The organism is Streptomyces sp. NPDC015131 (assembly GCF_043079975.1).
Taxonomy (GTDB): Bacteria; Actinomycetota; Actinomycetes; order Streptomycetales; family Streptomycetaceae; genus Streptomyces.
In genome coordinates this window covers 109416-223678 of the sequence record NZ_JBIBVB010000008.1, presented here as the reverse complement: position 1 = coordinate 223678, position 114263 = coordinate 109416, and the positions used below count along the sequence as shown (strand labels likewise).

Below are 114263 nucleotides of genomic sequence, written 5' to 3'. Positions count from 1 at the left end.
CCGCACCCCCGCCGACCCCGGCCACGACCGCGTCTGGTCCTGCTCCTACGCGCCGCTGCTCGACGGGGCCGGCCGCCGCCTCGGCGTCGTCGCTTCCCTCATCGACATCACCGAGGGCCAGCGGGCCCAGCTGGAGGCCGAACGGGCCCGCCACCGCTTCGCCCTCCTCGCCGAGGCCGGCACCCGCATCGGCACCACCCTCGACCTGCGGCGCACCGCCGAGGAGGTGGTGCACCTGCTGGTGCCCCGGCTGGCCGACTCCGCCGACGTACAGCTGCGCGAGGAGGTGCTCGACCCCGACGACGCCGCCGCGTCCACCCACGGCGTGGTGCGCAGGATCGCGGTCTCCTTCACCGACCCCGAGGCGCCCGCCGACGCACTCGCCGTCGGCCTCACCTACCAGATCCCGCTCGGCTCGGTGTACGAACAGGTCATCGCCGAGGGACGGCCCATGAACCTCTACCGGCCCGACGTCCCGGTCCTGATCAACGACCCGCTCGCCGGCCGGCTGCGTGCCTACCTCACCCGGCTCGGCTCCGCCCGTCTGGTCCCGCTCGTCGCCCGCGGCAAGGTGCTCGGCGCCGTCGTGGTCACCCGCACCCGCGACCGCGAACCCCTCGACGAGCACGACTGCGTCATCATCGACGAACTCGTCGCCCGCGCCGCGCTCAACATCGACAACGCCCTCATGTACACCGGCCAGCGCGACGCCGCCCTCACCCTCCAGCGCAGCCTCACCAACAACGCCCTGCCGGAAGTCCCCGGACTCGAACTCACCGGCCGCTACCTCCCCACCAGCGACCACCAGGTCGGCGGCGACTGGTTCGACGCCATCGCCCTCCCGCGCGGCAGGACCGGACTCGTCATCGGCGACGTGATGGGCCACGGCATCCACGCCGCCGCCGTGATGGGCCAGCTGCGCACCGCCGTCCGCACCCTCGCCCGCCTCGACGTCCCGCCCGCCCGGCTGCTCCTCGCCCTCGACGCCGCCGTCGCCGACCTGGGCGAGAACGAGATGGCCACCTGCGTGTACGCCATCCACGACCCCGCCACCGGAACGTGCGAGATCGCCCGCGCGGGCCACCCCCCGCCCGCCGTCGCCGACCCCCGCGGCACGATCACCTTCCTCGACGGTCCCCCCGGCACGCCGCTGGGCACCGGCGTACGGGACTTCCGCACCGAGCACGTCGGCCTCGGCCCCGGCAGCCTGCTCGCCCTCTACACCGACGGGCTCATCGAGGCCCGCGACCGCGACCTCGACCAGGGCATGGCCCAGCTCGCCCGGGCCCTGGACCGGCTCCACCGCCCCCTGGACGAGATCTGCGACCGGATCCTCGGAGCGCTGCTCCCCGCCGCCGCGCAGGACGACGTGGCCGTCCTCCTCGCCAGGGCCCGGCGGCCCGCGGACCCGCCCCCGGGCCGCGCCGCGGACCACTCGCGCAATCCCGGACGTAAGGTGCCAGAGTGGTAGCCAACGACACCCCGGTGACGACCTTCAGCGAAGGCCCCGAGGACCCGTTCGCGGTACGGCGCTCCGCGTCGGCCGTGCTCGACGCGCACGGCACGGTCGTCGGCTGGAGCCCGCCCGCCGAGACGCTGCTCGGCCACCCGGCCGCCGAGGTGCTCGGCCGGCCCGCCGCCCTCCTGGTCGACCCCGCCGACGAGCACCTCGTCATGGACGCCGTCACCGCCTGCGTGCACGGCCCCGGCTGGTTCGGCGTGATCCCCCTGCGCCACCGCGACGGCCGGCGGGTCGACGTGGGGTGCCGGGTCCGCTCCGTCGACCGCGGGGGCGGCGGGCGCGAGTGGTTCGTCGTCGCGGCGCCCGCCGAGGAGGTGGTCCGCTGGGAGACCGACCGCTCCGTCCTCGACGGCCTCTTCGGCAGCTCGCCCATCGGCCTGTCCGTCCACGCCCCCGACCTGACGATCCTGAGGGTGAACCGGGCCATCGCCAAGTTCAGCCACCTGCCCGTCGACCACCACCGCGGGCTGCGCACCAGCGACTTCATCATCCAGCGCGACACCGACACGGTCGAGCGCCAGCTCCGCGAGGTGCTGGAGACCGGCCGGTCCTCCGTCTTCGCCGAGCAGCCCTGCGTCCTGCGCCGCGACCCCGGCCGCGAACTCGTCGTGTCCGTCTCGGCCTTCCGGATGCACGACCCCGCCGGACGCGTCCTCGGAGTGACCCAGACCGTCGAGGACGTCACCGAGCGGTACCGGGCCCGCCGCCGGCTCGCCCTGCTCAACGAGGCCAGCACCCGTATCGGCACCACCCTGGACGTCGGCGAGACCGCCCGGGAGCTGGCCGGGGTCGCCGTCCCCGGGCTCGCCGACCGGGCCGCCGTCGACCTGCTGGACCCCGTCATCCGGGGCGAGGAGCCCCGCCAGGACATGACCGGCCCGCTGCGCCGCGCGGCCGTCCGTACGGCGCACCCGGACGGGCCCGGACTGCTGCACCCGGTCGGGCACCTCACCGACGTCACCCCCGGCACCCCCCAGGCGCGGTGCCTCGCCGAACGCCGCCCCGTGCTCGGCGACAGCGGCGGCACTCCCGCCTCCGGCGCTGAGGGGGACGTGCCGCTGGTGGTGCCCCTGGTCGCCCGGGGCCTCGTCCTCGGGCTGCTCAGCCTCTGGCGGTCCGGCCGGCCCGACCCCTTCGAGCCGGACGACATCACCCTGGCCGAGGAGTACGCCGCCCGCGCCGCCGTCTGCATCGACAACGCCCGCCGCTACACCCAGCAGCACGACACCGCCCTCGCCCTCCAGCACAGCCTGCTCCCGCACCTGGTGCCCCGGCACCCGGCGGTCGACGTCGCCCACCTCTACCTGCCCGCCGACGCCGAGGCCGGGGTCGGCGGCGACTGGTTCGACGTCGTCCCGCTGTCCGGACTACGGGTCGCCCTCGTCGTCGGCGACGTCGTCGGCCACGGCATCCACGCCGCCGCCACCATGGGCCGGCTGCGCGCCGCCGTGCAGACCCTGGCCAACCTCGACCTCACCCCCGACGAGGTCCTCTCCCACCTCGACGACCTGGTCGACCGGCTGGCTGCCGAGCAGGAGCCCACCGACGACCTCTCCCGCCAAGTCGTCGGCGCCACCTGCCTGTACGCCGTCTACGACCCGGTCACCCGGCACTGCGCCCTCGCCCGGGCCGGCCACCCGCCGCCCGCGCTGGTCACCCCCGACGGCCGGGCGCACCTGGTCGACCTGCCCGCCGGACCGCCGCTGGGCCTCGGCGGGCTGCCGTACGAGTCCGCCGAACTCACCCTCGACGAGGGCAGCCTCCTCGCCCTCTACACCGACGGCCTCGTCCAGGCCGGCGACCGGGGCACCGACGAGCGGGACGTCGACGAGCGCGTGGCCGACCTCTGCACCGCGCTGACCGCGCGCACCCGCACCCTCGACGAGACCTGCGCCGCCGTCCGCGAGGCGCTGCTGTTCGACCACCCCAGCGACGACGTCGCCCTCCTCGTCGCCCGCACCCGCGTCCTCGCCGAGGAGAAGGTGGCCACCTGGGAGCTGCCCGTGGAGGCGACCGCCGCCGGACAGGCCCGCGCGCTGGTGCAGGCCCGGCTGACCGACTGGGGCCTGGCGGACATGCTGTTCACCACCGAACTCATCGTCAGCGAGCTGGTCACCAACGCCTTCCGGTACGGCGGCGGCCCCATCACCCTGCGGCTGATCCGGGACCGCCACCTCATCTGCGAGGTCTCCGACACCAGCAGCACCTCGCCGCACCTGCGCCGCGCCCGCAGCACCGACGAGGGCGGTCGCGGCCTCTTCCTGGTGGCCCAGCTCACCGAGCGGTGGGGCACCCGCTACACCCGCGAGGGCAAGACCATCTGGACCGAGCAGGCCCTGCCCACCGGCGGTGCGGGGGCGTCATAGGGAGGCGGTGGGCGGCGGCCCCTGGAAGCGGGCGGCCACGGCCCGGACCTCGATGTCGTACCCCCGGGTGCCGCCGCCCGGCTGGAGGTGGGGAATGCGGTACGTCCGCCGGGGCGCCTCGGGCGTCTCCGGGCCGGCCGCGTCCCGCGGGCCGCCCCGCACGTCCTGGTGCGGGGGCTTGGCCGGCCGGCCGGTCGACGGGGGCTCGCCGCCCTGGAAGGGGCCGTTGGCGAGCAGTGAGGACACCACCAGCAGGCCGCCCACCGCGCCCACCCCGCACGTCCCCACCAGGCGGGCCCGCCGGAGCGGCGTGGCGGACCTGGCGCGTTCCGGGCGCGTGGTGTCACGCGTCCACAACGGTGCGACGTGCGGGGCCGGGGCGGACCGCGACGGTGGTACGTGCGGGGCCGGGGCGGACCGCGACGGTGGTACGTGTGGGTCCGGTACCGACCACAACGGCTGGACCTGCGGGTCCGGTGCCGGCCACGACGGCTCGGCGGGCTCGGGTGCCGGGACCGACGCGGGATCCGCCGGCCACAGCGGTTCCGCCGGTGCCGTGCCGCCCGAGGGGGCCGTGAGCGAACCGGTGGTGTGCAGCTCGGTGCGTGCCGCGTCCAGGGCGTCCAGCACCCGCTGGAACGACTCCATGATCGCCTGGGCGGAGCCGGGCTCCGTGCCGGGGGTTCGCGGGGCTTCGTGGTCGTCAACGTACACGGCGGTGCTCCTCGCGGGGGTACATGCCTTCCGTCGCGATCCGGTGACGGGACCGCGGTGGTGCTTCGTCGTCGGGCAATACGCAACGCGAGCGAGCTTGTCTCATCCGGTCCTAAGGCCGGGCCCGCTCGGCCGTGGCGGTCAACTCGGCGGGCAGGTGCGGGAGATGGTGTCCCATGCGCTCCCGCTTGGTCCACTGGTAGTGCAGGTTCTCCTCGCACGGCGGGATCAGCAGCGGGACCTGCTCGCTGACCCCGATCCCGTACCGGCGCAACGCGTCGCGCTTCAGCGGGTTGTTGGACAGCAGCCGCACCGAGCGCACCCCCAGGTGGTGCAGGACGCCGGCCGCGGCCCGGTAGTCCCGTGCGTCGTCCGGCAGTCCCAGCGCGAGGTTCGCCTCGACGGTGTCGAGCCCCTCCGCCTGGAGGCGCATCGCGCGCAGCTTGGCCAGCAGGCCGATCCCGCGGCCCTCGTGGCCGCGGAGGTAGACCAGCACGCCCCGCCCCTCGCGCGCGATGGCCGCCAGCGCGGCGTCCAGCTGCTCGCCGCACTCGCAGTGCCGGGACCCGAAGGCGTCCCCGGTCAGGCACTCGGAGTGGAGGCGGGTCATCACCTCGTCCCCCCGCACGTCGCCGTACACCAGGGCCATGTGTTCATCGCCCCGCTCGTGGTCGGCATAACCGGCGGCGAGGAAATCGCCGAACCGGGTGGACAACCGCACATTCACCACGTGCTCGACGTCCGTACGAGGCGTGGTGTCCCGGAGCACATCATCGGTGTCTATCATGGCCCGATCGTATCCGGTAATCTCCGGGAACGGACAGAGAATTGACGAGGGAAAAGGGGCGGGGAACCATGAGGATTCCGCAGCCGAGGACGCCTGCGCTGGGTATGCTGCCGCTGGACACGACGACGGACGACGTGCGCGACGGACCTGCCCGGGTCGCGGTTCTCCCCATTGGCAGTTTTGAGCAGCACGGGCCCTTTCTTCCCCTGATGACGGACACGGTCGTCGCCTGCGCCATCGCGCGCGAAGTGGCCGCCTCGTACCCCGTGCACCTGCTCCCACCAGTGACGATCTCCTGCTCGCAGGAGCACGCCGACTGGCCGGGAACCGTCAGCGTCTCCGCCACGACCCTCTGCGCGATCGTGCGCGACATCGCCGGGTCCCTGCGGAGATCCGGCCTGGAAAGCCTGGTCCTGATCAATGGTCACGGCGGGAACTATGTGCTGCGCAATGTGGTGCAGGAATCCCAGGAAAACGGCATGAGAATGGCCCTGTTTCCCGGTTCTTCCGACTGGGACCTGGCGCGGGAGAAGGCCGGGATATCCACCTCGTCGTCGAGCGACATGCACGCCGGGGAAGTCGAGACGTCCATTCTTCTGCACGACCATCCGGAACTGGTCCGTCCCGGATACGAGACGTCCGACTGGGTGGCCGACGAGCGGAAACACCTGCTGACCCTGGGAATGCGGGCCTATACCGAATCCGGGGTGATCGGCCGCCCCTCCCGCGCCACGGCCGACAAGGGAAGGGCGCTGCTCTCCTCGCTCGCCGGCTCCTTCGCCGAATACCTGGACCTGGTGGCCCCGGCGACCCGGGGCGGTGCGCGATGACCGGCGGCACGGCCCGTACGCAGACGGACACCGGCACCGGCCCGGTCGTCGACACGGACGGGGCGTGGGAGCGGCTGCGCGGCATCCGGTCCCCGGCGGACGCCGCGTCCGCCGGGCTCACCACCGGCGCGGACGGCCGCCCCCGCTGGGCGGACGGCACGCCCGGGGCCGACGACCTCGCCGGCCGCTACCTCCCGCTGTGCCTGGCCGGACCGGACGTCACCTTCGCCCAACTGGGCCAGAGCATCGACGGGTTCATCGCCAGCCGCACCGGGGACGCCGACTACGTCACCGGCGAGGAGGACCGCGCGCACCTGCACCGGCTGCGCGCCCTCGCCGACGCGGTGCTCGTCGGCGCCGGGACCGCCGTCGCCGACGACCCCCGGCTGACCGTGCGCGCCTGCCCCGGCGACGACCCGGTGCGCGTCGTCCTCGACCCGGGCGCCCGAGTCCCGCTGGGGCACCGGGTGTTCACCGACGGGGCGGCGCCCACCCTGTGGGTCGTGGGCCCCGGCGGCGCACCCCGGGCGGTCGCCGGCCGCGAGGGCGTCGACGTCCTGGTGCTGCCCGACCGCGCGGCCTTCGAGCCCCGCAGCGTGGTGCGCCGACTCGCCCGCAGGGGACTGCGCCGGGTCCTCGTCGAGGGCGGCGGGGTGACCGTCTCCCGCTTCCTCCACGCGGGCGCCCTGGACCGGCTCTACGTCACCGTCGCCCCCGTCCTGCTGGGCGACGGGGTCCCCGGGCTGGCCTTCCCCGGACCCGACCGGATGCGCGACGCGCTCCGCCCGCCCGTCCGGCGCACCGCCCTCGGCGAGGACACCCTCTTCGAGCTGGACCTGCGCACCGCGGCCCCGGCCCCGCGCGAACCGGTCGGCGACCAGCACGGCGGCACCGGGCAGACAGGCCGCCAGGCTCAGTAGCCCGTACACCACGGAGACGGCCAGCCCCTGCCCGGCGCCCAGCCCGGCCGCGCCGAACGCCCAGGCGGTCGCCCCCTCGCGGGGCCCCCAGCCGGCCACGTTCAGCGGCAGGGCCATGGCCAGCAGCGCCAGCAGCATCAGCGGCAGCAGCGTGCCCGCCGGAGCGGTCGCCCCGGCGGCGCGCGCCGCCAGCAGGAACATCCCCACCAGGCCGGCCAGGACGGCCACCGACGACACCAGCACCCCGGCCCAGACACCCGGCGCGCCCCGGAACCCGCGCCCGGCGGCGGCCGGACGCCGCCGGCGCCGTACCACCACCGCCACCCCGGCGAGCACCGCCAGGGCGCCGCACACCGCGACCGCCACCGTCCCGTACCGGCCCGCCACCGCCCCCACCGGGACGGGCGGCCGGACGCAGAGCACCACCGCGCCGGCCGCCACCAGGACCGCCTGGCCCGCCGCCCGCTCCGCCACCACCGCCCGCACACCCCGCCCCACGTCCCCGGCGCCCCGCCCCTGCCGCACCGCGCGGTGCGCGTCCCCGAGGACGCCCCCGGGCAGCGCCGCGTTGAGGAACAGGGCGCGGTAGTAGTCGGCCACCGCCCGCCCGAGCCCCAGCCGGACCCCCAGCGCACGGGACACCAGGCACCAGCGCCACGCGCTCAGCACGGTCGTGCACGCCCCGATGCCGACGGCGGCCACCAGCGTCGGCCCGTCGACGCCCCGCAGCCCGTCGAGGAGGGCGCCGCCGCCCTGCCACCACACCACCGCCGCCAGGACCCCCGCCCCCGCCACCGTGCCCAGGCGCCCGCGCGCCACCCGCCCGGCCCGCGCCGCCGTCACGCGCCACCGCCCCCGGTCCGCACCGCGGCCGGCAGCGCCAGCAGGTCGGCGTGGTGCACCACCACGCTCAACGCCCCCGCCTCGCACGCCTCCAGACGCCGCCGCAGGTACGCGGTGGCGCGCGGCGCCAGGTCCGGGCGCTGCTCACGGGCCGCGCCCACCCAGCCGCGCAGCCACTCGGCGGTCAGCGCGGACTGCGCGGGGCCCAGCCGCCACGGGCTGGAGCGCACCCGTACGGTCATGCCGCGGGCGGTGAAGACCTCCCGCGCCGCCGCGACGGCGTCGGGCCCCAGCAGCCGGCGGCCGTGCTCCATCCGGCGCTGATGGTCGTTGAACGCGCCGCCGAGCGCACCGTCCAGCGGATCGGCCGGGGTCAGCTCGACCCGGCCCGCCACCGACAGCGCCAGCAGCACCGCGCACCCCGCGTCCGCGCACGCGGCGGCCAGCCGGTCCACCTCCTCGCGGGTCAGCAGGTCCAGCAGCGCCGAGGCCGTGACCAGACCGGTGTCGGCCAGTTCCGCCCCCGTCAGCCGGCCCACGTCGCCCTGACGGGTCGTCACCGTGATCCGGCCGCCGTCGGACCCCGTGCGCGGCAGCCGCGACGCCGCCAGCGCCAGCAGGCCGGGGTCGTGGTCGTGCAGCACCCAGTGCTGCGGCCCGGACAGCCGGGGCGCCAGCCACCGGCCCATGGAACCGGTCCCGCAGCCCAGGTCCCGTACCACCAGCACCGGCTGCCCGCCCCCGGGCCGCCCGGCCGCCAGATGGTCGCGCAGCGGGGCGAGCAGCTCCGGGGCGCGCGCCGCCGCGTCGGCGGCCTCCCGCAGCGCCAGCCACTCGGGGGCGTAGCGCGGTGCGCCGGTCACCGTCACGCCGCCTCCCCGGAGTCGAGCCGGAGCCGTTCCAGCGCCTTCGCCAGGCTCCGGGCGGTCGACTCCCAGCCGTCCAGGGCGGTACGCCGCCGCCGCGCCGCGACCTTCGCGCGGTGCCGCTCGCCCGGCTCGGCCAGCCACCGCCGCAGCGCCGCGGCCAGCGCGGCCGGGTCGTCCGGCGGGACGAGCGCCCCCGGCACACCGCCGTCCGGCGCCCGGCCCACCGCCTCCGGCAGGCCGCCCACCGCGGTCGCCAGCACCGGCACGCCCCGGGCCAGCGCCTCGGTCGCCGCCATGCCGTACGTCTCCGCGCGCGAGGCCAGCACCAGCAGATCGGCGCCCGCGTAGGCGGCGTTCAGCCCCGGTCCGCTGCGGGGACCGGCGAGGTGGACGCGCTCCTCCAGCCCGTACCGGGTGATCAGCACCCGCAGCCGGTCGACGTACGCCGGGTCCTGCTCCAGACCGCCCACCAGGGAGCAGCTCCACGGCAGGTCCGCCACGCTCGCGAGCGCCCCCACCAGCTCGTGCTGCCCCTTGCGCGGGGTCACCGACGCCACGCACAGCAGCCTCGGGTCGCCGCCGGTGCCGCGCGGCACGTCCCGCGGGGTGCCGGCCACGGGCGCGCTGCCGGGCGCCAGCGGCCCGATGTCCGCCCCGGGCACCGCCACATGGACCCGGTCCGGGTCGAGCCCGTGGTGGGCCGCCAGCCGGCCCGCCGCCCAGTGGCTGGTGGTGACGACCGCCGCCGCCGCGCGCAGCGTCCTGCGCTCGCCCGCGTCCAGCACCGCCGCGCGCTCGCTCCCGAGCCCGGTCTCGTCGGCCAGCGGCAGGTGCACCAGCACCGCCAGCCGCAGCCGCTCCGCCTCCGGGACGACCACGTCCGGGGCCGCGCAGGCGACGAGCCCGTCGAGCAGGAACAGGCTGCCGTCCGCCGCCCCGGCCAGCACCCGCGCCAGCTCCTCCCGCCCGGCGGCCCCCGGCCGGGGCCAGTCGCCGGCGACCACGTGCTCGTGCACCCGCCAGCCCAGTCCCGGCAGGTCGCGGCAGACCCTCCGGTCGTAGACGTTCCCGCCGCTCGGCGCGGCCGGGTCGTCGACCCCGCCGGGCATCACCACACCCACCGCGCGCTCCGGCGCCGCCACCCGCGCGTCCGTACGCCCGGCTCTGCCGGCGCCGCCCGGCCCGCTCCGGCCGCCCATCACAGGGCCCGCTCGTAGCTCGCCCAGGCGATGTGCGACTCGTGCAGCGTCACCGAGATGCCGCTCAGCCCGCGCGCCCCCTCGCCCAGCGCGCCGGCCGCCACCCGGCCGGCGAGGCGGTCGGCGACGACCTTCGCCAGGTACTCGGTCGAGGTGTTGACGCCCGCGAAGTCCGGTTCCTCGTCGAGATTGCGGTAGTTGAGCGCCGCCACCACCGCGCCCAGTTCCTTCGTGGCGAGACCGATGTCGACGACGATGTTGTCCCCGTCCAGTTCGGCGCGGCGGAAGGTGGCGTCGACGAGGTACGTCGCGCCGTGCAGCCGCTGGGCGGGTCCGAACACCTCCCCCCGGAAGCTGTGGGCGATCATGAGGTGCTCGCGGACTGTGACACTGAACAACGGCTGTGACCTCCCGGTCCGTCCTCGGCGGCCGGCACCGGCCGCCGGTGTTCCATACGTCCGCCGCCCGCCCGGCGTTCACGGCCGGACCGGTCCGGCGCGGCCGGCCCGTCACTCCTGCGCGTACCGCACCCGGTGGCACAGCCCCGGCAGCTCGCCGGCCGCGATCCCGCGCAGCACCGACGGCAGCTCCTCGAAGGCGCACTCGCCCGTCACCAGGGCGTCGAACACCGGGTCGGCGAGCAGGTCCAGCGCCAGCGCCATCCGGTCGGCGAAGGTCCGGCTGGAGCGCCGCGCCGCCGACACCCGCCCCACCTGGCTGCCGCGCACCACCAGCCGCCCCGAGTGGAACGCCTCGCCCAGCGGCAGGCTCACCCGGCGGTCCCCGTACCAGCTCAGCTCCAGCACCGTGCCCTCCGGGGCGAGCAGTTCCAGGGCGCGGACCAGCCCCTCCCCGGTCGCGCTCGCGTGGACGGCGAGGTCGCAGCCGCCGAGCGCGTCGTCCGGGAGCGCGAAGCCGGCGCCCAGCGCCCGCGCCACGGTGGCGCGCCCGGGGTCGGCGTCGACGAGCTGCACCCGCACCCCGGGGAAGCGGGCCAGCAGGGCGGCGACCGAGCAGCCGACCATCCCCGCGCCGACGACCGCGATCCGGTCCCCGACCAGCGGCGCCGCGTCCCACAGGGCGTTCACCGCCGTCTCCACCGTCCCGGCCAGCACCGCCCGCGCGGCCGGCACGCCGTCCGGCACCGGGGTGACGGCGGTGGCGGGGACCACGTACCGCGTCTGGTGCGGGTGCAGGCAGAAGACCGTACGGCCGGCCAGCTCGTCCGGCCCCTCCTCGACCACGCCCACCCCGAGATAGCCGTACTTCACCGGCCCGGGGAAGTCGCCCTCCTGGAACGGCGCCCGCATCAGGGCGTACTGGCTCTCCGGGACACCGCCCCGGAAGACGAGGCTCTCCGTGCCCCGGCTGACACCGGAGTACAGCGCCCGCACCACGACGTCTCCGCCGGCCGGTTCGGGCAGGGCCACTTCACGGATCTCCCCGTGGCCGGGGGTGCGCAGCCAGAAGGCGCGGGCGGTGCGAGGCATCGGATTCTCCTGTTGAACGCTGGGGTCGCGGTGCACGTTCTGAGGGTGACCAGGCCGCGCGCACCGCTGGAGGCGGCCATCGAATCAGTCACAGGTCCGGAGGAAGACCCTTGTCCGTGGGCGACATGACCGACGTACGGCCCGGTGCACGCGCGCGTGAGGGCGGCGGGAACCCCGTCACCCCCGTGCCCGCGCGGACGCGGGACGAGGCGCGCCCGCCGCGGCTCGCGCCGGCCCTCGGGGCGGCCGGGCAGCTCACTCTGCTGCTCCTGCTCGCCACGGCGACGGGGCTCGGCCCGGCGGGGTGGGCGGCCGGGCTGGCGGTCACCGCCGGGACCTGGGCCGTGCTCACCCGCGCCCTTGACCGCACCTGGCCCGGGGCCGCGCCCTTCGGCCCGGCCAACGCGGTCACCCTGACCAGGGCCGCGCTCGCCGGCGGCGTGACGGCCCTGGTGGCGGACGCCTGCGCCGGCCGGGCGCCGGGCGGGGTGCTGGTGGCGCTTACGGCGGTCGCGCTGGTCCTGGACGCGGTCGACGGGAGGGTCGCGCGCCGCACCGGCACGGCGACCGCCTTCGGGGCGCGCTTCGACATGGAGGCCGACGCCTTCCTCATCCTGGTGCTCAGCGTCTGCGTGGCCCTCTCGCTGGGCGGGTGGGTGCTGGCGATCGGTGCCATGCGGTACGCCTTCGTCGCCGCCGCCCGCGTCCTGCCGTGGCTCAACGGGGCGCTCCCGCCGAGCACGGCCCGCAAGGCGGTGGCCGCCGCGCAGGGCACCGCCCTCCTGGTGGCCGCCTCCGGGCTGCTGCCGCGCCCTGCCGCGTACGCGGTCGTGGCCACGGCCCTGGCGCTGCTCGTCTGGTCCTTCGGCCGGGACGTGCGGTGGCTGTGGCGGACCGGGGCCGGCCGGAGCGCCTGACCGCCCTGACCGCCCCTCATCGCGGCCCGTACGCCGTCAGGAAGCGGTCCCGGAAGGCGTCCATGGGCCACACCGGCGCACCGGGACCCGGCCGCAGCCCCGGCTGCCAGCCCCAGCCCGATATCCGCTGCAGCACCTCGGGGTCGCGGGCGACGACCGTCACCGGCACGTCGCGGCCCAGCCGGCCCCCGGTGACGGTCGGGACGGGCTGGTGGTCGCCGAGGAAGACCACCACCGTGTCGTCGTCGCCGTACCTCTCCACGTACTGGAAGAGGCTGGTCAGCGAGTACCCGATCGCCCGCCGGTACTCGGTGCGCACCTGCTCGGGATCGCGCCACACCTCCGCGGGGTCCTTGCCCTCCCGCTTCACCCGCTCGTAGACCGAACCGTCCCCGAGCCGGTCCCAGTCGAGCACGGTGGGCAGCGGGGCCCAGGGGTTGTGGCTGGAGGTGAGGATGATCTCCGCCATCAGCGGGCCGCGCCCCGCCCGGCCGTGCTCCAGCCGCTCGAACGCGGCCAGGCTGAACTGGTCGGGCACCGGCGTCCAGCTGAACTTGGGCCCCCGGTAGCCGAGGTGGCGGGAGTCGTGCACGTGGTCCAGGCCGTAGAACCGCCCCTCGGGCCACGCGCGCGTGACGCCCGGCATGATGCCGACCGTCCGCCAGGCGCCGGTACGCCGGAACGCCCCGGTGAGGGTGAGCCGGTCGCCGGAGGTGAGGTCCCGGTAGCGCCGCTGGTTGTCGATCCACAGGCCGGACGCGAAGGTCGAGTGGGCCAGCCAGCTCCCGCCGCCCGTGGTGGGGGAGGTGAGGAAGGCGCTCCGGGAGGAGTACCCCGCCGCGCCGAGCCGCCGGGCGCCGTCGGCGAGCACCGCGCCGGTCCCGGCCGCCATCCCCGGGTCCTCCAGGGCGCTGCGGCCGTAGCTCTCGATGAACACGAACAGGACGTCCTTGCCCCGCAGCCCGGTCAGCAGCCGGTCGGCCGGAGTGTCCCGGAACGCGTCCACGGCGGCCTCCTCGGCGAACGCCTCCCGGTCCGCGATCCCGGCCCGCACCTGCTGCACCCGGCCGCCGATCACACCGGCCGCGCCGCTCGACGCGACCGCCCCGGCGGGCACCTGGACGCCGAGCGCCGCGCACAGCACCCACACCGTCCCGGTGACCAGGACCGCCGGGGCCACCGCCGCGCCGTGCCGGACCACCACCCCGCTCAGCCGTACGGCCGCCAGCCCTGTCAGGGCCACCACGGCGACGGCCAGGACCCCGGCCGCGACGACCACGGCGGTCGCGCCGGCCCGGCCCAGGGAGTCGGCGAGGAACGATTCCGCGTCGTCCAGCAGGACCCAGTCGAGCACCGGGTCGAAGGGCCTGACCAGCACTGAACGGAAGCCCATGTCCAGCACGTTCAGCAGGGTCACCAGCCCCAGGACCACGCCGGCCAGGGCCGCCGCCGCCCGCCGGACCGCCGCCGGCCGCACCACCAGGAGCAGCGCGGCGCCCACGATCGCCTCCAGCGGCACGCGCGCGAAGGTCGCCGGCCGCAGGTGCTCCACCCGGTCGGGGAGCAGCAGCGCGCCCAGCACCAGCGCGGCGGCCAGCCCCGTGACGACCCGGGACAACACGACCCGGGAAAGCACGGTCCGGGAAAACACCGCCCGGGAGAGCACCACCCGGGCGCGGCCCGGCGCGCGCGGCGGCCCGGGGGGAGGCGCGGTGTCCGCGCGTGGCGGCCTGCGTGGGGTCACAAGGGGCACCCGGAGTCCTTCCGTCCGACAAACCCGGTGGTGGGCGGGGCGGCCGGTGCACCGGGCCGCCGTGGAAGGTACGGTCCGCGCGCCCGTGCCGTTCAGGCCACGCGGCACGGAAGGCGCACGGCGCGCGGCGTGTGCCGTACGGGCGGGGTGCGCGCCCCGGTGACGTACCCGGGCGCGGACGGGGAAGGGCGTACCGGGGGGAACCACCGAGACCACCACGGAAGGCGTCACATGTCGAAACCACCGCTTCCCGACGAGGCCGTCGCGATGCTCAGCAAGCCCAACCCGGCGACCATCACGACCCTCCGCTCGGACGGCCAGCCGGTCTCCACGGCCACCTGGTACCTGTGGGACGACGGCCGGATCCTGGTCAACATGGACGAGGGCCGCAAGCGGCTCCAGCACGTGCGCCGGGACCCCCGGGTGACGCTCACCGTGCTGGACGAGGGCAACTGGTACACCCACCTCAGCATCGTCGGCCGGGTCGCCGAGCTGACCGAGGACAAGGAGCTGGCCGACATCGACCGGCTGGCCCGCCACTACCTCGGCAAGCCGTACGGGGACCGTGAGCGGCGCCGGTTCAGCGCGTGGGTCGAGATCGACCGCTGGCACGGGTGGGGGACGCTCAAGGACAACGCCCAGCCGGGCTGACGGCCGGGCCGCGCCGTTCGCGCCGGCGCCCGGGTGAGCCGCGTCTCACCCGGGCGCCGGCGCTTGTCTATGCAACGAGTTGCATAAGAGGATCGGGGCATGGCGCTCGACCACGCGATCCTCGTGTCCCTGCTGGAGCGACCGGGCTCCGGCTACGAGCTGGCCCGGCGGTTCGAACGGTCCATCGGCTACTTCTGGACCGCCACCCACCAGCAGATCTACCGCGTGCTCAAGCGCATGGAGGGCGACGGCTGGATCGACGCCCGCGAGGTCCCGCAGCAGGGCCGCCCGGACAAGAAGGAGTACTCCGTCGCCGCCCCCGGGCGCGCGGTGCTCTCCGCGTGGCTCCACGAGCCGATCGAACCCGAGAGCGTCCGGCACGACCTCGCCGTGAAGATCCGGGGCGCCGCCTTCGACGACCCGGCCGCGCTGATCCGCGAGGTGGAGCGCTACCGCCGGGAGCACGCCGACCGGCTCGACCGCTACCTCGCGGGGGAGCGGCGCGACTTCACCGGCCCCGGGGCCGCGCCCGGTCCCGGGGCGCCGCCCGACGCGGGCCGGGAGCTCCAGCACGTGGTGCTGCGCGGCGGCATCGCGTACGAGCGGATGACCCTCGCCTGGCTCGACGACGTGCTGGACACCCTCCGGCGGCTCTCCGCCGCGCGCTGAGCCGCCCGGGCACGACGGGGCTCCCGGCCGCACCACGACCCCGCAGACCCGCCGACCCTCAGGCCCTCAGACCTTCCGACCACGACCTCCCGACCTCCCGAAAGGCGGACCCCATGGCCGACCCGCTGCTGTTCAACCCGCGCACCTACGACCCGGCGCACTTCGACCCGGAGACCCGCCGGCTGCTGCGCGCCACCGTCGACTGGTTCGAGGAGCGCGGCAAGCGCCGGCTGATCGAGGACTACCGCACCCGCGCCTGGCTGGCCGACTTCCTCGACTTCTCCGCCAAGGAGGGGCTGTTCGCCACCTTCCTCACCCCCGGCGCCGCCGCGGACGGCCACCCGGACAAGCGGTGGGACACCGCCCGTATCGCCGCCCTCAACGAGATCTTCGGCTTCTACGGCCTCGACTACTGGTACGCCTGGCAGGTCACCATCCTGGGCCTCGGCCCCGTGTGGCAGAGCGACAACCCCGCCGCCCGCGCCCGCGCCGCCGAACTCCTCGACCAGGGAGGGGTGTTCGCCTTCGGTCTGTCGGAGAAGACCCACGGCGCCGACATCTACTCCACCGACATGCTGCTGGAGCCCGACGGCGAGGGCGGCTTCCGGGCGACCGGCTCGAAGTACTACATCGGCAACGGCAACGCCGCCGGCCTCGTCTCCGTCTTCGGCCGCCGCACCGACGTCGAGGGCCCCGACGGCTATGTCTTCTTCGCCGCCGACAGCCGCCACCCGGCCTACCACCTGGTCAAGAACGTCGTGGACTCCTCCAAGTACGTCAGCGAGTTCCGCCTGGAGGACTACCCGGTGGCCGCCGAGGACGTGCTGCACACCGGCCGCGCCGCCTTCGACGCCGCGCTGAACACCGTCAACGTCGGCAAGTTCAACCTCTGCACCGCCTCCATCGGCATCTGCGAGCACGCGATGTACGAGGCCGTCACCCACGCCCACAACCGCATCCTGTACGGCCGGCCCGTGACCGCGTTCCCGCACGTGCGCCGCGAGCTGACCGACGCCTACGTCCGCCTCGTCGGGATGAAGCTGTTCAGCGACCGGGCCGTCGACTACTTCCGTTCCGCCGGGCCCGACGACCGCCGCTACCTGCTCTTCAACCCGATGACGAAGATGAAGGTGACCACGGAGGGCGAGAAAGTCATCGACCTCATGTGGGACGTCATCGCCGCCAAGGGCTTCGAGAAGGACACCTACTTCGCCCAGGCCGCGACCGAGATCCGCGGCCTGCCGAAGCTGGAGGGCACGGTCCACGTCAACCTGGCGCTGATCCTCAAGTTCATGCGCAACCACCTGCTGGACCCGGCCGGGTACGCGCCCGTCCCCAGCCGCCTCGACGCGGCCGACGACACCTTCCTCTTCCGCCAGGGTCCGGCCCGCGGCCTGGGCTCGGTCCGCTTCCACGACTGGCGCCCCGCCTTCGACGCCCGCGCCCACCTGCCGAACGTCGCCCGGTTCCGGGAGCAGGCGGACGCGCTGTGCGCGTTCGTCACCACCGCGGCGCCCGGCGAGGAGCAGAGCCGCGACCTCGACCTGCTGCTCGCGGTCGGCCAGCTGTTCGCGCTGGTCGTGCACGGCCAGCTGATCCTGGAGCAGGCCGCTCTGACGGACCTCGACGAGGACGTGCTCGACGAGCTGTTCGCGGTGCTCGTCCGTGACTTCTCCGCGCACGCCGTGGAGCTGCACGGCAAGGACTCCGCCACCGGGGCGCAGCAGTCCTGGGCCCTGGGCGCGGTCCGCCGGCCGGTGGTCGACGAGGCGCGTTCGGCCCGGGTGTGGGAGCGCGTGGAGGCGCTGTCCGGCGCGTACGAGATGGCGCCGTAACCCGCCGCCATCAAGCGGAGGATGCCGGTCCGGTCAGGTGCCCACCTGCCGGACCGGCGGCGCGTATCCGGACAAAAACAACGGGCAATTTGCGCATACCGGTCACCAGGTCTGTCTGATCGATCACATCCCGGGCCGCTTGAACCACGGCGGCGACGGGGGGTTAGCATATGAGCGCCGCCTAGCTCGAAAGATAAACCTGTGACTGTCAACGACGACTCGTTCACCAACTGGAAGAACCGCGAGGAGATCGCGGAGTCGATGATCCCGATCATCGGGAAGCTGCACCGGGAGAGGGACGTCACCGTCCTCCTCCACAGCCGCTCCCTGGTGAACAAGTCGGTGGTCAGCATCCTCAAGACCCACCGGTTCGCTCGCCAGATAGCCGGCGAGGAGCTCTCGGTCACCGAGACCCTGCCGTTCCTCCAGGCCCTCACCGCGCTCGACCTCGGTCCCTCCCAGATCGACATCGGCATGCTCGCCGCCACCTACAAGACCGACGACCGCGGTCTGTCCGTGGACGCCTTCACCGCCGAGGCCGTCGCCGGCGCCACCGGCGCCAACAAGATCGAGCGCCGCGAGGGACGCGACGTCGTCCTCTACGGCTTCGGCCGCATCGGCCGCCTCGTCGCCCGCCTCCTCATCGAGAAGGCCGGCTCCGGCAACGGCCTGCGCCTGCGCGCCATCGTCGTGCGCGGCGGCGGGGAGCGCGCCGCCGAGGACATCGTGAAGCGCGCCTCGCTGCTGCGCCGCGACTCCATCCACGGCCAGTTCCAGGGCACCATCACCGTGGACGAGGCGAACAGCACGATCGTCGCCAACGGCAACGCGATCAAGGTGATCTACGCCAACGACCCCTCCGAGGTCGACTACACGGCGTACGGCATCAAGGACGCCATCCTCATCGACAACACGGGCAAGTGGCGGGACCGCGAGGGGCTCTCCAAGCACCTGCGCCCCGGCATCGACAAGGTCGTCCTGACCGCCCCGGGCAAGGGCGACGTCCCCAACATCGTCCACGGCGTCAACCACGACACGATCAAGCCCGACGAGCAGATCCTGTCCTGCGCCTCGTGCACCACCAACGCGATCGTCCCGCCGCTGAAGGCCATGGACGACGAGTACGGCGTGCTGCGCGGCCACGTGGAGACCGTCCACTCGTTCACCAACGACCAGAACCTGCTGGACAACTACCACAAGGCCGACCGCCGCGGCCGGTCCGCGCCGCTCAACATGGTGATCACCGAGACCGGTGCCGCCTCCGCCGTCGCCAAGGCGCTGCCCGACCTCAAGGCGCCGATCACCGGCAGCTCGATCCGCGTCCCCGTGCCGGACGTCTCGATCGCCATCCTGAGCCTGCGCCTGGGCCGCGAGACCACCCGCGACGAGGTCCTGGAGCACCTCCGTGACGTCTCGCTGCACTCGCCGCTGAAGCGCCAGATCGACTTCACCACCGCGCCCGACGCCGTCTCCATGGACTTCGTCGGCTCGCGCCACGCCTCGATCGTCGACGCCGGCGCCACCAAGGTCGACGGCGACAACGCGATCCTCTACCTCTGGTACGACAACGAGTTCGGCTACTCGTGCCAGGTCATCCGGGTCGTCCAGCACGTCTCCGGTGTGGAGTACCCGACGTACCCGGCCCCCGCGGCCTGACGCACGGCACACCGGAGGGGGGCGGCGGGGCGGTGATCGCCCCGCCGCCTCCCTCTGTTGTGGCTCAGGCCGTCACCGGGGTGTAGTGGGCGGCGTCGTCGCCCTCCACGGTGCGGCTGAACGAGCCGTCGGTGCCGGCCGGCACATCGCCCGCGACGGTCACCCGGTGCAGCAGCCGCGGCAGGTCGCCGTAGTCGTCCGGGGCGTAGTGCTGGGTGATGCGGTTGTCGAACAGCACCAGGTCACCGGGGCGCCAGGCGATCCGCACCACGTTCTCCGGCCGGACCACGTACGACTGGAGCAGCCGCAGCAGATCGTGTGACGCCTCCGGGCCGAAGCCCACCAGGCTCTGCGCGAACCCTCCGATGAACAGGCCCCGCTCCCCGCTCTCCGGATGCACCCGGACCACGGGATGCGCGGTGCGGTAGCGGCGCGACACGAACCGCCTGCGGTGCTCCGCCGCCTTCTCGTCCCTCGGCTCGGCATAGTCGTACGCGTTGGTGTGCACGGCCCACAGCCGGTCGGCGAACTCCCGCAGCGGCTCGGGCAGATCGCGGTACGCGGCGGCCGTGTTGGCGATCAGGGTGTGGCCGCCGTACGGCGGGACGACCAGGGCGCGCAGCGTGGACGCCTTCGGCGGCGTACGGACGAAGGTGACGTCGGTGTGCCAGCGGTTGGCGCGGATGCCCTCGTCGCCGTCCACCGGAAGGATGTGCGGCTGCCCGTCCACCGACGGCACCGTCGGATGGGCGGTGGTCAGCTCCCCGAACAGCGACGCGAAACGGAGCTGCCCGGCGTCGTCCAGGTGCTGGTCGCGGAAGACCAGGGCCTTGTGCTCCAGCAGCGCCCGGCCGACCGCCGCGACGGTACCGGGATCGAGGTCGCCCGACAGGTCGAGGCCGTGGACCTCGGCACCGATCCGGCCGCCGATCCTGCGGAGGTCGAGGCCGCCGGGAGTGTCCGGTGCGGGGGAGGCGAGCGGGGTGGTGGTCGTCGTCATGGCGAGGTGTCCTTTCCTGGGGCGGTGGATGTCCGGAGGCGGTCAGACCGGCAGGGCGGCGCGGGCGGCCGGCCGGGGGAGCCCGTAGTGCTCACGCAGGGTGCGGCCGGTGTACTCGGTGCGGAACAGGCCGCGCTCCTGGAGGAGGGGCACGACCTGGTCGACGAAGTGGTCCAGCCCGCCGGGCAGATAGGGCGGCATGATGTTGAACCCGTCGGCGGCGCCCTGGGTGAACCACTCCTGGAGCCGGTCGGCGATCTGCTCGGCGGTGCCCGCCACCACCTGGTGCCCGCGGCCCCCGCCGAGCCGGGCGATCAGCTGCCGCAGGGTGAGCCCCTCGCGCCGCCCCAGCTCGGCGACCAGCGCGAAACGGCTCCGGTTGCCGTTGATCTCCCGCTCCTCGGGCAGCTCGGGGAGCGGGCCGTCCAGCGGCAGGCCGGTCAGGTCGGTGCCGAGCATCCCGGACAGCTGGGCCAGGCCGTACGCGGGCACCTGAAGGTCCGTCAGCTCCTGGTCCAGCGCCAGGGCCTCCGCCTCCGTCGACCCGATGACCGGGCAGATGCCGGGCAGGATCCTGACGGCGTCCTCGGCACGCCCGTGGCGGGCGAGCCGGGACCGGAGGTCCTTGGCGAACGCCTGGGCGTCGGACAGGGTCTGCTGCGCGGTGAACACCGCCTCCGCGTACCGGGCGGCGAACTCCTTGCCGTCCTCCGACGACCCGGCCTGGACCAGCAGCGGGTGGCCCTGCGGGGAGCGGGGGACGTTCAGCGGGCCCCGTACCCGGAAGTGCGTGCCCCGGTGGTCCACGGGCCGGACCCGGTCCGGACGGGCGTACACACCGGCCGCCCGGTCGAGCACGATCGCGTCGTCGTGCCAGCTGTCCCACAGCTTCACGGCGACGTCGACGAACTCCCGGGCCCGCTCGTAGCGCAGAGCGTGCTCCAGGTGCTCGTCGCGGCCGTAGTTGCGGGCCTCGTCGACGGTCCCCGAGGTGACGATGTTCCACCCCGCCCGGCCGCCGCTGAGGTGGTCCAGCGAGGCGAACGCCCGTGCCGTGGCGAACGGTTCGGTGAACGTGGTGGAGACGGTGGCGATGAGCCCGATGCGCTCGGTGGCCGTGGCGAGCGCCGACAGCAGGGTCAGCGGCTCGAAGCCGCCCGACGCGTTGTGATGGGCGTTGCCCCACAGGGCCAGGCCGTCGGCGAGGAACACCGAGTCCAGCAGCCCGCGTTCGGCGGTTCTCGCCAGCTTGGTGAAGTACGCGACGTCGGTGACCCGTTCGGGCGTGGACAGGGGGTGGCGCCAGGCGGCGTCATGGTGGCCGGCGTTCATCAGGAACGCGTTGAGATGCAGATGGCGCGGGGGTGTGGCGGGCACGGGACGTCCTTCGGTGGTGGGCGGTGGTGCGGGAGAGAAGAGAAGCGGGCCGCGGGAGGGCTCAGGCGGCGACCGGGGCCCGCCAGGAGCTGAGCCGCCGCTCCAGGGAGACGAGGACCTGGTTGAAGGCCACGCCGATCGCCGAGACGGTGACGATCCCGGCGTACATCTGCGGAATGGCGAAGTTGTACTGCGAGGCGTTGATCAGATACCCGAGGCCCGCCTTGGCGCCGATCATCTCCGCGGCGACCAGCACCAGGATCGACACCGCCCCGGCGAGCCGGACGCCCGTGAACACCGCCGGCACCGACGCCGGGAGGATCACCTTCTGGAAGAGCCGCACCGGAGGCAGGTCCATCGACCGGGCCAGCCGGAGCAGCACCGGGTCCACGGACCGTACGGCGCTGATGGTGTTGAGCAGCACCGGCCAGGTGCACGCGTACACCACGATCGAGACCTTCGACGTCTCGCCGATGCCCAGCAGGAGCACGAACACCGGGAGCAGCGCGAGGGCCGCCGTGTTGCGGAACAGCTCCAGCAGCGGCCCCAGAAGATCCGCCGCCCGCCGGTAGCGGCCGATCAGCAGCCCCAGCGGCACGGCGACCAGCACCGCGATCACGAAGCCGCCGAGGGAGCGGCCGAGGCTCGCCAGGGTGTGGTCGGCCAGCTGCCCGGACGCGGCCAGCCCCCACCACGCCACGGCGACCTCGCTGAACGGCGGCAGGAAGGTGCGGTCGGCCAGCCCGAGGCGCGGGGCCGTCTCCCACAGCGCCAGGAGCGCCAGGACGGCCACCGACCGGGTGCCCGCCCGGACGAGCCCGTGCAGCGCCCGGCGGACGCGGTACCGGAGCCGGTTCCGGCGCGGTACGGGGGCGGGGGCCGCCGGGGGCGGGCCGCCGGCCGCTGCCGTGCCGGGTGCCTCCTCGACGGGCGTGCGCTTGGCGGGCAGTGCGTCCGCGGGAGCGGTGACGCCGGGGGTGTCGGTACGGGTCGGGGGACTCATGCGGTCACTTCCTGCCTCTCCTGCCGCTGGGCCCTGGACACCTCGTCGTGCAGCAGGGTCCAGACACGGTGCCGGTGCTGGGCGAACTCGGGGCTGGAGCGCGGATCGCCGCCCTCCGGCCCGGCCGGCAGCGCGATGGGGACGACCTCCTTGATCCGGCCGGGGCGGGAGGTCATCACCGCCACCCGCTGCCCCAGGCGTACGGCCTCGTCGATGCCGTGGGTGATGAACACGATCGTCTTGCCGGTACGGCGCCAGATGCCGAGCAGCTCGTCCTGGAGCGACTCCCGCGTCTGCGCGTCCAGCGCCGCGAAGGGCTCGTCCATCAGCAGCACCTCCGGGTCGTACGCCAGGCTGCGCGCGATCGCGACCCGCTGCCGCATGCCGCCGGACAGCTCGTGCGGGTGCCGCCCCTCGAACCCGCTCAGCCCCACCAGGGCCAGGTACTCCCGCGCCAGGGCCGCCCGCCGGCGGCGCGGCACCCCGACGGCCTCCAGCCCGAATTCGACGTTGCCCTGGGCGGTGCGCCAGGGGAGCAGCGCGTACTGCTGGAAGACGATGCCCCGGTCGAGGCCGGGGCCGGTCACGGGCGAGCCGTCCAGCAGGATGCGGCCGGACGTCGGCGCGGTCAGCCCGGCCAGCAGGTCCAGCAGGGTGGACTTGCCGCACCCGCTGGGCCCCACGACGACGAGGAACTCACCCGCGCCGACGGTCAGGTCCACCCCGTCCAGGGCGGTGACCGGCCGCCGGCCGCCGTCCCGCCCCCTCGTCGGGAACTCCTTGCGCACCCCGGCGACGACGAGCTTCGCCGTACGCCCGGCCTCCACCAGCCCGGCCTCGGCACGACCGGTCTCCACACGACCCGGCACCGGGCTCACCTCCCGCTCGCCGCGGGCGACGCCGTCGCCGGCGCGTTGAACTCATTGGTGTACAGCGCGTCCAGGCGCACCCGGCCGCGGTCGATGTCACCGCGCTCGGCGAGCCAGTCGATCCAGAGCCGCAGCTCCCCCTCGGCGACCCGCCCGCCGGGCGCGGCCACGCCGTACGACTTCCAGTAGCGCAGCGGGTCGAGGTCCTCGGCCCTCCCGCGCCGCTTCACGATGTCCGTCATCCGGGCGACCACCTGGGCGCGGGGCGTGGTGCGCGCCCAGTCCAGCGCCCGGCCGACCCCGGTCACAAAGGTCCGCACCGCCTCCGGGTCCTCGCGGATGAAGCGTTCTGTCATCACATATGTCCCGGCGCTGAAGGGCCCCAGGAGCTGGTGGTCGGTGAACAGCGGCCGCAGCCCGCCGGCCGCCACCGCCTTCTCCCGCAGGACTCCGCTCAGCACGGCGACGTCGATCTGCCGCTGCCGCAGGGACTGTTCGGTGCTCACCGGCGGCACGACGAGCGCCTGGACCTTCTCCGCGTCGGCGTCCGGCAGCCCGGCGCGCCGCAGGTAGATGTCGAGCAGGGCCTCGGAGTGCGCCCCGAGGGTGTTCATGCCGACCTTTTTGCCGACCAGGTCGCGGGCGGAGCGGATCGGGCTGTCGGCGCGCACGTAGTAGCCGCTGTACGCGTGCTCGTCGGAGCCGTAGTAGCTGATCACGGCCTTCACCGGGGCGCCGTTGGCCGCCAGCTTCACCACCGCGCCGTTGAAGGCGCCCCCGAAGTCGACCTGGCCGGTGGCGGCCGCCTGGATGTCCTGGGGGCCGCTGATCGTGTTGCCCACCCACTCCAGCCGCAGGCCCGGCAAGTAGCCGAGGCCCTCGGCCAGTTCGGCGGGGATGACCTGGCCGGTCCAGCCCTGGTACCGGAGGGTCCTGGTCCCGCCCGCGCCGGACGCCCCGCCGCCGAGCGCGGTGCCGCAGCCGGCCGCGACCGTCGACAGGCCGGCCAGGGCGAGGAAGCGGCGTCGGTTCACTGGGGGAGACGTACGCATGGAGGATCCTGTTCGCAGAAAGGGGCGGGGAAGGGGCGGGGACGAGGCGGGCGGGTCAGCGCGCGGAGGCGCCGAGCGCGGCCGGTTCCCGCGCGGTGAGGGCCCGGGAGAAGCCGTCCAGGGCGTGCAGCAGCCGCAGTTCGGACTCGGGCTCGATCCGGCACGCGGCCGCCCCCAGGCGCTCGATCGCCGAGTCGAGCAGAAAGGCGCCGGGGACGACATGGCGGGCGCCGAGGGCGGACAGCACCGGGCGCAGGGCGTAGTCCATGGCAAGCATGTGGGCGAGGCTGCCGCCCGTCACCAGCGGCAGCACGGTCTTCCCCGCGAGCCCGGCCCGGGGCAGCAGGTCGAGGAACACCTTCAGCAGCCCGCTGTACGACGCCTTGTAGAGCGGCGTGGCGACGACGACGCCCTCGGCGCGCGCCACCCCGTCCAGCGCGAGCCGCAGCGCCGGATGGACGGCCGTCCCCCCGAGCAGCTCGGCCGCCGGGAGGTCGCGTACGGAGATGTGGCCGGTGTCCTGCCCGCCGGCCGCGAGACGGGCCAGCACATGGTCCACCACACGGGCGGTCCGCGAATCGGCGGACGGACTTCCGGAGACGGCGACGACGAGGGGCATGGCGAACTCCTGGGACGCGAGGGAGAGTCGGGGTCACCCCGCTCCCGGACAGCGGTGCCGGGGCACCGCTCGCACGGCACGTGCCGGGGCCGGCACGCGAGCGGGGGAAAGGGGGTGAGGGGCGCGGGTACGGTCGCTGCGGACCGGCCGGGACGGAGCGGGCGGCCCCGGGGCCGGGCCACCCGTGACGAGTTGCCTAACAGCCGCGGAGGACGACCGCACAGAGGGCGCCGGCCTGCCGTCGGGGATCGACGGGGCACCGCCCGGAGAGGTTCGCTGACTGGCTCACGACCACGAGGCTGGCAACGAAATCCGGCCGCGTCAACGCGAGCAACGAGTCCGTCTCGTACCGTTCACAATCCCCGGCCCCACCGGACGGGCCCGCGCCCGCCACCACCGGCCCCGGCAGGCCGCCGCAGTGGCACAACTCCCCGCCTCCGGCACAAAAGCACAGGTCAGGCGGGTGTGTCTGGCGGTGGAAGTGGCGCAACACTGCGGCAACACCACCGGGGCCGGGCGCTCGGTAGGGTCCGGCACATGTCAGCCGAACGCATCCGTGAACCCACCGCCCCGGTCGCCGCCGCGCGGCGCCGGCGGCTGCGCGCGGACCGCGCCCGGCAGCTGGCCGACCTCCTCCGCCACCAGGCGCGCACCACCGGCTTCCCCGGGGGCGTCCTGCCGCTGGAGGACCGGCTCGGCGCCGACTACGGGGTCTCCCGCAACACCGTCCGCCAGGCGCTCGACCTGCTCCGCTCCCAGGGGCTGGTGGAACGGCGGCCCGGCGTGGGGACGGTCCTGGTGGCCGAGAAGTACCCCCACGGCCTCGACCGGCTCCAGGGGCTCGCCGAGACCCTGCGCGAGCACGGCGAGGTGACCAACGAGGTACGCACCGCCGGGCCCGTCCCGGCGCCCGCGCCGGTCGCCCGGCGGCTCGGCCTGCCGGAGCGGTCGGACGTGCTGTGCGTCGAGCGGCTGCGCAGGCTCGACGGACTGCCGCTCTCGCTGGACCTCACGTACATCCCGATGGACCTCGGGGCGACCCTGCTCGACTGCGACCTGGAACACCACGACGTGTTCCGCCTCCTGGAGCGCCTCACCGGCCGGGCGCTCGGCTCGGCCGACGTCACCCTGGAGGCCGTCAGCGCCGACGCCCACTCCGCCGCCGTCCTTCAGGCCCCGCGCGGCGCGGCCGTCCTGATGATGGAACGCCTCACCCGCCTGGACGACGGGCGGCCCGTGGACCTGGAGTTCATCCGCTTCCGCGGCGACCGCATCGCCATGAGCGGCCACCTGCGCCGCTCCCGCTGAACCCTCCCGTCCCCCTTCCCTGGAGACAGCCATGCCTCTCGTGCCCCAGCGTGCCGACGTGCCCGTGACCATCGACGAGTCGAAGTGCATCGACGGCTGCACCCTCTGCGTCGACATGTGCCCGCTCGACTCGCTCGCCATCGACCCGGACAGCGGCAAGGCCCACATGCACGTCGACGAGTGCTGGTACTGCGGCCCGTGCGCCGCCCGGTGCCCCACCGGCGCCGTCGAGGTCAACATGCCCTACCTGCTCCGCTGACGCCCCGCATTCCCGCCACCCGAGAGGCACCCACCATGGACATCCCCTCCCTCGCCGACGCCGAGGAGCTCTCCTGCGACGTCCTCGTCATCGGCGGCGGCACGGCCGGCACGATGGCGGCCCTGACCGCCGCCGAACACGGCGCGGACGTCCTGCTCCTGGAGAAGGCCCACGTCCGCCACTCCGGCGCCCTCGCCATGGGCATGGACGGCGTCAACAACGCCGTGATCCCCGGACGGGCCGAACCCGACGACTACGTCGCCGAGATCACCCGCGCCAACGACGGCGTCGTCGACCAGTCCACCGTCCGCCGGACCGCGACCCGCGGCCACGCCATGGTGCGCCGCCTGGAGTCGTACGGGGTGAAGTTCGAGAAGGACGAGCACGGCGACTACGCGGTGCGCCAGGTCCACCGCTCCGGCTCGTACGTCCTGCCCATGCCCGAGGGCAAGGACGTCAAGAAGGTCCTCTACCGGCAGCTGCGGCGGCGCGAGATGCGCGAACGCATCCGCATCGAGAACCGGGTCATGCCCGTCCGCGTCCTCACCGGGCCCGACGGCGGCGCGGTGGGCGCCGCCGGGTTCCACACCCGCACCGGCGCCTTCGTCACCGTACGCGCGGGCGCGGTGATCCTGGCGACCGGAGCGGCCGGCCGGCTCGGCCTGCCCGCCTCCGGCTACCTCTACGGCACCTACGAGAACCCCACCAACGCCGGGGACGGCTACGCCATGGCGTACCACGCCGGGGCCGAGCTGACCGGCATCGAGTGCTTCCAGATCAACCCGCTCATCAAGGACTACAACGGACCCGCCTGCGCCTATGTCGCCAACCCCTTCGGCGGCTACCAGGTCAACCGGCACGGCGAGCGGTTCGTCGACTCCGACTACTGGTCCGGCGCGATGATGGCCGAGTTCGCCGCGGAACTGGCCTCCGACCGGGGCCCGGTGTACCTCAAGCTGAGCCACCTCCCGGAGGAGTCCGTCACCGCGCTGGAGGACATCCTCCACACCACCGAACGCCCCACCCGGGGCACCTTCCACGCCGGCCGCGGGCACGACTACCGCACCCACGACGTCGAGATGCACATCTCCGAGATCGGCCTGTGCGGCGGCCACAGCGCCTCGGGCGTACGCGTCGACGACCACGCCCGCACCACCGTGCCCCGCCTGTACGCCGCCGGCGACCTGGCCTGCGTCCCGCACAACTACATGATCGGCGCCTTCGTCTTCGGCGACCTCGCCGGCGAGGACGCCGCCCGCTACCGCGCCCGCCCTGACCCGCTGCCCGCCGGCCAGGTCCGCGCCGCCCACGAGCTGGTCTACCGGCCGCTGCGCCACCCGGACGGGCCGCCGCAGCCCCAGGTCGAGTACAAGCTGCGCCGCTTCGTCAACGACTACGTCGCCCCGCCGAAGTCCGGAGCGCGGCTCTCGCTCGCCGTGGAGCACTTCGAGCGGATGCGCGGGGAGATCGACGCCATGGGCGCCACCACCCCGCACGAGCTGATGCGCTGCGCCGAGGTGGGCTTCATCCGCGACTGCGCCGAGATGGCGGCCCGCGCCTCCCTCGCCAGGACCGAGTCCCGCTGGGGCCTGTACCACGAGCGCACCGACCATCCGCGGCGCGACGACCACAACTGGCTGCACCACCTGGACCTGCGCAAGTCGCCGTCCGGCGGCATGGAGTTCACCGCCCGGCCCGTCGCCCCCTACCTGGTGCCCGTCGAGGGGTACGCCCCCGCCGGCGGACCCTCCCGGTACCTGGGCGAGGTCGCCCTGGAACCGGTGGCGACCGCGGGCCCGCGCGACGCGGCACCCGGCGGCGCCCGCACCGCGGCCACGGCCGCCCGCCCGGCCGGCGGCGCCGCCACCGGCACCTCGCCCCGCATCCTCGAACTGCTGGCGCTCACCGAGGACGAGCCCGGCCTCACCGCGCTGGAGCCCTACCTCGCGGACCCGGACCCCGCGGTGCGCCGCGCCGCCGTCACCACCCTCACCGAGACGCTGCCCGAAGGCACCGGGCCCGCCCTCGGCCGGGCGCTCAGCGACCCCGACGCGGCCGTCCGCCGGGCCGCCGCCGACTCGCTGCGCGAACTGGTCGAGACCCTGCGGCCCGAACCGGCCCTGCGGGACACCCTGGTGAGCGCCCTGGGCTCGGCCGACCCGCAGGTCCGCACGGCCGCCATAACCGTGCTGCGCATGCTCGGCCTGGGCGACGCCACGCTGTACGCCCCCGGCCTGGCCGACCCCGACCGGGCCGTACGCGTCGAGACGGTACGCGCCCTGGTGTCGGTCGACGCGGTGGCACCGCTCACCGGGGCGGCCGGCGACCCGGACCGCGAGGTGCGGGTGGCCGTGGCCAAGGGCCTCGCCGCGCTGACCGCGCCGGGGGCGGGCGGCGGCGTCCTCGACACCCTGGCGCGCCTGGCCCGTGACGGCGACGACCTGGTGCGCGGCGCGGCCCTGGGGGCGCTGGGCGCGGTGGGGGGCCTCCCGGCGGCCGTGGCGGCCACCGCTGTCGCCGCGCTGCGCGACGACGCCTGGCGGGCCCGTGCCGGAGCGGCGGCCGCACTCGGCGCGGCGGGCCCCGGCACCGCCGTCCCCGCCCTGGCCGGGGCGCTCGCCGACCCGCACGCCGACGTGCGCAGGGCGGCCGTCCTCGCCCTGCTCCGCCACCGCGAGGACGCCGCCGCCCGCGCCGCCCTCACGGCCGCCCGGGACGACCCGGACGCCGACGTCCGCGCGTACGCGGCCCGGGGGAGCGCGTGACGGGCGCCCGACCGCCGGACCGGCCCGTCGGATTCACTCGTACGCGCCCGCCCGCATTCCCGGAAGGGAAATTTCCTTTCCCTTCCGGGCGCGGGAGGGGCGATCGGCGGGAGGAAAAGGACAGATACGGAACGGCCCGGGCGGAAACGGCGGGACACTGTTCTGGGCACCACTCGCCAAAAGAACGATTAGCGGCGCACAAAGGCACCCGAATGCCGCAGGGCTGTCACTCCTGCGAAGCGCACCCGGATCAAGTTCCGTGGCGTTAGGGGGAACATGACCACAGCACAGGTGGGTTTCTCGTTCCCACGGGACGCCGCCGTTGGCGGCCGGTACGACCGGGCCGGGGCCATCCGGGCCGGCAAGTGGACCTTCACCCCGGGCTCTCCCGCGGCCGCCGGGGGAGGACGAGCCAGCCTCCGCCACGGGGCGGAGCGCGTCGATCTGTTCTACTCCTCCACCACCCTGGAGGATTTCCTGCGGACGCTGGGAAGAATTCAGGCGGAGTTCCATGCCGCTCAACCGGCCGCCGCACACACCGACTTCGCAGAACAGGCCCGTGATGTATGAGACGCCCAGCCGGTGCACCCCGCCGGGCGGCCAGGAACCGGAAGGCCCGTCCGTGTTCCCGGGCGACGCACCCCACCTCTCCTGGGACGAGGAACTGGCCACCCTCCTGCGGGAATCGGCCCCCTCCGGCCCCTGGGCCACCCCGGCGCCCACCCGGGGGGCGCCCTCCGAGCCGTACTCCGATCCGTATCCCGAGGACCGCCCGCCGGCGGAACCGGAACGGAACACCGCCGAACTGCCGCCGGTGCGCCACCCCACGCCGAGCCACCGCCGGGTGCGACCGCCGCGCAAACCTTTCATCAGCCTGCTGCGCACCGTCAGCATCCTCATCGCGGCACTCACCGCGGTCATCGTCTCCATGGTCAGCGTCTACGGCGGGATGGTCGCCTACGCCCCGCTGCTGCGCAACGCCACCCAGCCGGGCGCCTCCGCCGGTGTCGTCCGGTGGTGGCCCCTGCTGGTGTACGGCCCCTGGCTGGTGGCGTCCCTGTCCATCCTCCGGGCGGCCTTCCACCGGCGGCGCGCCACCCACTCCTGGTGCGCGGTCCTGCTGTTCTCGTCGCTCGCCGTCCTGCTGTGCGTCGCCCAGGCGCCGAGGACCCCGCTGGGCGCCACCGCGGCGGCGCTGCCCGCGGTGGCGGCGCTCGCCTGCTTCCAGCAGCTCGTCCGGCAGATCACCCTGACGCGGCCCCCGCGCCAGGCCGCCCCGCGCCACCGCAACGCCGCCCCTCCGCCCCGGCGCCCCACCCCGCCGGGGCCGCCCGGCTGACGCCACCCCCCGGATCCCCGCCACCTCATTACCTCGGCGCCCGACGGTCGTTGACCGCTTTCCGGTCAGAAAGTGGCCGGTCGGCCCGAACCCCTGGCACCCCCGCCCCGGACGGCCATAGTGGTACCGATCTCGAGAGGCGGCCGCGCCCGCGGCCGCCCCACCACCGGACCAGGGGGTTGTCCCGCCATGAGAACGTCCTCGCACACCGGCTTATCCAGGGCGCTGACGGTGATCGCCGCCGCGCTCTGCGTCGTCCTCGGCCTCGGGGCGCCCGCGGGGGCCGCCCACGGGGGCGGAACCGCACCGGCCCGGGCCGCCACCGGCGCCGAAGGCTCCGGTCCGGCCGGTCTCACCGGTCTCACCGGTCTCACGCTCACGTCCGTCAACAGCGGCCGCAATCTGGACGCGCAGAACGGCAACACCGGGGACGGGGTCTTCCTCGTCACCAACTCCGCGCCCGGGTACCACCAGAAGTGGAGCGCCCTCACCCAGCCCGACGGGTCGTTCACCCTCGTCAACGACACCACCGGCAAGTGCGCCGCGGTCGGCTTCCCGCTCCGGCAGCAGTCCTGCAACGGCACCGCGGCCCAGCGGTGGTACTTCCAGCCGGTACGCGGCACCACCGACGTCTTCATGATCCGCAACACCGGCGACAACAAGTGCGTCGACGTCGTCCTCGGCGCCCAGAACGACGACGCCTGGACCCAGACGTACGGCTGCAACGGCAGCAGGGCCCAGCAGTGGCGCGTACCCGCCGCGGCGGCGCCCGCCGCGCTCAAGGCCGCGGTGGACCACGCCTCGAAACGCTGCCAGAAGGACGCGTCCACCTGTTCCTGGACCAAGGGCACCCAGGCCCCGGCCGAGCCGCTGCCCAAGAGCTGCGTCTCCCCGGTCTGGTACAACGGCACCGGCGCGCCCGTGCCGTGGACGTTCACCCTCAACACCTCCACCGGCTGGTCCAGCCAGATGGGGGTGTCCTTCACCTCCGGGCTGGGCACCGGCGGGCCGAGCCCCGTCCAGACCAGCGTCAGCCTCACCATCTCCGGCCAGGTGAGCTACGACCTGCGCCAGGACCTCGGCAACAGCCTGACGATCACGGTCCCGGCCCGTCACTACGGATGGGTGGCGCTCTCGGAGCTGGCGACCAGGGTGACCGGTGAGTGGACCTTCGACGCGAACGGCTTCCCCTGGAAGGTGACCGACACCGTCACCGTCCCGCTGAAGAGCGACGACCAGGGCCGGGCCAGCATCTACCTGGCCCAGACCGGTCCCGAGTTCACCTCCTGCGCCGCCTGATCCACCGGGTGGGCGGGCCGCGCCCCTGCCTCCGGGCCGGCCCGCCCCTCCGCTTCCGTACCCGGCCTGATTGCGCAACGGGATACGGGGAAGGGGCAGCGGGAAGGAGACGGGAGCGTGAAGGGGGCACAGTGGATGCGTGGTGACAGCACGGCATCTCTGCGGGACGCGACCCGGGGCCGCGTGGACGAGCGGGACACGGACCGGGTCGAGGCGCCCGCGGCGACGCCCGCGCGGTCGGCGTCGGTGACGTACACCCGGCTCGACGACGCCATCGGGTCGGCGAGGGACTTCACCGCGGCGTTCCTGCGCGCCCGCGCGGGCGACGGGACGGCGGTGGGGCAGCGCACCGTGGAGAACGCCCGGCTGGTGGTCAGCGAACTGGTCACCAACGCGGTCCGCCACGCCCAGGGTCCCTGCACGGTCGACCTCCGCCTCGCGGACGGGCTGCTGGAGATCGTGGTCTCCGACACCCACGAGGCGGCCCCCGTGGCCCACGCCCCCGACCCGGGGCGCGTCGGCAAGCACGGGCTGGAGATCGTCCTCGCCCTGTGCCGGAGCCTGGACGTGGAGATGCTGTCCCCGGGGAAGCGGGTACGGGCGTCGCTGGTCGTGGAGTGAGCCGCGCGGCGGCACCGGAGGGACGCGGGGGACGGCGTACGTCCGCCGGGGCACTGAGCGCAGTGCCGAGGAGGGAGAGAAGATGGAGCAGGCAGGGGTCCGGGTACGGGTCGAGGTGCGCCCGGAGGGCGCCGGCGGGGCCGGGACCGGAACCGGGGTGGCCGTCGTGAGCGTCGGGGGCGAACTCGACTACGACGGGGTGGGACAGCTGGAGGAGGCGATCAGATCGGTACGGGACGAGGGCGTCCACCGCCTGGTGTTCGACCTGTCCGGGCTGACCTTCATGGACTCCTCGGGAGTCAACTCCTTCCTCCGGGCGCAGCGCGACGCCCAGGCCGGTGACGGCTGGGTGCGGCTGGCGGACCCGCAGTCCTCCGTGCTCCGGGTCATCGAACTGGTCGGCCTGGCCCAGGCCATCCCCCTCCACACCACGGTCGGCGAGGCCCTGGAGGCGTGAGCCCGGGCGCGGCCGTCCCCGGCGCGCGCCCCCCGTGGTTGCCTCGCCTATCGAATGTCGATAGATTTCCCCGGTGATCCTCGTCGCCGCCCCCAGCCCGCCCCACGCCCCCGACGCCGGGGAGTCCCGCACGGCGGTCGGCCCGCACGGAGTGCTCTGATGCCGATCGCCGTGGACATCGACGTGATGCTGGCCCGGCGGAAGATGTCCGTGGGAGAACTGGCCGCACGGGTCGGCATCACCCCCGCCAACCTGGCGGTCCTCAAGAACGGCCGCGCCAAGGCGGTACGATTCACCACCCTCGCCGCGCTCTGCGAGGCGCTCGACTGCCAGCCCGGCGACCTGCTGCGCTGGGAGGCGGACGACGCCACCGCCGGGTGACCCTGGAGCGCCCCCCGCGCGCCGCGGTCCGGCGGCGTGGAACCACCCCGAGCGGGAAAGCGGAGCACCGTCGGGGACCGGCCGCGCGGTACGGCCCCCGGCCCGACCCGTACACCCGAGCAGAAAGCCACAGGAGCCGGACATGAGTGTCGTCGATCCCACCAGACCTGCCGCCGTCGCGCCGCGGGGCAGCGTCCAGGAGGAGAAGCAGCGGCTGCGGCGGCGCCTGGAACGCCTCATCGGCGCCGCCGCGACCGAGGGCAACGAACTCCTCCGCCTGCGCAACGGCGACGAGATCTTCCCCGCCATGCTCCGCGCCATCCGCGGCGCCGAGCACACCATCGACATGATGACCTTCGTCTACTGGCGTGGGGAGATCGCCCGGGAGTTCGCCGCCGCCCTCGCCGACCGCGCCCGGGCCGGCGTACGCGTACGGCTGCTGCTCGACGGCTTCGGCGCCCGCCAGATAGAGAACGACCTGCTCGACGACATGGACGCCGCCGGCGTCCACATCGCCTGGTTCCGCAAGCCGCTGTGGCTGTCGCCGCTCAAGCAGAACCACCGCTGCCACCGCAAGGCCCTGATCGTCGACGAGCACACCGCCTTCACCGGCGGCGTCGGCATCGCCGAGGAGTGGTGCGGGGACGCCCGCAACCCGGGGGAGTGGCGCGACACCCACGTCCAGGTCCGCGGCCCCGCCGTCGACGGCATCGCCGCGGCCTTCGCGCAGAACTGGGCCGAGTGCCACACCGAGCTCTACGACGACCGCGACCGCTTCACCGAGCACACCCAGCACGGCGACGCCATCGTCCAGGTGGTCCGCGGCTCCGCCAGCATCGGCTGGCAGGACATGCAGACCCTCATCCGCGTGATGCTCACCTCCGCCCAGCGGCGCTTCCGCCTGGCCACCGCCTACTTCGCCCCCGACCAGTACTTCATCGACCTGCTCTGCGACACCGCCCGGCGCGGGGTCGCCGTCCAGATCCTGCTGCCCGGCCGGTACACCGACCAGCGCGCCTGCCAGCTCGCCGGCCAGCGCCACTACGAGCAGCTGCTCGCGGCCGGCGTCGAGATCCGCCAGTACCAGCCGACCATGATGCACGCCAAGGTCATCACCGTGGACGGGGTCGCCTCGCTGATCGGCTCCACCAACTTCAACCGCCGCTCCATGGACCACGACGAGGAGGTGATGCTCGCCGTCCTCGACGAGCACTTCACCGCCACCCTCGACGAGGACTTCGACCAGGACCTCACCCGCACCGAGCCGGTCACCCCGGGCCGCTGGAAGAACCGCTCCGCGCTCCACCGCCTCCTCGAACTCCTCGTCGCCCCCGTCCGCCGCTTCCTCTGACCCGGCGGGCCCGCTCACCCCGGCCGTGCACGCCGGGAAAATTGGTGTGCATGAGAATGGTGAAGCGGGGTAGGCGGCGATCACTGGGTTGCCAGTGATCAACGAGTGGTGCTCTTGCGGGAGGGGAAAAGGCGATGACGACCGCCGTGGCCGTGGGTGTGGAGACGCGTACCGGTGTCGAGGGCCTGCCGGAGGTGACCGCGCCGGAGAGCCTCGCGCCGAAGGACGCCCGGGCGCTGTCGCGGCTGTTCTTCGACAAGCTGGCGGTGCTGGAGGAGGGCACGCCGGAGTACCAGTACGCCCGCAACACCCTCATCGAGATGAACATGTCGCTGGTCCGCTATGCGGCCGGCCGGTTCCGCAGCCGCGGCGACCAGATGGAGGACATCGTCCAGGTCGGCATGATCGGCCTGATCAAGGCGATCGACCGGTTCGAGCTCTCCCGCGAGGTGGAGTTCCCCACCTTCGCCGTGCCGTACATCGTCGGCGAGATCAAGCGGTTCTTCCGTGACACCTCCTGGGCCGTGCATGTCCCGCGCCGCCTCCAGGAGGCCCGCGTCGAGCTGGCGAAGGCCACCGAGGAGCTGAGCACCCGCCTCGGCCGCACCCCGACCGTCCGGGAGCTGGCCGCCCTGATGAACCTCTCCGAGGACGAGGTCGTCGAGGCCCGGGTCGCCGCCAACGGCTACCACTCCAGCTCCCTCGACGCCGCTATCAACAGCGGCGAGGACGACGACGCCGCGCTCGCCGACTTCATCGGCGCGGAGGACCCCGGCATGGAACTGGTCGAGAACTTCCAGTCCCTCGCCCCGCTGATCGGCCGGCTCGACGACCGGGACCGCAGCATCCTCCACCTCCGCTTCGTCGAGGAGCTGACCCAGGCCCAGATCGGCGAGCGGCTCGGCGTCTCCCAGATGCACGTCTCCCGGCTGCTCTCCCGCATCCTGGCCCGGCTGCGCGACGGCATGCTCGCCACGGACTGACACCCCCACCGGCAGCACGGCCATGGGAACGGTCGTCCACGTACCCCAGACACGCGACATGCTCGGCGAGGAGCTGAGCGGCGACGAGGCCTTCGCCGCCCTGCGGCACTACGGCGGCCGCCGGCTGCTCGCCGACTCCTTCGCGCGCTTCCGCTACGCCGACGGATTCAGCTCCGCCCGCAGCCTGGGGTACCAAGTGGTGCTCGGCATCGTGCCGTTCACCATCGCGCTCGTCGGCATCGCCACCACCACCCACACGGAGGCGGTGGGCCGCGCGGTCGAACTGGCCCTCGCCGGGATCGTGCCCGGCCTCAGCGGCGACGTCGTGGGCCAGGTGCTCGCCGACACCCGGCGCAGCGCGGGCGACACCGCCGGCGCGGTCGCCATGTGGCTCGGCATGGGCTTCGCCGTCCTCAACCTGGCCTCCGCCATGGGCCAGATCGAGCGCGGCTGCAACCGGATCTACGGCATCGAGCGCGACCGGCCCTTCCCCGCGAAGTACGGCCGGGGCGTCCTCCTCGCCCTGTTCGCCGGCCTCCCGCTGGGCGGCGGCTTCCTCGCCATCGTCGCGGGCCCCGACATCGGACGGGCGGTGGTCCGCGCGGCGCACTGGCCCCCGTCCCTGCTCGGCTGGTGGGACGCCCTGCACCTCCCGGTGGGCATCGTCCTCGCCGCGCTGGCGTCCGCCGTGGTGTTCCGCTGGGCGCCCCGCCGCGACCAGCCGGGCTACACCTGGCTGGTCTTCGGATCGGGCGTCCACCTGGTGCTGTGGGTGGGCGCGACCGGCCTGCTCGCCCTGTACATCGAGGGCAGCGGGTCGTTCGGCGCCGTCTACGGCCCGCTGAGCGCCTTCGTCGCCCTGCTGCTGTGGGCCAATGTCACCGGGGTGGCGCTGTTCCTGGGCATCGCGTTCGCCGCCCAGCTCGAAGCCGCCCGCGCCGGCATCACCCGGGCCGTCCACCCCGACCCGGGCCCCGGCCCCTGACCCGGCCGCCCGGCGGCCCCGGCCGGTGCCTACCGGTCGGGCGCCGCCTCGAAACGTACCGCCGCCACACCCTCACGGCCCCCGGTCCGCTCGATCGCCCCGCGCAGCCCGCTCAGCCCCGCCGCCAGCGCCGAGCGCTGCACCGGCCGCATGGCCGAGACCACGTCGAGCAGCGCCGACTCGCGCCGGGCCCGCACGTCCCGCAGATGCCGCTCACCCCGGCCGGAGAGCCGCAGCTCCAGCTCGCGGCGGCTCGTCGCACTCGGCGAACGCTCGATCAGGCCCAGCGCCGCCAGCCGGTCGCACATCCGGCTCACCGAGGACGGCGCCGCCCCCAGGGCGTCGCCCAGGGCGCGGAGGTTCACCGGCGAGTCGCGGTCCAGGACGTACAGCACCCGCAACTGCGCGGAGGAGACGGGGGCGGCGGACGCCGGGCCCCGGCCCCGGTTCCAGAGCACGTCGAGCAGCTCGACGACCTCGCGGGCGGCGTGCGCCGCCGCCTCCCGGTCGGTGGACCCTCCCACCCGGCTCTCGCTCACCCGCTCACACCACCTCGATACCGATGAGACAGGTGTCGTCGTCCGTGTCCGACTTGCTGTGCGTCAGCAGGTCGTCGAGGCGCTGCTCCAGATGACTGCTCGGGATGCGGGCGTTCGTCAGCAGCTGCGCCAGCGAGTCCTGCACCGACTCGTCACGCCGCTCCACCAGCCCGTCGGTGTACATCAGCAGGGTGTCGCCCGGCTCCATGGCCAGCTCCTCCTCCTCGTACTCCGCCTCCGACAGCGCGCCGAGGAGAATGCCGCCCACCGTCCGCAGCGTGGTCGCCTTCCGGCCCCGGATCAGCACCGGAGGCAGATGGCCCGCCCGCGCCCACCGCAGCGTGCCCTTCTGCGGGTCGTACAGCCCGCACACCGCCGTCGCCGTCACCTGCTCGGTGAGGTAGTGCGCCACGGTGTTCAGCCACGACAGCAGCTGCGCCGGCCCGGCGCCGGTCACGGCCAGCCCGCGCATCGCGTTGCGCAGCACCACCATGCTCGTCGCCGCCTCGATGCCATGGCCCGCGACGTCCCCCACGCACAGCATCACCTGCTTCGACGGCAGCACCACCGCGTCGTACCAGTCCCCGCCCACCATCGACTCCGACTCGGCCGGCCGGTACCGCACCGCGATCTGGAGCCCCGGACTGTCCAGCGGCGGCTGGGTCGGCGGCATGATGGCGTGCTGCAACTGCAGGGTCAGCCGGTTGCGTTCGGCGGCCTGCTGCTCGGTCCGCGCCAGCCGGTCACGGGTCGCCGCCAGCGCCACCTCCGTCCAGTGCTGGGCGGAGATGTCCTGGTACGCGCCCCGCACGGCGAGCAGCTTGCGGTCGGCGCCCAGCACGGGCTCGGCGATCACCCGGATGTGCCGGGTGACCCCGTCCGAGCGCTGGAGACGGAACGCCGCCGACGCCGCGCGCCGGTGGTGCAGCACCGCCCGCAGGAAACGCCCGATCGACACCGCGTCGTCCGGGTGGGCGTGCGCCGCCAGCTCCGCCAGCGGCACCGGACGCGCGGTGTGCGGGCGGCCGTACAGGTCGTACAGCTGCTCGTTCCACATGATGTGGCCCGTCGCCACGTTCTCCTCGAAGCCGCCCATCCGGCCGAGCCGCTGGGCGTGCTGGAGCAGGTTCGCCAGGCGCGCCGCCTCGTCCTCCACCCGCCAGATCAGCAGCACACTGCTGCCGTGCCGGCTGGCGCTGATGTCGGCCACCGCCGTCAGCGGCACCTGGTCCACCAGGGCGGTCAGCGGCATCCCCCGCACCCGGAACGGCTCCCCGGTGGAGTACACCCGCTCGATCTTCTCGAACAGCTCGCTGCCCCCCACCGCCATGGGGTACGCCTCCAGCAGCAGCGCCCCGCCGATCGCGCCGCGCGGGCGCCCCGCCGGGTCCGCGAACCGCTCGTTGACGTGGTGGATGCGGAAGTCGGCGAGCCGCCCGTCGGGCCCCAGGAACGGCGTGAGCACCAGCGCCGGGTCGTACAGGCCCTCCGCCAGGTCCACCAGCTCCGACAGGTCCGGTGCGGCCCACCCGTCCGCCGGCGGGGCGGGCGCCGCGCCCGGCCGGCTCTCCAGGGTGTGGGCGCACAGCTCGGCCAGCGCCTCGATCTGCCGCTCGATCTGCGGCGGCTGCGGCTCCAGCGGGCCGGGCCAGCAGATCTCCAGGATGCCGTGGACCCGGCCCCCGGTCCCGGCCGGCACCGCCACCCGCCCCCCGCCCGGAGCGCGCGCCCAGCCGATGGACGGCAGCCCCGCCGCCGCCTGCGACACCGCCCGCACCGGCCGCCGCTCACTGAGCGCCTGCCGCGCCAGCGTCGCCACCCCGGGCGGTACGTAGCGCCAGCGGCCCGCCTCGTCGGCGGGGAACCCGGCGTGCCCGGCCAGCGTCAGCGACGCGTCCGCCCCGGCCGTCCACACCGCCACCGCGCCCGCCCCGAGCGGGGTGAGCGCGTGGTCCAGCAGCGACTCGGCCACCGCCTGGGTGTCGCCGGCGGCCAGCGCGCCGCTCTCCGCCGTACGCAGCCGTACGCCGACGGAGGCGCCGTCCTCGTCCCCGCCGGGCGCCGCGCCGCTGGTCCGCCGGACGAACCCGGTGGCGATGTCGGTGACATGGTCCCGCGCCGCCTGGTTGACGATGTCCGCGGCCAGTTCGAGCGGGGAGAGCCCCGACTCCTCGGCGAGCGCCGCCAGTTGCTGCGCCGCCGCCGCGGGGCCGCAGCGCAGCCGCTCGATCAGCACGCCCTTGGCCAGCTCGATCAGCGCCCGGCCGTCGGCCGCCGCCTGCGCGGCGCGGATCTCGCCGCGCAGCCGCTCCACGGTCGCCGCGAGCCGCCCGACCCCCGACGCGTCGGCGCCGGTGCCGGTGCCGGTGTCGGCGGGCGGCGCGGGGGAGGGGATCCGGGGCCGGGTGGGGGGAACGGACTCCGGCGACGCGTCCTCGAGGACGCGCGGCACGGAAGGTCCGGGAAAGTCGGGAGTGCTCATGGTGCTGCTGACTCCTCGGTCGGCGGGGTGGGGGGAGCGCCGGGCCCGCCACGGCCCGGCGGTGCGTGCCTCAGGAGGAGAGCCAGCGCCGGATGCAGGCGATGAGATCGTCGGCGTCCACCGGCTTGGTGACGTAGTCGCTCGCCCCGGAGGCCAGGCTCTTCTCCCGGTCGCCCGGCATGGCCTTCGCCGTCACCGCGATGATGGGCAGCCGCGCGTGCGCCGGGTCCTCGCGGATCGCCGACGTCGCCGCGTACCCGTCCATCTCCGGCATCATCACGTCCATCAGGATCAGGTCGACCTCCGGGTGGTCCGCCAGCGCCTCGATGCCCTTGCGCCCGTCCTCGGCGTGCAGCACCTCGATGCCGTGCAGCTCCAGGATGCCGCTGATGGCGTACAGATTGCGCGCGTCGTCGTCCACCACCAGCACGGTGCGCCCGGCCAGCGTGCTGTCGACGGGCGGCGAGGACGGCCGCCGCGCCTCCTCGGCCCGCACCAGGGGCAGCACGTCCCCCGGCTCCTCCGCCGACAGGTGCAGGGCGATCCGCTCGCGCAGCTCGTCCAGGCTGGAGATCAGCTCCAGCGGCCGGGCGTGCGACCGGGACTGCAGCCGCTCCTCCTGCGCCCGCTCCAGCCGGCGGCTGTTGTGCGCGAGGACGGGCACGGTCGTCACGGCCGCGTCGCCGTCCATGGCGTCCAGGAACCGGTTCGCCGCGTCCTCGGGCATGTCCAGCTCCAGGACGACACAGTGGAACGGCCCGTCGGCCAGGCTCTCCGCCGCCTCCTGGGCGCCCACCGCCGTGATGACCTCGACCTCGCCCATCCGCTTGGGCAGGTCGCCGCCGCCCGACAGGTCCGCCACCGCGCTCTCGGCGACCAGCGACAGCAGGCCCCTGCTGCGCTCCTCCACCACCAGCAGCCGCCGCTTCTGCCGGGGAGCCGGCGCCGGGCGGGCCGCCGGCAGCGCACCGGAGGCACCCGCGGCATCGATCGCCGCGGGCCGGGCCGGGCCCGAGGCCATGCTGACGATCTCCCAGTCGGTCCGGGTCACCGGCAGGTAGAGGGTGAAGGTGCTGCCCCGGCCCTGGACGCTCTCCGCGGTCACCGCGCCACCGAGCAGGTGGGCGATCTCCCGGCTGATGGACAGGCCCAGGCCCGTCCCCCCGTACTTGCGGCTGGTGGTCCCGTCCGCCTGCTGGAACGCGCCGAAGATGGCCTCCAGGTGCTGCTCCGGGATGCCGATGCCGGTGTCCTTGACCCGGAAGGCGACCACCGGACCGCTCCGGTGCACCGACGGGGGCAGCTCGCTCTCCGGCGCCATCTCGATCCGCAGCTCCACACTGCCGCGCTCGGTGAACTTCACCGCGTTCGACAGCAGGTTCCGCAGCACCTGGCGCAGCCGCGAGTCGTCGGTCAGCACGTCCGTCGCCACACCCGGGGCCGTGCTGATGGTGAAGTCGAGGTTCTTCTGCGTGGTCATGGGCCGGAACGTGGCCTCGACGTAGTCGAGGAGCTGGCGCAGCGCCACCACTTCCGGGTTGATGTCCATCTTGCCGGCCTCGACCTTCGACAGGTCGAGGATGTCGTTGATCAGCTGGAGCAGGTCCGAACCGGCCGAGTGGATGATCCCCGCGTACTCGACCTGCTTCGGGGTCAGGTTCCGCGTCGGGTTCTGCGCCAGCAACTGTGCCAGGATCAGCAGGCTGTTGAGCGGGGTGCGCAGCTCATGGCTCATGTTCGCCAGGAACTCCGACTTGTACTTCGAGGCCAGCGACAACTGCTGCGCCCGCGCCTCCAGTTCCTGGCGGGCCTGCTCGATCTCCAGGTTCTTCGTCTCGATGTCGCGGTTCTGCGCGGCCAGCAGCGCGGCCTTCTCCTCCAGCTCCGCGTTGGACCGCTGCAGCTCGTCCTGCTGCACCTGCAGCTCCTCGGAGCGGGCCTGCAGCTCCGCCGTCAGCCGCTGCGACTCGTCCAGCAGCTCGTCGGTACGGGCGTTGGCGACGATGGTGTTGACGTTGACGCCCAGGGTCTCCATCAACTGCTCCAGGAAGTCCCGGTGCACCGGAGTGAAGGCCGTGAACGAGGCCAGCTCGATCACTCCGAGGACCTGGTCCTCGACGACGATCGGCAGCACCACCAGGCTCGCCGGGGCGCCCCGGCCCAGCCCGGACGAGACGGTCACATAGTCGGCGGGCAGCTCGTCCACCGCGATCGTACGGCGGCTCCGCGCGGCCTGCCCGACCAGCGACTCACCCTGCCGGAAGCGGGCGCGCCCGCCGGAGCCGGCCGGACCGGCCGGACCGGCCGGGTAGCCGTAGGAGCCGACCAGCGTCAGCTCCGTCCCGCCGGCCGTGTCCTCGGCCAGGTAGAAGGCGCCGTACTGGGCCGACACCAGCGGCGTCAGCTCGTCCATCACCAGCTCCGCCACCACGGACAGGTCCCGGTGGCCCTGCATCAGGCTGGAGATGCGCGCCAGGTTGGACTTCAGCCAGTCCTGCTCCTGGTTGGCGAGCGTGGTCTCGCGCAGCGACTCCACCATGGAGTTGATGTTGTCCTTCAGCTCCGCCACCTCGCCGGAGGCGTCGACCGTGATGGAGCGGGTCAGGTCGCCCTCGGCGACCGCGCTGGCGACCTCGGCGATGGCACGCACCTGCCGGGTCAGGTTCCCGGCCAGCTCGTTGACGTTCTCGGTCAGGCGCTTCCACGTCCCCGACACGCCCTCGACCTCGGCCTGGCCGCCGAGCCGGCCCTCGCTGCCGACCTCGCGGGCGACGCGGGTCACCTCGGCGGCGAACGCGGAGAGCTGGTCGACCATCGTGTTGATGGTGGTCTTCAGCTCCAGGATCTCGCCGCGCGCGTCGACGTCGATCTTCTTGGACAGGTCGCCGTTGGCGACGGCGGTGGTGACGAGGGCGATGTTGCGGACCTGGTTGGTCAGGTTGTTCGCCATCGAGTTGACGTTGTCGGTGAGGTCCTTCCAGGTGCCCGCCACGTTGGGTACCCGGGCCTGGCCGCCGAGCATGCCCTCGGTGCCGACCTCGCGGGCGACGCGGGTCACCTCGTCGGCGAACGCGGACAGCGTGTCGACCATGGTGTTGATCACCCCGGCGAGCGCCGCGACCTCGCCCTTCGCCTCGACGGTGATCTTCTGCGAGAGGTCGCCGCGCGCCACCGCCGTGGCGACCTGGGCGATGGACCGCACCTGGCCCGTCAGATTGGACGCCATCACGTTGACGTTGTCGGTGAGGTCCTTCCAGGTGCCCGACACGCCCCGCACGGTCGCCTGCCCGCCGAGGTTGCCCTCGGTGCCGACCTCGCGGGCGACGCGGGTGACCTCGTCGGCGAACGCGGACAGCTGGTCGACCATCGTGTTGATGGTCTCCTTCAGCTCCAGGATCTCGCCGCGCGCGTCCACCCGGATCTTCTGCGACAGGTCGCCCTGGGCGACGGCGGTGGTGACCTCCGCGATGGACCGCACCTGGGCCGTCAGGTTGTCGGCCATCACGTTCACCGACTCGGTGAGGTCCTTCCAGGTGCCCGAGACGCCCTTGACGTCGGCCTGGCCGCCGAGCCGGCCCTCGGTGCCGACCTCGCGGGCGACGCGGGTGACCTCGTCGGCGAAGGCCGAGAGCTGGTCCACCATCGTGTTGATGGTGTTCTTCAGCTCCAGGATCTCGCCCCGGGCCGTGACCGTGATCTTCTGCGAGAGGTCGCCCTTGGCCACCGCCGTGGCGACCTGGGCGATGGACCGCACCTGGGCCGTGAGGTTTCCGGCCATGAAGTTGACCGAGTCGGTGAGGTCGCGCCAGGTGCCGGACACGCCCTTGACGTCGGCCTGTCCGCCCAGGATCCCCTCGGTGCCCACCTCGCGGGCCATCCGGGTCACCTCGTCGGCGAACGAGGAGAGCTGGTCGACCATCGTGTTGATGGTGTTCTTGAGTTCCAGGATCTCGCCGCGCGCGTTGACGGTGATCTTCTGCGAGAGGTCGCCCTGGGCGACGGCGGTGGTGACCTGGGCGATGTTGCGGACCTGGTCGGTGAGGTTTCCGGCCATGAAGTTCACCGAGTCGGTGAGGTCCCGCCAGACACCGCCGACCCCCGGCACCTCGGCCTGCCCGCCGAGCCGGCCCTCGCTGCCGACCTCGCGGGCGACGCGGGTGACCTCGTCGGCGAAGGCCGAGAGCTGGTCGACCATCGTGTTGACGGTGTCCTTCAGCTCCAGGATCTCGCCGCGGGCGTCCACGTCGATCTTCTGCGACAGGTCGCCCTTGGCCACCGCCGTGGCGACCTGGGCGATGTCCCGCACCTGGGTCGTCAGATTGCCGGCCATGGCGTTCACCGAGTCGGTGAGGTCGGCCCAGGTCCCCGACACCCCGGGCACCACCGCCTGACCGCCCAGCGTCCCCTCGGTGCCCACCTCGCGGGCCACCCGGGTCACTTCGGACGTGAACAGCGACAGCTGGTCGACCATGCCGTTGAAGACGGTGGCGATCTCGCCGATCAGCCCGTCTTCCTCGTCGGGCAGCCGGGTGCCGAAGTCGCCGTCGCGCACGGCGGTCAGCCCGGCCAGCAGCTGCCGCAGCTCGGACTCGCCCACCTTGCCGCCCCCGCGCGAGGGCCTCGACCGCGGTACGGCACGTGAGCCCTCGACCGCCGTCTCAGCCATGACCAACCTCGTTCCGCTCGTATGCCGCGACGAAGAGGCCGAACAGGCGCACACGCGGTGCTCCCGTCGGCCTCCTACACATTTTCGATACTCAAACGTTGCCGTACGACAAATATGGCGAAGGTTAACCCACCCGGCCGTAGCAGGGCAATCGACCCCGGTGTACCCTTCGCGCCACTCTGTCCGGAACGCGCGCCTTCCGGGGGAGGCTGGCCGCCCGGCGGTCCGGTGCGGTGTGGACGCCGTGTGGAAGCACGGTGAGGAGCTTAACCGCCTCTCCCTCACGGGCGTCACCAGGCCGGGCGGCGCTGTCCGAGGGGTCGGGAATCCGTCGGATGTCCGGCTTGACCAGGGGTCCTTGCGGCGGGGGCCGGTGTGTCCAGGAGGACCGGCGGTGCGCCGCGCCTTCCGGCGGAGATCTTCCATCCATACCGGCGGTTGTATATCCACGCCATGAGGTACGTCCTGAGGTACGCGGCGCCCCGGCGGCCGGGGCGCCCGGGTGGCGGGAGGGGGGCCGCCCGGAGGGGTCAGTGGCGGCCGGCCGTCCCAGCCGTCGGCCCCCCGCCGGGTCCGGGTCTCGGCGAGTGAGGTCAAACTACGCCTACTTGCACGCTTGTTGACGAAGCATCAGCCGGACCGGCCCGGCTCGGTAATTTCAGTCTTCAACCCCTTGCGGGGTCGGCGGCCCGTCTGCCAGATTCGCCCCCAGCCAAGAATGGCATGCACGCGACAGGGCCTACCCAGCCCTGGGTGTGCCGCCATCGCCGCATACCTATGCGGATGCTGTGTCCTCACCGAGGACGTTTCCACCCCCACACAATGGAGACGACCGTGCGAACAGCCAGACTGCTCCCCGCCCTCGCGGCAGCCGCCCTCGCCCTGCTGGGGCTCGCCCCCTACGCGGCGGCGCAGGCATCGTCCGCCCCGCCCGCACCCGCCGCCGTGTCCGCCGTGGCACCCGGCACCGAGGTGCAGCCGATCATCGGCGGCGGCCACGCCAACAACGCCCCCTGGGCGGCCCGCCTCTTCTCCAACGGCCGCCAGACGTGCAGCGCCTCGATCATCGCCCCCAACTGGATACTCACCGCCAAGCACTGCGTCTCCGGCGGCGGGCTCTCCTTCCGGATCGGCAGCCTCGACCAGAACACCGGCGGCACGGTCGCCAATGGCGTCAGCGTCCACAACCACGCCACCTCGGACCTCTCCCTCGTCCGGCTCGACCGCTCCGTGCAGGGCACCTACGCCCGCCTCGGCCAGCCGGGCTCCGTCTCGGTCAACCAGACCGTGCAGGTGTACGGCTGGGGCGCGACCAGCCAGTGCGGCTCCGAGGCCAACTGCCAGTCCCGCTACCTGAAGGTCGCCGACGTGATCGTCACCGGCGGCTGCCGCGACGCCTACGGCGGCTCGGCGATCTGCGCCCGCCGGGGCAACGGCATCACCGCGGGCGGCGACTCGGGCGGCCCGATGATGGCCAACGGCATCCAGGTGGGCGTCGCCTCCACGAGCGACCGCCAGACCACCACCGCGTACACCAATGTGACGGCGTACCGCTCCTGGATCCAGAGCGTCGCCGGAGTCTGACCGGCACGTGCCTGCATCACGGCGCGTCCCGGCCGGCCCGCCCGTACGCCACGGGGCCCTCCACCGCATCGCGGAGGAGGGCCCCGTCCGGATCCTCAGCCCTGCTTCCCGCCGGCCTCGCGCCCGTCACCGGTGCCCCCGTCCGCGTCCCGCGCCGAACCCCGCCGGGCCCGGGTCACCGCCAGGACGCTCCCCGCGACCGCGATCAGCGCGATCGCCAGGGCGATGCTGATCCCGCCCTCGGTGTCCCAGTACACGTCCTCCAGACTGATCAGCAGCGCGGCCTCGTCCACCACCAGCGCCAGCCCCACCCCGTACGCCAGCCCCAACCAGGCGCGCGCCCGCGCCGAGCGCTCGACCAGCCCCGCCGCGCCCACCCCGGCGAGCAGCAGGATGCCCCAGACGTAGTGGTGCAGATGCACCCCGCCGGCCTGGACGTCCCCGACCCCCGCCACGTCGATGTGGATGAGCCAGGTCAGCAGGCGCATCCCGCAGAAGGTCAGCGCGAACCCCCACCAGGCCAGGACGAAGCCCCGCCGCTCGGGGGAGATGCCCGGCAGCAGGCGCAGCCACGGCGACGGACGCTCGGCGCGCTCCACCCGTGTCGAGCCGGACGGCCCCGGTGGCCTCGTGGCCGTCATGCGCGGCCTCCCGCACCGAACTCCTCGATCAGGGCGGCCACCGCGCCGGGCGCGCTGTAGTGCGCCGCGTGCGCGGCGCCGCCGACCTCGGCCGCCCGCCCGTCGCCGACGATGCCCGCCACCCGCCGGGTCCACGCCCGGGTGGCGATCGTGTCACCGCTGCCCCGCACCACCAGCGTCGGCGCGGCGACCCGGGCCAGATGCCCCTCGAACGACTCGGCCGCGTCCCGCAGCGCGTGGCGGAACGACGCGGCGAACCGCAGCGGCCCCGTCACCAGGTAGTCCGCCGCCGCCACGGCGAGCAGCCCGAGCGGCTCGCGTGGCGCGTCCGCCAGCAGCCTCCCGCACTGCCGCCAGCCGCCCGCCCCCGGCTCCAGCGCGGGCCCGAGCAGGACGACACGTCCCACCAGACCGGGGTGCCGGGCCGCGAAGGCCGCGACCACCTGGCACCCGACCGAATTCGCCACCAGCAGGCTCGGCCCCAGGGCCAGCTCCCGGTGCCAGCGGCGCAGCGCGCCGGCCACCTCCGTCACCCGGGGCGCCCGGCGGACGGCCGACCGGGAGCGCACATTGCCCGGCAGATCCGGTACGAAGACGGTCGCCCCGCCCGCCGCGAGCCGCCGTGCCAGGGGGACGAAGTACCGCCCCGAGAGGCCCAGCCCGTGCACCAGCACCACGTTCGGCCGGCCCGGGCGCGGAGGGGGCCCGAACCTGCGGGTGAAGAGTCCCGCGTGTGTCCAATGTTCCATCCGTCCACCCTCCCCGCTCCACCCCGCTCCATGCCCACCCGCCACTCCCGCCCCAGCGATCCCTTTCTCCCCGTCCCGGCAGGTCTCGTAGGGTGGGGACCGGGGGCAGGACGACGGACGGCGGAGCAGCGATGGCCACCACCCAGCCCCCGGGCCACGGCCCCGGCACAGGTATCGGGACAGGCATCGGGGACGAGCGGGGTGGTCACATGGCTGCCGACGACGAGCCGGACGGGCTCTTTCCGCTCGACGAGGTGCGCACCGGGCCACCGCCCCGCGACACCGGTCGGCCCTCGTTCCGTGCCTCGCCCGAGGCGCGCCGCATGCTCGACGTGCGCGAGATCCACGCCGAGCCGGCAGCCGCCGCGTCCCCGCGCGGCCGGCAGATCATCGCCGCCTTCCCCGGCGCCGAGATCGTGCCCGTGGACTCCCACTGGCGCATCCCGCACCTGCACGGCAACGAGGGCAACGCCGAGCGCTGGGTCCGCGTCAAGCGCACGGTCCTGGTACTGGGCGAGAAGAAGACCCTCACCGTACGGCCCAACGGACGCTCCGCCGACTGGATCGCCCCGGCCGCGGCGAACGGCTGCGCCATGGCCTGCGCGTACTGCTACGTCCCCCGGCGCAAGGGCTACGCCAACCCCATCACCGTCTTCACCAACATCGACCGTCTCGTCGCCCGGCTGCGCCGCCACATCACCGAGCAGGGCCCCAAGCGCGAGCCGAACCAGTGCGACCCCGCCGCCTGGGTGTACGACATCGGAGAGAACAACGACTGCTCGGTCGACGCCCTGATCAGCGACAACACCGCCGACCTCATCCACGCCTTCACCCGCTGGCCGACCGCCAAGGCGTCCTTCGCCACCAAGTTCGTCAACCCCGACCTGCTGCGGCTCGACCCGCGCGGACGCACCCGCGTCCGGTTCTCCGTCATGCCACCCGAGGACTCGCGGCTCCTCGACATCCGCACCAGCCCGGTCGAGCAACGCATCGCCGCCGCCCCGGACTTCCTCGAAGCCGGGTACGAGGTGCACTTCAACCTGTCACCGGTCGTCGTCCGGCCCGGCTGGGAGCAGGCGTGGGCGGAGCTGCTCACCCACATGGACGACGTCCTGCCGCGGCCGGTCAAGGACCAGGCCGCGGCAGAAGTGATCATGCTGACGCACAACCAGGACCTGCACGACGTCAACCTGCGGTGGCACCCGCGGGCCGAGGGGACCCTCTGGCGCCCGGAGATCCAGCAGGCCAAACGCTCCGAGAACGGCGCCATGAACGTCCGCTACCGCAACGCCACCAAGGCCGCCGCGGTGGAGACCGTCCGCGACCTGGTGGCGCGGCACGCCCCCTGGCTGACCATCCGGTACGCCTTCTGAACCGGGCCCCTCGGCCCCCGTGGGCTCAGCGGCGCTCGGGCAGATCCGCCTCGGCCGGCCGCTGCACCGCGGACGCACGCTTCGCAGCGCCGGACACCGCCGCGGCCTGCGCCGGCTTCCCGCAGAACGCCGCCTCCAGCGTCCCGCCCAGCGCCGTGTTGGCCGCGCCCCGGTTCGAGGTGTTCGCCATGGCGGCCAGGCTCCGCCCGCCGTCGCGGGTGGCGAAGGCGTACGTGTAGTAGCCCTGGACCGTGCCGGTGTGCCCGTACACCCGCGTCCCGCAGGAGAGGTCGTAGCGGCGCAGCCCCAGCCCGTAGAACCGGGTACGGGCGCTGTCCACCGGGGTGACCGTCGTCATCGCGTCCATCATGCGGGGCGACAGCAGCCGGCCGCGCATCAGCGCCGTCATGAAGGTGGTGAGGTCCGCCGGGTTCGAGATGACCGCCCCCGCCGACTGCGCCCACGACAGGGTCTGCTCGGTGGAGTCCACCAGCGGAGCGCCCGCCTCGTCCGGGTGCAGGTACCCCCGCACATGGAGGCCCGCGATCCGGGTGCGCGGGTGCACGTACGAGGTGTCGCGCAGCCCGAGCGGCCGGATCACCCGCCGCTCGTAGGCGTGGGCCACCGGCTTCCCCGTGGCCTTCTCGATGAGCATCCCCACCACCACGAAGTTGGCGTTGGAGTAGCTGTACGCCGCCCCCGGCTCGTTGGTGGGCGGCTTGCTCAGGGACAGGTCCACCAGCTCCCGGTGGCTGAACACCCGGTTCCGCACGGCCTCGAAGCCCGGCACCGTCCGGGCGAACATCTCCTCCGTGTAGTCCGGCAGGCCGCTGCGGTGGGTCAGCAGGTGCCGCACCGTGATCCGGTCGTCCGGCAGCAGCCCCGGGAGGTACCGGTTCACCGGCGCGTCGAGCCGGATCCGCCCCTCGTCCACCAGCTGGAGCAGCACCACGGCGGAGAACGTCTTGCTGACGCTGCCGATCCGGAACCGCGCCCGGGTGTCCATCGGCGCCCCCGAGACACGGTCACGGACGCCCACGGTCCGGGTGCGTGTCCCGTCGGGGCCGGTCAGGCGGGCCATCGCGCCGGGCGCCCCCTGCGCGGTCGCGGCCCTGAGCGCCGCGACCACGCCCTCCATGTCGGGCGCGGGAGCGGATGCGACGGGAGCGGGGGTGGCGGTGGCGGGGGTGATGGTCGCGGGAGCGGCGTGGGCGGCGGTGGCGGGTGCGACGGAGCCCACCAGCGCGGCGACGAGTGCGACGCCCGCCGCGAGTGCGGTGCGCGTTCGCGTGCCCGAGTGAGCGCGGGCGCGTACGGAGGCGCGTACAGGCGCGGGTACGGACGCGCGGACAGAGGCGCGTACGGAGGGACGTCGGTGCGGCGACGTGGTCATCTGCGGTCCTTCACAGGGAAGTTGGGTGAGGTGGGGGGGAGTGCGGGGAGGTGAACGGGGAGCGGTCCCCGTTCAGTAGCCATGAGTCCCAACGCGCCCCGGCGGTTCCCGACACGGAGCGACCCGAGCCCGTACGGGTGCGAGCGTGTCGCCGGCGGGCCACGGCGGGGCCACACGGTTCACTCGGACCATGAACAGCGCAGACGTACTCGCCGACGCCTTCGGGCGCGTCGGGGAAGCGGTCCACCAGGCGGTCGACGGAGCCTCGGCCGCCGATCTGCACGCCCGGCTCGACCCCGGTGCCAACACCATCGCCTGGCTCGTCTGGCACCTGACACGGATTCAGGACGACCATGTCGCCGACGCCGCCGGGCAGGAGCAGCTCTGGACGGGGGAGGGGTGGGCGGAGCGGTTCGCCCTGCCGTTCGCCCCGGAGGAGACCGGCTACGGTCACACCGGCGACCAGGTGGCCGCCGTCCGCGTCGAGTCCCCCGCCCTGCTCCTCGGCTACTTCGACGCCGTGCACGACCGGACCCTCGCCTACGTCGCGGGTCTGCGCGGGACCGCGCTGAACCGGGTCGTCGACGCGTCCTGGTCCCCGCCGGTGACCCTGGGCGTCCGCCTGGTCAGCGTCGTCGCCGACGCGCTCCAGCACGCCGGTCAGGCCGCGTTCGTCCGCGGCTGCCTGGAGCGGCGCTAGCGCCACCGGAGGACGCCCCCGCGGGCGCCCAGAGTCAGGGGCGGCGGCCCCCGGGGCTTGCGCCGGGGCGGAGGCCCACCGACCATGATCGGTGCGGGCGCGGGGGGTCCGCCGGCCCGCCGGACGCGGCCAGTCCCTCGCGTACCGCAGCCCGACGACGAGAGGTACGACGATGGCCACCACCGACACCCGGGTCGACCCGCCCCGCACCGGCGACGAGCGCGCGATGCTGCGCGCGTACCTCGAACTCCACCGCGCCACCCTCGCGCGGAAGTGCGAGGGCCTCACCGACGACCAGCTGCGGCAGCGCTCGATGGCCCCCTCGACCCTCTCCCTGCTCGGCCTGGTGCGGCACATGGCCGAGGTCGAACGGGCCTGGTTCCGCCGGGCGTTCCAGGACCCCGAGGCGCCGATGGTGTGGTCGGACACGGTCGACTTCCAGGCCGCGTACGACGACAGCGGCTCCTCCCGGGCCGAGGCGTTCGCCGCCTGGGAGGCCGAGGCCGAGAACTCGCGCCGCGTCGAACGGGAGGCCGCCTCGCTCGACGCGGCCGGCTACCAGCCCCGCTGGGGCGAAGAGGTGTCCCTCCGCATGGTGATGCTCCACGTCCTGCTGGAGTACGCCCGCCACAACGGCCACGCGGACTTCCTGCGCGAGGGCGTGGACGGCGTGGTGGGCGCCTGAGCGGACCCCGGCACCACCGCGGGGGCCGGGAGCCCGTCGTACCGCCGCGTCACACGTGCCCGCGCGGGCGGGAGACGAAGACGCAGAACGGGTGCCCCGACGGGTCGGCGAACACGAACAGCGGTTCCTCGTCGTCCTCGTGACGGTCCAGCAGCAGGCGCGCGCCCAGCGCCTCCGCCCGGGCGCGCTGGCGGTGCAGCTCGTCCACGTCCGGCACGGTGAGGTCGAGGTGCAGCTGCATCGGGACCTCGTGCCGGGGCCAGGTCGTCTCCGGCAGCTCGGCGACCTCCTGGAAAGCCAGGCGGGACACGCCCGCGGAGTCGCGCAGCACCAGCCAGTCGGGCTCATCGGGGCCGCCGTCCGCGGGCGGCTCGTCCCCCGGCCGGTAGGAGTAGCCGAGCAGCCGGCGGTAGAACTCGGCCAGCTCCCGGGGCCGGGTGGTGTCCAGCACGGTCTGCGCCAACTGCGGATACCCGTCCATGAACGCCCCGCTTCCTGTGATCGTCCGTCCTGCTTGCCGTGGCGGCCACCGCGTACCCCCTCTCCGGCTCCGCCAGTCCCCTCACCGCCCACTCCCCGCCACCGGACTAGGGTCTGTCGTTCGGATCAGGCTGGGTCAGTGAGCGGGGTCTGGTGCGTGCAGATGCAAGGCGGAGGAGGGAGCCACTGCGGAGCATTGGCGACCGACGACAACGCCGCAGATGTGCGTGCCAGGGCACGCGAGCCCAGCAAGATCCGAACGACAGGCCCTAGGATCCGGGCCATGGCGCTGACGACGCAGGACGTGAACCGGTTCGAGGCCGCGCGGCCGCGGCTGGAGGCCCTCGCCTACCGCCTCCTCGGCTCGGCGAGTGAGGCCGAGGACGCCGTCCAGGAGACCTTCCTGCGCTGGCAGGCCGCGGACGTCGAGCGCGTCCGGGTCCCCGAGGCATGGCTGACGAAGGCGCTGACCAACCTCTGCCTCAACCAGCTCACCTCGGCCCGGGCCCGGCGCGAGACGTACGTCGGCCAGTGGCTCCCCGAGCCGCTGCTCGACGGCGACCCGATGCTCGGCCCGGCCGACACCGCCGAACAGCGCGAGTCGGTCTCGTACGCCGTCCTCACCCTGCTGGAGCGGCTGTCGCCGGGGGAGCGGGCGGTGTACGTCCTGCGCGAGGCCTTCGACTACCCGCACCGCGAGATCGCCGCGATCCTCGACATCACCGAGGCCGCGAGCCAGCAGATCCTCCACCGCGCCAAGGGGCACATCGCCGCGGGCAGGGCGCGCGCGGAGGTCGACGAGGCCGCGGCCCGGCGCGTCGTGGAGGAGTTCCTGACGGCGGCCACCAGCGGGAGGACGGAGCCGCTGGTGCGGCTGCTCACCGCCGACGCGATCGCCGTCGGCGACGGGGGCGGGAAGGTCCCCGCCCGGGCCAGGGCGTTCGAGGGGGCCCGCGCCGTCGCGACCTTCATGCGCGGCCTGTTCAAGCCGTCACCGGCGAAGCGTGCGCTCGCCGGGGGATCGGCGGAGGTGTACGTGGCGCGGGCCAACGGCGGGCCGGCCGTCGTGGCCGTGGTCGGCGGCACGGTCATCGGCATCGTGTGCGTGGAGATCACCAGGGAGGGCATCGCCGCGTTCCGCAGCCAGGTCAACCCCGACAAGCTGGAGCGCGCGACCGGCGTGTGGGCGGCCACCGACCACGGGGAGCCGCTGCTGCGCGCCTTCTGACGCGTCGCGATGGTCGGTCGACCGCGGCACCGGGCTGGGATGTGACCCGCTTCACATCGGTCGTCTGTCAGGAATCGCCGGGCTGCCCGGTTCAAGGGGCGTGACCACGCACCGACCGGTGCGGCCCGCGCAGACAGGAGCAGCTCATGCAGCACCGCATCATCGTCCTCGGCGCCGGATACGCCGGAGTCACCGCGGCCGGCCGGCTCGCCCGGCGGCTCCACCCCGACGAGGTGTCCGTCACCCTCGTCAACACCGAGCCCGACTTCGTCGAGCGCGTCCGGCTGCACCAGCTGGCCACCGGCCAGACGCTGCGGCCCCGCCCGTTCGGCGCGGTGCTCCGGGGCACCGGGGTGCGGCTGAGGCTCGGCCGGGTCACCGCGGTGGACGTCGACCGCAAGACCGTCACCGTCGCCGCCGCGGGGGAGGGGGCCGGGACGCCGGAACGCGACACCCTGGAGTACGACACCCTGGTGTACGCGCTCGGCAGCGGCTGGAACGACCAGGGCGCCCCCGGCGCCGCCCGGTACGCGCACGAGATCGCGAGCCGCCCCGGCGCGGTCCGGCTGCGGGACCGCCTGGCCGCGCTGCGGGCCGGTGAGTCCGTGGTCGTCGTGGGCGGCGGGCTCACCGGGCTGGAGGCGGTGACCGAGATCGCCGAGGCCCGGCCCGACCTCGCGGTCGCCCTGGCCACCCGCGGCGCCCTCGGCGACTGGCTCTCCGGGAAGGGCCGCGGCCATGTGCGCAAGGTCCTCGCCGGGCTCGGTGTCACCGTGCACGAGAACGTCTCCGTCAGCGGCGTCGGGCCCGACCGGGTCACCGTCGACGGCGGCCCGGACATCCCGGCCGCGGTCACCGTGTGGACCACCGGCTTCGCCGCCCACCCGCTCGCGCGGGCCACCGCCCTCGAACTGAGTGCCGGTGGCCAGATCGTGGTCGACGGCACCATGCGCTCGGTCTCGCACCCGGACGTGTACGCCGTTGGTGACGCCGCCCTGGCGACGGGCCCCGGCGGCAAGCCGCTCCGGATGTCGTGCGCCTCCGGCACGCCCGCCGCCTGGCAGGCCGCCGACGCCCTCGCGGCCCGCCTGACCGGCGGCAAGGTGCCCACCGTCCCGATCCGCTACTTCAACCAGTGCGTCTCCCTGGGGCGGGCGGAGGGGCTCATCCAGTACGTCACCGCCGACGACCGCGCCGTCGACACGGCGCTGACCGGCCGGCTCGCCGCGCTCTACAAGGAGCTGGTCTGCAAGGGAGCCGCGTGGGGCGTCGCCCACCCGACCCTGGGCCTGCCGGTCCGCCGCCGTCGCCTCGTACGGTCCGCGGGCGACGCGTCCCCGGCGTCCCAGGCGTCCCCCGCGTCTTCCGCAACTTCCGCGTCCCCGGCCTCCCCGGCCTCCTCGGTGGAGGCGCCCGCCTCCGCCTCGTGAGCGCGGGGCGGCCGTCGCGCAACCGGCTTGCTTTCCTAGGGGTCCTAGGTTCAAACTAGGGCCCCTAGGAAAGGGGTGCGTATGGTGCGGGCCGGGCTGACGGCCGAGCGGGTGACGATCGCGGCGGCCGAACTGGCGGACGAGGTCGGGCTCGACGGGGTGAGCATGGCGCGGGTGGCGCGGCGGCTCGGTGTGAAGGACGCCAGCCTGTACGCCCATGTCCGCGGGCTGGAGGACCTGCGCGGGCGCGTCGCGCTCCTCGCGGCCGACGAGAAGACCGTCCGGATCGCCGAGGCGACCGCCGGACTGGCCGGCCGGGACGCCCTGTTCGCGTACGCCGACGCCTGGCGGGAGTACGCCCGTCGCCACCCCGGCCGCTACGCCGCGACCCAGGCGGGGATCCGTGTCGACCCCGAGCTGGCGGCCGGGGCGCCCGGGCCGCGCCGCGCGGTCGAGCTGACGTACGGGATGCTGCGCGGCTACGGCCTGGCCGAGCCCGACCTCACCGACGCGGTACGGCTGCTGCGCAGCACGTTCCACGGGTTCGTCGCCCTGGAGGCGACGGGCGGGTTCGCGTCCGCGCGCGCTCCGGAGCGGTCCTGGCGCCGCGCCCTCGACGCCCTGCACGCCCTCCTGGAGCACTGGCCCGAGCCCGACCCCCGAGAAGGAGACCCCACATGAGCGGCCGTCACATGACCGGCCCCACCACCGGCACTTTGCGTGTTCCCGGTGCGACCCTCCACCACGAGGTGCGCGGCCGGGGCCCGCTCCTGCTGCTCATCCCCGGCGGGGCGGGCGACGCGGCCTCGTACGACGGCGTCGCCGACACCCTGGCCGCCGCGTACACGGTCGCCACCTACGACCCCCGGGGCATGTCCCGCAGCACCCTGGACGACCCGGGGGCCGCGCAGTCCGTGGCCGAACACGCCGACGACGCCCACCGGATGCTGGAGCTGCTGTCGCCGGACGCACCCGCCCGGGTCTTCGGCGCCAGCTCGGGCGCCATCACGGCCCTGCACCTGCTCGCCACCCACCCGGAGCGCCTCGCGTGCGTCGTGGCGCACGAACCGCCGGTCGTGGAGGTCCTGCCGGACGCGGCCGTGCACCGGGCGCTCGTCGCGCGCGTACGGGAGACCCTGCGCACGGACGGGCTCGGGCCCGCGATGGCGGAGTTCGCCCGCGGCCTGGCAGCGCCCGGCGGCGACGACCGTGACACGGCCGGCGCGCCGGAGCCCGGCCTCGAGGTCGCCCTCCCGCCCCAGGCGGCCGCGCGGGCCGAGCGGACGATGGCCAACCTGCCGTACTTCGTCGGCGGCATCGTGCCCCCGTTCATGTCCTACCTCCCGGACGTCGAGCGGCTGAAGCGGCACGCGCACCGGCTGGTCCTCGCCGCCGGCCGGGACGCGCGCGGCGAGGTGCCCCACCGCGCGGCCGAGGCCCTGGCCGGACGGCTGGGCGTGGACCTGCGCCACTTCCCCGGCGGCCACACCGGCCTGACCACGCACCCCGCCGAGTTCGGCGCGCTCCTCGGGGCGACCCTCCGCGCCGCCGCGCCCGCACCCGCCGTCAGCCCGCCCGCGCGGGCATGACCGGGACGTCGCGCAGCCGCCCAAAGGCCCCCCGTCAGGCCGTCGACGGGCCGGGTGCATGGGCCGCGTGGGCCCCGCCGACCGGGTGGCCGAGCGCCTCGTGGGGCGGGAGCGTACCGACCCAGATACCGGTGACCGCGCTGACATAGCGCGCACCGCAGCGGTCGGAGGGCACCACGAGCTGGGCGCCCGCCGTGTCGAGGTCGTCACCGTCCAGACGGGTCGCCAGCAGCACCGGCGCGTCACCGAAGTCGGCGTCGACCTCCGCCCACGCCAGCACACTGTGGTGGCCGTCGCCGCCGTGCACCCGCACCACGAACCGCGAACGGTCCTTGCGCCGCCGGGGATCGAAGGCGGGCCGGGTGTCGCCGACGACCTCACGCAGCAGGGGCCCCTGGAAGGTGTGGCGCCGGGACCCGCTGGTGGCGCAGTCGAACACCACGTCCACCCGGTGCTGCTCCCAGCCCCGCCGCAGGTCCGCGACGGTCAGGACGGCCGGGGCGGCGACCTCGCCGCCCAGCAGGAACGAACGGGCCGGTGGCGCGGGGTCGGGGGCGTGCGGCGGGACGCTGAGCTGACTCATGGGGCTTCCCCTTCGAGCGGCCGGTGCGGCGACTGCGCCCAGTGCTACCCGCCCGTCGGCCCGCGGAACCCCGCATGCCACCCGATGGGCCCGCTGGTGTTCGCATTCGGGAGGTTTCTACGAGTACGCGGGGCGCATCGCCGAGGAGCATGCGCCAAGGGTCCGCCGTCCCGCCGGAGAGCGGCGCGAGGAGATCACGGCCGAACGGCTGGCAGGTGCGACCTGCGCCGCCACGCCTGACGCGGCCTCGGGTACGTTCCTGTTGTCGCAGGTCACAGAAGTGACGGCAGTTCACCCCACAGCTCAGTGAGGCGTTTTCCCATGACTCTGTCCATTCGCAACCAGCTCCCCGGCACCGTCACGGAGGTCACCTCCGGTGAGGCCATGGCGTCGGTGAAGGTACGCCTGGCCGGCGGCCAGGACATCACCGCCGCGATCACCGCCGACGCCGTGAAGGACCTGAGCCTCGCGCGGGGCGCCGCGGTGCGCGCCCTGGTGAAGTCGACCGAGATCGCCCTCGCCACCGGCCCCGTCGACGGGATCTCCATCCGCAACCAGCTGCCCGGCACGGTCGCCGACGTCTCGACGGGCGGCGCCATGGGCGCGGTGCGGGTCACCGTCGAGGGCGGCGAACTGACCGCCGCCATCACCAAGGACGCGGTGGAGGACCTCGGCCTGAACGAGGGCGCCGCCGTGGTCGCGCTCATCAAGTCGACGGAGATCTCGCTCGCCTCCGCCTGACCCCGCCGGGGTGCACACCACCGCGAGGAGTCCTCAGACCCACAGGACGATCGCGGCGGCGCCGAACAGGTCGACCACACAGCACCACTCGGACCAGGCCCGGGGGACGACGCGGCCGGCGCGGTGGTGGGCGAAGTCCCACACCGCGTGGGCGAACCACCCGGCCGCCATGACGTAGTGACCGGCCGTCCGGTCGACGCTGAGCGCCAGCAGGGCCAGCGCGCCGAAGAGGGCCACCCCGAGAAGCTGGAGGACGACCGTGTCCCGGCGCGCCAGCTCCCCGCGCAGGACCCCGAACGCGATGTAGCACAGCGGCATGACCGCCAGCAGCGTGGCGAGGAGCGGAAGCGGGGGTACCCCGTCGGCGAAGGTGGCCACGACCAGCGCGAGCGCGGTCCAGGTGGGCCAGCGGCGTGCGACACGAGCCAGGGGCCCCGCCGGCCGGGCGCGCGGCGCGGCGCCCCCGTCCGAGGCCGGTGCCGTCTCGCGTACCGCGTCGTGCGGCTGGTTCTCCTGCGTGTGTCCGGGGGACATGGGGGCTCCTGACGTCGGACGGCGTGGGGCGGCGTGGGGGGCGTTCCCACTGTCCGGGCCGGTACGGCGGGCGCGCGAGGGGACGGCCCGGCCATGTCCCGAATCTTGGGGTGGCGGTCCTTCCGGCGTAGGGTCGGCCGGCATGAGCGTGCGGCGGATGGTGGTGGTCGGGTACGACACGGCCGAGTTGCTCGACATCGCGTGTGTGACGACCACCCTCGCCATGGCCAACCACCTCGGCGCCCCCGCGCGGCCGTACGAGGTGACCCTCGCGGCCCCCGGTGGCGGACCGATCGCCTGCGGCTCCGGGCTCGTGCTGCAGAGCCAGCAGCCGCTGGAGCGCCTGATCGGGCCCCTGGACACCCTGATCGTCTCGGGCGGCCGGGACTTCGAACGGGCCGCCGCCGACGCCCGGCTCGTGGGCCATGTGCGCCGGCTGGCCAGGGAGAGCCACCGGGTGGCCTCCGTGTGTACGGGGGCCTCCGTCCTCGCCGCCGCCGGGCTGCTGGACGGCCACCGGGCCACGACGCACTGGCGGTTCGCCGCCCGGCTGGCCGACCGCCACCCCCGGGTCACCGTGGACGCGGACCCCATCTACATCCGGGACGGCGACGTCTTCACGGCGGCCGGCATCACCAGCGCGCTCGACCTGACCCTCGCCTTCATCGAGGACGACCACGGCGCCGAACTGGCCCGCCAGGTCTCCCGCGACCTGGTCACCTACCTGCAACGCCCGGGCAACCAGGCGCAGATGAGCATGTTCACCGATGCCCCACCGCCCCGCGACGCCCTGGTCAGGCGGCTGGTCGAGCACATCGCACGGTGCCCGGACGGCGACTTGAGCACCGGCGCCTTGGCGCGGCTCGCGGGCGTCACCCCGCGCCACCTCGGCCGCCTGTTCCTCGACCACCTCGGGCAGACCCCGGGCCGGTTCGTCCGCCGGGCCCGCACCGAGGCGGCCGCGCACCTCCTGGTGACCACCGCCCTGCCCCTGGCGCGCATCGCCACCCGGTGCGGCTTCGGCTCCGCCGAGAGCCTGCGCCAGGCGTTCACCGGCCGGTACGGCATCGCCCCGTCCCGCTACCGCGAGGCCCACCGCGCAGCCGGCCCAGAGCCCCACCAGTAGTGGAATATTCAACGAACGGGCGCGGTTGACGGCACCGAAGGAGGTCACCGTGAACACGACGTACAGCTCCATCCGCGACGCCTACTACCACCACGGCACACCGGCGGAGCGCTGGGAGCGCGCGCAGCGGTTCTTCGAGGCCAGGGACTACGACACCGCGGCCCGCGTGCTCGCCGGACTGGTCGAGGACGCCCCCGGGCAGACCGCCCCGAGGCTCCTGCTCGCCCGCGCCTACTACCACTCGGCCCAACTCCGCCGCGCCGAGGCCGAGCTGCGCCTGATCGTGGAGCGGGACCCGGTCGAGCACTACGCCCGGCTGCTGCTGAGCCGCACCCTGGAACGCCAGGGCCGCCCCGCCGAAGCCCGCGTCCACGCCCGGATCGCCGCCGCCTTCACCGGCGACCTCGACAACACCTGACGGCCGCCCCGCGCCGCCCCTCCCGGCCCCGGGAGCGGCGGCGCCGCCGTCAGCGCCGTACGGAAGCCTCCGCCAGGCGCCCCACCACCGTCACCTCGCCGCCGGGCGTGCGGGCGGCGAGGAGGCCGGTGCGGAAGTAGCCGTCGGGTGTGAAGGAGCGGGCGGTGCGGTCGGGGGTGCGGTAGTAGCCGCGCACGATGTGCGGCCCGCGCGCGAGGAGTTCGCCCGGCCGGCCGTCGGCCGCGTCCCGGCCGTCCCGGTCCACCACACGCAGCTCGTCGCCGGGCGAGAGAGGGCGGCCGTACGTCGTCGGCACCGGCTCGCCCGGGCCGGTCGGGCCGGCCGTCGTGACCAGGCCCTCCGCCAGGTCGACGATCCGCTGCGTCGCGCAGCCCAGGGCGGGAACCGGCTCGGTGGCGACCGGGTCCTCGGGGGCGCCGCCGATCTGCACCAGGCGGAGGCTGCCGGCCTCGGCCCGTACCGCCGCACCCGCGTCCCGCCAGGCCCGCGCCGTCTCCGGGAGCAGCGACGCCACGGTGACCCGCTCCCGCGCGACGGCCGCCAGGCACGCCGCCGGGTCCAGGTCCTCGACCATCACCACGGTGCCGCCCACGGAGAGCGTGCCGAGGATGCCCGGGCAGCCGAACGCGAGGTTGACGGCGGCCGGCAGCGCGGCCAGGTACACGTCGTCCTCCGTGAGCGACACCGCCTCGGCGGCGGCCCGCGCCTGGCAGGCGTAGTCGTTGTGGGTACGCGGGACGAGCGCGGGCGCCTCCCCGGCCCCGCCCGCGAGCAGGAGCAGCGCCACCTGGCCGGCCCCGAGCGCCGTCGCCGGCTCGGGAGGCGCGTCGATCGAGCCGAGCGGGTAGGAGTGGCAGCCCGCCGGGTCGATCGTCATCCCCCCGTACGGAGACGAGGCACCGGGCGCCTCATAGGTGAACACCCGCCGCAGGAACGGCCCCTCGGCGGCGATCTGCGCCGCCGTCGCCGCCAGGTCGACGCCCCGGTACTCCGGGGGAACCACCCAGCCGACCGCCTCGCTCACCCGTACCAGCCGGGACACCCCGCCAGCGCCGTACGAAACCGGGCACAGGACGGGAACCGCCCCGGCCCGTATCAGGGCGAACACGGTGACGACGAACTCCGGGACGTTCGGCAGCTGGACGATCACCCGCTGACCGGGCCGCAGCCCCCGCAGGCGGAACCCCGCCGCCATCCGGTCCGCCCGCCGGTTCAGCTGCGCGTACGTCAGCCGGGTGTCGCCCCCCACGACCGCGGTGCGCGGCCCGTACCGCACCGCCCACCCGCGCAGCAGGTCGTCCAGCGTGTAACCCTGCCAGTGGCCCGCCATCCAGTAGCGGTCGGTGAACTCCTCCGGCCAGGGCGTACAGCCGTCGAGCATGGTGTCCTTCGCTTCCCTCGGTACGGGCTTCCCCCGCCACAACACCGGCCGGCGCCTCGGCCCGCCTCCCGTACCGCCCAGTCAAGTCCCCGGGCCCCGCCGCCCGCAATGCCCGGTCCCCACGACGAACGCCCGAGCCGGTCGGCGGAAGATCCAACACCCCCGCCCCGGCCGCGCGCGACACGCTGCCGGAACTCGCGGGAGACCCTGCCGTCAGTTCCCCGCCGTCCAGGCCGCCCACAGGCCCTCCAGCCACGCGGGCGGCAGCTCCGCCGCGTCCCACTCCTCGCGCAGCGCGGCGGGGTCGGACGCCAGGCGCTCCAGCACGGCGACACTCGTGGGGGAGTGGACCAGCGAGTAGCGGCCGTGGATGGCGATCCTGCTCCCCGCGCCGTACTCCGCGTACAGCCGCTCCAGGCGCTCCCGGTGGGTCGCGGTGAACTCCGCCAGCCGCCCCGCGTACCCGGCCCGCCGGCGGGAACTCATCGTGCCCAGGACGGCGGTGAGCACCTGCTCGGACACCTCGGGATCGAGGTCGGACACCTCGGCGAACGCCAGGTACAGCGGCGTCACCGCCACCCGCGCCCGCTCCACCTGCATCCGGCTGACCGGAGGACGGGCCTCCGGGGGCGGGCCCGCCGCATCGGCGGCGACCGCCTCCCGCAGCGCCCGCTCGGCCCGCGCACCCAGCTCGTCGGCCACCGCCTGGGCCCCGTCCAGCCAGCCCGACTCGTACGGCTCGCCCTTCTCCCCGGGCACGCTCCGCCGCCGCCCGCCGAGCTCCTGATGGGCGAGCGCCAGCGCACCGGCCTCCACCAGGCCGATCAGCTCCTCGGCGTCCCCGGCGAACACCCCCGCGCGGCCGAGCAGCTGGAGGAGCGTCCGCTTCGCGTTGAGGACGTCGGCGACGTCGAGCTGCTGCCGTTCTTCCCCGGCGGCGTTCATGATCCTCCTCCTCGCGCGGTCGGTGCGTACGCTGCGGTGCCGCTCCACGTGCCCGGAACGCCTCGTACCAGGCCCGCGGCCCGTACCGATCACGACCCGAGCCGCAAAGTCTAGATCCGAACGGTACGCCGCCGACGGAGATTCCCCGCGCGGTGACGGGCCGGTGAGGGGCCGGTGACGGCCCCCGGCGCCCGGCTCCGGACGCCGTGCGGCGCCTGCCGGGACGGCGGGCGCGCCCGCCGCCTACGATGACCCGCCATGAGCATGAGTGAGGGCGGCGGACGGCTGGTCGACGGGCGGTTCGCCCTGGTCTCCCGCCTCGGCAGCGGCGGCATGGGCACGGTCTGGCGGGCGCGGGACGTCGCCCTGGACCGGGAGGTCGCGCTCAAGGAGGTCCGCCCGCCGGACCCCGCCCTGGTGGAGGCCGACCCCGGACTCGCCGCGCAGGTCCGCGAGCGCGCCGTGCGCGAGGCGCGGGCGCTGGCCCGGCTGTCGTCCCCGCATGTCGTGACGATCCACCAGATCGTCGAGCCCGCCGACGGCTCCCACCCCTGGATCGTCATGGAACTGGTCGAGGGCCGCTCCGTGTACGACCGGCTCGCCGAGGGCCCCCTGCCCGTGCCCGACGTGACCAGGCTCGGCCGGGAGGTCCTCGCGGCCCTGCGCGCCGCCCACGGCGCCGGGGTCCAGCACCGCGACGTCAAGCCCGCGAACGTCCTGCTCCGCCCCGACGGCACCGCCGTCCTGACCGACTTCGGCATCGCGGCCCTGTCCGGCACGACGTCACGGCTCACCGCGACCGGCGACCTCATCGGCTCGCCCGAGTACATCGCGCCCGAGCGCGTGCGGGGCGAGGAGGGCAACCCGGCCTCCGACCTCTGGTCCCTCGGCATGCTGCTGTACGTCGCGGCCGAGGGGCACCACCCGCTCCGGCGCGCGACCGGTCTCGCGACGGTGGTCGCCGTGCTGGACGACCCGATCCCGCCGCCCGTCCGGTCCGGCGCCCTCGGCCCCGTCCTCGAACGGCTGCTCGTCCGCGACCCCGCGCTGCGCCCCGACGCCGCCGAACTGGACCGGCTCCTGCGGGATGCGACCGAGGTGGCGGGGGCGCCGGGGGCGTCGGCTCCCGCGGACCGGTCCCCGCACGTCTCCGGTGCGGCGGCCCCCGCTCAGGCGTACGCCCCGCCGACGCCCGCCGGCCCATGGACGCCGGCCGCTCCGCCCCATGGCGCGTTCGGGCCGCCCATACCGTCCACCGCGCCCGCCCGCCGGCCCCGGGCCCGCCGTACAGCCGTCGTCTCCGCCGCCTCCGCCGCGACCGTCGCCGTCCTGGTGGTCGCCGCCCTGAACTGGCCCTCCGGCACGGGCACGGCCGACCCGGACGCGGGCCGGCAGGGCACCGGCGGCGCACCGGCCTCCAGCTCCGCCCCGCGCACCCCGGCCGCCGACCGGCCGGACCCGGCGGGCGGCGGCACACGGGGCCCGTCGGACGGTACGGCGGACCGGGCGGTGGCCAAGGGCTCCCTCCTCACCCCCGCGAACATCCGCACCGTCCTCGGCGCCTTCCGCGAGGCGAGCGGCCACGCGGAGGTCAAGGAGGTGACCGTCTACGAGGACTACGCCCTGGCCGAGATCCCCACCGGGCCGGGCGCGTCGACCTACGACGAGTACCAGTACCGCGACGGCGCCGCCACCAGGACCGGCCCCGGCGGCACCATCGGCGCCGACAGTGCCGACGAACAGCCCTTCGACGCGGCCGGACTGGCCTGGGACACCCTGCCCGCACTGATGCGGCGCGGGGAGCGGGAACTGAAGGTCGACGACCCGAACCTGCGGTACGTGATCGTCAAGCGCTGGACCTTCAACGAGGACCGGCCCACCGTGCTCTTCTACCTCACCAACGAGTACCAGGCGGCCGGCTACCTGGCCGCCGACACCCGGGGCGACGTCGTGGCCTCCCACCCGGCGTCCTGAGCCCCGGTCCCGTTCGAGGGGGCGTGCGCAGGCGGTACGGACCCCGGGCGCGGGGAGCAAAGTCGGCGGGCCGAGCCGGCCGTAGCGTCGGGACACCCACCGCCACCGGCCGCCCGGCCCCGGCGATCCGTACCAGGAGCACCCGTGGAACCGACCCTCACCGCACCGCCGCGCCCGGACACCCGGCAGCAGCCGCAGACGCGACCGCAGGCGCAGGCGCCCGACCACCGGACCGGCGACGAGATCCAGGCGTTCGGCACGCTCAACCACCTGCCCATCGGCCTGGACCACGACACGCGCGCGTACTCCTGCCTCCGGCTCAACCGCGTCCTCGCCGACACCCAGATCCTCTACTCGCTCTACAAGAAGCACCATTGGCTGGTGCGCGGCGCGACGTTCGCCTCGCTGCACCTCATGCTGGACAAGCACGCCGAGGCGCAGCTCGCCCTCGTGGACGCCCTGGCCGAGCGCGTCCAGAGCCTCGGCGGTGTCGCGGTCGGGGACCCGCGCCATGTCGCCGAGCTGACGGCCGTACCGCGCCCCCCGGACGGCGTCGAGAAGGTCCCCGCCATGCTGTCCCGGCTCCTCGCCGCGCACGAGACGATCCTGACCGACGCGCGGGACGCCGCAGCCCGGGCCTCGGCGCGCGGCGACGAGGGCAGCGCCGACCTGCTCGTCTCCGGCGTCGTCCGCACCGGCGAGGCGCAGGTCTGGTTCCTGGCCGAACACCTGGTGGACACCCCGCTGGTGGAGGGCTGAGCACCGTGGAAGCGCACGTCACGGACCGCCCGGAGAGATCCCGGTACGAGATCCTCGCCACGGCCGAGGAGGACGCCGCTCCCGCCACTCCCGCCACTCCCGGCGCCCCCGGCGTCCCCGGCGCCCCCGGCGTCCCCGGCGCCCCCGGCGCTCCCGGGGGCCGCCGGAGCCCTGAGACCGCCGGCTTCGCCGAGTACTTCCTCTCCCCGGCGGCGCGCGAGGGGGAAGGGACGGAGATCGCCTTCATCCACACCGAGACCGACCCGCGGTTCGCCGGCCGGGGCCTGGGCGGGCTGCTCGCCCGGGGAGCGCTCGACGACGCCCGGGCGCGCGGGCTGAGCGTCCTGCCGTACTGCCCCTTCATCCGGGCGTGGATCGGCAGGCACCCCGAGTACGCCGATCTGGTCCCCGCCTCCCGGCACGCCGAATTCGGGCTCTGAGGCCGGCCCGGGCCGGACGCCGGTACGTGCGGCGACGACCGCCCGGCCTGCGACGACTGCCGAAATTGAACGATTGGTCGATGTTGTTCGACCGCTGATAACTTCGGTCCGCCCCCGCGATCACGCGGTGGGCGATCGGAGGAAGCACACCATGAGGTCCGGCGCGAGAGTCGCGCTCGCCGTCGTCATCCTGGCCGCCCTCGTCAGCGCCTGCGGCGCCCCGCGCGACGCCTCCCGGCCCCGCGACGCGGCGAGCTGCCGGCCGTACGACCGCTACGGCTCGCATCCCGGCACCCGCGTCACCGTCTACGCCTCCAACCGGGACCGCGAGGCGGACCTGTTCGAGGAGACCTGGGCGGACTTCGCCCGCTGCACCGGCATCGACGTCGCGTATGAGGGCGACGGCGAGTTCGAGGCCCGCATCCAGATCCGGGTCGACGGCGGCAGCGCACCCGACGTCGCCTTCTTCCCGCAGCCCGGACTGCTGGAACGCTTCGCCCGCCGGGGCCACCTCAAGCCCCTGCCCCCCGCGGTCGCCTCCCTCGCCCGCCAGGGCTGGTCCGCCGACTGGAACGGCTACGCGACGGTGGACGGCACGCTCTACGGCACCCCGCTGGTCGCCAATGTGAAGTCGTTCGTCTGGTACTCGCCCGCCTTCTTCCGGGAACGGGGCCTCACCGTGCCCCGCACCTGGGACGAACTGATGGCCCTCACCGAGAGGATCGCCGCCTCCGGGGTCACCCCGTGGTGCGCGGGCGCCGAGTCCGGCGAGGCGACCGGCTGGCCGCTCACCGACTGGATCGAGGACGTCCTGCTGCGCCGGGCGGGACCGGACGTGTACGACCAGTGGGTCGCCCACGACATCCCCTTCAACGACCCGCGCGTGATCGAGGCGTTCGACACGGTCGGATCGGTGCTCAAGGACGACCGGTACGCCAACGGAGGCTTCGGCCCCGCCCGTTCCATCTCCTCCATCGCCTACCAGGACGCCGGCGCCCCCGTCCTGACCGGCGAGTGCGCGATGCACCGCCAGGCCTCGTTCTACGCCGAACACTGGCCGGACGGCACCGAGATAGGCCCCGACAAGGACGTGTACGCCTTCCTCCTGCCGGGCACGGACCGCACCCGCCTGCCCGTCCTGGGCGGCGGGGTCTTCGCCGCCGCGTTCTCCGACCGCCCCGAGGTCCGGGCCTTCCAGGAGTACCTGGCCACCGCCCGGTTCGCCGACAGCCGGATGCGGAAGGGCCCCTTCGTCTCCGCGCACAAGGACGTGGACCCGGACCACGCGGCCAACCCGGTGGACGAGCTGTCCATCCGGCTCCTCCAGAACCCCCGGACCCAGTTCCGGTTCGACGGCTCGGACCTGATGCCCGCCTCCGTCGGATCCGGCACCTTCTGGAAGGGCGCCCTGGACTGGATCGGGGGCGAGGACAGCCGGACGGTGGCCGACTCCGTCGAGCGGTCCTGGCCGCGCCCGCGCGGCCGATGACGTTCGACCTGCTCGCCCAGCAGCCCAAACTGACGGAACTGCTCCGGGGAGTCGCCGCCTTCGCCGCCGTGGTCGGCCTGATCCTCCTGGTGCTGCACCGGCCCCGCCCGCGCAGGCGCGGCGCCGCCCTCCTGCTCCTGGCCCCGGCGACCGCGCTGCTCACGGCCGGCCTCCTGATACCCGGCCTGCGTACCCTCGTACTGTCGTTCCTGGACGACGAAGGCCACACATGGGCCGGCCTCGACAACTACGCCTGGCTCTTCACCGACCCCACCGCCCTGGGGGCCCTGCGCAACACCCTGGTCTGGGTCCTGCTGGTGCCCCCGCTCGTCACGGCCGTCGGCCTGCTCTACGCAGCCGTCGTCGTACGGTCCCGGCTGCGGGCGCCCGCCCTCGCGCTCCTCCTGCTGCCCATGGCGATCTCCTTCGTCGGCGCCGGTGTCGTCTGGAAGTTCGTCTACGCCTACCGCCCCGCCGGAGCGGACCAGATCGGGCTGCTGAACCAGCTCGTCGTGGCCTTCGGCGGCACACCGCGGCAGTGGCTCGTGGAGTCCCCCTGGAACGTCCTCCTCCTCGTCGTCGTCATGGTGTGGACCCAGGCGGGCTTCGCCGCCCTCCTCCTGGCGGGCGCCATCGCCGCCGTACCCGCCGAGATCACCGAGGCGGCCCGGCTCGACGGTGCCTCACCGCGGCAGGTCTTCCGGCACATCACCCTGCCGGCGATCCGGCCCGCCCTGACCGTGGTGCTCCTCACCGAGACCACGGCCACCTTCAAGGCGTTCGACATCGTCAGGGCCATGACCGGCGGCCACTTCGACACCGCGGTCCTCGCCCACGAGATGTACGATCAGGCCCTGCGCCACGGCCGGTCGGGCCGGGGCGCGGCGCTCGCCGTCCTGCTGTTCGTCCTGGTCACGCCCGTGGCCGCCGCGATGGCCGCCCGAGCCCGGCGGAGAGCGGGATGAGCCGGACCCGGGCGGGCCTCACCTCCCGCGCCGCCACGACGGCCGCCGTGCTGATCGCCCTGCTCTGGACGACGCCCACCCTCGGCCTCCTCGTCTCCTCCTTCCGCCCCGAGAAGGACATCAAGACCTCGGGCTGGTGGACCGTGTTCGGCGCCCCGCGCCTCACCCTCGACAACTACGCCGAGGTGCTGGCCGGTGGCCGCAACAGCTCGGGACGGTTCGCCGACCACCTCGTCAACTCCGTCGTCATCACCGTCCCGTCGGTGCTCTTCCCCCTGGTCCTCGCGCTCCTCGCGGCGTACGCGCTGGCGTGGATCGACTTCCGCGGGCGCGACGCCCTCCTCGTGGGCGTCTTCGCCCTCCAGATCGTGCCCCTCCAGATGGCCCTCGTGCCGCTCCTGCGCCTCGCCTCCGCCGGATGGCTGTCCCTGCCGGGCGGGGACCCCGCCGGAGCCGCGCGGTTCGGCCCCATCTGGTTCGCCCACACCGCCTTCGCACTGCCCTTCGCGGTGTTCCTCCTCCACAACCACCTGGCCTCGCTGCCCCGGAACCTGATCGAGTCCGCCCGGGTCGACGGCGCGTCCCACGGGACGCTCCTGCTCCGGATCGTCCTCCCGCTCGCCCGGCCGGCCCTGGCCGCCCTGGCGGTGATCCAGTGCGTCTGGGTCTGGAACGACCTGCTGGTGGCGCTGGCGCTGTCGGGCGGCACCGCCGAGACCGCGCCCGTCACGGTCAGGCTGGCGGAACTGGCCGGAACCCGCGGCAACGAGTGGCAACGGCTCACCGCCGGTGCTTTCGTATCGGCGTCCGTCCCGCTGCTGGCGTTCTTCGCCCTCCAGCGCCACGTCACACGGGGCCTGATGGCGGGCGCCGTCAAGGGGTGAGGGACGTCGGGAGGATGGGCGAGCGCAGGGACACGCAGGAGGAGACCATGGGCGCGGGCGGAGGCGTCGCGGGTGCGGGTGTGGGTGCGGACGGAGGCATCACGGGTGCGGGCCCGGGGGTGGACCGGGGCGCCGGGCCGAGCAGGCCCGGACTGCGCGGCCGGGAGGCGGAGGTCGGGCAACTGACCGCCCTCGTACGGTCCGTGCGGGACGGCGACGGCTCCGCGCTCGCCCTGCTCCTGGGCGAGCCGGGGATCGGCAAGACCGCGCTGCTCGCCGAGGCGGCCGCGATCGCCCGGGAGCACGGGTTCCTCGTCAGCGAGGGGCGCGCCGAGGAACTGCACGAACTGGCGCCGCTCGCCTCCCTGGCCTCCGGCCTCCTGCACGGCGACCCGCCCCTGCTGCCGCCCGGCGACTTCGCCCGCCTCGCCGGCCACCACGACCAGCGCATCTGGCTCGTCGAGCGGATGGCCCAGCTCATCGAGGAGCGTACGGCGGGCACACCCGTACTCATCGCGATCGACGACGTCCAATGGGCCGATCCGCTCAGCCGGTTCGCCCTGAACGTCCTGCCCGCCCGGCTGCGCACCTCACCGGTGCTCTGGCTCCTCGCCGGCCGGGAGGACCCGGACCTGCGCGGCGACGGCACCCGGGCGACGCGGATCCCGCTGCGGCCCCTGCCGGGCGAGGCCCTCGCCGAACTGGCCCGCGACGTCCTCGGCGGCGACCGCCCGGTCCCGGCGACGGTCGCACGGCTGCTCGACGGGTCGGGCGGCAACCCCTTCCTCGCCACCGAGATGCTGGCCGGCCTCGCGGCCCCCGGCCCGGACGGCGTCCACGGCCTACGGGATTCCGACGGTGCCCCCGGCCTCCGGGACCCGGACGGCGTCCACGGCCTCCGGGACCCCGACGGCGTCCACGGCCTCCGGGACCCGGACGGCGTCCACGGCTTCCGGGACCCGGACGGCACGGACGACGGCCACCGTGATGACGCGGGCCCGGACGGCCTCCACGGCCCCGCCGCCCCGGACACCCCTGCCGCCGAGACGGCCCGCGCCGGCCGTGCCCGTGCGGCGGGCGCCCCCGAGCCCCAACCCCACGACCCGGCGGCCGAACCGCCCCAGCGGCTGGTCATCGGCGTACGCGCCAGACTCGCCACGCTCCGGCCGGGCACCCTCGACCTCCTCCGGGTCGGCTCGGTCCTCGGCAGGGCCTTCCGGTTCGCCGACGCCGCCGCCCTGTGCGGCCGGCCCACGGCCGGGCTCCTCGGCGAGCTGCGGGAGGCCCTCGCCACCGGGCTGCTCGACGACGACGGCGAACAGCTCGTGTTCCGCCACGACCTGCTCCGCCAGGCCGTGTACGCCGACCTGGCCCCCTCCGCGCGCCGGGCCCTGCACCGGGAGGCCGCGCGGCACCTCGTCGCCATGGGCCGGGCCGCCGCCGACGCCGTACCGCACCTCCTCAAGAGCGCCCAACCCGGCGACCACGAGGCGGTCGAACTGCTCGGCAGGGCCGCCGCCGACGTACGCGCCGTGATGCCCGACCTCGCCGCCGACCTGGCCCTGCGCGCCCTGGAACTGGTGCCGCCGCACGACCCGCGGCTGTACGAGGCGGGGGAGCGGGCCATCGCCGCGCTGACCCGCGCCGGCCGCTACCGCCGCGCCCGGGAGGTGGCCGACGGCCTCCTCGCCCAGCTGCCGCCCCTGGACGTCTTCGCCCGGCTCCAGTCCGTCCTCGGCGACGCCCTGTGGCACCTGGACGACATCCACGAGCTGGACCGGCGCTCCCGCGCCGCCCTGGCCGTCGCCACCGACCCGGCAATCTCCGCCCGGCTGACCGCCCGGCAGGCGCTGGCCCAGTCACGCGGCCCCGACCTCCCGGCCGCCCGCGCGACGGGGGAGCGGGCACTCGCCGAGGCGGAGCGGGCGGGCGACCGCGAGGCCCGGGTCGCCGCGCTGTGGGGCCTCGGCGAGATCGCCCTCAACGCCGGGGACTGCGCCGCCGCCGTCGACCACCACACGGCGCTGAGCGCCTTCGACGCCGCCTTCCTGCCCGAGGAGATCGTCGCCCGGATCCACCAGGACGACCTCGACCGGGCCCGCCGGCTGCTCGCCGCGGCCGACGGCGAACCCCCGCGCCCCGCCCTGCTGATGTGGGCCCAGGGCACCCTCGACCTGGGCCTCGGGCGCCTGGACGACGCCGAGACCGGCTTCGTCACCGTCGAACGGCTCGAAGCGGAGATCGGCGTCCCCAACATGCTGGTCAACGTGCGGGTGCTGCGGGCGGGGCTGGCGCTGGCGCGCGGCGACCGGCGTACGGCCGGCGAACACCTCGACACGGTCCGTACGGCGGTGGCCGAGCGGCCGAACCCCGGCAACAACGCCGTACGCCACTACCTGGAGGCCGTCATCGCCGACGCCGACGGGAACCACCCGGCCGCCGCGGACCACCTCAGGTCCGTCCAGCACGACAACCCGTTCGTCCGGTGGCGCCTGCTGCGCACCCACTTCGTCGACGCCGTGAAGATCGCCCTCCGTGCGGGCGACCGCCCCCTGGCCCAGGACCTCACCGCCCAGGCCGCGGGCCACGCCGCCCGCAACCCCTCCGTACCGACGCCGCAGGGCATCGCCGCGCACACCGCCGCCCTGGTGCACGCCGACCGCGCCCTCCTGGAGCGGTCCGTCCGCATCCTCGGCACCGGGCCCCGCCCCCTGCACCTCGCGGCAGCCTCCGCCGACCTCGGGCGCGCGCTGCTGCGAGCGGGCGACACCGCCGCGGCGGCGCCCGCGCTGACCACGGCGTACGAGACGTACGTACGGGCGGGAGCGGGCGCCGACGCCGACCGCGTCCGCACGGACCTCGAACGGGCCCGGGCCCGCGCCCGCACCGGCGCCCGCCGCCGCGCCACGGCCCCGCCCCCCCAACACGGCTGGGACGCGCTCACCGCATCGGAACGCAAGGTCGCCCGGCTGATCGCCGCCGGGCACACCAACCGATCGGCCGCCGCCGTCCTCGTGATCTCCCCCCACACCGTCAACACCCATCTGGCGTCGGTCTTCCGGAAGCTGGCCGTCACCTCCCGGGTCCGGCTGGCCCGGCTCGTACCGCCGGAGGACGAGCCCCTCTGACCGGCCGCCGGGCGGGCCGGCCGCTCGGCTCCTGCGAGGAACGCTGCGCCGACGGGCAAACGCCGGTGCGTCACACGACAACACGCCCGGTGGGCGGGGCCTAGCGTGACGTCATCACGTTGCGCACCCAGGCACCACCGTCCGGCATCCGCCGTACAGGGGACCGCACCGGAGCGACGTGCCGCGACGCGGACCGACCACCGAACCACCCGAAGCGAGGAGCCCCCATGCCGTACATCACCGTGGGCCAGGAGAACAGCACCCCCATCGACCTGTACTACGAGGACCACGGCACCGGCCGGCCCGTCCTGCTCATCCACGGCTTCCCCCTCGACGGGCACTCCTGGGAGCGGCAGACCGCCGCCCTCCTCGACGCCGGCCACCGGGTGATCACCTACGACCGCCGCGGCTTCGGGCAGTCCTCCCAGCCGACGACCGGCTACGACTACGACACCTTCGCCGCCGACCTCCACACCGTCATGGAGACCCTGGACCTGCGCGACACGGTCCTCGTCGGCTTCTCCATGGGGACCGGCGAGGTCGCCCGCTACCTCTCCCGGTACGGCTCGGGCCGGGTCGCCAAGGCCGCGTTCCTGGCCTCGCTCGAACCCTGCCTGCTGAAGAGCGACGACAACCCCGACGGCGTCGCGCCCAAGGAGTTCTTCGACGGGGTCGTCGCCTCCGTCAAGGCCGACCGGTACGCCTACTACACCGCGTTCTACCAGGACTTCTACAACCTCGACGAGAACCTGGGCACCCGCATCAGCGAGGAGGCGGTGCGCAACAGCTGGGCCGTCGCCGCGGGCGGCGGGGCCCATGCCGCTGCCGCCGCGCCCTCCACCTGGTACACCGACTTCCGGGCCGACATCCCCGCCATCGACGTCCCGGCGCTCGTCCTGCACGGCACGGCCGACCGCATCCTCCCGGCCGAGGGAACGGCGCGCCCGTTCCACCGGATGCTCCCCTCCGCCGACTACGTGGAGATCGAGGGTGCCCCGCACGGCCTGCTCTGGACGCACGCGGACGAGGTCAACGCCGCTCTCCTCGCCTTCCTCGCCAAGTGACGGGGGCGTCACGGATGCACTCACCCACCCACCCCGTGCAGTTCGGCGTCTTCACCGTCGGCGATGTGACGCCGGACCCCACCGACGGGAGGACTCCGTCCGAGCACGAGCGGATCAGGGCGATGGTCGCCATCGCCCTGAAGGCCGAGGAGGTCGGGCTGGACGTCTTCGCGACCGGCGAGCACCACAATCCGCCGTTCGTGCCCTCCTCGCCCACCACGATGCTGGGCTACATCGCCGCCCGCACCGAGAAGATCATCCTGTCCACCTCGACGACCCTGATCACCACCAACGACCCGGTGAAGATCGCCGAGGACTACACGATGCTCCAGCACCTGGCCGGCGGGCGCGTCGACCTGATGACGGGCCGCGGCAACACCGGCCCGGTCTACCCGTGGTTCGGGCAGGACATCCGCCAGGGCATCCCCCTCGCCATCGAGAACTACGCCCTGCTGCACCGGCTGTGGCGCGAGGACGTCGTCGACTGGGAGGGCCGCTTCCGCACGCCGTTGCAGGGCTTCACCTCCACGCCCCGGCCCCTCGACGGCGTCCCGCCGTTCGTCTGGCACGGCTCGATCCGCTCACCGGAGATCGCCGAGCAAGCCGCCTACTACGGCGACGGGTTCTTCCACAACAACATCTTCTGGCCCGCCGAACACACCCGCCGCATGGTCGACCTCTACCGCCGCCGCTACGCCCACCACGGCCACGGCACTCCGGAGCAGGCGATCGTCGGCCTGGGCGGCCAGGTCTTCATGCGCGCCAACTCCCAGGACGCGGTACGCGAGTTCCGCCCCTACTTCGACAACGCACCCGTCTACGGGCACGGCCCCACCCTGGAGGAGTTCACCGAGCAGACCCCGCTCACCGTCGGCTCCCCCCAGCAGGTCATCGAACGAACCCTGTCGTTCCGGGAGACGGTCGGCGACTACCAGCGCCAGCTCTTCCTGATGGACCACGCCGGCCTGCCCCTCAAGACCGTCCTCGAACAGCTCGACCTCCTCGGCGAAGAAGTCGTCCCCGTGCTGCGCCGGGAGTTCGCGAAGGGCCGCCCTCCCGCCGTACCGGACGCGCCGACCCACGCCGCGCGCGTCGCCGCCGCCACGCCTCCGCCGGACGAACCGTCGGCGGCCCGCGGCGGGCGAGGAGCATCCGGCCCGGAGCCCCACGGGGTGACCGCCGCATGAAGCTGATCACCGTCTCCGCGGGGCTGAGCACCCCCTCCGCCACCCGGCTGCTCGCGGACCGGCTCACCGAGGCGGCCTGCGCCGAACTCGCCGCCCGGCCGGCCGGCACCACGGCGTACGAGGCCGGCGCCCCCGCTCCCGGGAGCGACGCCGCCCCCGGCGGTGGCGGCACAACCCGGGGCGTCGTCCGGGACGTCAGGGCCGAGGTGCTCGAACTGCGCGAACTGGCCGGCGACATCGCCCGCCACCTGGTCACCGGCTTCCCTCCGCCGAGACTGGCCACCGCCATCGACGCGGTGACCCGGGCCGACGGCCTGATCGCCGTCACCCCGGTGTTCGCGGCGTCCTACAGCGGCCTGTTCAAGTCCTTCTTCGACCTGATCGACCCGGGAGCCCTCACCGGTACGCCGGTCCTGATCGCGGCGACGGGCGGCACCGCCCGCCACTCCCTGGTCCTGGACCACGCGCTGCGCCCGCTCTTCGCCCACCTGCGTACGACGGTCGCCCCCACGGGCGTGTACGCGGCGTCTGGCGACTGGGGCTCGGGCGGGGACACGTACACCGACGGCCTGCCCGCCCGCATCCGGCGCGCGGGCGGGGAACTGGCGGCGCTCGTGGCCGCCCGCCCGCCCCGGTCCGAGCACGAGGACGACGACGCCGCCCTCGAACGGCAACTCGCCGACCTGCGGTTCGACTGAGGCCGCCGCCGGGCCGCCCGGCGCCCGGGGGCGTGGGCGGGATGTCCCATACTGGTCCGCGTGACGACCAGGCCCCGCCCCGAGGACCTCGGCACCGATCCCGCCCCTCCCGGACGGACGCCCCTGCGCGGCAGGGAGACGGAACGGGCGTACATCGAGGACCGGCTCGACCGGCTGGCCCTCGGCACGGGCGCGATCGTACGGATCGAAGGCCCCCCGGGCAGTGGCAGGACCCGGCTCCTGGCGGAGGCGGCGGCATCGGCGCGCCGACGCGGAATGCGGGTGTTCCAGGGGAGCGCTGACGCGGGTGCGTACGCCGGTGGGGGCGGGTGCGTTGGTGAGGGGGCGTACGCCGATGGGGGCGGGCGCGTTGGTGAGGGCGGCCAGCCGCTCGGCTCCCTGGGCCGGCCCGGCCTTTCCGGCTTGCCCGGCCCGCTCGGGCCGGCTGTCGCGCCGGGCCTCGGTCCGCTGCTCGAAGGGCTGTTGTGCGGCGAGGATCCCCTGCCCGGTGCCGCTCGCCTGCGGGACCTCGCCCAGGAGCCGGGCAGCCGCTTCTGGCTGCTGCACGAACTGGCTGACCGTTTGCGGGAGGTGGCGCGCGGCGGGCCGCTGGTCGTCGTGCTGGACGACCTCCAGTGGTGCGACGACCTGACCCTGCTGACCTTCCACACCGTCGCCGCCCGGCTCGTGTCGCACCCGGTGCTGTGGCTGGTGGCGGTGCGCGGCGGGAGCGTGCCGCCGAGGGTGCGTACGACGCTGGAAAGGATCCGGGAATCCGGGGCACACGCCCTCTCACTGGAGCCGCTCGACGACCGGGCGGTCGCGCGGATCGCGGCGGACCTTCTGGGCGCCGTCCCCGGCCCGGGCGACCTCCGGCTCGCCCGTCGTGCCGAAGGGGTACCGGCGCTGCTGGTGGAACTGCTCGGCGCTTTCACGGACGGGGGGAGGACGGTGGTGGACGAGGCACCCCGGTCCCTCGCCTTCGTCGAGCGCCGGCTCGCCCTGCTGTCCGGGGCGGCTCGCGCACTCGTGGAGACCGTGGCCGTGGCGGAGCCGCCGGTCACGGTGGAGTCGCTGGGCGAGTTGCTCGGGCGCCCGGCGGTGGCGCTGCTCGGCGCCGTACGGGAAGCACTGGACGCCGACCTGCTCACGGAGGACGGCGAGGTACTGGCGTTCCGCCACGCCCTGGTCCGTGAGGCGGTGGCGGCCGGACTGCCGCCGTCCCGCCGGACGTCCGGCCACCCGGAAGAGCGCGCTGCGATCCGGCACCGGCCGACCCTGCCCTCCCCGGCGACCGGGGCGGACGCAGCCGAGACCGAAGCCCGGACGCACCTCGAACTGGCCCGGCAGGCCCTCCCCTCCGACTTCGCCGAGGCGGCCCGGCAGGCCGGCGCGGGCGCCGCACTGCCCGGCGTTCCGCCGCACCTGCGTGCACGACTGCTCGCGCTCCGGTGCCTGGCGCTGGCCCTGTCGGGCAAGTACGCGGCGGCGGAGTCGACCCCCGCCCCGGCCCGGGAGTGGGCCGCCGCCGATCCCGCAGCCGAAGTCACTCTCGCGGTGGCGGAATCGGTGATGTGCCTGTACCGGATGGACTGGAACAGCGCGTTCCGGCACGCGGAACGCGCTGCCGCCCTGGGGTCCGGGCAGGCGGCGGACACGCCGGAGGCTCTCTGGCAGGGCCTCCTGCTGAACGCGACCGGGCGCTCCCGCGAGGCACTCGCCATGGCCACCGCCGCGAGCACCGGTTCGGGAGCGGGCGGCTGGGCGTCGGTCCGCGCGCGGGCGCTCCTGGACCTGGGGCGTCCGGCGGAGGCACGGGCCGAGACCGAGGCCGTGTACCGGGCGGGGGGCGGGTGGGGCGGGGGAGACCCAGCCGCCATGGGTGATCCGGCCGCCGTGGGTGACCTGGCCGCCGTGACGCTGGTGCCGACGCGCCTGCACATCGCGCTGCACACGGGCGACCGGGACGAGCTGGCCCGCGCCGGGGAAGCGGCGCGACGACTGCTACGGAGGGACACCGCACCCGCCGCCGTGCGCGCCACGGCCGCCTGGATGCTCGCGCTGCTGGCCGACGCGGAGGGCCGGCCCACGCGCGTCCGGGCCGCGCTGGACGAAGGGGCCACCCTCAGCGACCCAACAGCGCCCAAGACCCAGGCCACCATGAATGACCCACCCATCGCCCACGACCCGGCCGCAGCCAACACCCCAGCGGCCCTCAGCAACCCGGCCGGGCTCAGCGCCCTGGCCGGGTTGGACGCCCCGGCCGCGCGCAACGAGCAGCCCGCTTCCCTCCCCGAGGAACGGCTGCTCCTCCCGGGCCTCCTCGACCCGGGGGAGGCCCAGGCCCTCGTCCGGGTGGCGCTCCGGGCCGGTGCCCACGAGTGGGCCGCGGCGGCGGTGGACGCGGCCGAGCGGCGGGCGGCGCTCAATCCGGGGCACCCGATCCTTGCCGCCACCGCCGCGCATGCCCGTGCCCTGCTCGGCAACGACCTCGGGCTCCTCCTCCGCGCGGCGCGCCTCTACGAGGACGGCGACCGGCCGCTGGCCCGCGCCTCGGCGCTGGAGGACGCCGGACGCAAGCTGGCAGCCACCCGTACCCCCGAAGCGGTACCCCACCTGAGCACCGCCCTCGCCCTCTACACCCGGGCGGGGGCCACCCGGGACGTCGAGCGGGTCCGGCGCCGGCTGCGTGCCGCCGGTGTACGCAGGGAACCCTCCTCGGCCGGGTACGCCCAGGACTGGCCCGAGCTGACGGGTGCCGAGCTCCGTGTCGTACGCCTGGTGGCACGCGGCCTGACGAACCGCCAGGTGGCGACGGAGCTCGCCCTGTCGCCGCACACGGTCGGCACGCACGTACGCCGCGTCTACACCAAGCTGGGGATCGCCTCGCGCCAGGACCTGACGCGCCTGGTCCGAAGCCGTGACAGCGGAGAGTAACGGCTTCGTATACCCCATGCCCTCCGCCAGGATGGGCGATGCGTACGAGGCGATCACAACGTCACCTTCACAGAATGGTCATGAGAACCTACGGTGTGGAGTTTCCTTGACCCGATCACTGACATCGCCCGGCCCGTGGCTGGTCCGCAGCCTGTCCCACCCCCCGGCCCTCGAGGACGGCGGCGACTGCCTCTACCTGGGCATGCACGTCCAGGGACGGATCACCCTCGTCCGGGACGGATCCCGGCGCGAACTGGCCCCGGGCGACCTGGTCTTCCACGACCCCGCCCGCCCGGGTCTCCTCCACTTCGGCGACGGCGCCCGGATGACGTTCTTCCGGGTCCCCCGGCGCCAACTCGGCGCCACCGGACCGGAGCTGGACCGGGTGGTGGGAATCCCCGCCCCCGGTCGCCACGGGTTGGGTGCGCTGGTGTCGGACTTCCTCTCCGCCCTGGCCGCCAAGGCGGAGTTCCGCCGCTCCACGGTCGGCGACCGCCTCTCCCGCACGGCCGTCCACCTCCTCTCCGTCCTGGTCGTCGAACTCCTCGCCACGGCCACGGCCACGGCAACGGACCGCGAGCCCGCCCCCGCCGCCTCCCCGAGCGCCGGCGCCGACATGCTGGCCCGGATCCGCGCGTACATCGAGGAACACCTCATGGACCCGCAGCTCTCACCGGTCTCGATCGCGCGCGCCCACTTCATCTCCGTCCGGTACCTGCACAAACTGTTCCAGCAGGACGGCACGACGGTGAGCCAGTGGATCCGCCGCCGCAGACTCGAAGCCTGCCGCACCGACCTGAGCCGCACGGGCCGCCGCCTCACCGTCGCGGCGGTCGCCCACCGCTGGGGCTTCACCAGCCCCTCCCACTTCAGCCGCACGTTCAAGGGCGCCTATGGCATGTCCCCCCGCGAATGGCAGACCCTGGCCCCCTCACCGCACCCACTCCCACGACCACCAGCCGGCCTCGCCACCGAACTCCACGACGAACGCCCGGACATAGCCCTGGGCGTGGGCCTGGGCGCGGTGGTCTGAAGCACCTGGCAGGACCAGCGTGCATCACATCGCCGAGGCGATGACGTCACACCCGGCCGGACGCGATCAAAGCAGTGTGAGGCAGTACGAGGGTGCCACCCGGACCGGCGAACTCCTGGGCCAGCGACTCAAAGTGCTTCCTGATGTCGGCGATCACCGCCGGAGCCTGGCTCGTCACCATCTGGCCGACCGTCGCCACTCCGGCAGCCGGTCCCAGCCACCACTCCTCGACCGTCGTCACATGATCCCAAGACATCGCGTCGCAGGCGACATCCATCAAACCCGACTCGCGCAGCAGCGCCGCCAGACCCCATTCCGTGCGCGGAAAGTCGTCCTCGGGCGCCAGAGCGGGGAGGTGCCGGGGACGTTCCACGCCGGCCGCCCGCAGAGCCTTCCCGAGCAGCGCCTGACCGGCTGCCGGGGGAGCCGGCCAGATGGTGACGGCGACCGTTCCGCCCGGCCTCGTCACGCGCCGGAGCTCCCGCAGGGCCTGCAGAGGACGACCGACGTGGTTGATGACGAAGTTGCCCACGGCCGCGTCGAATTCACCGTAACCGAAGGGAAGACAGGGCAGGGCTGCCAGGCGTACGACCGCCTCGGGGACCGCCACGGCCGCACGAGCGACCACGCCCGGGTCCGCATCGACCACCGTCACCACCGCTCCCCGCGCACACGCACCCGCCGCCGCGCCACCCGTGCCGGTCCCCACATCGAGCACCCGGGTGCCCGTCCGCACTCCGGCGGCCTCCAGGAGCCTGGGGACCGGGTACGCGCAGAGCTTGGCGAAGCCCGCGGCATACGCGTCGGCCCGTCCGGCCCAGGCGCGCCGCTCGGCGACGTCGAACGCTGTCTCCATACTCCGAACCCCCTCAAGAACACGTGCACCGAGACGGTACGGCACTGGTCACCCCCGCGCCGACCCGGTCTGTTCACCCGCTTCGCGGGGGCGGCCTGCCGTCCCCCGAAACGTCCCCCGAACGCACCACCACTCCAGCGATCGCGCTGTTAGGCTCACGACCGGCCGTATGACCACGGTTGTGCCGACGGGGGTCCACGTGCACTTACGTCCCGAGCCGACAGCGATCCTGCTGACAGCCGTGCTTCTGGCTCTCGGCGGCTGCGCCGGTTCCGGCGCCCACGATCCTGATGGCCACAGGCCCAGTGCGGTGGCGAGCGAGACGCATGGACGCCTCGACGCCAAGCAGGACGTCCTCATCGACAGCTGCGGCATGGAACTGGACCGGCTTGTGGTGCGCTTCACCGTCACCAACGACGAGCGGCAGGACTACACGTACGATCTCGCGCTGCGATTCCAGGGTGAGACGGCGGACGAAGGCATCGCTCCGGTGCAGGCCACCGTCGATGGGCTGCTGGTGCGCGGCTCCGCCTCCCAGCCCGGGCACGCATCAGTGGCCTACGACGGCAACGGTACAGGGGCCGAATACAAGGGCTGCGTCGTTGCCGAGGCGACACGGACGGCCGCCTGACGCCGAGTTCACGCGCTCCGAGTGGCTGTTCGCGTCAGTCCCACGCGTTGAAGAGGATGCCACCCAACGTGGTGACGCCGTAGGAGCGGACGTTCCGCCACTCGGCCCTGGTGAGCGTAGAGGTGTCCGTTTCGGCGAGCGGTGTGGCGAGCAGTTCGCCGCCCATGACCGTGAAACCCGCGTCAGCGAAGGCTTGGGCCCACAACGGCGCCGCCACGAAGCCCTCCGCGTATCAGTCCCGATGTACATCGGCGAAGGCGACCCAGGGGTGGTGAGCGTGACACAGCACAACGCTCTCGCCGTCGTGCCCGACCACTGTCGCGATGTGGTAGGTCCGGGGATACACCCGTTCCTCCAGCTCGCCCACCGTGCCTCCGGCGACGCGGGCAGCGGCGTACAGAGCGGCGCGGAACGCGCGCAGCTCCGTCTCCGGGAGCGGACCGTCCTTCGGCCGGCAAAAGCCCGTCGCACCCCGCGGCAGCGTGAAGCCGCCGTCCCCCTGGTCAACCAAGCCGCTCATTCTGCCCGCCACCCTGCCCCCTCGGGGTCGCCCTCCAAAGTTCCGCGTCGAGCCCCTCCGGGCGAACGGCCGACGCGTTGATTCCGCACGCTCGCAACGCGCGCGCCAGGAGTTCCACCTCGGGGTACGTGCCCGAGTAGCCACCGTTCAGCACGCGGCGCGCCACCGCCTTGGCGCCTGCCAGGTCCACGCCCAGCTCAGCCCGCACGACGCGCATGACGGTGACGCCATCCTGCGTCGATGGGCCGCTCACCTCCAGCCGCGTGGGACCGTGCTCGGCGAGCATCTGCCGCCGCCTCGCATCCGGCATGTCGCCACCGCACGCGGCCAGCGCGAACCCGCAGACGGCACAGGCCGACTCGACGTCCCAGCGCAATCCGCCGCCTGCCAGGACCTGCACCCCGCAGCACTCCAGCTCCGCCCCACAGTTCTGGCACGTGGCGGCGTACCTCACGGACTCATACGGCAGCTCGCCCCTCTCCACTTCCCCCGCTCCTCCTCACGACGGTGACCGTTCAGCACAGTGTCCCCATGCGTGGCGGCCTCCCGCATACGAGGGGCGGGCCATCGACCTTCAACCCCGTGCCGCCCCCCGGCCGCTCGGCAACGGGGTCACCCTCCGCGCACGAGCGACCGGCCCCCGGCATTGTCAGGCGTCCTCGGCCGGGGGCGGCAGGGCGCCCGCCAGCGCGGCGGCGGGGTCCGGGTCCGACAGCCCGGCGGGGGACCAGTGGCCGGACTTCTCGCGGAAGGGCCACCACCGGCCCTCGCGGTCCAACCGCAGCTGTACGCCGGCATCGGCGGCCGTCCAGCGGCCGGGGCCGTCCGTACGGAGGGCCGGGCGCTCGCCGTCCTCCCACGCGGTGGCGAGCCGTGCGGCGGCGCGGGCCAGGAGCTCCGGTCCGGGCGTCCAGTCCTCCTCCAGTACGGCCAGCGCCGCCGCGCCTCCCAGCCGCCACGCGCGTGTGGCCACCTCCAGATCACTACGCCGGCGGCCGGTCCCGGCGGCGAGACGCTCCCGCGCGGCGGACGGCCACGCGGCGGTGGCGGCCAGCCGTACCGCGTCCTGACCGGCCGTCAGAGGCGCCTCGACCGGCCGGTCCTCGTGGCCGTCCATGAGCGCCTGGGCGAGCATCCGGTGGGCCCGGGCCGCCGCGTCCGCCGCGAGCAGCTCCAGCGCGTCCGGATCGACGCCCGGGGCCGGGCGCGACTCGGTGTCCAGCGACGGCGGCTGCCCAGGGGCCTGGGGCAGCGCGGGCGGTGGCGGCAGCGGCGGGAGGATGCCGCCCATGGCGAACGCCTCGTCCGCCCGTACGCCCTCCGGCACCGCCCCGCCCGGCGCGACGCCCGCCACCGCATCGCCGTCCCGCCCGTTCCGTACCGCGCTGCGGGCCTGCAACGCGTCGAGCAGTCGCCGCTCCCCACGCCCCCGCATCAGCAGCAGCACAAAGGGGTCCTGGTCCAGCAGCCGCGCCACCTGGTAGCAGAGCGCCGCCGTGTGGGCGCAGTGGTCCCACGTCCCGCATTCGCACTCCGGCTCCAGATCACCGAGGCCGGGCAGCAACTCCACACCCGCCTCGGCCGCGTCCTCCACCAGGTGCGGCGGCATGTCACGGTCGAGGAGGGCGGCGATGTGCCCCGCCCGGCCGACCGCCATGCCCAGGAACCGGTCCCACTCCTCCTCCGACAGCTCGCGCAGCAGCACATCACTGCGCTGCGCCGTACCGTCCCGGTCGGTCACCACGGCGGTGATCCGGCCGGGCCGCACCGCCACCGCGCCCACGGCACCCGCCCGCGCCAGTGCGCGCCCCTGCTTCACCTGCCGCCCGTCGAGCGCGGCGTCCTCCAGCGCCCGCAGCCACGTACGACCCCACCAGCTCTCCGCGAAGCCCCGGCCGTGCGCGGGGGGCATGGGCTGGAACGTCCGTTCCAGCTCGTCCCGTTCCCTGCTCATCGCCCACTCCCTCGTCCGCCCGTCACACCCTGTCCCTCCGGTGCACCCCGAAGGGACACGAGTTCCGCCAGCTCCGCGTCGGTCAGTTCAGTCAAAGCCCCTGGACCGCCGTCCTCGCCGGAGCCCAGCACCGAGTCGGCCAGCTCCTTCTTGCGGGCCAGCATGTCCGCGATCCGGTCCTCGACGGTGCCCTCCGCGATCAGGCGGTGGACCTGTACGGGCCGGGTCTGCCCGATGCGGTACGCCCGGTCCGTCGCCTGCGCCTCGACGGCCGGGTTCCACCAGCGGTCGTAGTGGACGACGTGCTCCGCACGGGTGAGGTTCAGCCCGGTGCCGGCCGCCTTCAACGACAGCAGGAAGACGGGGACCTCACCGGCCTGGAAACGGTTCACCATCGCCTCCCGCTCGCCCACCGGCGTCCCGCCGTGCAGGAACTGCGTCCGCACGCCACGTGCCGCCAGGTGCCGCTCCAGCAGGCGGGCCATCCGCACGTACTGGGTGAAGACCAGCACGCTCGCCCCCTCGGCCAGGACGGTGTCCAGCAGCTCGTCCAGCAGCTCCAGCTTGCCCGAGCGGCCCGCGATCCTCGGGTGATCCTCCTTGAGGTACTGCGCCGGGTGGTTGCAGATCTGCTTGAGCGCCGTCAGCAGCGCCACGACGAGCCCCCGGCGCTCCATGCCGTCCGCCTCCGCGACGGCGGCCAGGGTCTCCCGTACGACCGCCTCGTACAGGCCCGCCTGCTCGGGCGTCAGCGACACCGTCCGGTCGGTCTCCGTCTTCGGCGGCAGTTCGGGCGCGATACCGGGGTCGGACTTCCGGCGGCGCAGCAGGAACGGCCGTACGAGGGCCGCCAGCCGGCGTGTGGCGGCGGGATCGGCGCCGCCCTCGACGGCCTGCGCGTACCGGCTCCGGAACGTCCCCAGGCGGCCCAGCAGCCCGGGGGTCGTCCAGTCGAGGACCGCCCACAGCTCGGATAGGTTGTTCTCCACCGGAGTGCCGGTGAGCGCCACGCGTGCCTTGGCACCGATGGTCCGGAGCTGAGCGGCGGTGGCCGAGTACGGATTCTTGACGTGCTGCGCCTCGTCGGCGACCACCATGCCCCACTCCACGCGCGCCAGCCGGGCCGCGTCGAGACGCATGGTGCCGTACGTGGTGAGGACGAACTCGCCGTCCTCCAGGCCCTCCAGATCCCGTCCGGAACCGTGGAACCGGCGCACGCGCGTGCCCGGGGCGAACTTCTCCACCTCCCGCTGCCAGTTGCCCATCAGGGACGTCGGACAGACAACCAGGGTCGGCCCGGCGGCGGACGGATCGGTCTGCCGGTGCAGGTGCAGCGCGATGAGGGTGATGGTCTTGCCCAGACCCATGTCGTCGGCGAGACAGGCGCCGAGGCCGAGCGAGGTCATCCGGTGCAGCCAGTTGAGCCCGCGCAGCTGGTAGTCGCGGAGGGTCGCGGCGAGGGCGGCCGGCTGGGCGATCTCCCCGCCGCCCTCACCCGCCCGGTCGCCCTCGGGGTCGGCGAGCCGGTCGCGCAGCGCCCGGAGCCAGCCGGAGGGCTCGACGTCCACCGGGTGGCCGTCCACTTCCGTGGTGCCGGTGAGCACGGCCCCGAGGGCGTCGATGGGTGTGACCGTCCGGTCCTGCCGCTCCCGGGCTCGGCGGGCCTCCTCCGGGTCGATCAGCACCCACTGGTCACGCAGCCGTACCAGCGGCCGTCCGGACTCGGCGAGCCGGTCCAGCTCGTGCCGGGACAGTTCGTGCCCGCCCACCGCGAAACGCCAGTTGAAGGCGAGGAGCGCGTCGGCGCCGAGGAAGGACGGCAGCTCCGAGTCGCGCTCACCGCGCGCGTGCCGCCCCTGTTCCTCCCCGTCCGGCGGTCCGACGACGGCCCGTGCGGTCAGGGAGCGTGCCATCCGCCGGGGCCAGTGCACCTGTACGCCGGTGGCGGCCAGCGCCCGTGATGCCGGTCCGAGCAGCTCGGCCACCTCCTCGTCGGCCAGGTCGATGGCGTCGGGCACGGAGGCGGACAGCAGCGGAGCGAGCGCCGGCCACGCGCGTACCGCACGGCGCAGGGCGAGCAGGGCGTCCATCCGGGCACGCGGCCCGAAACGGTTCCCTGCCCCGCCGGGCGCCTCGGCCCACACGTCGGCGGCCTCCGCGACCAGTGCGGGGTCCTCGGCGCTGTGCAGCTGGAGCACGGCCCGGAAGGCCGGCGCGGCCGCCGAGTCCAGATCGGGCACGTCGATCCGCAGCGACAGCCGTACACCGGCGTCATGGCCCGCCGCCACGTCCGCCGCCCAGGTCCGCTGCTCCGGGATGTGCTGCGGCTCGTACGAGGCGAAGGGGGCACCGCCCGTGGCGAGCTGTGCCGCGGGGGTCCGGGGCAGCGTGTCGGCGACCGCGTCGAGGAAGGAGCGCAGCAGCCCTTCCGGTTCGGCCAGCAGCGGCATACCGTCGGCCGCCCGCCCGATGGGCACGGCGTGGGCCGCGGGCGGCATCGAGGCGGCCAGGTTCCGCACCCGGTCCAGGTCCTCGGCCGTGAACGGGCCGGCCCGCCACGCGTCCTGGTCGGTGGCGCTGATGCCCGGCAGCAGCAGGCCCCGGGCGGTGAACTGCAGGGCGAGGAGGGCGGCGGCGCTCCAGAAGGCGGCGGCGTCCGAGGCACCCGCCCTCCGGCCGGCCCGGGTGAGTACCGGAAGGGCGTCCCCTACGGGCATCACCAGCGCGCGCACCGAGTCCAGGGCACCGTCCGCGGTGGCGACGGCGAACTCCTCGACCGCTCCGGTGGTCGAAGTGTCGTCGTGGGGCAGTGCGAAGGCGACCCGGGACGTACGGGGCGGGTCGGCGGGCAGGAAGAGGACGGTGCAGGCGGCCAGTCGTGACGGATCGGGTGTCGCGTGGAGCAGGGCTTCGGAAAGCTGGTGCACAGCGCTGACGTATTCCTCAAATTTGACTACTGAAGGTGGAAGCGCCGAGGGTACCCGATCGGTCGCGTCGGACCGGGGCTTGAGGGAGTGACGTGCGCCACTACGAGGGAGGGGTGCGGGCAGCCCCCTCCTCGCACTCCGGGTCTCCCCAGGCCGAAGAGGGGTGGTGGCGCCATGGCCGCGGAGGTGTTCTTGTCCGTACGTTGGTGGTCGGGTCGGTTTGCCTCCCGGAACCCGGGTGCCGCCGGCTCCACTAGGACCAGGACCACAGGACCCTTTCCCTTCCCGAGCGCCCGGTGCGGGATCGGAACCGGCACGCTCCACCATGCGTTCTGAGAGCAGACACGGCCGTCGGCCGCGAGGAAGGCGTCGAGCGATGACCACAAGAACGAAGATCATTATCGGGGGAGTGGCCGTCGGCCTCCTCCTCTGGCCACTCATCGGATTCTGGATGTCGCTGCTGGTGCTGATCGGCGTCCCGGCCGTCGCCTACCTGGCCCTGGACCCGGGCCAGCGGCGCCGGCTGCGCCGCGTCAGCCGTAAGGAGCTCGGCCGCTGACCGGGGCTGCCACGACCCGGACCGGGCGGCGACCGGTGTGGGAACGATCATTTCGCCCGCCTGGGCCGGTCTGAGCGGCGCGCGCCGGGGTACCCGCTCCGCCCGGAACACCGGAGGGAGAAACCATGGATGACAAGCGGCTCGAGGGCGCCGGAGAGAGTGGCCCCGGAGTGCCGAGGGACATGCCCGACGAGCAGGCGGGCAACGGCCCCGACCATTGGGACCCGGACCTCGGCGAGGCGGCGGACAGCGAGGACCGGGACCGGACGCCCGCCGAGGACACGCCCGAGGACGGCGCCGCCGAACCCAGCGGCTGACCGGTACGGCCGCCGACAAGGCGGCGGCGATCACGGGCCCGGCCCCGGGCACCGACCGTGCGCCGCCGCCGACACCGGCGGCTGAGCGGCGGCATTCCGAGGGCCGACCGGGCACTGACCGGTGGCTGACCGGGGCGGCGGGCCGGCCGGGAGTCTGGCCGCCCCGTCCGTGCCGCCGAGCCGCCCGCTCCCGTTCAGTCGTGGCGCCGAGCCGCCCGCTTCACGTCACTCGTGGCGCCGAGCCGCCCCTCCCGTCAGGCGGGGCGTTCCGCCATTGAGTCGAGAGCGGCCAGCAGGGCGGGCAGCTTGGGCCCCCGGCCGACCGGCAGCACCTCGCGAGGCATCTCGTCCAGCAGGACGAAGGCGATGTCGTCCGTCCGCGCGACGACCGACCAGCCGGGGCCGTCCGCCCGCAGCGTCCGGGCCCCGCCGGGGGCGAACCCGGACCTGACCCGGCCCGGCGGCGGGGGCTCCCGCAGATAGCCGCGCAGCTCGGTCAGGACCCGGCGCAGAGCACGGTGCCCGCCGTCCGTGGACCGGCCGGCCGCCCCGGAGCCACCCGCCAATACGTCCGCCTCGGGCGCCGGAGCCGCAGCGACGGGCTCACCGGACTCCGAAGGAGCCGCGGGCTCACCGTCCACCGGCCGGGGAGAGGCCGCACCCTCCCCGCCCCCCGCGAACGCGTCCTCGCCGAGCTGGTCACGCCAGCTCGCCCACTGGAGGGCCACCTCGTCGGCACCCATCCTGCGCTGCGCGGGCCCCCACTCCCGGGGGTCCGGGGGCACCAGGGGAGGACGCTCACCGGGGGCGGTCTCCGGGTCGTGCGGCTCAGGCACGTGCGGAGCGGCGACGGCCAGGGCGAGCGGCCAGCCCGGGAGAGCCACCACCACACTGCGCTCGTCGGGGGACAGGTCGTACTCCATCCCGCAGTCCCAGGACGCGATCGCCACGGCCACCAGCGACACATCGTCCACGACGACCGTCCAGCGGGCGCCCTCCCCGTCCTGGCCGAGCACCAGCCCGTACCCCTCGGCGTACGGCTCCAGTCCCAGTGCCGCACACGCCTCGGGGTAGTCGTCGCCGAGCACGCTGGGGAACTGGGCCGGGGTCAGCAGGACGGCGGTCAGCACATACAGCGCGTCGTCCTCCGGGTCGCCGACCTCCACCGGTTCAGTCCCGGCCATGGCCGCCTCCCTCCGAATGGTGTCGGCGCACCTTAACCAGCGAGTAACCCAGGCGTCGAGAGGCCGGCCGCACGAACCGCGAGCACGGGTGGCGCCCCGAGGTGCGCGAGATCAGGCGGCCGGGAGGCCCATGAGCCGGCGGGTCACCGTCTGCGGCGACTCGCCGCGCTCCCGGGCCAGGGCGATCACCGCGCGGCACGCCAGCTCGCTCACCCCGAAGGAGAGCGCCTCGGGGGAGACCCACCCCTCCGCCTCGTCGATCCGGTCCTGGTCGTCCTCCGCACATGCCGCCACATAGGCGGCCGCGGCCTCGAAGATGTTGTGCGGCCGCGCCCCACCGGCACGGCCCGCCCCGCCGCCTCCCTCCCGCGCGGCAGGGCCGGACGTACGGGCGGGCCCGAACCGAGACCTCAGAGACTCGGAGACGGAACCGAAGCGGCTGGACATCGTGCGGAGTCCGTTGAACACAGGGCTCACCCTTCCGCTGCGCGGCGGTGGAACACCACCGGTCGTCGACGCTGTTCCTCCAACGTAAAGTCCCGTCCGCCCCGGCAGAAGGGGACGGCAAGAGCGCGTTCACCGGCCGCACGGGTGTCGTCGCGGTGGCACGACGATGATGTGCGGATGTTCTCCGCAGATCTCAGCGAGTACGACTACCAGGACGAGGACGCTTTCACAGACAGGGAGTCGGGCTTCTACGCGCTCTGGTACCGCCCGACGTACCTCCGCCTGAATGTCGGCACCGCCGCGTCTGAATGTCGGCACCGCCCACGGATACCGGCCCCCGCAGGCCTTCATCGACGCGGTGCTCGCCGTTGATCTTGAGGCGTGGGCAGCCGCCCGATGGCCCGAAGGCCCCTTCCCCTGGGTGCCGGACGACGCGGAACGCATGCTGGAGTAGGGACCGCCGAAGGCCACGCGCCGGGCCCGGGCCGTGCCGAGGACTCGTACGTGCCCTCAGCCGGTCCGGCGTGCCCTCAGCCGGCCCGGTAGGAGCCTGGGGTGTGGCCGAACGTGCGACGGAACACGTCGATGAAGGCGCTGGTGGACGACCAGCCGCACTGGTGGGCCACCGCCGTCACCGGCGTCCGCTCCGTCAGGAGGACCAACGCGTGGTGGAGGCGCAGCTGTGTGCGCCACTGCGGGAAGGACATGCCGAGGTCACGGCGGAACAGCCGGGACAGGGTGCGGTCGCTCGCCCCCACCTCGCGGCCGAGTTCGGCGAGCGTGCGGCTGTCGCCCGGATCGGCCTGCAGGATGTCGCACAGGGTGCGCAGCAGGGGTGCGGTGGGGGTAGGCAGGTGCAGCGGCTGCTGGGGCGAGGCCCGTAATTGGTCGAGGAGCACCGCGTGAAGGCGTGCCCGTTCGGGGCTGTCGTCGTCCTCGGCGCGGGTGTAGGCGATGATCAGTTCACGAAGCAGGGGGCCGACGGCCAGCACGGTCGGTGAGTCGAGGCCGAGCGGGTTCTCCGTGGCGGGCAACCCCACCAAATGCAGGTCCAGTTCACCGAAGGCCCGGTGCGCGTGCACCGTACCGGCAGGCACCCAGATGGCGCGCGTACCCGGGGCGATCCAGGAGCCCTCGCCGGTTGCGACCGCCACCACTCCGCGGCCCGCGTAGATGATCTGGTGGTCGTCGTGCCGGTGGGCGTCGATCGAGCCGCCGGACCTCAACCACTGCGTGCGGGTCGGGGCCACGGGATCGTGGCGGATTTCCCTCATCATGTGGCAGGTTATCGGAAGCGCGACAGGACGCCCGGCGCGGAGCATGGCGGCATGCGAGGGAACACACCGATCGTTCTGCTGTCCGTGGGCCACGCCTGCGTCGACTTCTACCAGGGCGCCGTGGCGGCCCTGTTGCCGTTCTTCATCGCCGAGCGTGCCTACACCTACGCGGTCGCCTCAGGCGTCGTGCTGGCCGCTTCGCTGCTGTCCTCGGTGGCGCAGCCGGTGTTCGGCGCGCTCACCGACCGCTGGCCCCTGCCCTGGCTGCTGCCGGTGAGCACGCTGCTCGCCGGTGCCGGCATCGCCCTGAGCGGCCTGAGCGGCTCGTACGCCCTCACGCTCGTGTGTGTGGCGCTGTCGGGGATCGGCGTGGCCGCCTACCACCCCGAATCCGCCCGCGTCGCCCGTATCGCCGGTCGAGGCAGTCACCGGGCCATGGGCTGGTTCTCCACGGGCGGCAACATCGGTTTCGCGCTGGCCCCGCTCACGGTCGCCGCCGTGGTGGCCACCGGGGGACTGCGCTGGACGCCGCTGCTGGTGCTGCCGGCCCTCGCCGGCGCCGCGATGTGCCTGTGCGTGGTGCGCGCGCAGCAGTTGAGGCAGGCCGACGGGTTCCGTATGAAGGTGCCGACCGGGAGCGACGACACCACCTCGTTCGTCCAACTGTCGCTGGCGGTGGTCTTCCGGTCGATTGCGTTCATCGGCTTGAGCACCTTCATCTCGCTGTATGCCCGGCAGCGCCTGGGCGGCAGCATGGCCGCGGGCACAGCGGCCCTGTCCGTGCTCTACCTCGGCGGGGCGATCGGCTCGGTTCTCGGCGGGTTCCTGGCCGCTCGCTGGGACCGCGTGACGGTCTCGCGCTGGTCGTACCTGATCACGGCCGTGGCCATCGCGGGCGTGGTGTGGGTGCCGGGCCCGCCCCTCTATCTGTTCGTGGCACTGACCTCGATGGGCCTCTACGTGCCCTTCTCGCTTCAGGTCACCCTCGGCCAGGACTACCTGCCCTCCCGGGTCGGCACCGCGAGCGGCATCACCCTCGGCCTGGCCATCAGCATCGGCGGCATCGCGGGCCCGGCCATCGGCAGCCTCGCCGATGCCACCTCGCTGCGGACCGCCCTGACGCCTCTCGTCCTGATGCCCGTGCTGAGCTGGCTGCTCCTCCGCACCCTGCGCGAACCGAGCGTGCCGCAGCCTCAGATCACTGCGCCGGCCAAGGGAGACGCCACGGGTGCCACCCACAGTCCCGCTCGCGGTCCCGCCCACGCCGAACCTCGATGACCAGTCGTACGACGACGAGGCCGCCGTCCCGTCACCGCAGCCACCCGCCCCCTCCCGCAGTCAGCCGCGGCGTACGGCCAGCGCCAGAAAGCGCTCGTCCTCGTCCGCGTACCGGACCATGTCCCACCCCGCCTCCGCCAGCAGGGGGCGCAGGTTCGGCTCGGCACGCAGGTCGTCGCCGGTGAGGCAGCGCCCCTGGCGGGCGGCCAGGGCGGCGCGGCCGACGGGGTGGAAGAGCGCCAGCCGGCCGCCGGGCCGTACCGCCCGCGCCAGCTCCCGCAGGTCGTCGGCGGGCCGGGGAAGGTGGGACACCAGCCCCGCGCCGAACACCCCGTCCAGGACGCCGTCGCGCAGCGGCAGCCGGGCCACGTCGGTGAGCAGCAGAGTCCCGCTGCGTTGCCGCCCGGCCCGCACGGCCGCCGCAAGCATGGCGGGGGTCAGGTCCGCGCCCAGAACGGTGCCCTCGGGACCCACGGCCACACGCAGGTGCGGCAGGGCGCGGCCGGTTCCGCACCCGGCGTCGAGCACGGTGTCACCGGGGCGCAGCCCCATCTCGGCGACCGCGGCGGCGAACTTCGGCCCGTCATCGGGGAAGCGCGCGTCCCAGTCGGCCGCCCGAGCCGTGAAGAACTGCTGGACGTCTGTGTGGTCGTCGGTCATACGAGCATGATCCCGTACTGTTCCGCCGACCGTACGGTGCACCTGCCCGAGCGTGCCCCGGTCGTCCGTCATCCTCTCTCTGTCATATTCCGCCTGTTTTCGAAATGCGCCCCCCTGTGCGCCCCCCTCAGGTCTAGCGTCCCTGGGCCATGGGACACCTGGACCACGCCACCTTCGGCTGGCTGACCCCCGTGCTGTCGTACACGATGGCCTGCATCGGAGCCGCCCTCGGCCTGCGCTGCACCGTGCGCGCGCTCGAAACGACCGGAGCCTCCCGCCGGAACTGGCTGCTCACCGCCGCGTCCGCCATCGGCACCGGCATCTGGACGATGCACTTCGTCGCCATGCTCGGCTTCGGGGTAACCGGTACCGACATCCACTACGACGTCCCCCTCACCGTGCTGAGCCTGCTCGTCGCCATGCTCGTCGTCGGCGGAGGGGTGTTCGCCGTCGGGTACGCCCGCGACAAGCTGCGGGGGCTCCTGCTCGGCGGGCTGACCACGGGCCTCGGGGTGGCCAGCATGCACTACCTGGGCATGGCGGCCCTGCGGCTGAACGGCACGGTGACGTACGATCCGCCGCTCGTCGCCCTCTCCGTCGTGATCGCCGTGGTCGCCGCCACCGCCGCACTGTGGGCAGCCCTCCACATCACGTCCCCCGTGGCGGTCACCATCGCGTCACTCGTGATGGGGGCCGCCGTCAGCAGCATGCACTACACGGGCATGAGCGCCGTCCGCGTCGACGTGTCACCGTCCGCGAACGAGTTGCCGGGAGCGACGGCGATGCAGTTCATCTTTCCGCTCGCGGTCGGACTCGGCTCGTACCTCTTCCTCACCGCCGCCTTCGTCGCCCTCTCACCGACCGCCCGCGAGCGCGCGGAGTACGCCTCGGCGGAGCGGCCGGCCGACCCGCCCGCGCCGCCGCGCGAACCGGGCCCGACACACACCGCCACCTCTGCCTCGTCCCCCACACTGCCCACCGACCCGCGCGTTCCCACCGCCCGGTCATAGCCCCGCCGCCCCACGGCCGGCCGGCAGACCCGCACGGACCCGCACGCATCCCCGAACGAGGACGCCATGCCCACTCCGCCTACCGCCCCAGGCCCCGGCGCCCGTCCGGGACGGCGCGCACACGCCGCCGCAGCCGTCACCACCTCGCGGCCACAGCCGCCACCACCGCCGGCGCCGTCACCGCCCCCGGCGTCCGCGCCACGCCGTACCGCCCGCCGCCGGGGTCTGCGGCGGCCCCGTACCGTACGCGCCAGAATCATCGCCCTTCTGATGGTCCCCGTCGTGTCCCTCCTCGCCCTGTGGGGGTTCGCCACCGTCACCACGGCACAGGACGTGGCCCGCCTGCGCGAACTGCGCCGCGTGGACGAACTCATACGCGAACCTGTCGCCACCGCCATCACCTCCCTCCAGGCCGAACGCCGCGCCGCCGTACGCCAGGTCGCCGCGGCAGGCGCAGCGCCCTCCGCCCCGGCCTCCGCCCCCGCCTCGGTGTCCGCCGACGAACTCCGGCAGCAGGCGCGCCGTACGGACGCCGCCGTCGCGGAACTCCTCCTCGGGAAAGGGCACACCGTGGCCGACGGCGGCGGCCTGCCGGCCGACGTCTCCGACCGCATCCGCCGCTTCACCGACCGCGCCCAGCGGCTGCCCGCCCTGCGCGCGGCCGTCCTCGCCGGCGACGCGCCCTGGGACAGCGTCTACGCGACCTACACCGACACCATCGCGACCGGCCTGGAGGTGAGCGGCGCGCTGACCACCGCCGGAGACTCCGGCGACAGGCCCCACGCGCGCGTGCTCCTCGAACTGTCCCACGCCGGTGAGATGCTCGCCCGTGAGGACGCCCTGCTGACCTCCGCCCACCTCACGGGCAGCCTCCCGGCCCCGAGACTGCGGCAGTTCACCGGAGCCGTGGAGGCCCGGCGGATCCTGCTCCGCACGGCCGCCTCCGACCTCCCCGGCACCAGCCCGGCGGGCGCCGGGAGCGACCCCTGGACGACGCTCTCCACCCAGGAGCCGTACCGCAAGGTCACCGCGGCCGAGGACAAGGTCGCCGCCGCACCCGCCGGGCGCCGCGCGGCCACCGCCGTACCCGCCGCGGCCTGGGACCCGCACCACGCCGCCGTACGAGACGCCCTCGCCGACCTCGAAGCAACGGCCCGCGATGGGGCGGACGACGGCGCGGACCCGCTGACGAGCGGTGTCCTGACCCCCGCCGGCGCAGCCGTCCTCCTCGGCCTCGCCGCCGTCGCCGCCTCCCTCGTCATCTCCGTACGAACCGGCCGCGCCCTCGTCGTCGAACTGGTCGCCCTCCGCAACAGCGCCCTCGAAATCGCCCGGCACCGGCTCCCGCACGCCATGCGGCGGCTGCGGGCGGGCGAGGAACTGGACGTCCACGCCGAAGCCCCGCAGGGACCACCCGCCCACGACGAGATCGGGCACGTCGCCGAAGCCCTCGGCACCGTGCACCGCGCCGCGCTCAGCGCCGCCGCCGAGCGCGCCGAACTCAGCCGGGGCATCTCCGGCGTGTTCGTCAACCTCGCCCGCCGCAGCCAAGTCCTGGTCCACCGGCAGCTGCACCTGCTCGACAGCATGGAGCGCCGCGTGGACGACCCGGCTGAACTGGACGACCTCTTCCGGCTGGACCACCTCACCACCCGGATGCGCCGGCACGCCGAGAGCCTCATCATCCTGTCCGGACAGGCCCCCGGCCGGGCCTGGCGGACAGCGGTACCGCTGACCAGTGTCGTCAGGGCCGCGGTGTCCGAGATCGAGGACTACGCGCGCGTGGAGGTGCGCCACCTCCCGGAGGCCGCCGTGGTGGGCACCGCCGTCGCGGACCTCACCCACCTCCTCGCCGAACTGGTCGAGAACGCCGCCCAGTTCTCCCCGCCCCACACCAAGGTCCGTGTCACCGGCGAACCGGTCGGCAACGGCTACGCCCTGGAGATCGAGGACCGCGGCCTGGGCATGGGCAAGGACGCCCTGGAACGGGCCAACCGCCGCATCGAGCACTCCGAGGCCCTGGACCTCTTCGACAGTGACCGTCTGGGCCTGTTCGTGGTCCGCCGGCTTTCCGCGCGCCACGAGATCAGGGTCCACCTGCGCACCTCGCCCTACGGAGGTACGACGGCGGTCGTCCTGCTGCCCACCGCACTGCTCCAGAGCGCCCATCCGGCCGCTCCCCGCGGGAACACGGTGCCACCCGCCCCCGGAGCGCGGCCCGCCCCCGGCCGAGCCGCCTCCACCCCACCGAGCGGGCACCCCGCGAACGCCCCGGCGAACCGTCCCGTACGCCCCTCGCTGCACACCCCAACGACCCGCACATCCCCACCCGCGCCCCGACCAACCCCCACCTCCCCACCAACCCCCGCATCCGCCCCACCGACGGCAGCCCGACCCAGCCGTACCCCTGAACCCCCTCCCACCGCCGTCCGCAACCTGCACCCGCGACCCGCTTCCCCGCCACCCCCATCCGCCCCCGACCCTCTCGGCAGCGGCACCGCTCCGGCGGGCCTGCCCCGCCGGATGCGCCAGACCCACCTAGCACCGCAGCTGCGCGAGGCCCCCGCCGGCCACCCGCGGTCCGCATCGCCCTCCCTCGCACCGCACGGCGCCGACGACGACCCCGAGCCCGGGTCGGCGAAGGCCCCGGGGCGTACGCCGGAGCAGGTGAGGGCCCGTATGACCGCCTACCGCGACGGCTGGACCAGAGGCACCCGCGGACCCGCCCCCGCTCCCACCGCCGAGCCGCGCCCCCGCCCCCGTACCCGTGAAGGAGACCACCGATGATCGAGCACGAGCGGATCGCCCCCCAACGCCCCTCGGGCGAACTGGACTGGCTGCTGGACGACCTCGCCGCGCGCGTGCCGGACGTCCGCCACGCTGTCGTCCTCTCCAACGACGGCCTGGCCGTGGGCTCCTCCAGCGCGCTCACCCGGGACGACGCCGAACACCTCGCCGCCGTCGCGTCCGGGTTCAACAGCCTGGCCAAGGGCGCCGGACGGCACTTCCACGCCGGTGGCGTGCGGCAGACGATGGTGGAGATGGACCACGCGTTCCTGTTCGTGGTCGCGGCCGGGGACGGCTCCTGCCTGGCCGTACTGAGCACGGCCACCGCCGACATGGGCCTCATCGCCTACGAGATGGCCCGCCTCGTCAAGCGCGTCGGCGAGCATCTGCGCACTCCGGCCCGCGTCGCCGCCACCCCGCCCGGCCTCGGCTGACCGGGCGCCCACCATGGCCGAGGACAGCGACGCCGAAACCGACACTGCCACTGGCACCGACACTGGCCCTGGCACGGACGCCGACACGGGGCCGTACGCGGGCGTCCCTCACTGGTACGACGCCGACGCCGGCCCTCTGGTCCGCCCGTACGCCATGACGGGCGGGAGGACGAAGCCCGGCCCCAGCAACGTACGGTTCGACCTGATCGCGCTGGTGGTCGTGGACGACCGTCCGTCCGGCACCGCCGACGAGACCCTTCTGGGACCCGAGCACCGGGCCCTGCTGTCCCTGTGCCGGGCCGAGACGCAGTCCGTGGCCGAGCTGGCCGCCGACGCCGATCTGCCGGTCGGCGTCGTACGCGTCCTGCTCGGCGACCTCCTTGAGGCCGGGCACGTGCGCGTGAGCCGTCCCGTGCCTCCGGCGCGGCTGCCGGACGAGGGGATCCTGCGCGAGGTGATCGATGGTCTGCGCGCGCTCTGAGGCCCCCGTCCCGGCCGGCCCGGCCGCCCCGGCCGTTCAGGCCGTCACGATCGGGCCCTCACGGCGGCGTCATGCGAAGGAACCAGTTCCGCGCCGCACGGGCGGCCTGCTCCAGGGTGCCCGGCTCCTCGAAGAGGTGCGTCGCGCCGGGGACGACGTGCAGGGTGCAGGGCGCGCTCAGCCGCCGGGCGGCATCCTCGTTCAGCCGCAGCACCTCCCGGTCGTGACCGCCCACCACGAGAAGGACGGGGGCGCGTACGCCGCCGAGCGCGGCGCCCGCGAGGTCGGGCCGGCCCCCGCGCGAGACCACGGCTCCGACCCGTTCCGGCCGCTCCGAGGCCGCCACCAGTGCCGCGGCGGCGCCCGTACTGGCGCCGAACAGTCCCACCGGCAGAGCACCGGTGTCCGGCCGGCCGGCGAGCCAGTCCACCGCGGCCGTCATGCGCCTCCCCAGCAGGGGGATGTCGAACCGCAGCTCGGCCGTAGCCGTGTCCACCCGCTCCTCGGCCTCGGTGAGCAGGTCCATCAGCAGCGTGCCGAGCCCGGCCTCCTGGAGGACCCGGGCCACGGCGCGATTGCGGGGACTGTGCCGGGAGCTGCCGCTGCCGTGGGCGAAGGCCACGACACCCGGGGCGTCCGGCGGGCGGACGAGATCACCGGCGAGCGCCACCTCACCGGCGGGGACGGAGACCGCCTCCGGCCGTACGCTCATGGCCGCCACCTCCGGGTCGAGCGCCATACCCCCCGAACACGGCGACGCCGTACGACGGGCGTGCCGGTCGCCGAGTACCCCGCCCGCGCCCCGCGAGACCCCGTAAGGACGTCCCTCTCGGTGCGTCGAATCGCGCACCCAAGTGGACACACCGGTGGGCCGGGCCGCATACATCGCTCAAAAGCGATCAAACGGCCCGACCCGGCCGAGCCCGTTGCCATACTGCTGGCCTCACCCAGAACGTCTGTACTGGTCCGGGGACCGGTGCCGGCCTCCCTGCCGACCCGAGCCCACTCCTGAGAGGAGTGATCGATGGCCTCCGAGCGGTCCGACACCACCGCCCTCGCCCTCAAGATCCTTGTCGCCGGCGGATTCGGCGTCGGCAAGACGACCCTCGTCGGCGCGGTCAGTGAGATACGCCCGCTGCGCACCGAGGAGCAGCTCAGCCAGGTCGGACGGCTGGTGGACGACACCGGGGGAGTGGACCAGAAGACCACCACAACGGTCGCCATGGACTTCGGTCGCATCACCATCCGGTCGGGACTCTCGCTGTACCTCTTCGGCACACCGGGACAGGACCGGTTCTGGTTTCTCTGGGACGAGCTCTCCCAGGGTGCTCTCGGAGCGGTCGTCCTCGCCGACACCCGCCGCCTGGAGGCCTGCTTCCCGGCGGTCGACTATTTCGAGCACCGCCACATCCCGTTCGTCGTGGCGGTCAACTGCTTCCCCGGAACCCGGGCCTACGGCGCCCACGACGTGTCGCGCGCCCTCGACCTCGACCGCGGCACGCCGGTCGTCCTGTGCGACGCCCGCGACCGGGACTCCGGCAAGGAAGTCCTCATCCGGCTCGTCGAGTACGCCGGCCGTGTGCACACCGCCCGAATGCTCGACTCGGTCTCCTAGGGTCCAGGGCGCTGTCCTGTCCCGCAGCCTAGGACAGCGTCCGACCGCCGAGGCCAGTCCGCTCGACGCCGCGAGGCGAGAAGGTGATCGGCCCTATCCAGCCCACGCGGACGAGGGCGATCTGAGAGGGCAGCGGTGACACCGGGTCGAGCGCTCTCCCGCGTGCCCAGTTCTCAAACAGCCCCTCGGTCGTCTCGACCGCGGACACCACCATGGTCACCTTCACATCCCCGTCGCTCCAGGTGTTCCACAGTGCCCAGCCCTCCGGTCTGGGCTCGACACCAAGCCGCGCACACACGTCCTCGTACGTCTCCACCACCCCGGCCGGCAGAGCCCCGGGCTTCACCACCGAGGCTCCGACGAGCCGGATCAGGGGCCGGTCCTCGTCCAGGCAGCCGTCACCATCGAAGTGGTAGTACCGCAGCGTCCGAGCGAGGGCATGCACGCTGCGCTGGAGTGGTGTTGCCTCGTCCGGGTCGCCGTGGAAGGAGAGCCACCCTTCGTTGGATGCCTGCACTGTGACGCGATGGGCGAGGCGCTCGATCTCCCGGAGGTAGTCCAGGTCGCTCAGTTCGGGAGAGGTCATGGCCGTCATGGCCGGAAGTCTCGCACCACGCCGCCGACGCGCACAGGGAATATCGGTGCCCCCCGTTCCGCGTCCTCACGAGTGCTTGCCCTGCTCACGTCAGTACGCAAGGCTTACGAGTCGGCGGGGGACCGTGAGGAAGGGGGAGGACCGGACATGGCTCTGGACAAGGGACTCGACTGGCTCCTGGACGACCTGACGAAGAGGGTCGAGCACATCCGCCACGCGCTGGTGCTGTCCAACGACGGCCTGGTCACGGGTGCGAGCACCGGGCTGCCGCGTGAGGACGCGGAGCATCTCGCCGCCGTCTCGTCGGGGCTGCACAGTCTCGCGCGCGGCGCCGGGCGCCACTTCGCCGCCGGCCGGGCACGCCAGACGATGGTGGAGTTCGACGACGCGCTGCTGTTCGTCACGGCCGCGGGGGAGGGCAGTTGCCTGTGCGTCCTCAGTGATGCGGAGGCCGACATCGGTCAGGTCGCGTACGAGATGACGCTCCTCGTCAACCGGGTCGGTGAGCACCTCGCCGTCGCCGCGCGGCAGCCCCGCGACGAGCCGGACCCGAAAAGCCACTGACCCCTCGCACTCGCCTTTGCGCACCGCGCTGACCAGCGGTGATGCTGGGGCGGCCCAGGTTATCCACAGGCCGACCTCGGGCGGCGCCGATCGCGCTACCTTCGTGACGCAACGTAATCGGAAGTCACGATCTCACGGGGGTGGCCGGTATGTCGGTCAAGCAGGCGGACAACGCCGAGCGGAACGTCCAGCACGTCGCGTACGGACGTGCCGCCCAGCAACTGGAGCTGCGCAGAAGCGAGTTCGATCTCGCCGTGCAGCTCGGGCACATCCGGACCGTGCCCGGCCCCGACGGCGGCCGGCGCAGAGTGAGCGCGGAGGAGATCGAACGGCTGCGCGCCGCGCCGGACTTCCCGGCCGGGCTGCGCCGCCGCGTCCATACGGTGGGGACGACCAGTGCCGCCGAACTGGCCAACATCACTGCCGACCGCTTCACCAAGCTCGCTCGCACCGGACACCTCAGCCCGGTCACGTTCTACCTCAACCGCTACCGGGCGGTCGTCTGGCTCTATGTGGCGGGCGAGGTCGAGGAGTTCGCCCACCGGCACCCCGACCTGCTCACGGGCCGGCTGCCCGCCGCCGTCCGCACCAGGCTGGAGGCGGGAGCGGACGCCCGGCCACGCAACTGGCGGGCACGCCGGCTCGGTCTCCTGCTGCGCCAGGCGCAGGACCCCTGGGAGTCCGCGGCGGCCATCGCCTCGCTCCTGCCGAGCCCCAGCCTCGCCGAGGTGGTCAGCGACCCCCACGAGCGGGCCCACCTGGCCGCGCTCCGACCCCGCGCCACACATCCGCGGCCGGAGTCCCTCGCCTCCCGGGACATCGTGGACCAGCTCCTCGTCGCGGACGACCCCGATGAACTCCTCTGGTACCGCACGAGCCTCGCACTCGCTCTCGACGAGGCCCGGGCGCTGCGCCCCGCGCCCCGGGCGGCGGACACCTTCCACCGCCCGCCGCCCCTTGCCCGCGGCCGCGCCCGGCATCGTCTGCTCACCCGGCTCCGGCTGGGCCGGCGGAGGGCGGTGCGCGCCGGGTAGAGCCGCGCCGCACCGCCTCCGCCGGACGGCTCAGGCGCCGCCCCGGGGCAGGACGGTCGCCAGCACGGCCGGCAGCGGATACCAGTCGGCCGACACGATGCTGGCGTGCCGCCCGGCCAGCAGGGCGACCCGGTCGCGGGCCTGCGCCTCGGTGGGATGGGTGCCGTCGATGGCGGGCGCGACACCGGCCGCGCCCGTCATCACCACCAGGTAGTTCCGGCTGTCGTACCACCCGGTGTCGATGGAGCCGCCCGCGTAGGCGCCGGCGTCACCGTCGAAGACCACGAACCAGGGGCGTATACCGGTGTCCGCGTACCGGGTGCGGGGATCGCCGGCGTTGGCGCGGTGCACGGCGGGGAAGGCGCTCGCCTCGTGGAGCCGGCCCGCCGCGGCCAGGTTCCGCAGGTGGGTGGCGTACTCGCGGTCCGTCCACAGTGTGTCCAGCGGGTTGTCCTGTTCGACGGTGCCGGGGATGAGTTCGACCACGAACTTCCCGGCCATCGCCGACCGCGCGGGCCAGCCGTCGGTCCGCACGGCGGTGTCGAGGTCCGGATGCCCGCCCTTCAGATCCGCCGGCCGGAACAGGGCGTCACCCAGCCGGCTCGTCAGCAGCGCGTCGAGCGCCGCCGGGCCCCGGCCGTTCTTCGCCTGGAAACCGTCCTTCAATTCGAGCTTCAGCATGATGGGCCGGTGACCCGGATGGGCGTCGTGCCACGCCTTGATGTCGGCGAGACAACCACCCAGGTCCTGGTTTCTCGACTTGGCCCGCAGCTCGCCCGCATGGGCGGCGTTCACGCAATTGTTGTTGTTGCCCAGCGGGTTGTTGTGGGACACACGCCACGACTTTCCGAAGACGTTCGTCCACACGTCGATCTCCAGCATGCCCGCACCGGAGTCGAGCGCGTCCGCGAAATAGGGGTACGTGGATTTCTCGTACGCGTTGTGGACACCCACGCCCGTGGAGTCCGAGTACGCGAGCTGCCCGGGATCGGCCGGCGCGCCGGCGGCCGTTCCGGCACTCGCCGGCGCGGCTCCGAGCGAGAGCGCCCCGGCCAACACGGCGGACACTGCTGTCATGGCGGTACGCGACACCTTCACGGTGAGCCCCTGCTTCCTGTCGTCGCCCAACAAGCCGACCGCAGAGTAGGGGAGTTGAGTGACCAGCGGGAGACTTGACGACGGCATGGACGCGAACGACCGGATGGGCCGGCACCCCCATGACGGCCTCGAGGTCCCGCCGGTACGGCCGGCCTCCTCGGGAGTCACCACAGGTCCAAGCGAGAGTCCCGGCACCATGCCTCGTAGCCGGGGGGCTAGCCCCACCCATGATCAACCGGGCAGCCGGATGGTGGGGCGGACGCCGTGTCGGCGACAGTGGGGCTGTCCCAAGCAAGTCGCCCAAGGAGAAGGCAAGATCGTGCGTATCCTCACGGCCACCGCCATGGTGCTGGCTCTCGTCGGCTCAGCCGCGCCCACCGCCAGCGCCCAGCAGCCGGTCACCGACGGGTTCTGGCGCATGGACGGCTACGGCACAGTGGTATCCATCCGGAACGAAACTCTCCAGGAGTACCAGACCACGGCCCTCAGCTGCATCAAGGGCGACTCCGCGCAGCGGACCGGTCCCGGCACCTACGCCACGCCCGACCGAACCGTCCTGACCGTACGAGCCCGACACGACCGCGACCACGCGTTCCTGAGCGCCGACGGCTCCGTCGGCAGCCGGAACCTCCGGCGCATCGAGGCACTGCCCAGCGCCTGTGCGCGCCCGCCCGCCGAGGATCCCATCACGACCTTCGACGTCTTCTGGTAGACCTTCGAGGAGAACTACCCGTTCTTCGCGGCGAAGGGCATCGACTGGCACAAGGTCCGCAGCCAGTATCGCCCCAAGGTGCACACGGGAACGACGCGCGATGAGCTCTACGCGCTCTTCAGCGACATGGTCAAGCCGCTCCAGGACGCCCATGTCGCGGTCCAGGACGGTGAGCGCCGCTTCGTCCAAGTCCGCCCCGGCACCGTCGTACTTAACAGAGATCTGGACACCAAGGTCAAGAAGTTCATCGTGGAGCGGGACCTCAAGGACGCCCGCAACCTCCGGGACTTCGCTCACGGCCGCATCACCTACGCCGACCTGCCTCACGGGCGGGGCTACTTGCGGATATCCGGGTTCGGCGGATACGCGGGCGAGGACACCTCCTACGCCGCCCAGCTGGCCGAGCTCGACAGAGCACTCGACGCGGTTCTCGGCCAGGATCGCGCCCGGCGCCCGCAGAGCCTCATCCTCGACCTGCGCATCAATGGCGGCGGCTCCGACGCCCTGGGCATCCACATCGCTGAGCGCCTTACCGACACCCCCTACCTCGCCTACTACAAGCGGGCTCGGAACCACCCCTCCGACCCCACCCGACACACACGCCCCCAGCCCGTGTTCGTCACGCCCGCCCAGGGCCCCCGTCACACCGGGCCGGTCGCCGTGCTGACCGGCGGCTCGACCTTCAGCGCCGGGGAGACCTTCACCCAGGCCCTCATGGGCCGGCCCGGCAAGACGGTCCGGATCGGGCAGCCCACACAGGGCGTCTTCTCCGACGTCATGTCGCGCAAGCTCCCCAACGGCATGTTCGCCCGGCTGCCGAACGAGGAGTTTCTGACCGGCTCCGGTCGGACCTTCGACGGCACCGGCATCCCGCCGCATCTCACCGAGCCGGTTTTCACCGAGGAAGAGTTCGACAAGGAGAAGGACTCCGCCTTCGACAGGGCGGTGCATGTCTTGCGCACGTACGGCGGCGCCACGAGCTGACACGGGGAACGGAGGGGCTGGGGCTCCGCCCGCCACCCGTTCTGCCCGGCACGGTCGACGTCGAGGCGGTGGCAGTGGCCTGTGAGGGGGACTCCCGTGGGACGCCGCCGCCCGCGTGTGTTCCTGAACCGACGCCCCTGGGGCCTGCTGCCCCCACTCCACTGACTCATCACGGGCGCCAGGGCGGCCGCCGGCGGCCGATTGCGCGCGCCGGGTGATGGAACCGGTGCCTCCGGGTGCGGTCGCCGCCTGGGACGTGCACCATGGCCGCATGCTGCTGGCCCGACTCGCGGAGGTCTCCGAAGAGGTCGCCGCCACCTCCGCCCGTTCCCGCAAGATCGCCGCGCTGGCGGACCTGTTCGCCGCCGCCTCGCCCGAAGAGACCCCCCTGGTCATCGCCTACCTGGCGGGACGGCTGCCGCAGGGGAGAATCGGCATCGGCTGGAGCACGCTCAAGGAATCCGTGCCGCCCGCCGCCGAGGCCACCCTGACGGTCGCCGACGCCGACACGGCCCTGACCGCGCTCGCGGGGGTCTCCGGCGCCGGGTCGCAGGCCGAGCGGCAGCGGCGCGTGGCCGAGCTGATGGGCGCCGCCACCGAGACGGAGCAGCGCTTCCTGGTACGGCTCCTCACCGGCGAGGTCCGCCAAGGGGCGCTGGACGCCATCGCCCTGGAAGGTGTCGCCAAGGCGGCCGAGGCACCCGCGGCCGACGTCCGGCGGGCCGTGATGCTGGAAGGGTCCCTGCCCCGCGTCGCGCAGGCGCTGCTCGCCGAGGGGCCGGCGGCGCTGGAGCGGTTCCAGCTCAGGGTGGGCAGCCCGGTCCACCCGATGCTCGCCCACACCGCGAAGAGCGTGACCGAGGCCGTCGCCACGCTCGGTCCGTGCGTCGTGGAGGAGAAGCTCGACGGGATCCGCGTCCAGGTGCACCGCACCGGTGACGACGTCCGCCTCTACACCAGGTCGCTGGACGACATCACCGACCGGCTCCCGGAGATCTCGGCGGCGGCGCGCGCACTGCCGGGGGACGCCTTCGTCCTGGACGGTGAGGTGATCGCCCTCGACGCCTCGGGCCGGCCGCTGCCGTTCCAGGACATCGCCTCCCGCGTCGGCTCCCGTGTCGATGTGACGACGGCCGCCGCGGCCCTGCCCGTGTCGCCGGTCTTCTTCGACATCCTGGCCGCCGGCGGCGACGTCCTCGTGGACCTGCCCGGCCACGAACGGCACGAGGCCCTCGCACGGCTCGTACCGGAGCCGATGCGGGTCCGGCGCGCCGTGGTGGAGGACCCGGGCGATCCGGAGCAGACAACAGCGGCCGAAGCGTTCTTAGCCGACACGCTGCGGCGCGGCCATGAGGGCGTCATGGTCAAGGCGATCGACGCGCCCTACAGCGCGGGCCGCCGCGGCCGGTCGTGGCTGAAGGTCAAGCCCGTGCACACCCTGGACCTGGTCGTCCTCGCGGCCGAGTGGGGACACGGGCGCCGCACCGGACTGCTCTCCAACCTCCACCTGGGGGCCCGCGCCGCCGACGGGTCGTTCGTGATGCTGGGCAAGACCTTTAAGGGCCTGACCGACGTGATGCTCCGCTGGCAGACCGAGCGGCTGGGGGAGCTGTCCGTCGAGGACGACGGGTTCACCGTACGCGTCCGGCCGGAGCTGGTCGTGGAGATCGCCTACGACGGGCTCCAGCGGTCGCCGCGCTACCCGGCCGGGGTCGCCCTCCGATTCGCACGGGTGCTCCGCCACCGCCCGGACAAGGCGGCCCAGGAGGCCGACACCATCGATCACGTCCTGGGCGGCGGCGGAGTTCCGTACGGAAGCCGGCAGGAGGGCGGGCCCTCGTAGGAGGCCGGGCGGGCCCTCGTCGGGGCAAGAGCCAGAAGCCAAAGGCCGGGCGTCAGTCTTCCTGGGTGGTGTAGCGGACCCGGGCCCACAGCGGCAGCACGAACCAGCAGATGACGTACCAGGTCACGACGCCCGACACCAGCCACGGGACGAACCCGTCGTGCGTGGCGACGCGCAGCACCAGGAAGAGCGCCGACACCAGCGTCGCCAACAGGAGTACGAGACCGGTGAAGGTCAGCCGTGACGCCCACACCACCGCCTGGGACTTGATGCGGCGCCCCGAGACGATGCGATGGAACGACACCGGTCCGATCAGCGCCCCGGTCGCCGAGGCGCCCAGCGCCACCGTGACGATGTAGATGGTCTTGTCGGTACTCGACAGATCGGCGAACTTCGGTGTGAAGACCACGGTGAGCAGGAAACCGAAGAGGATCTGGACGCCCGTCTGGGCGACACGTATCTCCTGGATCAGCTCGGCCCAGCGCCGGTCCGCCCGCTCGTCCGGAGTCTCGTCGCGCCCCCGCGACCGAGCCTCACCGCTACGGGCAGCACCCTCGCCGGACGCCCCGTCACCGGCCGCCCGTGAGCCGGACTTCCCCGGACCGGAGGCCCCCGCTCCGGAAGTCGTAGTACCGGAGGTCTCCGCACCGGCTCCCCTCGCGCCCTCGGCCACACCGGCCCCGCGCTGGGGTCTCACCGTCTCCCGTTCGTCGTGCTGCGTCATGATGCTCCTCCCGCCGTCGTCCCGTACTGCCCTTCTAACCCCGAACGGCGGTGCCAAGCCCGGCGGGCGCGCAGCCGTCCCCGGCGTACGGCACCCGAAGGAACGTCACGGGTGTCGGGCGCGCACAGCGTGACCGGGGTGGGCGCGACGCGCATGCTCGTACGGCACTCCCCGATCGTCGTCCCGGTAACCGGCCGGCACCGCCCGGGCATCGGGAGCCGAAAGGACCGTCCAGCGCGGCTCGCCGTCGGCTCCATGGCGATCTCCGCCGTCTTCCTGCGTCGGCGCGGCTCCCCGGAGTCCGAACCGGTGGGCGCCGCCCACACCTCGACCGGAATCGAAGGGTGAGAGCGCGGTGGCGGGGGAGACGGGACAGACACCACACGGCACACATCACAGGTCGAGGAAGACAGACCGAGCTGTACGGATACGGAACGGAGAGCGCATGACACGCGCGGCGGTGTTCGACGTCGACGGCACCCTTGCCGACACCAATCACCTGCACGTCACGACCTGGTGGGAGGCGTTCCGGCAGGCCGGCCACGATGTGCCCATGCACGCCGTCCACCGGGCCGTCGGGCTCGGTTCGCACGACCTCATCGCACATCTGCTCGGTGAGGAGCGGGACGAGTCGGAGGACGACACGATCAGCGCCGCCCACAAGACCCTGTACGCGACCTACTTCGACCGGCTGCCCGCCTTCCGGGACGCCGGCCGGCTGCTGCGTACCCTCGCGGCCGACGGCTGGACGGTCGTCCTCGCCACCTCCGCCGGAGGGTCGGAGCTGTCCGCCCTGCGCCGGGCCATCGACGCGGACGACGCCATCACGGCCACCGCGAGCGCGGACGACGTCGAGGAGGGAAAGCCCGCTCCCGAGCCGGTGCGGCACGCACTGGAGCTGGCCGGCGCCGACGCCTCGCGGTCGGTGTTCGTCGGGGACACGGTCTGGGACATGAAGGCCGGCACCCGCGCCGGTGTCACCTGCGTGGGCCTGTTGTGCGGAGGCATCCCCGCCGCCGACCTGACGCGGGCGGGGGCGGCCGTCATCCACGACGACCCGGCCGACCTGCTGGCACACCTGGCCGACGGCCCGCTGAAGTAGCCGAGCCCGCAGCGTACGACGACTCCGCCGAGTCCGCAGCGTACGCCGGGCGGGAAGGGCGGCGGGGCATGACGATGATTGACGGGCCCGAGGCGAGGTAGTCGTGCCTGTACGCCCAGCCGGACCCCCTCACGAGGAGTGGAGCGACGTGGAGAGCAACGCAGCAACGAACCATCCCGCGCACTGCGACGTCACTGTGCAGCTCAGTGACTGCGGGCGCCAGGACGCACGAGCCGTCTTCGAGTCGCTCGAAGGCGTCTTCGCGGGCTGTGACGTCCCGGCGCCGGGACCGGAGCAGGCCCACGACCACGAGCCCACGGTGTGGATGGCGACGTTCGACAGTTCCTCGCGCACCGGCGGCCGGTCCGAGCCGCCCCACCTCAGCACCTCGGTGACGGCTCTGCTGACCGGCGACCACAACGCCGTGGCAGTGGTCGAGGAGGCGCTGGGCGGGCTGTTCGAGGTGCGGTCGTCGTCGTCCGTGTCGGGCGAGCACGAGAAGGAGGCGCGCCTGCTGCTCTCGTCGCGCCTCGTGACCCGCTGACCGGCCGTGACCTGCTGACCGGCCATCTCCGACCAGTTCCGAAGAGCCCCTTGAGTCCCCGCCCGGGACTCAAGGGGCTCTTCTGCGAACCTTCGGAGGATGAACCTTCGGAGGATGAACCTTCGGAGCACTCACGACCCGAAGTCGACGTCCTTCGTCCCGATCGTCCGCGCCCCCATGTTGCGGCGCATCATCTCCAGGGCGGCGTCCGCCAGCGTCTCGTCTATGTGCGCCACCGCGTCGGGCGGCACCGTCACGTCGATGTGCCGGATGTGGGCGTCGAGCGCCGAGTACAGCACGCACTGCTCGGTCACCTGCCCGCACAGCACCAGGTGGCGCACCCCGAGCTGCCGTACCAGATAGGCCAGCGGCGTCTCGTAGAAGATCGAGTGCCGCGCCTTGACGACGAACAGGGACGAGTCGTCCGGCCGGATGGGGTCCACCAGCTCGGCGTGCGGTCCGGCGAGGGCCGTCTCCAGGATCTCGCCGTGGTGCGACCGCCACTCGCCGAAGTTGTCGTTGACGTAGATCACGGGCACCCCGCGCTCCCGGGCGCGGGAGAGCAGGTCCACCAGGGACGGCAGGATCTCCCGCGCCGAGGGCAGCAGCAGCTCGGCGTCCTTGTGCTCGTACGTGTTGATCATGTCGATGACGACCAGGGCGGTGCCGTTCGTGTCGCCGTCCCGCTGTCGCCGCCGCTCAGCCGCGCTCATGTCCACCGCCCGGTCGCAGTCCTTCAGCCCAGCGCTTCGCGCAGCGCGGGCAGCAGCTTCTTGGCCGACCAGTCCAGATAGGCGGGCTGCGAATCACCGCCGATCTGTACGAGGGCGATCTCCGTGAACCCGGCGTCCGCGTACGGCTTCACCGCGGCGACGAAGTCGTCCGGGTCGTCCCCGCAGGGGATCGCCTCGGCGACGTCCTCCGGCGTGACGAATTGCGTCGCCGCGGCGAAGGAGTCGGGGTGCGGCAGCTCGGCGTTGACCTTCCACCCGTTGCCGAACCACCGGAACTGGTCGTGCGCCCTGCGTACGGCGGCGTCCTTGTCCGGGTCGTAGCAGACGGGCAGCTGCCCCACCCGGGGCTTGCCCTTGCCGCCGTGCCGGTCGAACGACTCCAGCAGATCGCTCTTGGGCTCCGTCGCGATCACGAGGTCGGCCAGCCGGCCCGCCAGCTCGCACGACTGCTCGCCGGAGACCGCGAGACCGATCGGCGGCGGCTCGTCGGGCAGGTCCCACAGCCGGGCTGACTCGACGTCGAAGTGGGTGCCGCGGTGGTTGACGTGACCGCCCTCGAAGAGCGCCCGGATGATGACGAGGGCCTCTTCGAGCATCTCGTGCCGTACGTCGGCGGCCGGCCACCCCCCGCCCACGATGTGCTCATTCAGGTTCTCGCCGGACCCCAGGCCGAGCCGGAAGCGGCCTTCGGACAGGAGCTGGAGCGTCGCGGCCTTCTGCGCGACGACGGCCGGGTGGTAGCGGAAGGTCGGGCACGTCACATACGTCATCAGCGGGATGCGTGAGGTCGCCTGGGCGGCCGCCCCCAGCACCGTCCAGGCGTGGGGGGAGTGGCCCTGCGAGCGCAGCCAGGGGAAGTAGTGGTCGGACGTCACCGAGAAGTCGAAGCCGGCTTCCTCGGCCTGGACGACGTGGTCCACCAGGGCTCGGGGCCCTGCCTGCTCGGTCATCATCGTGTATCCGATTTGCACCATAAACCCGCGAATTCCCCGGACGCCTCGTCGAAAACATGAAGGACGGCCTGCTCCGGCACCCCGGTATTCATAGTGTGTATACACCGTGTGTAGAGTGCGGGCCACTGGATCCGAGCGCCGCCGAGCACGCCGCGGCGCTCTCGGCAGCCCAGTGACCCAGCAGTCCGCACAGAAGAGAGCCCCCCATGCTGTTCGCCCGCACCCGTACGACGCCCGCCGGGCCCGGATGGAGGAGGGCCCCGGCGCGCCGCCGGGCCGTCGCCTCCGCCATGGTGGCCGCTTCCTTGCTGCTCGGGCTGAGCGGCTGCGCCGACCGCGTCGCGCCCGCCGACGCCCGGTCCGACGCCAAGGGCGAAGCGGGCCCCGTGGACTGCCGGAAGCTCACCTGCATAGCGCTGACCTTCGACGCCGGGCCCGGCAAGGACACGCCACGCCTCCTGGACATCCTCAAGGAGGAGAAGGTCCCGGCCACCTTCTTCCTGCTGGGCAGCAAGCACGTCGACCGGTATCCCGACGTCGTACGGCGGATCGCCGCCGAGGGGCACGAGGTCGCCAACCACACCTGGACGCATCGCAACCTCACCGACATCGAGCCCGACGAGGTGCGCCAGGAGCTGTCGCGCACCCAGGAGGCCATCGAGCGGCTCACCGGCCGCAAGCCCACGCTGATGCGCCCCCCGCAGGGCCGGACCGACGACACCGTCTCGGAGATCAGCCGGGAGCTGGGCCTCTCGCAGGTGCTCTGGAGCGTCACCGCCAAGGACTACTCCACCACCGACTCCGCGCTGATACGGCAGCGCACGCTCGACGGCGCCAGGAAGGACGGCATCATCCTGCTGCACGACATCTACGACGGAACCGTCCCGGCCGTGCCCGGCATCATCGACGAGCTGAAGAAGCGGGGCTTCACCTTCGTCACCGTGCCGCAACTGCTGGCTCCCGCCACCCCGGCCCCGGGAACGGTGTACAAGCCCTGAGCGAGGCGCAGCAGCCCGCGGGGCGACACAACGGGGTGAGGTGGGCCACATCGGGAACACCCCGACATGGTTCACCGTTCATGCATATGTGGTGGCGCAGGGGCCCGCGTCCCCGGCTCACGCCGTTCGGTGACCGCCCTCCGCAGCCACGGCGCACGGCCCCGGCCGGACTCCCCCCTCCGGTCGGGGCCCCGTCGCGTCCGGACCCACACGCCCCAGAAAGCCCCACACGCCCCAGAAGCCGTAAACGCACCAACGCACCAACGCCCCTGAGCCGCAGAAGCCCCCAGGCGCCCCGAACACCCCCGAACACCCCTGGCGCCCCGACTCCCGCCGTCCGCCACTCCGTGCGACGCTGATCCCAGGGGCGGGACCGGGCCCCTCACGGCCGGACCTCACCACATTCGGGCCCGGAGTCCCCAACCGGATGCACGCGAACCGAGGAGCGCGGCGATGACCCAGCAGGCGCGGGAGCTCTTGGAGGCCACCGCACGGTCCCTCGCCCTGCGACAGGGTGAGAACCGGGTCGTCGCCGCGATCGCCGACGGCACGGAGAGCCGCCTCACCATCGGGCTCATCGCCCTCGAACAGCGCCACATCGTGGAGTCCGACCGCCGTTCCTTCCTGCACCTCGCCACCCGCGCCGCCGCGCACCCGGCCGCCGCGGCGCTGTACGGCACGATGGCCGAGGGCGAGGCCCTGGGCCTGGAACGGCTAGGCGCGCTGCTGCACGCCTGCGGCCTGGACGAGGTGGCCGCGCGGGCCCACGAGCCGGCGGCCGGCTGCCAGGCCTTCCCCGCGTACGTCGCCTGGCTCGCCCTCCAGGCCGACCCGGCCGACGCGGCCGTCGCCCTGTACGCGAACTTCGCCGCCTGGGGCGGCTACTGCGGCACCATCGCCACCGCGCTGCGCGCCCACTACGGCTTCACCGACGAGGCGTGCGGCTTCTTCGACTTCTTCGCCCTCCCGGCCCCCGTCCTGCTGGACCAGGGCCTCGCTGCCGTACAGGAGGGTCTCGACACGGGACACGTCACCCTGTCGGAGGCGCTGTGCTACGGCCGGCTGCTCCAGGCGTACGAATCGATGTTCTGGGACACCCTCGCGGACCACCCGGCCGCCACGAGCCGCCCATAAGCACTCTCGGAGGCGCGTTCGCGGGGCTCGGATACGGGTACCCGGCGGGCGTTCCATTCGCTCGGGGTCCCGGAGGCGTACATGGCGGTTCGGCATCAGCTCATCAGGAGGTCGCCCGAGGCGGTGTGGGCCGTGCTCGAGGACGCGTCCCGGTACAGCGACTGGGTCGTCGGCACCTCCGACTCCCGGCCGAAGTCCGGCGACTGGCCCAAGCCGGGCTCCGTCCTCGAATACGCCGTACGCCTCGGCCCCCGCACCGTCCGGGGCGAGACCGTCGTCCGCCTGCACGAGCCGCCCCGGCGCCTGGAGCTGGAGGCCAAGAGCGGGGCCCTGGGCACGGCCCGGATCGCGATCGAGGTACGCCCCTGGGGGGACGAGACCCTCGTCGTCCTGGACGAGCACCCGCTGCGCGGCCCCGGAGGGCTCCTCCACAACACGTTCGTCGACGCCGTGCTGCAACTGCGGCACCGCGCCATGCTCGGCCGCCTCGCCGACGTCGTCGAGGCCGAAGGCCGGAGCGGGGCCGGGGGCGGAGGCCAGGGCGGAGACAGGGGCTTCAGCCGGAGCGGCGCCCGGAGCGGAGGCGGAGGCGGGAGCGCATGACCGGCGGGCCCGTACTGCCGGACGCGGCGCCCGACACCGTGCCGGACGCCGTGGTCATCGGCGCGGGCCCCAACGGCCTGGTGGCGGCCAACCTGCTGGCCGACGCCGGCTGGTCGGTGGAGGTCCTGGAGGCCAAGGACGAGCCCGGCGGGGCCGTCCGCAGCGACCGGGGCGTCCACCCGGACTACGTCACCGATGTGTTCAGCGCCTTCTACCCGCTGGCCGCGGCCTCGCCGATCCTGGCCGGGCTCGCCCTGCACGAGGAGGGCCTGCGCTGGAGCCACGCCCCCAGCGTGCTCGCCCACCCCCTGCTCGACGGGAGCTGCGCGGTGCTGCGGCGGCGCCGGACGGACACGGCGACCGGCCTGGAGGCGTTCGCCCCCGGCGACGCCCTGGCCTGGGACAACCTCTGCGACATCTGGGACCAGCTCGGCGCCGACATCATCGACGCCCTGTTCACCCCCTTCCCGCCCGTCCTGCCCGCGACGCGGCTGGCCGCCCGGGTGCGCGCCGCCGGCGGGCTGCGGCTGGCCCGCATGATGGCGCTGCCCGTGCGGCGCCTCGCGGAGGAGGAGTTCCACGGCGAAGGGGGCCGGCTGCTGCTGGCGGGCAACGCCCTGCACGCCGACCTGGCCCCCGAGGCGGCGGGCAGCGGCGGCTACGGCTGGCTGATGTCCATGCTCGGCCAGGCGCACGGTTTCCCCGTGCCCGTCGGCGGGGCGGGCGCGCTCACCGCCGCCCTCGTACGGCGCCTGCGGCGGCGCGGCGGCGTGGTGCGCTGCGGCGAACCGGTCGTCGAGGTGGTCGTCCGTGCCGGCCGGGCCGTGGCCGTCCGTACGGCGTCGGGGGAGACGGTGCCGGTCAACCGGGCGGTCCTCGCCGACGTCGCGGTACCCGCGCTGTACGGGGGCCTCGTCGGCCCCCAGCACCTGCCGCCCCGGCTGCTGGACGACGTACGCCGCTTCCAGTGGGACTGGGCCACCTTCAAGGTGGACTGGGCACTGTCCGGCCCCGTCCCCTGGACGGCCGGGGAGCCTGCGGCCGGCGCGGGCACCGTGCACCTCGCGAACGGTCTGGACGAACTCACCCGGTCTTCCGCACAGCTCGCCATGCGCGAGGTCCCCGACCGGCCGTTCCTGCTGTTCGGGCAGATGACCACGGCCGACGCCTCCCGCTCCCCGGCCGGCACCGAGTCGGCCTGGGCGTACACCCATGTGCCGCACCGCGTCCGGGCCGACGCGGGCGAGGACAAGATCACCGGCAGCTGGGACCACCACGAGCGCGAAGCCTTCGCCGACCGCGTCGAGGCGCAGGTCGAACGGTTCGCACCGGGCTTCCGCTCCCTCGTGCGCGCCCGCCGGATCCTCGCACCGCCGACCCTGGAGTCGATGAACGCCAACCTGTACGGCGGCGCCATCAACGGCGGCACCACCGCCATGCACCAGCAGCTCTTCTTCCGCCCCGTGCCGGGCACCGGCCGCCCGGAGACCCCGGTCGAGGGCCTCTACCTCGCATCCGCCGGCGCCCACCCGGGCGGCGGTGTCCACGGCGCACCCGGTGCCAACGCCGCACGCGCGGCCCTGCGTGCCACCCGCCCCCTGCGCCGCGCGCTCACCCGGATGCAGGCCGCCCTGGGGGGCCGGGGCCACACCCCGGCGGCCGCACCGCTGGACCCGTCCGACCCGCCCCGCCCGTAGACCGGGCCCCCACCCCTCCGCCGCTCACCAATCGCCGGCGGCCGCGCCTCTACTCTCCCGCCGCCTCCCGCTCAGTACGCGCCGCCACGTCCCGGGCCCGGCGGCGGGCGTCGCGCGCCGCCCGCTCGGCGTCCCGGACCTCCCGGCGCGCGGTGCGTACCGCCTCGTCCGCCGTACGCCGGGCCTGCTCGGCCTCCTTCAGCTCGCCGCTCAGCCGCTCCACCCGCCGGGCCGCCTCCCGCGACTCGTCCTCGGCGCGCTCCCCGGCGGCCACCGCCCGGTCCCGCTCCTCCTCCCGGCGATCCGCCTCCTCCTCGGCGTGCCGCAACTCCTCACGCAGCTTCTCGCGCAGCGCGGCCGCGCGCCGCTCGCTCTCCCGTTTCCCCTCGCTCTCCCGCTTCCGTGGGGGTTGCCCCGATCCCTCAGCTGCCTTTCCCCGTGCGGGAGAAGGCGTGTGCGTACGGGGCGGGACGTCCGTGAGCGCCGCGGCGAACCCCACCGGGGCGCTCAGGGGCCTCACCAGCCGGCCTGTCGCCCACTCCTCGGCCGCGGCGGGGTCGGCCAGCACCGCGTGCAGGGTCGCCTCGACCTCGTGCTGGACGTCCTCGCCGACCTCCTGCCCGGCGTCCGCCGCGAGTTGCCGCGCCTGCCGGGCGAGCGCGGCCACCAGGACGTGCTGCTTCCGGCTGAGCTCGCGCAGCCGCTCGCCGTCCAGCTCGTGGTGGGCGCGGCGCAGGCCCTCGCCGAGGGCGGCCAGCGACGTGGTCTCGTCGGGCCGTTCACGTACGAGCAGGTTGCTCACCCACGCCGCCAGGGTGGGCCGGCGCAGCGCCCGTACGGCATTGGCCAGGGCCCGGTCGCCGTCCTTGCGGGCCTCGGCCGCGCGCGCGTTCCGGGCGGCGGTGAAGCGGTCCGGGCGCAGCCCGTACAGCTCGTCGGTGATGGTGTCCAGATCCACGGCTCTCCTGCGGGGGCGTGATCCGTCAGAGTGTCGTCCTCACTCCTCAAATATGCCCTTTTTGCCAGCATTGGAGAGGTTTTCCTTCCAGGGGTGAGGTGACCCGGACCCGGGGGACTCCCGAACGAGCGACAACCGAGACCGCACCCGAGGAGGATGCATGATCACCCAGGCACAGATACCGGAGGTGCTCGACCACCCGGTGTACGACGCGAGTGGCGACAAGATCGGCGAGGCCAAGCACGTCTTCGTGGACGACATGACGGGCCAGCCCGACTGGGTCACCGTCAAGACCGGGCTGTTCGGTTCCGGCGAATCGTTCGTGCCCATCCATGAGGCGAGCATCGTCGAGGACCACGTGGAGGTCCCGTACCCCAAGGGCAAGGTCAAGGACGCCCCGCACGTCGACGTCGACGCGGGCGGCCATCTGTCCGCCGTCGAGGAGAGGCGCCTCTACGAGTACTACGGCATCCGCTGGGACGGCACGCTGGAGCAGGACGACCGGGCCGGCCTC

The 114263-nt window shown here is 74.0% G+C and carries 104 protein-coding genes and 3 pseudogenes (2 of these 107 cut by a window edge); 65 read left to right on the top strand and 42 right to left on the bottom strand.

All coding sequences use genetic code 11. From position 1 onward, the window contains the following. Together ACF08D_RS28870 and ACF08D_RS28865 are read left to right on the top strand one after the other, a co-directional pair. On the top strand, window positions 1–1471 hold the 3' portion of the coding sequence (locus ACF08D_RS28870) for a SpoIIE family protein phosphatase (protein WP_392226732.1). 653 nt of this gene lie to the left of the window's left edge; 1471 of the gene's 2124 nt are visible here — the last part of the coding sequence; its start codon lies beyond the left edge, outside the window; its stop codon occupies window positions 1469–1471. Further along, window positions 1465–3888: a SpoIIE family protein phosphatase gene (locus ACF08D_RS28865; protein WP_392226730.1), complete on the top strand. Its 2424-nt coding sequence runs from the start codon at window positions 1465–1467 to the stop codon at window positions 3886–3888. The genes ACF08D_RS28870 and ACF08D_RS28865 overlap by 7 nt, the downstream gene beginning before the upstream one ends. Here the strand turns inward: ACF08D_RS28865 and ACF08D_RS28860 are convergent. Beyond that, entirely contained in the window at window positions 3883–4602 is a 720-nt protein-coding gene (locus ACF08D_RS28860) for a hypothetical protein (protein ID WP_392226728.1), read from the bottom strand. The genes ACF08D_RS28865 and ACF08D_RS28860 overlap by 6 nt on opposite strands. A gap of 112 nt (window positions 4603–4714) precedes the next feature. Further along, window positions 4715–5389, bottom strand: a complete 675-nt coding sequence (gene ribA / locus ACF08D_RS28855) for a GTP cyclohydrolase II (protein ID WP_392226726.1) — start codon at window positions 5387–5389, stop codon at window positions 4715–4717. A 68-nt stretch (window positions 5390–5457) separates the two neighbouring features. Between ribA and ACF08D_RS28850 the strand changes: the two genes are divergently transcribed. Together ACF08D_RS28850 and ACF08D_RS28845 are read left to right on the top strand one after the other, a co-directional pair. After that, window positions 5458–6219, top strand: a complete 762-nt coding sequence (locus ACF08D_RS28850; protein ID WP_392226724.1) for a creatininase family protein — start codon at window positions 5458–5460, stop codon at window positions 6217–6219. After that, window positions 6216–7139 (top strand): RibD family protein, encoded by a 924-nt coding sequence (locus ACF08D_RS28845; RefSeq protein WP_392226722.1) that lies wholly within the window; start codon window positions 6216–6218, stop codon window positions 7137–7139. The genes ACF08D_RS28850 and ACF08D_RS28845 overlap by 4 nt, the downstream gene beginning before the upstream one ends. Window positions 7140–7181: 42 nt before the next feature. Here the strand turns inward: ACF08D_RS28845 and ACF08D_RS28840 are convergent. From ACF08D_RS28840 to ACF08D_RS28820, 5 genes and pseudogenes are all read right to left on the bottom strand, one after another. Further along, a pseudogene (locus ACF08D_RS28840) lies at window positions 7182–7904 on the bottom strand (lysylphosphatidylglycerol synthase domain-containing protein); the annotation flags it as partial. 74 nt (window positions 7905–7978) lie between these two features. After that, complete coding sequence (locus ACF08D_RS28835) at window positions 7979–8851, bottom strand: methyltransferase domain-containing protein (RefSeq protein ID WP_392226720.1); 873 nt, start codon at window positions 8849–8851, stop codon at window positions 7979–7981. Continuing rightward, complete coding sequence (locus tag ACF08D_RS28830) at window positions 8848–10050, bottom strand: glycosyltransferase family 4 protein (protein ID WP_392226718.1); 1203 nt, start codon at window positions 10048–10050, stop codon at window positions 8848–8850. The genes ACF08D_RS28835 and ACF08D_RS28830 overlap by 4 nt, the downstream gene beginning before the upstream one ends. Beyond that, the gene (locus ACF08D_RS28825; protein ID WP_392226716.1) at window positions 10050–10448 is read right to left on the bottom strand and encodes a 6-pyruvoyl tetrahydropterin synthase family protein; all 399 of its coding nucleotides are present in this window, start codon (window positions 10446–10448) and stop codon (window positions 10050–10052) included. Before ACF08D_RS28825 ends, ACF08D_RS28830 begins: the two co-directional genes overlap by 1 nt. A 111-nt stretch (window positions 10449–10559) precedes the next feature. Further along, on the bottom strand, window positions 10560–11540 hold the full coding sequence (locus ACF08D_RS28820) for a zinc-binding alcohol dehydrogenase (protein WP_392226714.1): 981 nt from the start codon (window positions 11538–11540) through the stop codon (window positions 10560–10562). 116 nt (window positions 11541–11656) lie between these two features. Here ACF08D_RS28820 and ACF08D_RS28815 point away from each other — a divergent pair, with 116 nt between their 5' ends. Then, the gene (locus tag ACF08D_RS28815) at window positions 11657–12457 is read left to right on the top strand and encodes a CDP-alcohol phosphatidyltransferase family protein (RefSeq protein ID WP_392226712.1); all 801 of its coding nucleotides are present in this window, start codon (window positions 11657–11659) and stop codon (window positions 12455–12457) included. A 16-nt stretch (window positions 12458–12473) separates the two neighbouring features. Here ACF08D_RS28815 and ACF08D_RS28810 read toward each other — a convergent pair whose 3' ends face one another. Continuing rightward, window positions 12474–14078, bottom strand: a complete 1605-nt coding sequence (locus ACF08D_RS28810; protein WP_392226711.1) for a sulfatase — start codon at window positions 14076–14078, stop codon at window positions 12474–12476. A gap of 363 nt (window positions 14079–14441) precedes the next feature. Here ACF08D_RS28810 and ACF08D_RS28805 point away from each other — a divergent pair, with 363 nt between their 5' ends. The 4 genes from ACF08D_RS28805 to ACF08D_RS28790 all read left to right on the top strand — a co-directional run bounded on the left by ACF08D_RS28805 (window position 14442) and on the right by ACF08D_RS28790 (window position 19021). Continuing rightward, entirely contained in the window at window positions 14442–14861 is a 420-nt protein-coding gene (locus ACF08D_RS28805; protein ID WP_392226709.1) for a PPOX class F420-dependent oxidoreductase, read from the top strand. A 99-nt stretch (window positions 14862–14960) separates the two neighbouring features. After that, on the top strand, window positions 14961–15530 hold the full coding sequence (locus ACF08D_RS28800) for a PadR family transcriptional regulator (protein ID WP_392226708.1): 570 nt from the start codon (window positions 14961–14963) through the stop codon (window positions 15528–15530). 113 nt (window positions 15531–15643) lie between these two features. Next, entirely contained in the window at window positions 15644–17365 is a 1722-nt protein-coding gene (locus ACF08D_RS28795; RefSeq protein WP_392226706.1) for an acyl-CoA dehydrogenase family protein, read from the top strand. A 201-nt stretch (window positions 17366–17566) separates the two neighbouring features. Continuing rightward, window positions 17567–19021, top strand: coding sequence for a glyceraldehyde-3-phosphate dehydrogenase (locus tag ACF08D_RS28790; RefSeq protein ID WP_392226704.1), 1455 nt, complete (start codon window positions 17567–17569; stop codon window positions 19019–19021). A 64-nt stretch (window positions 19022–19085) separates the two neighbouring features. On the opposite strand, the gene ACF08D_RS28785 is transcribed toward ACF08D_RS28790, so the two are convergent. The 6 genes from ACF08D_RS28785 to ssuE form a co-directional block, all read right to left on the bottom strand. Next, window positions 19086–20021 (bottom strand): TauD/TfdA dioxygenase family protein, encoded by a 936-nt coding sequence (locus ACF08D_RS28785; RefSeq protein ID WP_392226702.1) that lies wholly within the window; start codon window positions 20019–20021, stop codon window positions 19086–19088. Between the two features lie 42 nt (window positions 20022–20063). Continuing rightward, the gene (locus ACF08D_RS28780; RefSeq protein WP_392226700.1) at window positions 20064–21398 is read right to left on the bottom strand and encodes an LLM class flavin-dependent oxidoreductase; all 1335 of its coding nucleotides are present in this window, start codon (window positions 21396–21398) and stop codon (window positions 20064–20066) included. A gap of 61 nt (window positions 21399–21459) precedes the next feature. Then, complete coding sequence (locus ACF08D_RS28775; protein WP_392226699.1) at window positions 21460–22401, bottom strand: ABC transporter permease; 942 nt, start codon at window positions 22399–22401, stop codon at window positions 21460–21462. Continuing rightward, a complete protein-coding gene (locus ACF08D_RS28770; RefSeq protein WP_392227094.1) occupies window positions 22398–23228 on the bottom strand; it encodes an ABC transporter ATP-binding protein in 831 nt (276 codons plus the stop codon). The genes ACF08D_RS28775 and ACF08D_RS28770 overlap by 4 nt, the downstream gene beginning before the upstream one ends. Before the next feature lie 47 nt (window positions 23229–23275). Beyond that, window positions 23276–24304 carry an ABC transporter substrate-binding protein gene (locus ACF08D_RS28765; protein WP_392226697.1) on the bottom strand — a complete coding sequence of 343 codons (1029 nt, stop codon included), beginning with the start codon at window positions 24302–24304 and terminating at the stop codon, window positions 23276–23278. A gap of 73 nt (window positions 24305–24377) precedes the next feature. Further along, complete coding sequence (ssuE, locus tag ACF08D_RS28760) at window positions 24378–24941, bottom strand: NADPH-dependent FMN reductase (protein WP_392226695.1); 564 nt, start codon at window positions 24939–24941, stop codon at window positions 24378–24380. A gap of 537 nt (window positions 24942–25478) precedes the next feature. Between ssuE and ACF08D_RS28755 the strand changes: the two genes are divergently transcribed. The 12 genes from ACF08D_RS28755 (at window position 25479) to ACF08D_RS28700 (ending at window position 36689) form a co-directional block, all read left to right on the top strand. Then, window positions 25479–26249, top strand: coding sequence for a GntR family transcriptional regulator (locus ACF08D_RS28755; RefSeq protein ID WP_392226694.1), 771 nt, complete (start codon window positions 25479–25481; stop codon window positions 26247–26249). Between the two features lie 31 nt (window positions 26250–26280). Beyond that, window positions 26281–26508 (top strand): ferredoxin family protein, encoded by a 228-nt coding sequence (locus tag ACF08D_RS28750; RefSeq protein WP_392226692.1) that lies wholly within the window; start codon window positions 26281–26283, stop codon window positions 26506–26508. 35 nt (window positions 26509–26543) lie between these two features. Continuing rightward, window positions 26544–29273 (top strand): fumarate reductase/succinate dehydrogenase flavoprotein subunit, encoded by a 2730-nt coding sequence (locus tag ACF08D_RS28745; RefSeq protein ID WP_392226690.1) that lies wholly within the window; start codon window positions 26544–26546, stop codon window positions 29271–29273. A gap of 276 nt (window positions 29274–29549) precedes the next feature. After that, window positions 29550–29843 (top strand): hypothetical protein, encoded by a 294-nt coding sequence (locus ACF08D_RS28740; RefSeq protein ID WP_392226689.1) that lies wholly within the window; start codon window positions 29550–29552, stop codon window positions 29841–29843. Beyond that, the gene (locus tag ACF08D_RS28735) at window positions 29836–30612 is read left to right on the top strand and encodes a DUF2637 domain-containing protein (protein ID WP_392226687.1); all 777 of its coding nucleotides are present in this window, start codon (window positions 29836–29838) and stop codon (window positions 30610–30612) included. The genes ACF08D_RS28740 and ACF08D_RS28735 overlap by 8 nt, the downstream gene beginning before the upstream one ends. 189 nt (window positions 30613–30801) lie before the next feature. After that, complete coding sequence (locus ACF08D_RS28730) at window positions 30802–31911, top strand: RICIN domain-containing protein (protein WP_392226685.1); 1110 nt, start codon at window positions 30802–30804, stop codon at window positions 31909–31911. Window positions 31912–32046: 135 nt separating this feature from the next. Beyond that, window positions 32047–32532: an ATP-binding protein gene (locus ACF08D_RS28725; RefSeq protein WP_392226684.1), complete on the top strand. Its 486-nt coding sequence runs from the start codon at window positions 32047–32049 to the stop codon at window positions 32530–32532. Window positions 32533–32614: 82 nt separating this feature from the next. Then, a complete protein-coding gene (locus ACF08D_RS28720) occupies window positions 32615–32989 on the top strand; it encodes an STAS domain-containing protein (protein WP_392226682.1) in 375 nt (124 codons plus the stop codon). Window positions 32990–33148: 159 nt separating this feature from the next. Beyond that, window positions 33149–33370, top strand: a complete 222-nt coding sequence (locus ACF08D_RS28715; protein WP_392226680.1) for a helix-turn-helix domain-containing protein — start codon at window positions 33149–33151, stop codon at window positions 33368–33370. Window positions 33371–33512: 142 nt separating this feature from the next. After that, window positions 33513–34721 (top strand): phosphatidylserine/phosphatidylglycerophosphate/cardiolipin synthase family protein, encoded by a 1209-nt coding sequence (locus ACF08D_RS28710; protein WP_392226678.1) that lies wholly within the window; start codon window positions 33513–33515, stop codon window positions 34719–34721. Between the two features lie 134 nt (window positions 34722–34855). Continuing rightward, window positions 34856–35704: an RNA polymerase sigma factor SigF gene (locus tag ACF08D_RS28705; RefSeq protein WP_392226677.1), complete on the top strand. Its 849-nt coding sequence runs from the start codon at window positions 34856–34858 to the stop codon at window positions 35702–35704. A gap of 22 nt (window positions 35705–35726) precedes the next feature. Next, window positions 35727–36689, top strand: coding sequence for a YihY/virulence factor BrkB family protein (locus tag ACF08D_RS28700; protein ID WP_392226675.1), 963 nt, complete (start codon window positions 35727–35729; stop codon window positions 36687–36689). Window positions 36690–36718: 29 nt separating this feature from the next. On the opposite strand, the gene ACF08D_RS28695 is transcribed toward ACF08D_RS28700, so the two are convergent. The 3 genes from ACF08D_RS28695 to ACF08D_RS28685 form a co-directional block, all read right to left on the bottom strand. Next, window positions 36719–37228, bottom strand: a complete 510-nt coding sequence (locus ACF08D_RS28695; RefSeq protein ID WP_392226673.1) for a MarR family winged helix-turn-helix transcriptional regulator — start codon at window positions 37226–37228, stop codon at window positions 36719–36721. A gap of 4 nt (window positions 37229–37232) precedes the next feature. Next, on the bottom strand, window positions 37233–39710 hold the full coding sequence (locus ACF08D_RS28690; RefSeq protein WP_392226671.1) for a GAF domain-containing SpoIIE family protein phosphatase: 2478 nt from the start codon (window positions 39708–39710) through the stop codon (window positions 37233–37235). 70 nt (window positions 39711–39780) lie between these two features. After that, window positions 39781–44376: a HAMP domain-containing protein gene (locus tag ACF08D_RS28685; protein WP_392226669.1), complete on the bottom strand. Its 4596-nt coding sequence runs from the start codon at window positions 44374–44376 to the stop codon at window positions 39781–39783. Window positions 44377–45210: 834 nt separating this feature from the next. Between ACF08D_RS28685 and ACF08D_RS28680 the strand changes: the two genes are divergently transcribed. After that, window positions 45211–45960, top strand: coding sequence for a S1 family peptidase (locus ACF08D_RS28680; protein ID WP_392226667.1), 750 nt, complete (start codon window positions 45211–45213; stop codon window positions 45958–45960). A gap of 95 nt (window positions 45961–46055) precedes the next feature. Here ACF08D_RS28680 and ACF08D_RS28675 read toward each other — a convergent pair whose 3' ends face one another. Together ACF08D_RS28675 and ACF08D_RS28670 are read right to left on the bottom strand one after the other, a co-directional pair. After that, window positions 46056–46601, bottom strand: coding sequence for a hypothetical protein (locus ACF08D_RS28675; protein ID WP_392226666.1), 546 nt, complete (start codon window positions 46599–46601; stop codon window positions 46056–46058). Next, window positions 46598–47350 carry an alpha/beta fold hydrolase gene (locus ACF08D_RS28670; RefSeq protein ID WP_392226664.1) on the bottom strand — a complete coding sequence of 251 codons (753 nt, stop codon included), beginning with the start codon at window positions 47348–47350 and terminating at the stop codon, window positions 46598–46600. Before ACF08D_RS28670 ends, ACF08D_RS28675 begins: the two co-directional genes overlap by 4 nt. Window positions 47351–47559: 209 nt before the next feature. Between ACF08D_RS28670 and ACF08D_RS28665 the strand changes: the two genes are divergently transcribed. Then, entirely contained in the window at window positions 47560–48723 is a 1164-nt protein-coding gene (locus tag ACF08D_RS28665; RefSeq protein WP_392226663.1) for a spore photoproduct lyase family protein, read from the top strand. A 25-nt stretch (window positions 48724–48748) separates the two neighbouring features. Here the strand turns inward: ACF08D_RS28665 and ACF08D_RS28660 are convergent, their stop codons facing one another. Further along, entirely contained in the window at window positions 48749–50116 is a 1368-nt protein-coding gene (locus ACF08D_RS28660) for a serine hydrolase domain-containing protein (protein WP_392226661.1), read from the bottom strand. Window positions 50117–50306: 190 nt separating this feature from the next. Here ACF08D_RS28660 and ACF08D_RS28655 point away from each other — a divergent pair, with 190 nt between their 5' ends. Both ACF08D_RS28655 and ACF08D_RS28650 read left to right on the top strand, forming a co-directional pair. Continuing rightward, window positions 50307–50816 (top strand): DUF664 domain-containing protein, encoded by a 510-nt coding sequence (locus ACF08D_RS28655; protein WP_392226659.1) that lies wholly within the window; start codon window positions 50307–50309, stop codon window positions 50814–50816. Window positions 50817–50988: 172 nt separating this feature from the next. Next, window positions 50989–51501: a DinB family protein gene (locus ACF08D_RS28650; RefSeq protein WP_392226658.1), complete on the top strand. Its 513-nt coding sequence runs from the start codon at window positions 50989–50991 to the stop codon at window positions 51499–51501. 49 nt (window positions 51502–51550) lie between these two features. On the opposite strand, the gene ACF08D_RS28645 is transcribed toward ACF08D_RS28650, so the two are convergent. Continuing rightward, window positions 51551–51982: a VOC family protein gene (locus ACF08D_RS28645; RefSeq protein ID WP_392226656.1), complete on the bottom strand. Its 432-nt coding sequence runs from the start codon at window positions 51980–51982 to the stop codon at window positions 51551–51553. 282 nt (window positions 51983–52264) lie between these two features. On the opposite strand from ACF08D_RS28645, the gene sigJ reads away from it, so the two are divergent. From sigJ to ACF08D_RS28625, 4 genes are all read left to right on the top strand, one after another. Next, entirely contained in the window at window positions 52265–53209 is a 945-nt protein-coding gene (sigJ, locus tag ACF08D_RS28640) for an RNA polymerase sigma factor SigJ (RefSeq protein ID WP_392226655.1), read from the top strand. 146 nt (window positions 53210–53355) lie between these two features. Beyond that, a complete protein-coding gene (locus ACF08D_RS28635; protein ID WP_392226653.1) occupies window positions 53356–54639 on the top strand; it encodes an NAD(P)/FAD-dependent oxidoreductase in 1284 nt (427 codons plus the stop codon). Between the two features lie 81 nt (window positions 54640–54720). Beyond that, entirely contained in the window at window positions 54721–55320 is a 600-nt protein-coding gene (locus tag ACF08D_RS28630; RefSeq protein WP_392226651.1) for a TetR/AcrR family transcriptional regulator, read from the top strand. Between the two features lie 11 nt (window positions 55321–55331). Beyond that, entirely contained in the window at window positions 55332–56228 is an 897-nt protein-coding gene (locus ACF08D_RS28625) for an alpha/beta fold hydrolase (RefSeq protein ID WP_392227092.1), read from the top strand. Between the two features lie 34 nt (window positions 56229–56262). Here ACF08D_RS28625 and ACF08D_RS28620 read toward each other — a convergent pair whose 3' ends face one another. Next, window positions 56263–56811 (bottom strand): molybdopterin-dependent oxidoreductase, encoded by a 549-nt coding sequence (locus tag ACF08D_RS28620; protein WP_392226649.1) that lies wholly within the window; start codon window positions 56809–56811, stop codon window positions 56263–56265. Window positions 56812–57132: 321 nt separating this feature from the next. On the opposite strand from ACF08D_RS28620, the gene ACF08D_RS28615 reads away from it, so the two are divergent. Continuing rightward, window positions 57133–57552 carry a molybdopterin-binding protein gene (locus ACF08D_RS28615; protein WP_392226648.1) on the top strand — a complete coding sequence of 140 codons (420 nt, stop codon included), beginning with the start codon at window positions 57133–57135 and terminating at the stop codon, window positions 57550–57552. A gap of 33 nt (window positions 57553–57585) precedes the next feature. Here ACF08D_RS28615 and ACF08D_RS28610 read toward each other — a convergent pair whose 3' ends face one another. Next, complete coding sequence (locus tag ACF08D_RS28610; RefSeq protein WP_392226647.1) at window positions 57586–58086, bottom strand: hypothetical protein; 501 nt, start codon at window positions 58084–58086, stop codon at window positions 57586–57588. 142 nt (window positions 58087–58228) lie between these two features. Here ACF08D_RS28610 and ACF08D_RS28605 point away from each other — a divergent pair, with 142 nt between their 5' ends. Next, entirely contained in the window at window positions 58229–59212 is a 984-nt protein-coding gene (locus tag ACF08D_RS28605; protein WP_392226645.1) for a GlxA family transcriptional regulator, read from the top strand. A gap of 49 nt (window positions 59213–59261) precedes the next feature. Further along, a complete protein-coding gene (locus tag ACF08D_RS28600) occupies window positions 59262–59630 on the top strand; it encodes a tetratricopeptide repeat protein (RefSeq protein WP_392226643.1) in 369 nt (122 codons plus the stop codon). A gap of 49 nt (window positions 59631–59679) precedes the next feature. Here ACF08D_RS28600 and ACF08D_RS28595 read toward each other — a convergent pair whose 3' ends face one another. Together ACF08D_RS28595 and ACF08D_RS28590 are read right to left on the bottom strand one after the other, a co-directional pair. Further along, window positions 59680–61032 (bottom strand): AMP-binding protein, encoded by a 1353-nt coding sequence (locus ACF08D_RS28595; RefSeq protein ID WP_392226641.1) that lies wholly within the window; start codon window positions 61030–61032, stop codon window positions 59680–59682. Window positions 61033–61245: 213 nt separating this feature from the next. Next, on the bottom strand, window positions 61246–61977 hold the full coding sequence (locus ACF08D_RS28590) for a hypothetical protein (protein WP_392226639.1): 732 nt from the start codon (window positions 61975–61977) through the stop codon (window positions 61246–61248). Window positions 61978–62235: 258 nt separating this feature from the next. Here ACF08D_RS28590 and ACF08D_RS28585 point away from each other — a divergent pair, with 258 nt between their 5' ends. The 12 genes from ACF08D_RS28585 to ACF08D_RS28530 all read left to right on the top strand — a co-directional run bounded on the left by ACF08D_RS28585 (window position 62236) and on the right by ACF08D_RS28530 (window position 78535). Next, window positions 62236–63951: a serine/threonine-protein kinase gene (locus ACF08D_RS28585; RefSeq protein WP_392226638.1), complete on the top strand. Its 1716-nt coding sequence runs from the start codon at window positions 62236–62238 to the stop codon at window positions 63949–63951. Window positions 63952–64194: 243 nt separating this feature from the next. After that, a complete protein-coding gene (locus tag ACF08D_RS28580) occupies window positions 64195–64710 on the top strand; it encodes a Dps family protein (protein WP_392227090.1) in 516 nt (171 codons plus the stop codon). A gap of 5 nt (window positions 64711–64715) precedes the next feature. Continuing rightward, complete coding sequence (locus ACF08D_RS28575) at window positions 64716–65150, top strand: GNAT family N-acetyltransferase (protein ID WP_392226636.1); 435 nt, start codon at window positions 64716–64718, stop codon at window positions 65148–65150. Between the two features lie 151 nt (window positions 65151–65301). Next, window positions 65302–66639, top strand: coding sequence for an ABC transporter substrate-binding protein (locus ACF08D_RS28570; RefSeq protein ID WP_392226634.1), 1338 nt, complete (start codon window positions 65302–65304; stop codon window positions 66637–66639). Further along, window positions 66636–67604 (top strand): carbohydrate ABC transporter permease, encoded by a 969-nt coding sequence (locus tag ACF08D_RS28565; protein WP_392226632.1) that lies wholly within the window; start codon window positions 66636–66638, stop codon window positions 67602–67604. The genes ACF08D_RS28570 and ACF08D_RS28565 overlap by 4 nt, the downstream gene beginning before the upstream one ends. Next, complete coding sequence (locus ACF08D_RS28560) at window positions 67601–68488, top strand: carbohydrate ABC transporter permease (RefSeq protein WP_392226630.1); 888 nt, start codon at window positions 67601–67603, stop codon at window positions 68486–68488. Before ACF08D_RS28565 ends, ACF08D_RS28560 begins: the two co-directional genes overlap by 4 nt. Before the next feature lie 14 nt (window positions 68489–68502). Further along, a complete protein-coding gene (locus tag ACF08D_RS28555; protein ID WP_392226629.1) occupies window positions 68503–71616 on the top strand; it encodes an AAA family ATPase in 3114 nt (1037 codons plus the stop codon). Window positions 71617–71843: 227 nt separating this feature from the next. Next, window positions 71844–72680, top strand: coding sequence for an alpha/beta fold hydrolase (locus ACF08D_RS28550; RefSeq protein ID WP_392226627.1), 837 nt, complete (start codon window positions 71844–71846; stop codon window positions 72678–72680). Window positions 72681–72715: 35 nt separating this feature from the next. Beyond that, a complete protein-coding gene (locus ACF08D_RS28545; RefSeq protein ID WP_392227088.1) occupies window positions 72716–73867 on the top strand; it encodes an LLM class flavin-dependent oxidoreductase in 1152 nt (383 codons plus the stop codon). Continuing rightward, window positions 73864–74565, top strand: coding sequence for a CE1759 family FMN reductase (locus ACF08D_RS28540; RefSeq protein ID WP_392226625.1), 702 nt, complete (start codon window positions 73864–73866; stop codon window positions 74563–74565). The genes ACF08D_RS28545 and ACF08D_RS28540 overlap by 4 nt, the downstream gene beginning before the upstream one ends. Before the next feature lie 60 nt (window positions 74566–74625). After that, window positions 74626–77502, top strand: coding sequence for an AAA family ATPase (locus tag ACF08D_RS28535; RefSeq protein ID WP_392226623.1), 2877 nt, complete (start codon window positions 74626–74628; stop codon window positions 77500–77502). 106 nt (window positions 77503–77608) lie between these two features. Further along, a complete protein-coding gene (locus ACF08D_RS28530; protein ID WP_392226621.1) occupies window positions 77609–78535 on the top strand; it encodes a helix-turn-helix domain-containing protein in 927 nt (308 codons plus the stop codon). A gap of 46 nt (window positions 78536–78581) precedes the next feature. On the opposite strand, the gene ACF08D_RS28525 is transcribed toward ACF08D_RS28530, so the two are convergent. Then, window positions 78582–79391, bottom strand: coding sequence for a class I SAM-dependent methyltransferase (locus ACF08D_RS28525; protein WP_392226619.1), 810 nt, complete (start codon window positions 79389–79391; stop codon window positions 78582–78584). A 169-nt stretch (window positions 79392–79560) separates the two neighbouring features. On the opposite strand from ACF08D_RS28525, the gene ACF08D_RS28520 reads away from it, so the two are divergent. Beyond that, the gene (locus ACF08D_RS28520; RefSeq protein ID WP_392226617.1) at window positions 79561–80022 is read left to right on the top strand and encodes a hypothetical protein; all 462 of its coding nucleotides are present in this window, start codon (window positions 79561–79563) and stop codon (window positions 80020–80022) included. 34 nt (window positions 80023–80056) lie between these two features. Here ACF08D_RS28520 and ACF08D_RS28515 read toward each other — a convergent pair whose 3' ends face one another. The 5 genes from ACF08D_RS28515 to ACF08D_RS28495 all read right to left on the bottom strand — a co-directional run bounded on the left by ACF08D_RS28515 (window position 80057) and on the right by ACF08D_RS28495 (window position 85423). Beyond that, window positions 80057–80239, bottom strand: a complete 183-nt coding sequence (locus tag ACF08D_RS28515) for a hypothetical protein (RefSeq protein WP_392226615.1) — start codon at window positions 80237–80239, stop codon at window positions 80057–80059. A gap of 15 nt (window positions 80240–80254) precedes the next feature. Continuing rightward, window positions 80255–80533, bottom strand: a complete 279-nt coding sequence (locus ACF08D_RS28510; RefSeq protein ID WP_392226613.1) for a hypothetical protein — start codon at window positions 80531–80533, stop codon at window positions 80255–80257. Next, complete coding sequence (locus tag ACF08D_RS28505; RefSeq protein WP_392226612.1) at window positions 80526–80942, bottom strand: hypothetical protein; 417 nt, start codon at window positions 80940–80942, stop codon at window positions 80526–80528. Before ACF08D_RS28505 ends, ACF08D_RS28510 begins: the two co-directional genes overlap by 8 nt. Window positions 80943–81191: 249 nt before the next feature. Continuing rightward, complete coding sequence (locus tag ACF08D_RS28500; RefSeq protein WP_392226610.1) at window positions 81192–82496, bottom strand: SWF or SNF family helicase; 1305 nt, start codon at window positions 82494–82496, stop codon at window positions 81192–81194. Beyond that, window positions 82493–85423, bottom strand: a complete 2931-nt coding sequence (locus ACF08D_RS28495) for an SNF2-related protein (RefSeq protein ID WP_392226608.1) — start codon at window positions 85421–85423, stop codon at window positions 82493–82495. Before ACF08D_RS28495 ends, ACF08D_RS28500 begins: the two co-directional genes overlap by 4 nt. 376 nt (window positions 85424–85799) lie before the next feature. On the opposite strand from ACF08D_RS28495, the gene ACF08D_RS28490 reads away from it, so the two are divergent. Together ACF08D_RS28490 and ACF08D_RS28485 are read left to right on the top strand one after the other, a co-directional pair. Then, window positions 85800–85982, top strand: a complete 183-nt coding sequence (locus ACF08D_RS28490; RefSeq protein ID WP_392226606.1) for a hypothetical protein — start codon at window positions 85800–85802, stop codon at window positions 85980–85982. 125 nt (window positions 85983–86107) lie between these two features. Next, window positions 86108–86299, top strand: a complete 192-nt coding sequence (locus tag ACF08D_RS28485; RefSeq protein ID WP_392226605.1) for a hypothetical protein — start codon at window positions 86108–86110, stop codon at window positions 86297–86299. A gap of 254 nt (window positions 86300–86553) precedes the next feature. On the opposite strand, the gene ACF08D_RS28480 is transcribed toward ACF08D_RS28485, so the two are convergent. The 3 genes from ACF08D_RS28480 to ACF08D_RS28470 all read right to left on the bottom strand — a co-directional run bounded on the left by ACF08D_RS28480 (window position 86554) and on the right by ACF08D_RS28470 (window position 89204). Then, the gene (locus ACF08D_RS28480) at window positions 86554–87483 is read right to left on the bottom strand and encodes a hypothetical protein (protein ID WP_392226603.1); all 930 of its coding nucleotides are present in this window, start codon (window positions 87481–87483) and stop codon (window positions 86554–86556) included. Window positions 87484–87594: 111 nt separating this feature from the next. Further along, window positions 87595–87930, bottom strand: coding sequence for a hypothetical protein (locus tag ACF08D_RS28475; protein WP_392227086.1), 336 nt, complete (start codon window positions 87928–87930; stop codon window positions 87595–87597). A 530-nt stretch (window positions 87931–88460) separates the two neighbouring features. Next, window positions 88461–89204, bottom strand: coding sequence for an AraC family transcriptional regulator (locus ACF08D_RS28470; RefSeq protein ID WP_392227084.1), 744 nt, complete (start codon window positions 89202–89204; stop codon window positions 88461–88463). Window positions 89205–89258: 54 nt separating this feature from the next. Here ACF08D_RS28470 and ACF08D_RS28465 point away from each other — a divergent pair, with 54 nt between their 5' ends. Continuing rightward, a complete protein-coding gene (locus ACF08D_RS28465) occupies window positions 89259–90485 on the top strand; it encodes an MFS transporter (RefSeq protein ID WP_392226601.1) in 1227 nt (408 codons plus the stop codon). A 60-nt stretch (window positions 90486–90545) separates the two neighbouring features. Here the strand turns inward: ACF08D_RS28465 and ACF08D_RS28460 are convergent, their stop codons facing one another. Next, complete coding sequence (locus tag ACF08D_RS28460) at window positions 90546–91145, bottom strand: class I SAM-dependent methyltransferase (RefSeq protein WP_392226599.1); 600 nt, start codon at window positions 91143–91145, stop codon at window positions 90546–90548. Window positions 91146–91294: 149 nt separating this feature from the next. On the opposite strand from ACF08D_RS28460, the gene ACF08D_RS28455 reads away from it, so the two are divergent. The 4 genes from ACF08D_RS28455 (at window position 91295) to ACF08D_RS28440 (ending at window position 95857) form a co-directional block, all read left to right on the top strand. Beyond that, window positions 91295–92155 carry an MHYT domain-containing protein gene (locus ACF08D_RS28455; protein WP_392226598.1) on the top strand — a complete coding sequence of 287 codons (861 nt, stop codon included), beginning with the start codon at window positions 91295–91297 and terminating at the stop codon, window positions 92153–92155. A 66-nt stretch (window positions 92156–92221) separates the two neighbouring features. Further along, window positions 92222–94942, top strand: coding sequence for a nitrate- and nitrite sensing domain-containing protein (locus ACF08D_RS28450; RefSeq protein ID WP_392226596.1), 2721 nt, complete (start codon window positions 92222–92224; stop codon window positions 94940–94942). Beyond that, on the top strand, window positions 94939–95376 hold the full coding sequence (locus ACF08D_RS28445) for a roadblock/LC7 domain-containing protein (protein WP_392226595.1): 438 nt from the start codon (window positions 94939–94941) through the stop codon (window positions 95374–95376). The genes ACF08D_RS28450 and ACF08D_RS28445 overlap by 4 nt, the downstream gene beginning before the upstream one ends. Before the next feature lie 13 nt (window positions 95377–95389). Further along, entirely contained in the window at window positions 95390–95857 is a 468-nt protein-coding gene (locus ACF08D_RS28440; RefSeq protein WP_392226594.1) for a DUF742 domain-containing protein, read from the top strand. Window positions 95858–95915: 58 nt separating this feature from the next. On the opposite strand, the gene ACF08D_RS28435 is transcribed toward ACF08D_RS28440, so the two are convergent. Then, entirely contained in the window at window positions 95916–96569 is a 654-nt protein-coding gene (locus ACF08D_RS28435) for a dienelactone hydrolase family protein (RefSeq protein WP_392226592.1), read from the bottom strand. Between the two features lie 312 nt (window positions 96570–96881). Here ACF08D_RS28435 and ACF08D_RS28430 point away from each other — a divergent pair, with 312 nt between their 5' ends. Continuing rightward, window positions 96882–97472 (top strand): ATP/GTP-binding protein, encoded by a 591-nt coding sequence (locus tag ACF08D_RS28430; RefSeq protein WP_392226590.1) that lies wholly within the window; start codon window positions 96882–96884, stop codon window positions 97470–97472. 28 nt (window positions 97473–97500) lie between these two features. On the opposite strand, the gene ACF08D_RS28425 is transcribed toward ACF08D_RS28430, so the two are convergent. Then, window positions 97501–98067: a hypothetical protein gene (locus ACF08D_RS28425; protein WP_392226588.1), complete on the bottom strand. Its 567-nt coding sequence runs from the start codon at window positions 98065–98067 to the stop codon at window positions 97501–97503. A gap of 147 nt (window positions 98068–98214) precedes the next feature. On the opposite strand from ACF08D_RS28425, the gene ACF08D_RS28420 reads away from it, so the two are divergent. Both ACF08D_RS28420 and ACF08D_RS28415 read left to right on the top strand, forming a co-directional pair. Next, window positions 98215–98631 (top strand): roadblock/LC7 domain-containing protein, encoded by a 417-nt coding sequence (locus tag ACF08D_RS28420; RefSeq protein ID WP_392226586.1) that lies wholly within the window; start codon window positions 98215–98217, stop codon window positions 98629–98631. Between the two features lie 149 nt (window positions 98632–98780). Then, window positions 98781–99665 carry a DUF6397 family protein gene (locus tag ACF08D_RS28415; protein ID WP_392226584.1) on the top strand — a complete coding sequence of 295 codons (885 nt, stop codon included), beginning with the start codon at window positions 98781–98783 and terminating at the stop codon, window positions 99663–99665. Between the two features lie 30 nt (window positions 99666–99695). Here ACF08D_RS28415 and ACF08D_RS28410 read toward each other — a convergent pair whose 3' ends face one another. Beyond that, on the bottom strand, window positions 99696–100742 hold the full coding sequence (locus ACF08D_RS28410) for a phosphatidylinositol-specific phospholipase C domain-containing protein (protein ID WP_392226582.1): 1047 nt from the start codon (window positions 100740–100742) through the stop codon (window positions 99696–99698). A gap of 340 nt (window positions 100743–101082) precedes the next feature. Here ACF08D_RS28410 and ACF08D_RS28405 point away from each other — a divergent pair. Continuing rightward, window positions 101083–102459: pseudogene (locus ACF08D_RS28405) on the top strand (S41 family peptidase). Between the two features lie 271 nt (window positions 102460–102730). Further along, complete coding sequence (locus ACF08D_RS28400) at window positions 102731–104302, top strand: ATP-dependent DNA ligase (protein WP_392226580.1); 1572 nt, start codon at window positions 102731–102733, stop codon at window positions 104300–104302. Window positions 104303–104354: 52 nt separating this feature from the next. On the opposite strand, the pseudogene ACF08D_RS28395 reads toward ACF08D_RS28400, so the two are convergent. Further along, window positions 104355–104831 (bottom strand): annotated as a pseudogene (locus ACF08D_RS28395) (DUF6328 family protein); the annotation flags it as partial. Window positions 104832–105137: 306 nt separating this feature from the next. Here ACF08D_RS28395 and ACF08D_RS28390 point away from each other — a divergent pair. From ACF08D_RS28390 to ACF08D_RS28380, 3 genes are all read left to right on the top strand, one after another. Continuing rightward, on the top strand, window positions 105138–105374 hold the full coding sequence (locus tag ACF08D_RS28390) for a DUF6766 family protein (protein ID WP_392226579.1): 237 nt from the start codon (window positions 105138–105140) through the stop codon (window positions 105372–105374). Between the two features lie 97 nt (window positions 105375–105471). Next, window positions 105472–106128: an HAD family hydrolase gene (locus tag ACF08D_RS28385; protein WP_392226577.1), complete on the top strand. Its 657-nt coding sequence runs from the start codon at window positions 105472–105474 to the stop codon at window positions 106126–106128. Window positions 106129–106276: 148 nt separating this feature from the next. Beyond that, a complete protein-coding gene (locus tag ACF08D_RS28380) occupies window positions 106277–106672 on the top strand; it encodes a hypothetical protein (RefSeq protein ID WP_392226576.1) in 396 nt (131 codons plus the stop codon). A 131-nt stretch (window positions 106673–106803) separates the two neighbouring features. Here the strand turns inward: ACF08D_RS28380 and ACF08D_RS28375 are convergent, their stop codons facing one another. Together ACF08D_RS28375 and ACF08D_RS28370 are read right to left on the bottom strand one after the other, a co-directional pair. Beyond that, window positions 106804–107385, bottom strand: coding sequence for an isochorismatase family cysteine hydrolase (locus tag ACF08D_RS28375; RefSeq protein ID WP_392226574.1), 582 nt, complete (start codon window positions 107383–107385; stop codon window positions 106804–106806). 23 nt (window positions 107386–107408) lie between these two features. Continuing rightward, window positions 107409–108380: an LLM class F420-dependent oxidoreductase gene (locus ACF08D_RS28370; RefSeq protein WP_392226573.1), complete on the bottom strand. Its 972-nt coding sequence runs from the start codon at window positions 108378–108380 to the stop codon at window positions 107409–107411. Window positions 108381–108649: 269 nt separating this feature from the next. Here ACF08D_RS28370 and ACF08D_RS28365 point away from each other — a divergent pair, with 269 nt between their 5' ends. From ACF08D_RS28365 to ACF08D_RS28350, 4 genes are all read left to right on the top strand, one after another. Continuing rightward, window positions 108650–109357, top strand: a complete 708-nt coding sequence (locus ACF08D_RS28365) for a polysaccharide deacetylase family protein (protein WP_392227082.1) — start codon at window positions 108650–108652, stop codon at window positions 109355–109357. A gap of 453 nt (window positions 109358–109810) precedes the next feature. Next, window positions 109811–110491: a transcriptional regulator gene (locus ACF08D_RS28360; RefSeq protein ID WP_392226571.1), complete on the top strand. Its 681-nt coding sequence runs from the start codon at window positions 109811–109813 to the stop codon at window positions 110489–110491. An 81-nt stretch (window positions 110492–110572) separates the two neighbouring features. After that, entirely contained in the window at window positions 110573–111094 is a 522-nt protein-coding gene (locus ACF08D_RS28355) for an SRPBCC family protein (RefSeq protein WP_392226569.1), read from the top strand. 38 nt (window positions 111095–111132) lie between these two features. Then, window positions 111133–112791: a phytoene desaturase family protein gene (locus tag ACF08D_RS28350; protein ID WP_392227080.1), complete on the top strand. Its 1659-nt coding sequence runs from the start codon at window positions 111133–111135 to the stop codon at window positions 112789–112791. Window positions 112792–112840: 49 nt separating this feature from the next. On the opposite strand, the gene ACF08D_RS28345 is transcribed toward ACF08D_RS28350, so the two are convergent. Next, entirely contained in the window at window positions 112841–113749 is a 909-nt protein-coding gene (locus ACF08D_RS28345) for a hypothetical protein (protein ID WP_392226567.1), read from the bottom strand. A 160-nt stretch (window positions 113750–113909) separates the two neighbouring features. Between ACF08D_RS28345 and ACF08D_RS28340 the strand changes: the two genes are divergently transcribed. Beyond that, window positions 113910–114263, top strand: partial view of a DUF2382 domain-containing protein gene (locus ACF08D_RS28340; RefSeq protein WP_392226566.1) — the 5' portion only. Its footprint extends 549 nt past the window's final position; the window shows 354 of its 903 coding nt (coding positions 1–354); it begins with the start codon at window positions 113910–113912; its stop codon lies beyond the right edge, outside the window.

Coding starts and splice junctions, on each gene's coding strand:
- ribA (WP_392226726.1), bottom strand. CDS start 5,389: ATGATAGACACCGATGATGTGCTCCGGGACACCACGCCTCGTACGGAC.
- ACF08D_RS28850 (WP_392226724.1), top strand. CDS start 5,458: ATGAGGATTCCGCAGCCGAGGACGCCTGCGCTGGGTATGCTGCCGCTG.
- ACF08D_RS28845 (WP_392226722.1), top strand. CDS start 6,216: ATGACCGGCGGCACGGCCCGTACGCAGACGGACACCGGCACCGGCCCG.
- ACF08D_RS28830 (WP_392226718.1), bottom strand. CDS start 10,050: ATGGGCGGCCGGAGCGGGCCGGGCGGCGCCGGCAGAGCCGGGCGTACG.
- ACF08D_RS28820 (WP_392226714.1), bottom strand. CDS start 11,540: ATGCCTCGCACCGCCCGCGCCTTCTGGCTGCGCACCCCCGGCCACGGG.
- ACF08D_RS28805 (WP_392226709.1), top strand. CDS start 14,442: ATGTCGAAACCACCGCTTCCCGACGAGGCCGTCGCGATGCTCAGCAAG.
- ACF08D_RS28800 (WP_392226708.1), top strand. CDS start 14,961: ATGGCGCTCGACCACGCGATCCTCGTGTCCCTGCTGGAGCGACCGGGC.
- ACF08D_RS28795 (WP_392226706.1), top strand. CDS start 15,644: ATGGCCGACCCGCTGCTGTTCAACCCGCGCACCTACGACCCGGCGCAC.
- ACF08D_RS28785 (WP_392226702.1), bottom strand. CDS start 20,021: ATGACGACGACCACCACCCCGCTCGCCTCCCCCGCACCGGACACTCCC.
- ACF08D_RS28775 (WP_392226699.1), bottom strand. CDS start 22,401: ATGAGTCCCCCGACCCGTACCGACACCCCCGGCGTCACCGCTCCCGCG.
- ssuE (WP_392226695.1), bottom strand. CDS start 24,941: ATGCCCCTCGTCGTCGCCGTCTCCGGAAGTCCGTCCGCCGATTCGCGG.
- ACF08D_RS28755 (WP_392226694.1), top strand. CDS start 25,479: ATGTCAGCCGAACGCATCCGTGAACCCACCGCCCCGGTCGCCGCCGCG.
- ACF08D_RS28750 (WP_392226692.1), top strand. CDS start 26,281: ATGCCTCTCGTGCCCCAGCGTGCCGACGTGCCCGTGACCATCGACGAG.
- ACF08D_RS28745 (WP_392226690.1), top strand. CDS start 26,544: ATGGACATCCCCTCCCTCGCCGACGCCGAGGAGCTCTCCTGCGACGTC.
- ACF08D_RS28740 (WP_392226689.1), top strand. CDS start 29,550: ATGACCACAGCACAGGTGGGTTTCTCGTTCCCACGGGACGCCGCCGTT.
- ACF08D_RS28735 (WP_392226687.1), top strand. CDS start 29,836: ATGTATGAGACGCCCAGCCGGTGCACCCCGCCGGGCGGCCAGGAACCG.
- ACF08D_RS28730 (WP_392226685.1), top strand. CDS start 30,802: ATGAGAACGTCCTCGCACACCGGCTTATCCAGGGCGCTGACGGTGATC.
- ACF08D_RS28725 (WP_392226684.1), top strand. CDS start 32,047: ATGCGTGGTGACAGCACGGCATCTCTGCGGGACGCGACCCGGGGCCGC.
- ACF08D_RS28720 (WP_392226682.1), top strand. CDS start 32,615: ATGGAGCAGGCAGGGGTCCGGGTACGGGTCGAGGTGCGCCCGGAGGGC.
- ACF08D_RS28715 (WP_392226680.1), top strand. CDS start 33,149: ATGCCGATCGCCGTGGACATCGACGTGATGCTGGCCCGGCGGAAGATG.
- ACF08D_RS28710 (WP_392226678.1), top strand. CDS start 33,513: ATGAGTGTCGTCGATCCCACCAGACCTGCCGCCGTCGCGCCGCGGGGC.
- ACF08D_RS28705 (WP_392226677.1), top strand. CDS start 34,856: ATGACGACCGCCGTGGCCGTGGGTGTGGAGACGCGTACCGGTGTCGAG.
- ACF08D_RS28700 (WP_392226675.1), top strand. CDS start 35,727: ATGGGAACGGTCGTCCACGTACCCCAGACACGCGACATGCTCGGCGAG.
- ACF08D_RS28690 (WP_392226671.1), bottom strand. CDS start 39,710: ATGAGCACTCCCGACTTTCCCGGACCTTCCGTGCCGCGCGTCCTCGAG.
- ACF08D_RS28685 (WP_392226669.1), bottom strand. CDS start 44,376: ATGGCTGAGACGGCGGTCGAGGGCTCACGTGCCGTACCGCGGTCGAGG.
- ACF08D_RS28675 (WP_392226666.1), bottom strand. CDS start 46,601: ATGACGGCCACGAGGCCACCGGGGCCGTCCGGCTCGACACGGGTGGAG.
- ACF08D_RS28670 (WP_392226664.1), bottom strand. CDS start 47,350: ATGGAACATTGGACACACGCGGGACTCTTCACCCGCAGGTTCGGGCCC.
- ACF08D_RS28665 (WP_392226663.1), top strand. CDS start 47,560: ATGGCTGCCGACGACGAGCCGGACGGGCTCTTTCCGCTCGACGAGGTG.
- ACF08D_RS28660 (WP_392226661.1), bottom strand. CDS start 50,116: ATGACCACGTCGCCGCACCGACGTCCCTCCGTACGCGCCTCTGTCCGC.
- ACF08D_RS28655 (WP_392226659.1), top strand. CDS start 50,307: ATGAACAGCGCAGACGTACTCGCCGACGCCTTCGGGCGCGTCGGGGAA.
- ACF08D_RS28650 (WP_392226658.1), top strand. CDS start 50,989: ATGGCCACCACCGACACCCGGGTCGACCCGCCCCGCACCGGCGACGAG.
- ACF08D_RS28645 (WP_392226656.1), bottom strand. CDS start 51,982: ATGGACGGGTATCCGCAGTTGGCGCAGACCGTGCTGGACACCACCCGG.
- sigJ (WP_392226655.1), top strand. CDS start 52,265: ATGGCGCTGACGACGCAGGACGTGAACCGGTTCGAGGCCGCGCGGCCG.
- ACF08D_RS28635 (WP_392226653.1), top strand. CDS start 53,356: ATGCAGCACCGCATCATCGTCCTCGGCGCCGGATACGCCGGAGTCACC.
- ACF08D_RS28630 (WP_392226651.1), top strand. CDS start 54,721: ATGGTGCGGGCCGGGCTGACGGCCGAGCGGGTGACGATCGCGGCGGCC.
- ACF08D_RS28625 (WP_392227092.1), top strand. CDS start 55,332: ATGACCGGCCCCACCACCGGCACTTTGCGTGTTCCCGGTGCGACCCTC.
- ACF08D_RS28620 (WP_392226649.1), bottom strand. CDS start 56,811: ATGAGTCAGCTCAGCGTCCCGCCGCACGCCCCCGACCCCGCGCCACCG.
- ACF08D_RS28615 (WP_392226648.1), top strand. CDS start 57,133: ATGACTCTGTCCATTCGCAACCAGCTCCCCGGCACCGTCACGGAGGTC.
- ACF08D_RS28610 (WP_392226647.1), bottom strand. CDS start 58,086: ATGTCCCCCGGACACACGCAGGAGAACCAGCCGCACGACGCGGTACGC.
- ACF08D_RS28605 (WP_392226645.1), top strand. CDS start 58,229: ATGAGCGTGCGGCGGATGGTGGTGGTCGGGTACGACACGGCCGAGTTG.
- ACF08D_RS28595 (WP_392226641.1), bottom strand. CDS start 61,032: ATGCTCGACGGCTGTACGCCCTGGCCGGAGGAGTTCACCGACCGCTAC.
- ACF08D_RS28590 (WP_392226639.1), bottom strand. CDS start 61,977: ATGAACGCCGCCGGGGAAGAACGGCAGCAGCTCGACGTCGCCGACGTC.
- ACF08D_RS28585 (WP_392226638.1), top strand. CDS start 62,236: ATGAGCATGAGTGAGGGCGGCGGACGGCTGGTCGACGGGCGGTTCGCC.
- ACF08D_RS28570 (WP_392226634.1), top strand. CDS start 65,302: ATGAGGTCCGGCGCGAGAGTCGCGCTCGCCGTCGTCATCCTGGCCGCC.
- ACF08D_RS28565 (WP_392226632.1), top strand. CDS start 66,636: ATGACGTTCGACCTGCTCGCCCAGCAGCCCAAACTGACGGAACTGCTC.
- ACF08D_RS28560 (WP_392226630.1), top strand. CDS start 67,601: ATGAGCCGGACCCGGGCGGGCCTCACCTCCCGCGCCGCCACGACGGCC.
- ACF08D_RS28555 (WP_392226629.1), top strand. CDS start 68,503: ATGGGCGAGCGCAGGGACACGCAGGAGGAGACCATGGGCGCGGGCGGA.
- ACF08D_RS28550 (WP_392226627.1), top strand. CDS start 71,844: ATGCCGTACATCACCGTGGGCCAGGAGAACAGCACCCCCATCGACCTG.
- ACF08D_RS28540 (WP_392226625.1), top strand. CDS start 73,864: ATGAAGCTGATCACCGTCTCCGCGGGGCTGAGCACCCCCTCCGCCACC.
- ACF08D_RS28525 (WP_392226619.1), bottom strand. CDS start 79,391: ATGGAGACAGCGTTCGACGTCGCCGAGCGGCGCGCCTGGGCCGGACGG.
- ACF08D_RS28520 (WP_392226617.1), top strand. CDS start 79,561: ATGACCACGGTTGTGCCGACGGGGGTCCACGTGCACTTACGTCCCGAG.
- ACF08D_RS28500 (WP_392226610.1), bottom strand. CDS start 82,496: ATGAGCAGGGAACGGGACGAGCTGGAACGGACGTTCCAGCCCATGCCC.
- ACF08D_RS28490 (WP_392226606.1), top strand. CDS start 85,800: ATGACCACAAGAACGAAGATCATTATCGGGGGAGTGGCCGTCGGCCTC.
- ACF08D_RS28485 (WP_392226605.1), top strand. CDS start 86,108: ATGGATGACAAGCGGCTCGAGGGCGCCGGAGAGAGTGGCCCCGGAGTG.
- ACF08D_RS28480 (WP_392226603.1), bottom strand. CDS start 87,483: ATGGCCGGGACTGAACCGGTGGAGGTCGGCGACCCGGAGGACGACGCG.
- ACF08D_RS28475 (WP_392227086.1), bottom strand. CDS start 87,930: ATGTCCAGCCGCTTCGGTTCCGTCTCCGAGTCTCTGAGGTCTCGGTTC.
- ACF08D_RS28470 (WP_392227084.1), bottom strand. CDS start 89,204: ATGAGGGAAATCCGCCACGATCCCGTGGCCCCGACCCGCACGCAGTGG.
- ACF08D_RS28465 (WP_392226601.1), top strand. CDS start 89,259: ATGCGAGGGAACACACCGATCGTTCTGCTGTCCGTGGGCCACGCCTGC.
- ACF08D_RS28460 (WP_392226599.1), bottom strand. CDS start 91,145: ATGACCGACGACCACACAGACGTCCAGCAGTTCTTCACGGCTCGGGCG.
- ACF08D_RS28455 (WP_392226598.1), top strand. CDS start 91,295: ATGGGACACCTGGACCACGCCACCTTCGGCTGGCTGACCCCCGTGCTG.
- ACF08D_RS28450 (WP_392226596.1), top strand. CDS start 92,222: ATGCCCACTCCGCCTACCGCCCCAGGCCCCGGCGCCCGTCCGGGACGG.
- ACF08D_RS28445 (WP_392226595.1), top strand. CDS start 94,939: ATGATCGAGCACGAGCGGATCGCCCCCCAACGCCCCTCGGGCGAACTG.
- ACF08D_RS28440 (WP_392226594.1), top strand. CDS start 95,390: ATGGCCGAGGACAGCGACGCCGAAACCGACACTGCCACTGGCACCGAC.
- ACF08D_RS28435 (WP_392226592.1), bottom strand. CDS start 96,569: ATGAGCGTACGGCCGGAGGCGGTCTCCGTCCCCGCCGGTGAGGTGGCG.
- ACF08D_RS28430 (WP_392226590.1), top strand. CDS start 96,882: ATGGCCTCCGAGCGGTCCGACACCACCGCCCTCGCCCTCAAGATCCTT.
- ACF08D_RS28425 (WP_392226588.1), bottom strand. CDS start 98,067: ATGACGGCCATGACCTCTCCCGAACTGAGCGACCTGGACTACCTCCGG.
- ACF08D_RS28420 (WP_392226586.1), top strand. CDS start 98,215: ATGGCTCTGGACAAGGGACTCGACTGGCTCCTGGACGACCTGACGAAG.
- ACF08D_RS28415 (WP_392226584.1), top strand. CDS start 98,781: ATGTCGGTCAAGCAGGCGGACAACGCCGAGCGGAACGTCCAGCACGTC.
- ACF08D_RS28410 (WP_392226582.1), bottom strand. CDS start 100,742: ATGACAGCAGTGTCCGCCGTGTTGGCCGGGGCGCTCTCGCTCGGAGCC.
- ACF08D_RS28400 (WP_392226580.1), top strand. CDS start 102,731: ATGCTGCTGGCCCGACTCGCGGAGGTCTCCGAAGAGGTCGCCGCCACC.
- ACF08D_RS28385 (WP_392226577.1), top strand. CDS start 105,472: ATGACACGCGCGGCGGTGTTCGACGTCGACGGCACCCTTGCCGACACC.
- ACF08D_RS28375 (WP_392226574.1), bottom strand. CDS start 107,385: ATGAGCGCGGCTGAGCGGCGGCGACAGCGGGACGGCGACACGAACGGC.
- ACF08D_RS28370 (WP_392226573.1), bottom strand. CDS start 108,380: ATGGTGCAAATCGGATACACGATGATGACCGAGCAGGCAGGGCCCCGA.
- ACF08D_RS28365 (WP_392227082.1), top strand. CDS start 108,650: ATGGTGGCCGCTTCCTTGCTGCTCGGGCTGAGCGGCTGCGCCGACCGC.
- ACF08D_RS28360 (WP_392226571.1), top strand. CDS start 109,811: ATGACCCAGCAGGCGCGGGAGCTCTTGGAGGCCACCGCACGGTCCCTC.
- ACF08D_RS28355 (WP_392226569.1), top strand. CDS start 110,573: ATGGCGGTTCGGCATCAGCTCATCAGGAGGTCGCCCGAGGCGGTGTGG.